94 protein-coding genes, 1 tRNA gene and 1 pseudogene (1 of these 96 running past the window's edge) are annotated in these 114,659 nt (G+C 65.6%); 58 read left to right on the top strand and 38 right to left on the bottom strand.

What is annotated here, in order from left to right:
- Positions 1-952: the 3' portion of an RluA family pseudouridine synthase gene (locus ASD15_RS09775; protein WP_057154770.1), read on the top strand. Its footprint begins 122 nt before the window's first position; the window shows 952 of its 1,074 coding nt (coding positions 123-1,074); its start codon lies beyond the left edge, outside the window; its stop codon occupies positions 950-952.
- Positions 952-1,761, top strand: coding sequence for a peptidoglycan editing factor PgeF (gene pgeF, locus ASD15_RS09770; protein WP_057154655.1), 810 nt, complete (start codon positions 952-954; stop codon positions 1,759-1,761). The genes ASD15_RS09775 and pgeF overlap by 1 nt, the downstream gene beginning before the upstream one ends.
- Positions 1,762-1,778: 17 nt before the next feature.
- Here pgeF and ASD15_RS09765 read toward each other — a convergent pair whose 3' ends face one another.
- The gene (locus ASD15_RS09765) at positions 1,779-1,988 is read right to left on the bottom strand and encodes a hypothetical protein (protein WP_057154654.1); all 210 of its coding nucleotides are present in this window, start codon (positions 1,986-1,988) and stop codon (positions 1,779-1,781) included.
- Positions 1,989-2,026: 38 nt separating this feature from the next.
- Here ASD15_RS09765 and phaC point away from each other — a divergent pair, with 38 nt between their 5' ends.
- The 10 genes from phaC (at position 2,027) to arr (ending at position 12,059) form a co-directional block, all read left to right on the top strand.
- Entirely contained in the window at positions 2,027-3,769 is a 1,743-nt protein-coding gene (gene phaC, locus ASD15_RS09760; protein WP_057154653.1) for a class I poly(R)-hydroxyalkanoic acid synthase, read from the top strand.
- A gap of 184 nt (positions 3,770-3,953) precedes the next feature.
- On the top strand, positions 3,954-4,508 hold the full coding sequence (gene phaR / locus ASD15_RS09755) for a polyhydroxyalkanoate synthesis repressor PhaR (RefSeq protein ID WP_057154652.1): 555 nt from the start codon (positions 3,954-3,956) through the stop codon (positions 4,506-4,508).
- A gap of 115 nt (positions 4,509-4,623) precedes the next feature.
- Entirely contained in the window at positions 4,624-5,013 is a 390-nt protein-coding gene (locus tag ASD15_RS09750; protein WP_057154651.1) for a PAS domain-containing protein, read from the top strand.
- Entirely contained in the window at positions 5,010-6,851 is a 1,842-nt protein-coding gene (locus ASD15_RS09745; RefSeq protein WP_057154650.1) for a bifunctional diguanylate cyclase/phosphodiesterase, read from the top strand. The genes ASD15_RS09750 and ASD15_RS09745 overlap by 4 nt, the downstream gene beginning before the upstream one ends.
- A gap of 74 nt (positions 6,852-6,925) precedes the next feature.
- Positions 6,926-8,323 (top strand): 30S ribosomal protein S12 methylthiotransferase RimO, encoded by a 1,398-nt coding sequence (gene rimO, locus ASD15_RS09740; protein ID WP_057154649.1) that lies wholly within the window; start codon positions 6,926-6,928, stop codon positions 8,321-8,323.
- Positions 8,324-8,392: 69 nt separating this feature from the next.
- Complete coding sequence (locus tag ASD15_RS09735; protein ID WP_057154648.1) at positions 8,393-9,559, top strand: cystathionine beta-lyase; 1,167 nt, start codon at positions 8,393-8,395, stop codon at positions 9,557-9,559.
- 4 nt (positions 9,560-9,563) lie between these two features.
- A complete protein-coding gene (locus tag ASD15_RS09730; protein WP_057154647.1) occupies positions 9,564-10,331 on the top strand; it encodes an APH(3') family aminoglycoside O-phosphotransferase in 768 nt (255 codons plus the stop codon).
- On the top strand, positions 10,318-10,851 hold the full coding sequence (locus tag ASD15_RS09725; RefSeq protein ID WP_057154646.1) for a demethoxyubiquinone hydroxylase family protein: 534 nt from the start codon (positions 10,318-10,320) through the stop codon (positions 10,849-10,851). The genes ASD15_RS09730 and ASD15_RS09725 overlap by 14 nt, the downstream gene beginning before the upstream one ends.
- 75 nt (positions 10,852-10,926) lie before the next feature.
- Positions 10,927-11,586 (top strand): GNAT family N-acetyltransferase, encoded by a 660-nt coding sequence (locus ASD15_RS09720; RefSeq protein WP_229418131.1) that lies wholly within the window; start codon positions 10,927-10,929, stop codon positions 11,584-11,586.
- Between the two features lie 17 nt (positions 11,587-11,603).
- Positions 11,604-12,059 carry an NAD(+)--rifampin ADP-ribosyltransferase gene (gene arr / locus ASD15_RS09715; RefSeq protein ID WP_057154645.1) on the top strand — a complete coding sequence of 152 codons (456 nt, stop codon included), beginning with the start codon at positions 11,604-11,606 and terminating at the stop codon, positions 12,057-12,059.
- A gap of 307 nt (positions 12,060-12,366) precedes the next feature.
- Here the strand turns inward: arr and ASD15_RS09710 are convergent, their stop codons facing one another.
- Entirely contained in the window at positions 12,367-13,260 is an 894-nt protein-coding gene (locus ASD15_RS09710; protein ID WP_057154644.1) for an NAD(P)/FAD-dependent oxidoreductase, read from the bottom strand.
- Positions 13,261-13,373: 113 nt separating this feature from the next.
- Between ASD15_RS09710 and ASD15_RS09705 the strand changes: the two genes are divergently transcribed.
- Positions 13,374-14,006: a TetR/AcrR family transcriptional regulator gene (locus ASD15_RS09705; protein WP_057154643.1), complete on the top strand. Its 633-nt coding sequence runs from the start codon at positions 13,374-13,376 to the stop codon at positions 14,004-14,006.
- 132 nt (positions 14,007-14,138) lie between these two features.
- Positions 14,139-14,456 carry a hypothetical protein gene (locus tag ASD15_RS09700; RefSeq protein WP_057154642.1) on the top strand — a complete coding sequence of 106 codons (318 nt, stop codon included), beginning with the start codon at positions 14,139-14,141 and terminating at the stop codon, positions 14,454-14,456.
- 121 nt (positions 14,457-14,577) lie between these two features.
- On the opposite strand, the gene ASD15_RS09695 is transcribed toward ASD15_RS09700, so the two are convergent.
- From ASD15_RS09695 to ASD15_RS09685, 3 genes are all read right to left on the bottom strand, one after another.
- Positions 14,578-15,003: an STY0301 family protein gene (locus ASD15_RS09695; protein WP_157200881.1), complete on the bottom strand. Its 426-nt coding sequence runs from the start codon at positions 15,001-15,003 to the stop codon at positions 14,578-14,580.
- A 77-nt stretch (positions 15,004-15,080) separates the two neighbouring features.
- On the bottom strand, positions 15,081-16,322 hold the full coding sequence (locus ASD15_RS09690; RefSeq protein WP_057154640.1) for a DUF2252 domain-containing protein: 1,242 nt from the start codon (positions 16,320-16,322) through the stop codon (positions 15,081-15,083).
- On the bottom strand, positions 16,319-16,681 hold the full coding sequence (locus tag ASD15_RS09685; RefSeq protein WP_057154639.1) for a hypothetical protein: 363 nt from the start codon (positions 16,679-16,681) through the stop codon (positions 16,319-16,321). The genes ASD15_RS09690 and ASD15_RS09685 overlap by 4 nt, the downstream gene beginning before the upstream one ends.
- Before the next feature lie 77 nt (positions 16,682-16,758).
- Between ASD15_RS09685 and ASD15_RS09680 the strand changes: the two genes are divergently transcribed.
- The 5 genes from ASD15_RS09680 to ASD15_RS09660 all read left to right on the top strand — a co-directional run bounded on the left by ASD15_RS09680 (position 16,759) and on the right by ASD15_RS09660 (position 24,579).
- On the top strand, positions 16,759-17,679 hold the full coding sequence (locus tag ASD15_RS09680) for a LysR family transcriptional regulator (RefSeq protein ID WP_057154638.1): 921 nt from the start codon (positions 16,759-16,761) through the stop codon (positions 17,677-17,679).
- 115 nt (positions 17,680-17,794) lie between these two features.
- On the top strand, positions 17,795-18,988 hold the full coding sequence (locus ASD15_RS09675) for a CaiB/BaiF CoA-transferase family protein (RefSeq protein ID WP_057154637.1): 1,194 nt from the start codon (positions 17,795-17,797) through the stop codon (positions 18,986-18,988).
- Entirely contained in the window at positions 18,985-19,923 is a 939-nt protein-coding gene (locus ASD15_RS09670) for a hydroxymethylglutaryl-CoA lyase (RefSeq protein WP_057154636.1), read from the top strand. Before ASD15_RS09675 ends, ASD15_RS09670 begins: the two co-directional genes overlap by 4 nt.
- Positions 19,924-20,007: 84 nt before the next feature.
- Positions 20,008-21,333 (top strand): MFS transporter, encoded by a 1,326-nt coding sequence (locus ASD15_RS09665; protein WP_157200887.1) that lies wholly within the window; start codon positions 20,008-20,010, stop codon positions 21,331-21,333.
- A gap of 126 nt (positions 21,334-21,459) precedes the next feature.
- A complete protein-coding gene (locus ASD15_RS09660; protein ID WP_057154634.1) occupies positions 21,460-24,579 on the top strand; it encodes a TonB-dependent receptor in 3,120 nt (1,039 codons plus the stop codon).
- A 188-nt stretch (positions 24,580-24,767) separates the two neighbouring features.
- Here ASD15_RS09660 and serB read toward each other — a convergent pair whose 3' ends face one another.
- From serB to ASD15_RS09625, 7 genes and pseudogenes are all read right to left on the bottom strand, one after another.
- Positions 24,768-25,634 (bottom strand): phosphoserine phosphatase SerB, encoded by an 867-nt coding sequence (gene serB, locus ASD15_RS09655; protein ID WP_373888166.1) that lies wholly within the window; start codon positions 25,632-25,634, stop codon positions 24,768-24,770.
- Positions 25,634-29,089 (bottom strand): transcription-repair coupling factor, encoded by a 3,456-nt coding sequence (gene mfd, locus ASD15_RS09650; protein ID WP_057154767.1) that lies wholly within the window; start codon positions 29,087-29,089, stop codon positions 25,634-25,636. The genes serB and mfd overlap by 1 nt, the downstream gene beginning before the upstream one ends.
- Before the next feature lie 127 nt (positions 29,090-29,216).
- On the bottom strand, positions 29,217-31,172 hold the full coding sequence (locus ASD15_RS09645; RefSeq protein WP_057154633.1) for a phosphatase PAP2 family protein: 1,956 nt from the start codon (positions 31,170-31,172) through the stop codon (positions 29,217-29,219).
- Between the two features lie 99 nt (positions 31,173-31,271).
- Complete coding sequence (locus ASD15_RS09640) at positions 31,272-32,006, bottom strand: carbonic anhydrase (protein ID WP_057154632.1); 735 nt, start codon at positions 32,004-32,006, stop codon at positions 31,272-31,274.
- 106 nt (positions 32,007-32,112) lie between these two features.
- A pseudogene (locus ASD15_RS09635) lies at positions 32,113-33,048 on the bottom strand (5'-nucleotidase).
- Positions 33,048-34,385: a GAF domain-containing protein gene (locus ASD15_RS09630; RefSeq protein WP_057154631.1), complete on the bottom strand. Its 1,338-nt coding sequence runs from the start codon at positions 34,383-34,385 to the stop codon at positions 33,048-33,050. Before ASD15_RS09630 ends, ASD15_RS09635 begins: the two are co-directional and overlap by 1 nt.
- A complete protein-coding gene (locus ASD15_RS09625; protein WP_057154630.1) occupies positions 34,382-35,494 on the bottom strand; it encodes a serine/threonine-protein kinase in 1,113 nt (370 codons plus the stop codon). The genes ASD15_RS09630 and ASD15_RS09625 overlap by 4 nt, the downstream gene beginning before the upstream one ends.
- A gap of 97 nt (positions 35,495-35,591) precedes the next feature.
- On the opposite strand from ASD15_RS09625, the gene ASD15_RS09620 reads away from it, so the two are divergent.
- The 13 genes from ASD15_RS09620 (at position 35,592) to ASD15_RS09560 (ending at position 50,059) form a co-directional block, all read left to right on the top strand.
- On the top strand, positions 35,592-36,344 hold the full coding sequence (locus tag ASD15_RS09620) for a serine/threonine-protein kinase (protein WP_057154629.1): 753 nt from the start codon (positions 35,592-35,594) through the stop codon (positions 36,342-36,344).
- Positions 36,345-36,472: 128 nt separating this feature from the next.
- Complete coding sequence (gene tssA, locus ASD15_RS09615) at positions 36,473-37,540, top strand: type VI secretion system protein TssA (RefSeq protein ID WP_200953943.1); 1,068 nt, start codon at positions 36,473-36,475, stop codon at positions 37,538-37,540.
- Between the two features lie 56 nt (positions 37,541-37,596).
- A complete protein-coding gene (tssB, locus tag ASD15_RS09610) occupies positions 37,597-38,097 on the top strand; it encodes a type VI secretion system contractile sheath small subunit (protein WP_057154627.1) in 501 nt (166 codons plus the stop codon).
- A gap of 15 nt (positions 38,098-38,112) precedes the next feature.
- Entirely contained in the window at positions 38,113-39,603 is a 1,491-nt protein-coding gene (gene tssC / locus ASD15_RS09605) for a type VI secretion system contractile sheath large subunit (protein WP_057154626.1), read from the top strand.
- Between the two features lie 40 nt (positions 39,604-39,643).
- Complete coding sequence (locus ASD15_RS09600; protein ID WP_057154625.1) at positions 39,644-40,135, top strand: type VI secretion system tube protein Hcp; 492 nt, start codon at positions 39,644-39,646, stop codon at positions 40,133-40,135.
- Positions 40,136-40,200: 65 nt separating this feature from the next.
- On the top strand, positions 40,201-41,007 hold the full coding sequence (locus tag ASD15_RS09595; RefSeq protein WP_057154624.1) for a type VI secretion system accessory protein TagJ: 807 nt from the start codon (positions 40,201-40,203) through the stop codon (positions 41,005-41,007).
- On the top strand, positions 41,000-41,515 hold the full coding sequence (gene tssE / locus ASD15_RS09590; protein WP_057154623.1) for a type VI secretion system baseplate subunit TssE: 516 nt from the start codon (positions 41,000-41,002) through the stop codon (positions 41,513-41,515). Before ASD15_RS09595 ends, tssE begins: the two co-directional genes overlap by 8 nt.
- A complete protein-coding gene (tssF, locus tag ASD15_RS09585) occupies positions 41,512-43,389 on the top strand; it encodes a type VI secretion system baseplate subunit TssF (protein ID WP_057154622.1) in 1,878 nt (625 codons plus the stop codon). Before tssE ends, tssF begins: the two co-directional genes overlap by 4 nt.
- Entirely contained in the window at positions 43,374-44,405 is a 1,032-nt protein-coding gene (gene tssG, locus ASD15_RS09580) for a type VI secretion system baseplate subunit TssG (RefSeq protein ID WP_057154621.1), read from the top strand. Before tssF ends, tssG begins: the two co-directional genes overlap by 16 nt.
- 11 nt (positions 44,406-44,416) lie before the next feature.
- Positions 44,417-47,152 carry a type VI secretion system ATPase TssH gene (gene tssH / locus ASD15_RS09575; RefSeq protein ID WP_057154620.1) on the top strand — a complete coding sequence of 912 codons (2,736 nt, stop codon included), beginning with the start codon at positions 44,417-44,419 and terminating at the stop codon, positions 47,150-47,152.
- A gap of 29 nt (positions 47,153-47,181) precedes the next feature.
- A complete protein-coding gene (locus ASD15_RS09570; RefSeq protein ID WP_057154619.1) occupies positions 47,182-48,084 on the top strand; it encodes a hypothetical protein in 903 nt (300 codons plus the stop codon).
- Positions 48,085-48,127: 43 nt separating this feature from the next.
- On the top strand, positions 48,128-49,207 hold the full coding sequence (locus ASD15_RS09565; RefSeq protein ID WP_057154618.1) for a hypothetical protein: 1,080 nt from the start codon (positions 48,128-48,130) through the stop codon (positions 49,205-49,207).
- Between the two features lie 3 nt (positions 49,208-49,210).
- The gene (locus tag ASD15_RS09560; protein ID WP_057154617.1) at positions 49,211-50,059 is read left to right on the top strand and encodes a hypothetical protein; all 849 of its coding nucleotides are present in this window, start codon (positions 49,211-49,213) and stop codon (positions 50,057-50,059) included.
- Here the strand turns inward: ASD15_RS09560 and ASD15_RS09555 are convergent.
- Positions 50,056-51,396, bottom strand: a complete 1,341-nt coding sequence (locus ASD15_RS09555; RefSeq protein WP_057154616.1) for a tetratricopeptide repeat protein — start codon at positions 51,394-51,396, stop codon at positions 50,056-50,058. The genes ASD15_RS09560 and ASD15_RS09555 overlap by 4 nt on opposite strands.
- Positions 51,397-51,419: 23 nt before the next feature.
- Positions 51,420-52,922, bottom strand: a complete 1,503-nt coding sequence (locus tag ASD15_RS09550; RefSeq protein WP_057154615.1) for a type VI secretion system contractile sheath domain-containing protein — start codon at positions 52,920-52,922, stop codon at positions 51,420-51,422.
- Between the two features lie 96 nt (positions 52,923-53,018).
- On the opposite strand from ASD15_RS09550, the gene ASD15_RS09545 reads away from it, so the two are divergent.
- The 7 genes from ASD15_RS09545 (at position 53,019) to tagF (ending at position 64,163) form a co-directional block, all read left to right on the top strand.
- Entirely contained in the window at positions 53,019-53,408 is a 390-nt protein-coding gene (locus ASD15_RS09545; RefSeq protein ID WP_057154614.1) for a DUF4280 domain-containing protein, read from the top strand.
- A 12-nt stretch (positions 53,409-53,420) separates the two neighbouring features.
- Entirely contained in the window at positions 53,421-55,439 is a 2,019-nt protein-coding gene (locus tag ASD15_RS09540) for a type VI secretion system Vgr family protein (protein WP_057154613.1), read from the top strand.
- 132 nt (positions 55,440-55,571) lie between these two features.
- Positions 55,572-57,068, top strand: coding sequence for a type VI secretion system-associated FHA domain protein TagH (tagH, locus tag ASD15_RS09535; RefSeq protein WP_200953942.1), 1,497 nt, complete (start codon positions 55,572-55,574; stop codon positions 57,066-57,068).
- A gap of 20 nt (positions 57,069-57,088) precedes the next feature.
- Positions 57,089-58,420 carry a type VI secretion system baseplate subunit TssK gene (tssK, locus tag ASD15_RS09530; RefSeq protein ID WP_057154611.1) on the top strand — a complete coding sequence of 444 codons (1,332 nt, stop codon included), beginning with the start codon at positions 57,089-57,091 and terminating at the stop codon, positions 58,418-58,420.
- 6 nt (positions 58,421-58,426) lie between these two features.
- Positions 58,427-59,899, top strand: coding sequence for a type IVB secretion system protein IcmH/DotU (gene icmH / locus ASD15_RS09525; RefSeq protein WP_057154610.1), 1,473 nt, complete (start codon positions 58,427-58,429; stop codon positions 59,897-59,899).
- A complete protein-coding gene (tssM, locus tag ASD15_RS09520; RefSeq protein ID WP_057154609.1) occupies positions 59,896-63,480 on the top strand; it encodes a type VI secretion system membrane subunit TssM in 3,585 nt (1,194 codons plus the stop codon). Before icmH ends, tssM begins: the two co-directional genes overlap by 4 nt.
- Entirely contained in the window at positions 63,480-64,163 is a 684-nt protein-coding gene (gene tagF, locus ASD15_RS09515) for a type VI secretion system-associated protein TagF (protein WP_082551714.1), read from the top strand. Before tssM ends, tagF begins: the two co-directional genes overlap by 1 nt.
- 69 nt (positions 64,164-64,232) lie before the next feature.
- Here the strand turns inward: tagF and ASD15_RS09510 are convergent, their stop codons facing one another.
- Positions 64,233-65,123 (bottom strand): PP2C family serine/threonine-protein phosphatase, encoded by an 891-nt coding sequence (locus ASD15_RS09510; RefSeq protein ID WP_057154608.1) that lies wholly within the window; start codon positions 65,121-65,123, stop codon positions 64,233-64,235.
- Between the two features lie 119 nt (positions 65,124-65,242).
- On the opposite strand from ASD15_RS09510, the gene ASD15_RS09505 reads away from it, so the two are divergent.
- The gene (locus ASD15_RS09505) at positions 65,243-67,948 is read left to right on the top strand and encodes a cache domain-containing protein (protein ID WP_057154607.1); all 2,706 of its coding nucleotides are present in this window, start codon (positions 65,243-65,245) and stop codon (positions 67,946-67,948) included.
- The gene (locus tag ASD15_RS09500; protein ID WP_057154606.1) at positions 67,938-69,500 is read left to right on the top strand and encodes an FAD-binding oxidoreductase; all 1,563 of its coding nucleotides are present in this window, start codon (positions 67,938-67,940) and stop codon (positions 69,498-69,500) included. Before ASD15_RS09505 ends, ASD15_RS09500 begins: the two co-directional genes overlap by 11 nt.
- Here the strand turns inward: ASD15_RS09500 and ASD15_RS09495 are convergent.
- The 7 genes from ASD15_RS09495 to ASD15_RS09465 form a co-directional block, all read right to left on the bottom strand.
- Positions 69,483-70,178, bottom strand: coding sequence for a hypothetical protein (locus ASD15_RS09495; protein WP_057154605.1), 696 nt, complete (start codon positions 70,176-70,178; stop codon positions 69,483-69,485). The genes ASD15_RS09500 and ASD15_RS09495 overlap by 18 nt on opposite strands.
- Positions 70,175-71,197 carry an ABC transporter substrate-binding protein gene (locus ASD15_RS09490; protein ID WP_082551712.1) on the bottom strand — a complete coding sequence of 341 codons (1,023 nt, stop codon included), beginning with the start codon at positions 71,195-71,197 and terminating at the stop codon, positions 70,175-70,177. Before ASD15_RS09490 ends, ASD15_RS09495 begins: the two co-directional genes overlap by 4 nt.
- Complete coding sequence (locus tag ASD15_RS09485; RefSeq protein WP_082551711.1) at positions 71,194-73,359, bottom strand: MFS transporter; 2,166 nt, start codon at positions 73,357-73,359, stop codon at positions 71,194-71,196. Before ASD15_RS09485 ends, ASD15_RS09490 begins: the two co-directional genes overlap by 4 nt.
- Positions 73,356-74,060, bottom strand: a complete 705-nt coding sequence (locus ASD15_RS09480; RefSeq protein WP_057154602.1) for a hypothetical protein — start codon at positions 74,058-74,060, stop codon at positions 73,356-73,358. The genes ASD15_RS09485 and ASD15_RS09480 overlap by 4 nt, the downstream gene beginning before the upstream one ends.
- An 81-nt stretch (positions 74,061-74,141) precedes the next feature.
- Positions 74,142-75,086 (bottom strand): lipase secretion chaperone, encoded by a 945-nt coding sequence (locus ASD15_RS09475; RefSeq protein ID WP_057154601.1) that lies wholly within the window; start codon positions 75,084-75,086, stop codon positions 74,142-74,144.
- Positions 75,087-75,097: 11 nt separating this feature from the next.
- Positions 75,098-76,012 carry a triacylglycerol lipase gene (locus ASD15_RS09470; protein ID WP_057154600.1) on the bottom strand — a complete coding sequence of 305 codons (915 nt, stop codon included), beginning with the start codon at positions 76,010-76,012 and terminating at the stop codon, positions 75,098-75,100.
- 201 nt (positions 76,013-76,213) lie between these two features.
- Positions 76,214-78,550 (bottom strand): penicillin-binding protein 1A, encoded by a 2,337-nt coding sequence (locus ASD15_RS09465; RefSeq protein WP_057154599.1) that lies wholly within the window; start codon positions 78,548-78,550, stop codon positions 76,214-76,216.
- Positions 78,551-78,679: 129 nt separating this feature from the next.
- On the opposite strand from ASD15_RS09465, the gene ASD15_RS09460 reads away from it, so the two are divergent.
- Complete coding sequence (locus ASD15_RS09460; RefSeq protein WP_057154598.1) at positions 78,680-79,966, top strand: amidohydrolase family protein; 1,287 nt, start codon at positions 78,680-78,682, stop codon at positions 79,964-79,966.
- A gap of 27 nt (positions 79,967-79,993) precedes the next feature.
- Here the strand turns inward: ASD15_RS09460 and ASD15_RS09455 are convergent, their stop codons facing one another.
- On the bottom strand, positions 79,994-80,983 hold the full coding sequence (locus tag ASD15_RS09455) for an NAD-dependent epimerase/dehydratase family protein (protein ID WP_082551710.1): 990 nt from the start codon (positions 80,981-80,983) through the stop codon (positions 79,994-79,996).
- Positions 80,984-81,088: 105 nt separating this feature from the next.
- Here ASD15_RS09455 and ASD15_RS09450 point away from each other — a divergent pair, with 105 nt between their 5' ends.
- Positions 81,089-82,015, top strand: a complete 927-nt coding sequence (locus ASD15_RS09450) for a LysR substrate-binding domain-containing protein (protein ID WP_057154597.1) — start codon at positions 81,089-81,091, stop codon at positions 82,013-82,015.
- Between the two features lie 82 nt (positions 82,016-82,097).
- A complete protein-coding gene (gene glpD / locus ASD15_RS09445) occupies positions 82,098-83,651 on the top strand; it encodes a glycerol-3-phosphate dehydrogenase (RefSeq protein ID WP_057154596.1) in 1,554 nt (517 codons plus the stop codon).
- A 55-nt stretch (positions 83,652-83,706) separates the two neighbouring features.
- Here glpD and ASD15_RS09440 read toward each other — a convergent pair whose 3' ends face one another.
- Positions 83,707-85,212: a peptide MFS transporter gene (locus tag ASD15_RS09440; protein ID WP_057154595.1), complete on the bottom strand. Its 1,506-nt coding sequence runs from the start codon at positions 85,210-85,212 to the stop codon at positions 83,707-83,709.
- A gap of 312 nt (positions 85,213-85,524) precedes the next feature.
- Between ASD15_RS09440 and ppnN the strand changes: the two genes are divergently transcribed.
- Positions 85,525-86,895: a nucleotide 5'-monophosphate nucleosidase PpnN gene (gene ppnN / locus ASD15_RS09435; protein ID WP_057154594.1), complete on the top strand. Its 1,371-nt coding sequence runs from the start codon at positions 85,525-85,527 to the stop codon at positions 86,893-86,895.
- Between the two features lie 7 nt (positions 86,896-86,902).
- On the opposite strand, the gene ASD15_RS09430 is transcribed toward ppnN, so the two are convergent.
- The 5 genes from ASD15_RS09430 to ASD15_RS09405 form a co-directional block, all read right to left on the bottom strand.
- Positions 86,903-87,469, bottom strand: a complete 567-nt coding sequence (locus ASD15_RS09430) for a hypothetical protein (protein ID WP_057154593.1) — start codon at positions 87,467-87,469, stop codon at positions 86,903-86,905.
- Positions 87,470-87,608: 139 nt separating this feature from the next.
- Positions 87,609-89,141 (bottom strand): lysine--tRNA ligase, encoded by a 1,533-nt coding sequence (gene lysS, locus ASD15_RS09425; RefSeq protein ID WP_057154592.1) that lies wholly within the window; start codon positions 89,139-89,141, stop codon positions 87,609-87,611.
- Positions 89,142-89,157: 16 nt separating this feature from the next.
- Positions 89,158-89,832, bottom strand: coding sequence for an HAD family phosphatase (locus tag ASD15_RS09420; RefSeq protein WP_057154591.1), 675 nt, complete (start codon positions 89,830-89,832; stop codon positions 89,158-89,160).
- Positions 89,832-90,936, bottom strand: a protein-coding gene (gene prfB / locus ASD15_RS09415; protein ID WP_157200879.1) for a peptide chain release factor 2 whose coding sequence is annotated in 2 segments (ribosomal slippage) — positions 89,832-90,854 and positions 90,856-90,936 — 1,104 coding nt in all. Because the reading frame shifts where the segments join, the coding sequence is not laid out codon by codon here. Before prfB ends, ASD15_RS09420 begins: the two co-directional genes overlap by 1 nt.
- Positions 90,937-91,239: 303 nt before the next feature.
- A complete protein-coding gene (locus ASD15_RS09405) occupies positions 91,240-91,491 on the bottom strand; it encodes a hypothetical protein (protein WP_157200878.1) in 252 nt (83 codons plus the stop codon).
- A 98-nt stretch (positions 91,492-91,589) separates the two neighbouring features.
- Here ASD15_RS09405 and ASD15_RS09400 point away from each other — a divergent pair, with 98 nt between their 5' ends.
- The gene (locus tag ASD15_RS09400; RefSeq protein ID WP_057154589.1) at positions 91,590-93,662 is read left to right on the top strand and encodes a bifunctional 2',3'-cyclic-nucleotide 2'-phosphodiesterase/3'-nucleotidase; all 2,073 of its coding nucleotides are present in this window, start codon (positions 91,590-91,592) and stop codon (positions 93,660-93,662) included.
- Positions 93,659-94,720: an alpha/beta hydrolase gene (locus ASD15_RS09395; RefSeq protein WP_082551708.1), complete on the top strand. Its 1,062-nt coding sequence runs from the start codon at positions 93,659-93,661 to the stop codon at positions 94,718-94,720. The genes ASD15_RS09400 and ASD15_RS09395 overlap by 4 nt, the downstream gene beginning before the upstream one ends.
- 4 nt (positions 94,721-94,724) lie before the next feature.
- On the opposite strand, the gene ASD15_RS09390 is transcribed toward ASD15_RS09395, so the two are convergent.
- Positions 94,725-95,528 carry an alpha/beta fold hydrolase gene (locus ASD15_RS09390; protein WP_057154588.1) on the bottom strand — a complete coding sequence of 268 codons (804 nt, stop codon included), beginning with the start codon at positions 95,526-95,528 and terminating at the stop codon, positions 94,725-94,727.
- A gap of 1 nt (position 95,529) precedes the next feature.
- A complete protein-coding gene (locus tag ASD15_RS09385; RefSeq protein WP_057154587.1) occupies positions 95,530-96,840 on the bottom strand; it encodes an O-acetylhomoserine aminocarboxypropyltransferase in 1,311 nt (436 codons plus the stop codon).
- Positions 96,841-97,014: 174 nt separating this feature from the next.
- Here ASD15_RS09385 and ASD15_RS09380 point away from each other — a divergent pair, with 174 nt between their 5' ends.
- Complete coding sequence (locus ASD15_RS09380) at positions 97,015-97,470, top strand: CBS domain-containing protein (RefSeq protein WP_056389356.1); 456 nt, start codon at positions 97,015-97,017, stop codon at positions 97,468-97,470.
- Between the two features lie 50 nt (positions 97,471-97,520).
- Here the strand turns inward: ASD15_RS09380 and ASD15_RS09375 are convergent, their stop codons facing one another.
- Complete coding sequence (locus tag ASD15_RS09375) at positions 97,521-99,782, bottom strand: EAL domain-containing protein (RefSeq protein WP_057154586.1); 2,262 nt, start codon at positions 99,780-99,782, stop codon at positions 97,521-97,523.
- Positions 99,783-99,985: 203 nt separating this feature from the next.
- On the opposite strand from ASD15_RS09375, the gene aroC reads away from it, so the two are divergent.
- Positions 99,986-101,089 carry a chorismate synthase gene (aroC, locus tag ASD15_RS09370; RefSeq protein ID WP_057154585.1) on the top strand — a complete coding sequence of 368 codons (1,104 nt, stop codon included), beginning with the start codon at positions 99,986-99,988 and terminating at the stop codon, positions 101,087-101,089.
- A 51-nt stretch (positions 101,090-101,140) separates the two neighbouring features.
- Positions 101,141-102,289, top strand: a complete 1,149-nt coding sequence (locus ASD15_RS09365; protein WP_057154584.1) for an MFS transporter — start codon at positions 101,141-101,143, stop codon at positions 102,287-102,289.
- On the opposite strand, the gene ASD15_RS09360 is transcribed toward ASD15_RS09365, so the two are convergent.
- Both ASD15_RS09360 and ASD15_RS09355 read right to left on the bottom strand, forming a co-directional pair.
- The gene (locus tag ASD15_RS09360) at positions 102,286-103,713 is read right to left on the bottom strand and encodes an HDOD domain-containing protein (RefSeq protein WP_373888169.1); all 1,428 of its coding nucleotides are present in this window, start codon (positions 103,711-103,713) and stop codon (positions 102,286-102,288) included. The two genes, ASD15_RS09365 and ASD15_RS09360, sit on opposite strands and share 4 nt — an antisense overlap.
- A 143-nt stretch (positions 103,714-103,856) precedes the next feature.
- Entirely contained in the window at positions 103,857-105,569 is a 1,713-nt protein-coding gene (locus tag ASD15_RS09355) for a bifunctional diguanylate cyclase/phosphodiesterase (protein ID WP_229418129.1), read from the bottom strand.
- A 336-nt stretch (positions 105,570-105,905) separates the two neighbouring features.
- On the opposite strand from ASD15_RS09355, the gene upp reads away from it, so the two are divergent.
- From upp to ASD15_RS09340, 3 genes are all read left to right on the top strand, one after another.
- A complete protein-coding gene (gene upp, locus ASD15_RS09350; RefSeq protein WP_057154582.1) occupies positions 105,906-106,556 on the top strand; it encodes a uracil phosphoribosyltransferase in 651 nt (216 codons plus the stop codon).
- A gap of 12 nt (positions 106,557-106,568) precedes the next feature.
- A complete protein-coding gene (locus tag ASD15_RS09345; protein ID WP_057154581.1) occupies positions 106,569-106,931 on the top strand; it encodes an Hpt domain-containing protein in 363 nt (120 codons plus the stop codon).
- Between the two features lie 287 nt (positions 106,932-107,218).
- Positions 107,219-107,422 (top strand): cold-shock protein, encoded by a 204-nt coding sequence (locus tag ASD15_RS09340; RefSeq protein WP_008448165.1) that lies wholly within the window; start codon positions 107,219-107,221, stop codon positions 107,420-107,422.
- 111 nt (positions 107,423-107,533) lie between these two features.
- Here the strand turns inward: ASD15_RS09340 and ASD15_RS09335 are convergent, their stop codons facing one another.
- Complete coding sequence (locus tag ASD15_RS09335) at positions 107,534-108,451, bottom strand: LysR family transcriptional regulator (RefSeq protein ID WP_057154580.1); 918 nt, start codon at positions 108,449-108,451, stop codon at positions 107,534-107,536.
- A gap of 149 nt (positions 108,452-108,600) precedes the next feature.
- Here ASD15_RS09335 and aceB point away from each other — a divergent pair, with 149 nt between their 5' ends.
- Complete coding sequence (aceB, locus tag ASD15_RS09330) at positions 108,601-110,199, top strand: malate synthase A (protein ID WP_057154579.1); 1,599 nt, start codon at positions 108,601-108,603, stop codon at positions 110,197-110,199.
- A gap of 51 nt (positions 110,200-110,250) precedes the next feature.
- On the opposite strand, the gene ASD15_RS09325 is transcribed toward aceB, so the two are convergent.
- Complete coding sequence (locus ASD15_RS09325; protein WP_057154578.1) at positions 110,251-110,901, bottom strand: 2-hydroxychromene-2-carboxylate isomerase; 651 nt, start codon at positions 110,899-110,901, stop codon at positions 110,251-110,253.
- 10 nt (positions 110,902-110,911) lie between these two features.
- Positions 110,912-111,703, bottom strand: coding sequence for a hydroxyacylglutathione hydrolase (gloB, locus tag ASD15_RS09320; RefSeq protein WP_057154577.1), 792 nt, complete (start codon positions 111,701-111,703; stop codon positions 110,912-110,914).
- A 14-nt stretch (positions 111,704-111,717) separates the two neighbouring features.
- Here gloB and ASD15_RS09315 point away from each other — a divergent pair, with 14 nt between their 5' ends.
- From ASD15_RS09315 to ASD15_RS09300, 4 genes are all read left to right on the top strand, one after another.
- Entirely contained in the window at positions 111,718-112,506 is a 789-nt protein-coding gene (locus tag ASD15_RS09315; RefSeq protein ID WP_057154576.1) for a class I SAM-dependent methyltransferase, read from the top strand.
- On the top strand, positions 112,499-112,936 hold the full coding sequence (gene rnhA, locus ASD15_RS09310) for a ribonuclease HI (protein ID WP_057154575.1): 438 nt from the start codon (positions 112,499-112,501) through the stop codon (positions 112,934-112,936). The genes ASD15_RS09315 and rnhA overlap by 8 nt, the downstream gene beginning before the upstream one ends.
- 76 nt (positions 112,937-113,012) lie before the next feature.
- Complete coding sequence (gene dnaQ / locus ASD15_RS09305) at positions 113,013-113,726, top strand: DNA polymerase III subunit epsilon (RefSeq protein ID WP_057154574.1); 714 nt, start codon at positions 113,013-113,015, stop codon at positions 113,724-113,726.
- Between the two features lie 61 nt (positions 113,727-113,787).
- Positions 113,788-113,862: transfer RNA gene (locus tag ASD15_RS09300), tRNA-Val, on the top strand.
- 405 nt (positions 113,863-114,267) lie between these two features.
- Here the strand turns inward: ASD15_RS09300 and ASD15_RS31625 are convergent.
- Positions 114,268-114,561 carry an AlpA family transcriptional regulator gene (locus tag ASD15_RS31625; RefSeq protein WP_267877826.1) on the bottom strand — a complete coding sequence of 98 codons (294 nt, stop codon included), beginning with the start codon at positions 114,559-114,561 and terminating at the stop codon, positions 114,268-114,270.
- Positions 114,562-114,659: the final 98 nt, after the last annotated feature.

Raw genomic sequence — 114,659 nt, 5'->3', positions numbered from 1 at the left:
CCTCGACAAAGTCATCTCCAAGCTGGTGCCCCAGTTTTCGCGCGGCCGCCTGCAGATGTGGATCGAGGACGGCTTCGTTACCGTGGACGGCAAGACCTCCAAGACCAAGGCCACCGTGTATGGCGACGAGAAGGTCGTCATCCTGCCGCAGCCGGACCAGGAAACCGAGGCTTACAAGCCGGAAGAAATGGACCTGGACATCGTCTATGAAGATGAGCACTTGATCGTGGTCAACAAGGCGGCCGGTGTGGTGGTTCACCCGGGCAACGGCAACTGGAGCGGGACGCTGCTGAACGGCCTGCTGCACCATTGCCCGCAACTGATCGGCGTGCCGCGCGCCGGCATCGTGCACCGGCTGGACAAGGACACCAGCGGCCTGATGGTGGTGGGCAAGACCCTGGCCGCGCAGACCGACCTGGTGCGCCAGCTGCAGGCGCGCACCGTCAAGCGCGAGTACTGGTGCCTGGTGTGGGGCACGCCGCAGTCCGGCGGCACCATCAACGCGCCCATGGGCCGCCACCAGAAGGATCGCGTCAAGATGGCCGTGTCCACCGGCCTGGGCGCCAAGCCGGCCATCACGCACTACGAGCGTATCGAGTCGGGCGTGCTGGACGGCCGTCCGGTGAGCCTGGTGCAGTGCCGCCTGTCCACCGGCCGCACCCACCAGATCCGCGTGCACATGGCCCACCTCGGCTTCCCGCTGATCGGCGACTATGTGTACGGCAAGCCGCACCTGACGCACTTCTTCCCGCGCCAGGCGCTGCAGGCGCGCCGCCTGGGCCTGATCCACCCGGCCACCGGCGAGGCCTGCGAATGGCGCGTGCCGCTGGCCGACGATTTTGCCGAGCTGCTGGACAAGGTCGGCATCCACAACCCCGGCCTGGGCGACGTGGGCGGCGACATCGAAGACGACTACCAGGAAGACGACTTCGACTACGGCGACGACGACTGATGACAGTCTTCAGGCCATCCCTCCAATTGCTGGTGCCCGAGTGGCCGGGCCTGCCGCCCAATATCGGCACGCTGGCCACCACGCGGCGCGGCGGCGTCAGCCCGCCGCCTTATGACGACGGCCAGGGCAGCGGCGGCCTGAACCTGGGCATCCATGTCGGCGACCAGCCCCACAACGTGGCGCAGAACCGCGCGCTGCTGGCGGCCGAGTTGCCGGACGAGCCGGTCTGGCTGAACCAGGTGCACGGCGTGGCCGTGGTGGACGCCGGCAAGGTGCGTCCCGGCCAGGTGCCGACGGCCGACGCCAGTATCGCGCGCGTGCCGAATACGGTTTGCGCTATCCTCACGGCCGACTGCCTGCCGGTGCTGTTCTGCGACACCGCCGGCACGGTGGTGGCCGCGGCGCACGCGGGCTGGCGCGGCCTGGCCGATGGGGTGCTGCAGGAAACCACGCGCGCCATGCGCGACGCCGGGGCCGGGGAGATCATGGCCTGGCTGGGCGTGGCCATCGGCCCGGTGCGTTTCGAAGTCGGCAACGACGTGCTGCAAGCGTTCCTGAAGCAGGCCCAGCAAGCGGAGGACGCGGCGGCAGCCGAGGCGCTGGTGCGGGCGGCGTTCGCGCCCATTCCGGCCAAGCCCGGCAAATACCTGGCGGACATGTACGCGCTGGCGCGCGCCATCCTGCGGCGCGACGGGGTGACCCGCGTCGCGGGCGGGGAATACTGCACGGTGTCGAATTCCGGCCGTTTTTATTCCTACCGGCGCGACGGCGTGACCGGAAGGCAAGCGAGTTTGATCTGGATCAAATAACGTGCGGCCGCCTGGCCTTAGGCTTCGGGGGGCTGCTCGGGCGGCGCCGGGCGTGCGTCGCGTTCTGCGCGCGCACGCTTGCGCCGACCCGAACCCGTTAAATAGAATAGTATTCCCAATGGCAACATGCAATACAGCGAAAACGTCATAATCCCGGCAACCACGGTAGGTTCGGTGAACGCCATCAGCAGCACCACGTAGATCCAAGCAACAGCGACAATCAGCATAAGCAGTCTCGGTAAAAAACTCTTTTTATGGACTAAACATGAAATTGCCCGATCCTCAAGCCTTTGCCACCTCCTGGATGTCGCAGTTCAGCGACCCCGGCCAGTGGCAATCCTGGTTCAACATGGTGCCGGACGCCCAGTCCAACCCGGTGGGCGCGATCCTGCGCGACGCCGGCGCCACCATCAAGCCTGACACGATCGAGCAACTGAAAAACGACTACCTCGAGCAATTCGGCGCGCTGTGGCAGGAAGTCCTGTCGGGCAAGGCGCCGTCGCTGAGCGACCGCCGTTTCTCCTCGGCCGCCTGGCAAAGCAACCCGGTAACCGCTTTCAATGCCGCATCATACCTGTTAAACGCGAAGTTCTTGACCGCGATGGCCGATGCCATCGACGCCTCGCCGCACCAGAAACAGAAAATCCGCTTTGCTGTGCAGCAAGTGGTGGATGCCATGTCGCCCGCCAACTTCCTCGCCACCAACCCGGAAGCCCAGCAAAAGCTGGTGGAAAGCAAGGGCGAAAGCCTGACCAAGGGCCTGGCCAATATGTTGGCCGACATGCAGAAAGGCCACATCTCGCTGTCCGACGAGTCCGCCTTCGAAGTGGGCCGCAACCTGGCGCTGACGCCGGGCCAGGTGGTCTACGAGAACGACCTGTTCCAGCTGATCCAGTACACGCCCACCAGCGCCAAGGTGCACGAGCGCCCGCTGCTGATGGTGCCGCCTTGCATCAACAAGTTCTACATCCTCGACCTGCAGCCGGAGAACTCGGTGGTGCGCTACGCGGTGGAGCAGGGCAATACCGTGTTCCTGGTGTCGTGGCGCAATCCGGACCAGTCCATGGCCAAGGTCAGCTGGGACGATTACGTCGAGCGCGGCGTCATCAACGCGGTCGGCATCGTCAAGGAGATCAGCGGCCAGGACAAGATCAACGCCTTCGGATTCTGCGTCGGCGGCACCCTGGTCAGCACCGCGCTGGCCGTATTGGCCGCGCGCGGCCAGCAGCCGGCCGCCAGCCTGACCTTGCTGACCACCTTCCTCGACTTCGCCGACACCGGCGTGCTGAACGTGTTCGTCGACGAAACCCAGGTCCAGCTGCGCGAGCAAAGCCTGAAGCACGGCGGCCTGATGCCGGGGCGCGACCTGGCCACCACCTTCTCCAGCCTGCGTCCGAACGACCTGGTGTGGAACTACGTGCAGTCGAATTACCTGAAGGGCAACGAGCCGGTGCCGTTCGACCTGCTGTACTGGAACGCCGACAGCACCAACCTGCCGGGTCCGATGTTCTGCTGGTATCTGCGCAACACCTACCTGGAGAACAGCCTGAAAGTGCCGGGCAAGCTGACCGTGGCGGGCGAGAAGGTCGACCTGTCGGCCATCGACGCGCCGGCGTTTGTATACGCTTCGCGCGAAGACCACATCGTGCCGTGGACCTCCGCCTACAGTTCGCTCAGCATCCTGAACCCGAAAAAGCCCAAGGCCAACCGTTTCGTGCTGGGGGCGTCCGGCCACATCGCCGGCGTGATCAATCCGGCGTCGAAAAAGAAGCGCAACTACTGGATCAATGACGAGGCCACGCCGAAAACCGCCAAGGCCAAGCGTCCGGCAGCCGAAGAGTGGCTCAGCGGTGCCAGCGAGCATGCCGGCAGCTGGTGGCCGGAATGGGCCAGGTTCCTGGCCGAGCACGGCGGCAAGGATATCGACGCCCCCGCCCAGCCCGGCAACGCCAAATACCGGCCGCTAGAGCCGGCCCCGGGACGCTATGTCAAGATGAAAGCGGACTGAAGGAAAGCGAACTGGGCCGGACTAGTGTTTTAGTTGCGTTGCAATAAAACACGAAAGTTATAAGCCGGAACGTGCTGATGAGATTTTTTCACTCTATAATAGGCTTATAAGGCTTGTGAAAAAGCGGACCTGGTTCGCTTTTTTTTTCGGATTAACGCGCTGCGGCGCAATACGTGGACTTGTGATGAGTAGTGCAAAAAAAAATGCGGAACGCTTGATCAAGAAATATCCCAATCGCCGTCTGTATGACACGCAGACCAGCTCCTACATCACGCTGACCGACGTCAAGCAACTGGTGCTGGACAACGAAGAATTCACGGTGGTCGACGCGAAATCGAACGAAGACCTGACCCGCAGCATCCTGTTGCAGATCATCCTGGAAGAGGAGGCCAGCGGCGTGCCGATGTTCTCCACCGGCGTGCTGGCACAGATCATCCGCTACTATGGCCACGCCATGCAGGGCATGATGGGCTCTTACCTGGAAAAGAACGTGGAAGCGTTCACCGACATCCAGCGCAAGTTCACCAGCGCCTCGCTGGACGGCAAGCCGTTCAGTCCGGAAATGTGGACCCAGTTTATGAACGTCCAGGGCCCCATGATGCAGGGCATGATGAATAACTACATCGACCAGAGCAAGAGCCTGTTCGTGCAGATGCAGGAGCAGATGCAGAACCAGAGCAAATCGCTGTTCGGCACCTTCCCCTTCGTTATTCCGGTACCTCCTACCGACAAGAAATAATGTCCCCAACCCGGCGCTGCCGGGTTTTTTTTTACGCGGGCGTCTGCTTCGCCACCTCGCTGGCCGGCATGTTAGAGTGGACTATGCAGTGTCCCGTCGGTAAAGGAGCTGAAATATGACGATGCAAGCAGATGCAGGGTTTGACGATCCAGGCTTGGCCGAACGGCTGGAGGCCATGGACGAGGCGGCGCTGGACGCGCTGCAGTTCGGGGTGATCGGCTTCGGCCGGGACGGCCGGGTGCTCCGCTACAATACTTTCGAATCGCAAGCCGCTGGACTGAGCCCAGAGAGGGTGCTCGACAAAGACCTGTTCAGCGTGGTGGCGCCCTGCATGAACAATTTTCTCGTGGCGCAGCGTTTCGCTGACGCGCTTGACGCGGGCGAGGCGCTCGACGACACCATTCCCTACGTGCTGACGCTGCGCATGCGGCCGACCAAGGTCCGGCTGCGGCTGCTGTCCGCCCCGCAGGCGGCGCTCGCTTACGTGCTGGTCCAGCGCCTATGACGGGCCATGAGGCCGACAGCGCCTACGAGAGCCTGATCCAGTTTCTATACAGCGCGCCGGTGGCGCTGATCCAGCTGCAGCAGAACGGCGAGATCGAAATGCTCAATCCGATGGCCTCGCAGTTGCTGATGCCGCTCGCGCCCGATGGGGACTTGAGCAATCTGTTCCATGTGCTGCAACCGTTCGCGCCGGACTTGCAGCCGCTGTGTGCCGGCTTCGGGGGCGCGCACGGCGTGGTCTGCGAAGGCAAGCGCATCGTCCTGCAGCGCGATGCCTTGCGGCCGGATGGTGGGCGCGGCCAGTCCGCGCCTGCCGTGCTGTCGCTGGGCTTGCTGAAGGTGGACGGCAGCCGCCTGATGGCGGTGCTGCTGGACGCCACCCACGAGGTGCTGCGCGAACAGCGCACGCTGGCCACCCGGCTCGCCAGTGCGGCGCGGCAGGATGTGCTGACCCGGCTGCCCAACCGCGCCGGCGCACTGGACCTGCTGCGCGGCATGGTCCGGCGTGCGCGAACGCCGGCCGGCGACCATGGCGCTGTCCTGTCCATCAACCTGGACCGCTTCAAGCAGATCAACGCCACCTTCGGCAACGACGTGGGCGACCAGATCATGGTGCTGGTCGCCGAGCGCCTGCGCGCGACCGTGCGCTCCAGCAGCCGCGTGGCGGCACTGGCTGCTGCTGCCGAAGTGGCGGCCCGCACTGGCGGCGACGAGTTCGTTGTACTGCTGGACGGCCTGCCGGAGCGGGCCACCGCCGAAAGCATCGCCAATCGCTTGCTGGACCGCCTGAGCCGGCCCTACAGCGTGGCCGAGCATGAGCTGACGTGCACCTTCAGCATCGGTATCGTGCTGCTGGACCAGGACCAGGACCAGGACCAGGACCAGGACCAGGACCAGGACCAGGACCAGGATCGGGAGGGCAACGAGGATCCCGACGGGCTGTTGCGTGACGCCGCCATTGCCATGGGCGTTGCGAAGGCACAGGGTGGCGGCCGCTGCGCCTTGTTCCAGCGCCGCATGCGCGAGGAGGCGGTGCTGCGCGGCGGCATCGAGGCGGATCTGCGCAACGCGGTCGAACGCGGCGAGTTGTTTACCGTCTACCAGCCGGTGGTTGGCCTGCTGGCCGGTGGCGCCATCGACCGTGCCGCCGGCGTGGAGGCGCTGGTGCGCTGGCGCCACCCGGTGCGTGGCGTGGTGGGGCCGGTGGAGTTCATCGGCATTGCCGAGGACTGCGGCCTGATCGGCGCCATCGGCGAACAGGTGCTGGCCATGGCATGCGCCGACTTCGTGCGCTGGCAAAAACAGCTGGGAGAAGCGGCGCCGCGCCTGCTGGCAGTCAACCTGTCGCGCGCGCAGCTTAGCCAGGAGGGCTTGTGCGACAGGGTGGCAGCCATGCTCGCCGCCAGCGGCATGGCGCCGCAGAGCCTGCAACTGGAGATCACGGAGAGCCTCGCGGCGCAGGGCGAAAACGTGCGCGACCAACTGCTGGCGCTGAAGGCGCTGGGCATCAAGCTGGCGCTGGACGATTTCGGCACCGGCTATTCGTCGCTCTCGAGCCTGCATCTGCTGCCGGTGGATACGGTGAAGATCGACCGTTCCTTCATCACGCTGGCCGCCACCAGCCGGCACCACGAAGTGCTGATCGAGGCCACGGTGAAGGTGGCGCGCAGCCTGGGCATGAACACGGTGGCCGAGGGCATAGAAACCCCGCAGCAGGCGGCGGTGGTGTCTGCCCAGGGCTGCGACAAGGGCCAGGGCTATCTGTACAGCCGGCCGGTATCCAGTGCCGCCATCGAAGCATGGCTGGGCGGGGCCGGGCAGGGGGCTGGGCCAGCCTGAGATGGGGAAGGCCGGGAGGCGGCAATAGGGTATAATGTTCGATTGGTCTGAACTTTGATTGCTCTTCTATTACCATGCAAGAAATCTCCCGTATTCCCAAGGCTGCAACCGCAGCGGCACCCGCCGGCACCGCTCCCAAGGTCGGATTCGTTTCGCTCGGCTGCCCGAAAGCGCTGGTTGACTCCGAACAGATCCTGACCCAGCTGCGCGCCGAGGGTTACGAGACCGCCAAGTCCTATGATGGCGCCGACCTCGTGATCGTAAACACCTGCGGCTTCATCGACGCCGCCGTGCAGGAGTCGCTGGACGCCATCGGCGAAGCGCTGGCTGAAAACGGCAAAGTGATCGTCACCGGCTGCCTGGGCGCCAAGAAGGACGGCGAAGGCAATGACCTGATCAAATCCATACACCCGAAAGTGCTGGCCGTGACCGGCCCGCACGCGCTGGGCGAAGTGATGGCATCGGTCCACCACCACCTGCCGAAGCCGCACGAGCCCTTCATCGATCTGCTGCCGCCGCAAGGCGTCAAGCTGACGCCCAAGCACTATGCCTACCTGAAGATTTCCGAGGGCTGCAACCACCGCTGCAGCTTCTGCATCATCCCGTCCATGCGCGGCGACCTGGTGTCCCGTCCGATCGCGGAACTGATGCTGGAAGCGGAGAACTTGTTCAAGTCCGGCGTGAAGGAATTGCTGGTCATTTCGCAGGATACGTCGGCCTACGGCGTGGACGTGAAGTTCCGCTCCGGCTTCTGGAACGGCCGCCCCATCAAGACCCACATGACGCAGCTGACCGAAGCGCTGGGCGAGCTGGCCAAGTCTTACGGCGCCTGGATCCGCCTGCATTACGTCTACCCGTACCCGCACGTGGACCAGATCATCCCGCTGATGAGCGGCGGCCATGTGCTGCCTTACCTGGATATCCCGATGCAGCACGCCCACCCCGACGTACTGAAGCGCATGAAGCGTCCGGCCAGCGGCGAGAAGAACCTGGACCGCATCCTGGGCTGGCGCGCGATGAACCCGGAGCTGACCATCCGCTCCACCTTCATCGCCGGCTTCCCGGGCGAAACCGAAGCGGAATTCGAATACCTGCTGGACTTCCTGAAGGAAGCGCAGATCGACCGCCTGGGCTGCTTCGCCTACTCGCCGGTGGAAGGCGCTACTGCCAACGAAATCGCCAATCCGGTGCCGGAAGAAGTGCGCGAAGAGCGCCGCGGCCGTGTGATGCTGCTGCAAGAGGAAATCTCGCGCAAGCGCCTGCAGGCCAAGGTCGGCAAGACCGTGCGCGTACTGATCGACGAGCTGACCCCGAGCGGCGCCGTCGGCCGTTCCGCTGCCGACGCGCCCGAGATCGACGGCGTGGTCTACGTGAAGAAGCCGTACGAGCCGCACAAGAAGCTGAAAGTGGGTGAATTCTTCGACGTCGAGATCACCCGCGCCGACGCGCATGACCTGTGGGGCGATGCGTAAGCATATCGCTGTGCGGTAAAATCCAAAGGCGGACGCGCATCGGCGGTCCGCCTTTTTTCATTTCGAGCCATGACGAATCCAAAATCCCAGCAGACCGCCCTGATCCACACCGACTACGAGGCGCCGTCCGGCTTCGCCGCCTTCCCGACCGCCATCCACCACGCCTCGACGGTGCTGTTCAAAAACGTGGCGGCGCTGCGCTCGGGTGAATGGAAAGAGAAGAACGCCTATACCTACGGCCTGCACGGCACGCCCACCACGTTCACGCTGGAAGCGCGGCTGGCCGAGATCGAGGGCGGCTTGCACTGCCTGCTGGCGCCGAGCGGCCTGGCGGCCATCGCCATGATCGATTTCGCGCTGCTGAAAAGCGGCGACGACGTGCTGCTGCCGGACAACGTCTATAACCCGAACCGCGAACTGGGACGCTGGCTGGCCGACTTCGGCGTCAGCGCGCGCTACTATGACCCGCTGGTCGGCGCCGGCATCGCCGCGCTGATCCAGCCGAACACCAGGCTGGTGTGGACCGAGGCGCCAGGTTCGGTGTCGATGGAAGTGCCGGACCTGCCCTCCATCTGCAAGGCCGCGCACGAGAAGGGCGCGCTGGTCGCGCTGGACAACACCTGGGCCGCCGGACTGGCGTTGCGCGGCTTCGAGCTGGGCGTGGACATCGTCATGCAGGCGCTGACCAAGTACCAGTCCGGCGGCTCGGACGTGCTGATGGGCGCCGTCATCACGCGCGACCGCGCAGTGCACGACCGCATTGCGCAAGCGCACATGCGGCTCGGCATGGGCGTGGGGGCGGACGACACCTATCTGGTGCTGCGCGGCCTGCCGACCATGAAGCTGCGCTTCGAAGCGCACGACCGGGGCGCGCGCAAGGTAGCGGCATGGCTCAAGACCCGCCCCGAGATTACCAAGGTGCTGCACCCCGCCTTCGAGGACTGCCCCGGCCACGAGACGTGGAAGCGCGACTTCAGCGGCGCGGGCGGCCTGTTCTCCGTGCTGTTCGACGCGCGCTACACCGAAGAACAGACCGACCGCTTCGTCGACGAGCTCAAACTGTTCGGCATCGGCTACAGCTGGGGCGGCGCCAACAGCCTCGCGGTGCCATACCGCATCCAGGCCATGCGCCAGGGCTGGCAGCACGGCGGCGGCATCCTGGTGCGCTTCAATATCGGCCTGGAAGAGCCGGACGATCTGATCGCCGACATCGCCCAGGCGCTCGGCAAGCTGTAAGCGCGTGCGCCCGCCAGCCATTGCCGGTTTTATCGGGAACGCCGTCCTGCGGCGGGACAAGATCGGTGAATCGCCGTGCCAGGTGCACAGCTTCAAGCGCGGGAACGACCAGTTTTTCCTGAAGGCTTCCCCGGCGGTATTTGCGCCCACCACGTATAGCGTGCGGCGCGAAGCTGCGATCATGCGCTGGCTTTCCGGGCGGCTGAACGTGCCCGAAGTGGTGCTGGCCGAAAGCAGCGGCAGCCACGAATACATGATTACGCGGGCCGTCCCGGGTGTGCCGCTGTCCGCGCGCATTGATACCGGCCAGCCGGTGATGGCGCTGTTCCTTGAAGCGCTGCGCCAGCTGCAATCCGTGCCTGCCGCCGAGTGCCCGTTCGATGCCGGCGCGCGACTTCGCCTGCGCGAGCTGGACTACCTGCTCGGCAAGGGCCTCATCGACGAGGACTACGATCTTGAACCGTGGCCCGGTCTCGCCACACCCCAGGACCTCGTCGCGCGCCTGCACGCCACGGTGCCGCAGGAGGACCTGGTGTTCGCCCACGGCGACCTGGGCGACAGCAACGTCCTGGTCGACAAGCGCGACCAGCTGTACTTTATCGACTTCGGCCGGGGCGGGCTGGCCGACCGCTGGATGGACATCGCCTTTGCGCACCGCAACCTGCGGGAAGAGGAGTCCGAGGCGGCGGCGGCACAACTGCTCGTCAGCCTGGGCATGCCCGACGCCGGTGCGAAACGGGAATTCTTCGAGCAGCTCGATGAACTCTTCTAGCGAACCGTCGCGAACTCTGGCCGGCCGCATCCTCAAAGTGAACCACGCCGGCGAGCAAGGAGCCGTGTGCATCTACGCCGGCCAGATCTGCATGGCGCGCTGGACCGCCAGGCCATTGCTGGCAGAGATTCGCTCCTTCAAGGCGCACGAGGAAGGGCACAGAAGCATCTTCCTGGCCGAACTGGAGCGACGCGGAGTAATGCGCTGCAAGAGCTACTGGCTGTGCGCCGTGGGCGGCTATGTGCTTGGTTTGCTTACCGGCCTGCTGGGTGCGCGCGCCATATCGTTGACGACCGTGGCGGTCGAACGCGTGGTGCTCAAGCACTTGCGCCAGCAACTCGTCGCCGTCGCGGACGACGCCCACGCGGTCGCGGCAATCAGCGCCATCCTCCATGAAGAACAGGGGCATCTCGATGCGGCCACCGCGCAGGTACTGGCCGGCGGCGTCTTGAGCCGGATGATAGGGTGGACCGTGTCCAGCGCAACCGAGTCTGTTATCTGGCTGGGCATGCGGCTTTAGCGTTTTCTGCCGGGCTCCTGCGTGGAATTGTGAAAACTGCTACGCTTGCAGGCACGCATATTTGAGGAAGCGCGAATGGAAATGCCTGAGATAGATTTGCCCTTGCTGGAACGCTGGCTGACGGGATGGAGCCTGTCCCGCGGGGTGCCGCTGCCGGTGAATGAGGAGGGTGGCTTGCGCGTTGAGGTGGGCATGCCGCTGCAATTGCGGCGCTATGTCTTTCTTGATGCCGGCCTGGATTTGCAGGCTTGCGCCGACCGGATTCATGCTCCCCACATTTATCTGAAGGCGCCTGTCGATCCCGCTGTGCTGCGGGCCGCGTTGCCCGCGCGCTGGAGCGTGGAATCGCCGGGCTATCTGATGTTGGGCCCGGCTTCGATGTCCGGGCACGTGGCGCTCCCGGCCGGCTATGTCATTGAAAGCTCCGCGGAACATGGCGCCAAGCTGGTGCAGGTCTCGCACGCAAGCGGAGAGCTGGCCGCCTCCGGCCGGGTTACGCTGGACCACGGTACTGCCGTATTCGACCAGATCGTCACGGCCGAATCCCATAGGCGCCTGGGCTTGGGGACCGTCGTCATGCAAGCCCTTGATGCGTTAGCCGCGCAAGCCGACGTGACCGAGCGCCTCCTGGTGGCCACTGACGACGGCAGAAGCCTGTACGCCAAGCTAGGCTGGCAGCTGCTCGCGCCGTGGTCGACGGCCGTGCTGCCGGCGCCAGCGCTGGAGCAAATTTAAACCACGGGAGACTGCCTATGAGCGATCCAGACTGGACTCCGGTCACGCATGCAAGCTGTGGCAATGTGAAAGGGCCGTTCTATCACGGCACCAAATACCGTCTCGAAGCAGGCGACTTGCTGGTGCCGGGTTTCGCATCCAATTTCGAAGAAGGCCGGATTTCCAACAATGTCTACTTCTCGGCCCTGTTGGAGCCGGCGGTCTGGGGCGCGGAACTGGCCACCGCACTCGCCGGCGGCGCAGACCGTGGCTACATCTATATCGTGGAACCCACCGGCTCGTTCGAGGACGATCCCAATCTGACAAACAAGCGCTTCCCCGGCAACCCTACGCAATCTTACCGGACACGTCACCCTCTGAGCATCGTCGGTGAGGTGAAGGATTGGGAAGGGCATCCGAAGGAAGTGCTGCAGCAAATGCTGGACGGGCTCAAAGAGAAAATACGGCAAGGGCTGGCTCCGATAGAGGACTAGTGCCGTCTGTGACAATTTGCCTGTTTGCTCATTAACATTATCGATATACTTGCTTCAGCTCAACAGCTAGAGGCACGCCATGACGGTCGTCTGCCCCAAGTGCAGCCACGTGCGGCCATCGCTTGAGCGCAGGCAGAAGGCATCTGAGGGCGACGGCGTTGCCGTCGCAGAGGAGGAGCGCGAGAGCGGAGCCGGCGTGGCGGTCGCCAACGCAGCGCTGCAAGTGTCGGGCGCGGACGCCGGCATGTTGAGCGACTTGTCGGCCGCCTCCGGCCTGATCGATCTTCGCCGGGATGACTCTGTGCTCTCAAACCAGCATAGACTGCTGGGCGAAGATACCGGCCATCGCGCCCTGGGATGATGCCTGGGTGACCGAGGGCAAAAAAGGCGTCGTGAGGTCGCCGGCGGCGTAGATGCCAGGCATGCTGGTTTGGCGACGCTCGTCGACCTTGAGGATGATGCCGGAGGGCGTTTCGACCGTTGCGATGCCCAGTGATGCATGCAGGCTTGCGGACGGCTTGTTGCGCGGATGGGCGAACAGGACGTCGACCGCGACATTGCGGCGGGTATCGAGATTGACGGTGATGATATGGCCGTCCTGATGGGCGATCTCGACGATGCTGCCAAGGGCGACAGGTATGTTGCGGCGCGCCAAATCGGCCTGGATTTCGGGCGGGATGTCATGACCATCGGCGAAGACAGTCAGCTTGTCGGTCCAATCCCGGAATAGCCTTGCAGACTGGTGCGACTGCGGGCCGGACCAGACGAGGCCCCAATGCTGGCCGGCGACTTCAAAGCCGTCGCAATACGGACAGGGCACGATAGACGTACCCCAGCTTTCGGCAAAACCCGGAACATCCGGCATCTGGTCGGTGACGCCATAGCTCAGGATCAGGCGGCGTGCCTTTAGCTGTTCGTTATCGTCTGTGACGACGCAAAAATCGTCGATTGCGCCAGACACGCTCTCGGCTCGGGCATTGACCAGTCTGATCGTTGGATAGCGCGCCAGTTGCTGCCGCGCCTCTTCCAGAATGTCCAGCGGCGGTTTGTGATCATGGCCGAGCAGGCCATGCGAATGGCCGGCAAAGCGGTTGCGCGGGCGGCCGGTATCGAGAACAGTGACCTTGCGGCGAGCACGGCCGAGCTGCAGGGCGGCGGCGAGGCCGGCAAAGCTACCTCCGATGATGATGACGTCATTCATGGTATGGGCTCCGAGTTGCGGATGATGGTTGGGTTGAGGCTGGCTTGTACATTTGAGGTACTGAGTGGTATCATAAATTATGAATTTAAATACTGTCAAGTACTGGAATTGTTATGCCTAAAATTAGCCCAGGCCGTCGCGGGCGCCCCGCCAACGAGGCGCTTCGCCAAACGATAGTCGACGCCGCCTGCGAACTCTTTGTGGAACTGGGTTTTCAAGCGACGACCATGGACAAGGTCGCCCAGCGGGGGAAGATTTCCAAGCTAAGCATCTATCGACATTTCGAGAACAAGGAGGCGCTGTTCAGCGCGGCCATGGCGGCCCATTGCCATCCGTTTGCGCCACAGGCCTTTGTTGAAGGTGTCGACGGTTCGGCCCAAGATCAGCTCATGGCGGTGGGATCATCGCTGCTTCGCACGCTGTTGAGTCCGGACGTCCGCAGTGTCGAAGCCATGGTCTTGGCCGACAAGACGAATCAAAGGTCGTTAAGCAAGCTCCACTACGAAGCCGGGCCGGCCCATGTCATCGCCCAAATCGAGGCCCTGTTGCGTCAGCTGCACGCGAAGGCGGTCCTTAAGGTGCCCGATCCTCTCCGGTCCGCCCGCCTGTTTGCCGCGCTTTTCAAAGGATCTGATCTCCTGCTCATCGCACGTTTTGATGAGGCGAGGGCAGAGGACGAGGATGAAATCGAATCTTATTGCCGGTCTGCCGTCGCCATGTTCATCGCCGCACACGGTGGCCTCTAAGATGCGCTATCGTGGGTGTGATCTTGCCCCCAGGCTGGGACGATGTCCGCTTAGGGAAAACTTGCCTGTGATGCCGGCCTGGCTACAGGTCCAAGTCCAATATAATTGAATTTCTTTAGACCTACAGAAGACATGATGGCTATCAAAAAGCAACGCGCACTTCAGGCGCTCGGGGTGGTCTTTTCGATTATTGGCCTGTTGTGTGCCTACTCTGCGTTTGTTTATTTTAAAGAAGATAATCATGGTGATGCACTCATCTTCGCAGGCACTGCGCTCAGTTTCTGTGTAATTCCCTATCTGACCTACACCAGAAAAATGTTCACGCAGCCGATGAGCGAGGTTGTCGCTGACGCGGTCCGCAACCCGTTGCCACTGAGGTTGCGGCTTGTGATTGGCCTTTGCTGGTTACTCTTAGTTGGCGGCTTCGTCCTGAAAATTTTCTGGGCCTAGCGGTTGCAGCCAATTCCGGCCCGAGCGAAACGCCAACCCATTGCCGCGCGCGAAGACATCTCGCGATCGCTGGTGTTTCTGTGCGCGTGCGCAGGCTTGGGACAGCAGAGGGCGAGCGGCCTCAAGAGCACGTTAGCGACTGCAAATGCCCCGGCGGCGGGCCGTTGGTCCGATCGTAGCGGGCGATGCAGCGCGATAGCCGGGTGTCGAGTTTTCGGGCCAGCAGTACGGTGGTGTCGCGGTAGGCGCAGCCGATCCAGAATTCGGGCGCTTGCGCGGGATTGAGGCGCCACTGCGTGACCACGCTCTTGTCACGGGAGCTTTCGTCCGGCCTCACTTGCACCTCCCCGCTGGGATGGCCGGAGAAGAGCTGGGCATGCTCGAGCTTGTATTCGGCCGCGCCGCCTACCGGCTCCCAGCCATCGGCCGTCGCCACCGTGGTGGACGCGAGAATGGCGGGCGGGCAGACGATGTCTTGTTTCTCGGCCTGGGTGACATTTCCAACCGCAGCCAACAGCACGCACGAAATTGCCAGCATGTATTTCATGTTGCCTCCCGGTTCCATGAGAACTCCCATGGTAGGCCGTGCCGGGACGACATGCCTAGACGGAGATCAAGCTCCCGTCAGTACATCGGTTCGCCCTTGTCCAGTGCGGCCCGGAAAGCTTGCCAGTCGAGGCGCACCTTGGCAGCGTAGTCGCAGGCAAAGCCGGTCAGCTCGGTGATGAAGCCGCTGCGGCTGGTGACTGCGTCGGTGACCTGCTTGTCGATGCTGACCTGGACCAAATGCGTATCATGGTCCTGGTCGGCCAGTGCGTGGGCGGACGCCAGCGCCATGCCGAGCGTGGCGGCTGCCTTGTTAAGCTCGGCGTCGGTGGCGATGTCGTCGTACTTGAAGTCCTTGTCGGTCGGGGCTTTCTCATGCACATGGAAGGGCATGCCGGCGATCATTGCGTAGCCGGTCAGCACATCGGCGTTGAGCTGCATGGCCTGCTGGGCGCGGGCGATGCGCTGGCCGTCGTGCCCGCCATGGAATGAGCTCGGCAGCGCGCCAGGGTTGGCCAGTTCGACCGCGCTGGGGATGGCTTGCTTCATCTCCAGCATCACGTTGCCGTCGCCGGTGCCTTGCAGCAGGGCGTAGTAGCGCAGTTTCCCCAGGCTGCCCATGCCGGCGCCGAGGCGCTGGCGCACGTCAAGCACTTGATAGCAGGCGACCGCCTTGCGGCCGGACGGAGCGATCCGGCCCACGTAATCCGGCATTGCGGCAACGACCGCAGCGCGGATGGCATCCGCCACCGGCCGCGTGTCCGGGCCCTTGAACTTGGCCAGGAATTCCTTGCGGTCTGCCTTGGCCGCCTTCCTGATGGCTTTCTGAACCAGGCCGCTGGTGTTGTCGCTGGTCAGCCGGAACTTCAGCTCGTCGTTGCTACCCTTGAAGTCGGCCATGCAGGCGAGATACGCCGTGGCCATGGCCGCGATGGCGGCGCGCCGCTCGGACAGGCTGATGTCCTTGGCATAGTCGGCCAGCAGCAGGCTCACGGCCAGGCGCCGCAAGTCCCACAGGTACTGTCCGATATAAGCTTCGTCGAAGTCGCTGACGCCGAAAACTTCCGTGCCGGCGGCGTCGCGCATAGCGCCGAAATTGGCCAGGTGGGCGTCGCCGGCCAGCCAGCAGCGGCCAGTCTGTGCGTTGGTGTACGGTGAGGACGGCAGCGCCGCCATGTCGCGGTAGAACAGGTGCGCGGTCGCTCGGTAGAAGGGAAATACGTGTTCCTTCATGCGTGCGACCTTGGTCACCAGGTCGGTGCTGTTGGTCTCCCGGAACTGGCGGTTGTGCTCCAGGATCTCTTGGGCGACCGTCCTCATTCCGGCATGGCGCGGTTGTCGTTCAAGTCCTTGATGCCGCGCACCAGGCGATAGGCCGACCACAGCCATGCCACCACCCAGATCGGGACGGCCACCACGATGCCGATGAAGGTCGCGGCCAGGATAATGCCGAGCACGAACCACACCAGGTACCACCAGAAGGTGCGGATCTGCCAGCTGTGATGGCTGTAGACGAAGGTACCTTCGGTGGCGGGCCGCTGCACGTAGTTAATGATGAGTATCAGCAACGACAGCGTACCCACGGAGAACACGAAAGCCACGCCATGCAGCAAGTACAGCCACCAGGCCGTGTTCTTGGCCGATTCCAGCCGGGTATCCAAAACGATTTCGCTTGCCATGCTTGCTCCTTGCAAAGTTGATATCGCCAGTGTAACGAATCTTTTGCGCTTTGGGCACACCTGTTAAAGTGCGCGGCATGGCTATCATTAATCTTCTGCGCAAACTGGACCTGACCACGCTGCAGCTGTTCCTGGCAGTGCAGGAGGAGGGCACGCTCACGCGCGCGGCCGAGCGGGAAGCGATTGCGGTCTCGGCCGCCAGCAAGCGGCTGGTGGACCTGGAGCAGGCGGTGGGCGTGGCGCTGTTTTCCCGCAAGGCGCGCGGCATGGAGCTGACGCCGGCCGGCCATACGCTGCTGACCCATGCGCGGCGCATGCTGCTGAGCGTGGAGAAGATGGGCGTCGAGCTGGCCGAACATGCGCAGGGCGTGCGCGGCTATGTTCGCATGGTGGCCAACCTGTCCGCCATCGTGGAGTTCCTGCCGGAGGACTTGCGGGCTTTCCTGCAACAGCACGGACAGGTGAAGCTGGACCTGGAAGAGCGTCCCAGCGACAGCGTGGTGCGCGGAGTCGAGGATAGCTGGGCCGATATCGGCATCTGCTCGGGCGACGTGGACACGCGCGCGCTGCACACGGAGCTGTACCGGCGCGACCGCCTGGTGCTGGTGATGCGGGCCGACCATGCGCTGGCGCAGTGCGGCCGGGTGGCCTTCGCCGATACGCTTGACTCGGACCATGTGGGCCTGCATGTGAACAGCTCCATCAACTCGCGCATGCACCTGGCAGCGCGCGAGGCGGGACGGGCGCTGCAGGTGCGCATCCAGGTGCCGGGCTTCGACGCGGTGTGCCGCATGGCGCAGGTGGGCATGGGGCTGGGCGTGATTCCGTTCGAGGTGTTCCAGGCCATCGGCCAGCCGCTCGGGCTGGTGGCGCTGGAACTGGAGGATGGCTGGGCCCAGCGCGAGCTGAGAATCATCGTGCGCGATCCGCACGCGCTGTCGCCGGTGACCCAGGCGCTGCTGGAACACTTGCGCGGAGCCGAGGCGCGCGCGGGCTGAGGCAGCCGTGCCGCGCTGAGCGTTCGCGTTTCGCGAACGCTGCTTGAATTCTTACGGTTGGACGCTCGCGCCGCCGTTCTCTATCCTGACGTTCATTCATCAGGAGGAGACAATAATGAGTGGACCACTCGCAGGCATCAAGGTGATCGAGATCGGCACCCTGATCGCAGCGCCGTTCGCGGCGCGCATGATGGCCGAATTCGGCGCGGAAGTCGTCAAGATCGAGGCGCCGGTGGACGGCGATCCCATCCGCAAATGGCGCAAGCTGCACGAGGGGACTTCCCTCTGGTGGTATCTGCAGTCGCGCAACAAGAAATCCGTTTCCATCAATCTTAAATCGGCCGAAGGCATCGCCATCGTCAAGCAGCTTGCCGCCGGGGCCGACGTGCTGATCGAAAACCTCAAGCCGGGCGCGCTGGAAAAGCTCGGCCTGGGTTGGGACACGCTGCATGCGCTCAATCCCAAACTGACCATGGTGCGCATTTCCGGCTATGGCCAGACCGGCCCTTACAAGGACAGGCCGGGCTTCGGCGCCATCGGCGAGGCCATGGGCGGCATCCGCTACACCACCGGTGAAGCGGACGGCGTACCGGCCCGCGCAGGCGTCAGCCTGGGCGATTCGCTGGCCTCCCTGCACGCGGTGATGGGCGCGCTGATGTCGGTGCTGCGTGTGAAGACCGGGCAGGGCGTAGGCCAGGTAGTGGACGTCTCGCTGGTGGAGAGCGTGTTCAACCTGATGGAAAGCCTGGTGCCGGAGTACGACCTGCTGGGCCATGTGCGCGAGCGCAGCGGCGGCGCCTTGCCGGGCATCGCGCCCTCGAACACCTACCCAACGCGGGACGGCGCCTATGTCGTCATCGCAGGCAACAGCGATCCCATTTTCAAGCGCTTGATGAACGTGATCGGCCGGCCGGACCTGGCGGAAGATCCCGCCTTCGCCCACAACGACGGCCGCGCGGCCCAGTCGGCGCTGCTGGACGCGGCGATCGCGGGCTGGACGTCGGCCAATAGCATGGAAAACGTGCTGGCTGCGCTGGAGGAAACCGGCGTGCCGTCCGGCCGCATCTACTCGGCGGCCGACATCGTGGCCGATCCGCACTACCAGGCGCGCGGCATGATCCTGGACGCCGAGTTGCCGGGCGGCGCGTGCGTGAAGATGCCGGGTATCGTGCCCAAGCTGTCGGATACGCCCGGCGAGGTGCGTTGGCAAGGGCCGGCGCTGGGCGAACATACGGCCGGCGTGCTGGCGGAGCTGGGCATTGCGGCGGCGGACATTCAACGGATGAAAAACGAAGGAGTGGTGCAATGAAAGGCGAATTCATGGTGGTCCAGGAAGTGTCCCCGCGCGATGGCCTGCAGATCGAGCCGGTATGGGTGCCCACCTCAGAGAAGGTGGGGCTGATCGAGGCGTTGTCCGGCGCGGGCTTTTCGCGCATCGAAGCGGGATCCTTTGTCTCGCCCAAGGCCATACCGGCGCTGCGCGACGGCGAAGAAGTATTCCTGCGCATGCGCCGCCAGCCCGGCGTGATCTACGTTGCCCTGGTGCCCAACCTGAAGGGCGCGCAGCGCGCCATCATGGCCGGGGCCGATGAGCTGAACCTGGTGATGTCGGCCAGCGAGTCGCACAACTGCGCCAACATGCGCATGGACTGCAAACAGTCGCTGGCTGCGTTTGCCGACATCTGCGCCCACGCGCGGGACCGGGGCGTGCTGCTGAACGGTACGGTGGCAACGGCGTTCGGCTGTCCGTTCGAGGGCGCGATCGACGAGGGCCGCGTACTGGCGCTGGTGGACCGGTACCTGGACCTGGGCATCACCGGCATCACGCTGGCGGATACCACCGGCATGGCGCAGCCGCGCCAGGTGGCGCAGCTGGTGCGAAAAGTGCGTGCACGGCTGCATCCTTCCGCGCTGACGCTGCACTTCCACAACACGCGCGGCCTGGGCCTGGCGAACGTGCTGGCGGCTTATGAATCCGGTGCGATGCGCTTCGACGCGGCGCTGGGCGGCCTGGGCGGCTGTCCGTTCGCTCCCGGCGCGTCCGGCAACATCTGCACGGAAGACCTGGTAAACATGTGCGAAGAAATGGGCATAGAAACCGGGATCGACCTGCCCAAGCTGATCGCGCTGTCGCGCGGCCTGCCCGCGCTGCTGGGGCACGATGTGCCAGGCCAGGTTGCCAAGGCGGGCCGCAACTGCGACTTGCATCCCTTGCCTGAAACACTGGCGCGCCAAGCTGCCTAGAACCCGCTTTCCCCTCTTTCAAAATCAATGACCGGCCCCTGCGAGGCGGCCGGCAAGGAGACTCGCATGCCCAATCAAAATGCAATGGCAGCCGCTTCGGCTGCCGCGGACGGCGGCCATGGCGCCAGCAGCGACATCAACAGCGTGGACGCTGTTGTGCGCAAGGTGGCGTGGCGCATCATGCCGCTGATTATGATCTGCTATCTGTTCGCCTTCTTCGACCGCATCAACATCAGCTTCGCCAAGTTCCAGCTGCAGGGCGACCTGGGCCTGAGCGACACCGCCTACGGCCTGGGCGCCAGCCTGTTCGTGGTGGGCTATGTGCTGTTCGAAGTGCCCAGCAATATGTTTTTGTACAAGGTGGGCGCGCGGCGCTGGATCGCGCGCATCATGATCTCGTGGGGCGTGGCCACAGCGGCCATGGTGTTCGTCACCAGCGAATGGCAGTTCTACGCGCTGCGTTTCCTGATTGGCGCCATGGAAGCGGGCTTCGCTCCGGGCGTGCTGTATTACCTCACGTTGTGGTTCCCCGCCAAATTCCGTGGCCGCATTACGTCGCTGCTGTTCCTGGCGTCGGCCTTTGCGGGCCTGATCGGCGCACCGGTGTCGGGCCAGATCCTGGCGCACATGGAAGGCCTGTCTGGCATGCGCGGCTGGCATTGGCTGTTCCTGCTGGGCGGGGTGCCGTGCGTGGTCCTTGGCCTGGTGGTACTGAACCAGCTGAAGGACCGCATTGAAGACGCGCACTGGCTGACGTCCGCTGAACAGGCTTTGTTGCGCGGCAGCGTGGAGCAGGCGGCGCCCAAAGAGGGCGGCCACTCGCTGCTGGGCGCCATCAAAACGCCGGGCTTTCTTACCCTGGGCCTGGTTTATTTCCTGATCCAGATTGCGTCGTATGGCTTGAACTTCTGGGCGCCGCATCTGATCCGCAGCGCCGGCACGCAAAATCCGGCCGTCATCGGCATGCTCACGGCGGTGCCGTATGTATGCGGCGCAATCACCATGGTGCTGGTCGGCCGCCTGTCGGACGCCAGCGGCGAGCGCCGCAAGTTCGTGGCGGGCTTGCTGGTGCTCGCTGCGCTGGGCTTCGTCAGCGCGGGCTGGTTCGACAAGAACACGGTGCTGCTGATCGTGGCGCTGGGTGTGATGGGCGCCGGCGTGGTCGCTGCCATCCCTGCCTTCTGGGCGCTGCCTCCGAAGCTGGTGACCGGCGCGGGCGCGGCGGGAGGCATTGCCCTGATCAATACGCTGGGCCAGCTGGGCGGCATCGTCAGCCCGGTGATGGTGGGCCGCATCAAGGACATCAGCGGCAGCACAACTCCGGCGCTGTACGTCATCGCCGGGCTGGCGCTGCTGTGCGCGCTGATTGTCATGGCCGGCTTGCCGCAGGCGCTGCGAAACAGGGAGTAGCCGCCCGTTGCCGCCAAATTAGTCAAATTGTTGACGATTTGCGTGAATTGTTTGCGCCTATTATTGATTGCTCAAGGCGCATTTCACCTTGCTAGCTCACCAAAAAAAACTAAAGGGGACCTACGCATGCGATCGACCAGCAATACCCATTACCTCATCCGTCCCACCATTTGTGCCGCCGCCGTGGCCGGGGCGCTGGCCATGCTGGCCGCGCCAGCGGCCCTGGCCCAGGAAGCGGCGGCCGCCAGCCCCAGTGTCGTGGTCGTTTCCGGCACCCGGCAATCGGTTGCCAGCGCCATCGACCGCAAGAAGAACGCCAGCACGGTGGTCGATTCCATCGTGGCCGAAGACATCGGCGAATTCCCGGACAAGAATGTGGGCGAAGCGCTGTCGCGCGTCACCGGCGTGCAGCTGTCGCGCGACTTCGGCGAGGGCTCGCAGGTCAATATTCGCGGCGTGGAAGCGAATTTGAACCGGATTGAAATCAACGGCCTGTCGGTGCTGAGCACCAACGGCACCGCCGGCCGGGGCGCGGAACTGCGCGAACTGCCCGCTGAGCTGATCAAGTCCATCGACGTATTCAAGGGCGTCACCGCGGACCAGACCGAGGGCGGCATCGGCGGCACGGTCAGCATCAAGACCAATATGCCGCTCGACTTCAAGACCCGCGCGCTGGTGCTCAAGCTGGAAGGGGAGCACAGCACCAACCGGGGCGGCGTGCAACCGCGCGGCAGCCTGCTGTTCGCCGACAAATTCCTTGACGGACGGCTCGGCCTGATGGCCAACCTGGTGTACGACAAGGTGTACACGCAGAACGACTACGTGCGCAACAGTAACTGGCGTTACTTCCGCGACTGGGACCAGTCGCCCGAGAAGACCAACAGCAGCCTCAATCCGCGCGCCGCCGCAGTCGGCTCGAAAGCCGGTTGCGCTGCCCTGAGCGGCGCCGACAAGACCGCTTGCGACAGCCAGTGGTTCGACTACTCGCCCGGCGTGCCGCGCTATGGCATCTGGACCCGCGACCACGAGCGCTCCAGCGCCGAGCTGACCGCGCAGTACAAGGTCGATAACAGCCTGAACGTGTGGGCGCGCTACAACAAGAACAACCAGAAGCAGCAACTCAACGACCGCAACTACGTGACCGACTTTGGCGCCATAAAGCGCTTTTCCACCTCGGGCGTGGCGCCGGTGTACGGCGCCAACGGCGCGCCTCTGAGCACGCCGGCCGCGTCCTGCGCCGAGCCGCCTGGCGGCGTCACGCCGGCGGGCATGTCCTTCACCAACCACGTGATGACGTCGTTCAGCGCCGGCAACTGCATCAACGTGCCGGGCGAAGGGGCTTCCTACAACTTCAACACCGCCGCGCGCGACTTCGCGCTGAATATCGATTCCAACTACCGCTCGGGCGGCTTTAACTGGAAGAAGGGCGCCTGGTCTGCCGAAGGCCTGGTGGCGAAGACCAATTCGTTCTACGAACTGCACACCAATAACATCGTGCTGGACGCGAACATCCCTGGCCTGCAGGTAAGCTTCGACGACCAGGGACTGCCGAAGTTCGTCTTCCCTGCCAACTTCGATCCGAACAAGAGCAGCAGCTACACCCGCATCCGCTCGCAATACCAGCCCTCGTTTACCGACAATACGGAAGACCAGCTCAAGCTGGACCTGAAGTACCGTCCGGACATGCCTTTCCTGACCACGCTGCACTTCGGCGGCCAGGGACGCAAGTCCACCTCCGAGCAGTACCGCTGGACCGGCTACCTGGCCAGCGCCGGCGCCAACCCGAACAGCACGGCCGACGATATCATCGTGCGCAGTCCGGAAGTGGTGCATGAGATCATCTTTGATCCGCTCAACACCAGCGGCGTGCTGCGCAACGGCGGCGCCACCATCCCTGGCGCGGGACTGACCGCCAACAACACCACGCGCTACGTGACCGCGCCGCAGATGGCCAACCTGGTGGACGCCATCCGGGTCAACACGCCCGGCACCTTCCTGAACGGCTACGATGGCCTGAGCGGCTATCCGTCGGGATGGATGGCGCCCAGTTTCGCCAATTCGGCGCAGTTCTTCGACCTGGGCCGCTACAACCACGACCTGCTGCGCGAATCGATCGGCAGCGACGGCAAGACCTACCCGATGCCGCCGCAGTTCGCCGTCTCGGAGCGCATCAAGGCCTTCTATGTGCGCGCCGACTTCGAGCACGAGCTGTTCGGCGTGGCGTTCGACGGCAATATCGGCTTGCGCTACGCTGGCACCGAAACCGAGGCGACCGGCCTGCGTTCCTACCGCGCGTACTCGCTCAACCCATCCAGCGGCGCGCGCGTGGAGACGGTGCTGGCGAACGAAATCGTCACGGTGAAGAACAAGTACAGCGACACGCTGCCAAGCTTCAACCTGGCCGGCTGGCTGGTGCCAAATACGCTGGTGGCGCGGCTGGGCTGGGGCAAGGTCATGTCGCGTCCCTTCATCGACCGCCTGACGCCGACCGTCAACTGTATCGCCAACAGCGGCCAGTCACAGTTCGGAGGCGACGGCAGCGCCGACGACTGCACCGGCGGCAACGTGAACCTGAAGCCCTTCCGCGCCACCAACAAGGACCTGAGCGTGGAGTGGTACCCTTCGCGCGACTCGCAGCTGTCGCTGGCGTTCTTCCGCAAGGACATCGCCAGCTACATCCAGAACGATGTGATCCTGCCGGGGCAGGACGTGTTCGGCGACGGCCGGCTGTGGGACCTGAAGACTTCCATCAACAGCGAAGGCGCCGTGACCAAGGGCTGGGAGCTGGCCGGCCGCACTGCGCTGACCATGCTGCCAGGCCTGCTCGGCGGCCTGGGCCTGGACGCCAACTACACCCGTATGTCGTTCGCCTATGCGCCGGGCAAGGAGCTGCTCAACCCGCTGGACAACACGGTGCTGCCGTATCCGGGCATGTCCCGCAACAGCTACAACGTGGGCATTTGGTATGACCTTGGACAGTGGAATGCGCGCTTGGCCTACAACTATCGCGACGCTTATTACACCGGCTCGGTGGACGCCAACGCGTCGCTGCCGGTGTACGGCGAGGCGGTGGGCTTCCTGGACGCCAAGATCCAGTACCGCGTAAACGATAACCTGACCATCTCGTTTGAAGGCAAGAACTTGTCGGATGAAGCGCAATACCTGAACTCCGGTTCCACGTCGCGCCGCAACGAGATGGCTTGGTCGGGCCGGCGCTACTTCGTGGGTGCGACCTACAAGTTCTGATGCAGGTAGTTGCGCCTGCTGCTACAGCAGGCGCAATGACTGATTTCACTACATTCGGCCTTTGGCCGCGCGCCTTTCTCTCCGTGCTTCCTCGAACCGGGCGACCACATGGTGGCCAGCCTGCTGCTGATGGCCGTTACCGCCTCGCTGCCGCCGGCGCCTGTGGGCGTGACACGGAGGCCTGGCAGTTAAGCGAGCAGGTTAAGGATGCCGTCCAGGCCGACGAAGTTGAGGGCCACGCTGGCTTGCTCGCGCACCACCGGCTTGGCGCGGAAGGCGACCGACATGCCGGCCACGCTCATCATCTTCAGGTCGTTGGCGCCGTCGCCCATCACGATGGCTTCGCTGGTGCCGACGCCCAGCGAGGCGCAGCAGTGTTCCACTGTGCGCTTCTTGACTTCGGCGTCCACGATCTCGCCCAGCACCTGGCCGGTCAGCTTGCCGTCGATGATCTCCAGCTCGTTGGCCAGCGTGTAGTCCAGGCCCAGGCGCTCTTTCAGGCGCGCGGTGAAGAAGGTGAAGCCGCCCGACACCAGCAGCGTCTTCAGGCCGGCGCGCTTGACGGCGGCCAGCATGTTCTCGGCGCCCGGCGACAACTGCAGGCGCTCGTCGTAGACGCGCTCCAGCGCGGACGCGTCCAGGCCTTTCAGCAGCGCCACGCGCTTGCGCAGGCTGGCGGCGAAATCGAGCTCGCCGCGCATGGCCGCCTCGGTGATCTCGGACACTTGCGGCTTCAGGCCCTGCATGTCGGCGATCTCGTCGATGCACTCGATGGTGATCAGCGTGGAGTCCATGTCCATGGCCACCAGCTTGTACTCGTCGAGCTTGTGCACGCCCATCATGTAGGTGGCGTCCAGCTGGGCCGCGTGGGCGGCCACTTCGATGGTCTGGCGCAGCGCCACCGAGTAGGTGATGCCTTCGCAGCGGATGGCGTTGTCGGAAATGCGGACGATGCGCTGCGGCGCGGTCAGCGCGGCGATGCGCTCCAGGCGCGCCATGCAGTTGCCCAGGCCTTGCAGCACCAGGTTCATCGTGTGGTCGTTTGCGTTCTTCATCAGGCTACCAATTGTTTAATTGCGGTCTTGATTTGCGTAACACGCGCCGACAGATCCGGCATGTTCGCGGTGATCTTCAGTTTATCCTGCCCGTTGAGCTTGATCTGCTTGTTTTTTTGTATCAGCGTAATGATGCGCATCGGGTCGATCGGCGGCTTGGGCATGAACTGCAGCGTGGCTGCCTCGCTGTGTGCGTCGATCTTGACGATCCCGACCGTGGCCGCTGCGATGCGCAGGCGGTGGGTCTCGACCAGGGCCTTGGCCGCCTCCGGCAATTTGCCGAAGCGGTCGATCATCTCTTCCTGCAGGTCGTCGATCTTGTCCTGGGCAGAACAGTTGGCCAGGCGCTTGTAGATCGAAAGCCGCTCGTGCACGTCGCCGCAGAAATCGGCCGGCAGCAGGGCGGGCACGTGCAGGTTGATCTCGGTGGTGGTCGACAGCGGCGCCGCCAGGTCGGGCTCCTTGCCGGCCTTGAGCGAGCGCACCGCTTCATTCAGCATGTCGGTGTAGAGCTGGAAGCCCACTTCCAGCATTTCGCCGGACTGGTTCTCGCCCAGCACTTCGCCGGCGCCGCGGATTTCCAGGTCGTGCATGGCCAGGTAGAAGCCGCTGCCCAGTTCTTCCATTTGCTGGATCGCATCCAGGCGGCGCTGCGCCTGCTTGCTCAGGCTTTGCACGTCGTTTACCAGCAGGTAGGCATAGGCCTGGTGGTGCGATCGGCCGACGCGGCCGCGCAGCTGGTGCAGCTGCGCCAGGCCGAACTTGTCGGCGCGGTGCATGATGATGGTGTTGGCGGTCGGCACGTCGATGCCGGTCTCGATGATCGTGGTGCACAGCAGGATGTTGTAGCGCTGCGCCACGAAGTCGCGCATCACCTTTTCCAGGTCGCGTTCGTGCATCTGGCCGTGCGCCACGGCGATGCGCGCCTCCGGCAGCAGTTCGGTGAGCGCGGCCATGCGGTTCTGGATGGTTTCCACTTCGTTGTGCAGGAAGTAGACCTGGCCGCCGCGCTTCAGCTCGCGCAGGCAGGCCTCGCGGATGATGCCTTCGTTCTCGCTGCGCACAAAGGTCTTGATCGCCAGGCGCTTTTGCGGCGCGGTGGCGATGACGGAGAAGTCGCGCAGGCCTTCCAGCGCCATGCCCAGGGTGCGCGGGATGGGCGTGGCCGTCAGGGTCAGCACGTCCACTTCGGCGCGCAGGGATTTCAGCGCTTCTTTCTGGCGCACGCCGAACCGGTGTTCCTCGTCGATGATGACCAGGCCCAGGCGCTCGAACTTCACGTCGTCCGACAGCAGCTTGTGGGTGCCGATGACGATGTCCAGCGTGCCGTCCGACATGCCCTTGATGGCTTGCGCGATCTCTTTGCCGGTGCGGAAGCGGGACATTTCGGCGATGCGCACCGGCCAGTCCGCAAAGCGGTCGGCAAAGGTTTGCGCGTGCTGCTCGGCCAGCAGCGTGGTCGGCGCCAGGATGGCCACCTGTTTGCCGCCCATGACGGCGATGAAGGCGGCGCGCAGCGCTACCTCGGTCTTGCCGAAGCCGACGTCGCCGCACACCAGGCGGTCCATCGGTTTGCCGGAGGTCATATCCTTGAGCACATTGCCGATGGCGGCTGCCTGGTCGGGCGTTTCGTCAAAGCCGAAGCTGTCGGCGAAGCGCTCGTAGTCGTGCGCCGAGTACGCGAAGGCGTGGCCCTGGCGCAGCGCGCGGCGGGCGTAGAGATTGAGCAGCTCGGCGGCGGTGTCGCGCACCTGTTCGGCGGCCTTGCGCTTGGCTTTTTCCCACTGGCCGGAGCCGAGCGAGTGCAGCGGCGCGTCGTCCGGCGAGGCGCCGGAATAGCGCGAGATCACGTGCAGCTGCGATACCGGCACGTACAGCTTGGTGTCCTTGGCGTATTCCAGGTGCAGGAATTCGGTTTCGCCTTCGCCAAGGTCCATGCTGGTCAGGCCCATGTAGCGCCCGATGCCGTGGTTGATGTGCACCACCGGGTCGCCGATCTTCAGCTCGGACAGGTCGCGCACCATGGATTCGACCTGGGTGACGCCCTCCTGCTTCTTCTTGCCTGCGCGGCGGCCGGAGCCGGCGTACAGCTCGGTTTCGGTAATGAATACCAACTGGCCTTTGCCGGCGGACCATTCGAAGCCTGCGTGCAGCGGGGCCACGCCCAGCATCAGTTTCGCATCCGACTGCAGGAAGCCGTCGAAGCCTTCCACCGGCGCCAGCGTGAGATCGAACTCGCCGAAGTACTGCTGCAGCGTTTCGCGCCGCCCGTTCGATTCGGCGCACACCATCACGCGGCGGCCGGATTGCAGCAGGTAGGCGCGCAGGTTGGTGAGCGGATCGTCCAGGTGGCGGTTGACGGCGATGTTGGGCACCGGCGCGGAGATCTCCGAAGCCTGTCCCAAGTCTTCGCGGCTGATGCTGATGCGCGCGTGCGGCTTGGCCAGCGTGAAGAACTGCTCGTCGCCGAGGAAGATGGCCTCGGGCGCCAGAATGGGGCGCTCGCGGTCCGACTTCAGGAAGCGGTAGCGCGACTGCGTATCGAGCCAGAAGCGCTTGATGGCGGCGTCGATGTCGCCCACCATGGCCAGCGTGGAGCCTTCGGGCAGGTAGTCGAACAGCGTGGCCGTCTGGTCGAAGAACAGCGGCAGGTAGTACTCGATACCGGCCGAGGCGATCCCGCTGCTGATGTCCTTGTAGACAACGGAGCGCGAGGGATCGCCCTCGAACTGCTCGCGCCAGCGGCTGCGGAAGGTGGTGCGGGCCGTTTCGTCCATCGGGAATTCGCGCCCGGGCAGCAAACGCACTTCGCTGACCGGGTACAGCGAGCGCTGGGTGTCGGCGTCGAAGGTGCGGATGGTCTCGATGGTGTCGCCGAACAGGTCCAGGCGGTATGGCAGCGCGGACCCCATGGGGAACAGGTCGATCAGGCCGCCGCGCACCGAGTATTCGCCGGGCGACATCACCTGCGTCACGTGGGTGTAGCCGGCCAGCGTGAGCTGGGACTTCAGCTTGGCCTCGTCCAGCGACTCGCCCTTCTTGAAGAAGAAAGTGTAGGCGGCCAGGAAGGACGGCGGCGCCATGCGCACCAGCGCGGTGGTGGCCGGGACGATCATCACGTCGCACTGGCCGGTCTGGATCTCGTGCAGCGTGGCCAGGCGCTCGGACACCAGGTCCTGGTGCGGCGAGAAGGCGTCGTAGGGCAGGGTTTCCCAGTCGGGAAGCAGGTGGCAGCGCAGTGCCGAGTCCGCGCCGTCGCCGGCAAACCAGGGGATTTCGTCGAGCAGGCGTTGACCGTCGCTGGCGTTGGCGACGATGACGGCCAGCATTTGGCCGCGCGCCTTCAGTTCAAGCGCGGCTTGTGCCAGCGCGCAGGCGTCGGCGGAACCATGCAGGGTAGGGAGCGCAAAGCGGTTGCCAGGCTTCGGAAGTGCTTTTTTTAAGTCAAAGGACATCGATGACATCTATGAATTGTTGAGCGCGCGGGAAGGGTCTCCGCGCGCTGCGGACATTATAGACGATGCCACTGTTTGGCGGGTTACGCCGCGGCGCAGCCAAGCCGCCCTACGGCCTTCCCGGCTTTCAGGTGCCGAGCTTCAGCTGCAGGCCGCTATCTGTATAGACAGGTTCGGCCTTGAAGCCGGGTACCGTGATGCTGTCGAACTTGCCTTTCAGGCCGGCGGCGGAGATCACGTTGAGCGTGTCGCCTGCGGCCGGCTTGTAGCCGTTCTGGAAGCTCACCGTGAGGGTGCCGCCCGCCACCGTCATCGTTCCCGCCACGGCCAGGCGGCCTTGCATGCCGCTGCCCAGCTTGAGCTCCAGGGCGCCGCTGGCCAGTTGCGTGTAGCCCCCGGCCAGCGCCAGGCTGGCCGGCGCGTTGCTGACCAGCGTGCCGCCGCTGACGTAGACATCGCCCTTGCCGAACGCGCCGGCGCTGTTGCCCTCCAGGCGGCCGCCTTCCAGCACGGTGCCGCCGGTCCAGCTGTTGTTGCCGCCCAGTTTAAGGGTGCCGCTGCCTTGCTTGGTCAGCTTGCCGCTGCCCGAGATGTCGTTGCGCCAGCGGTCGACGGCATGGAAGCCGCCCTTGGCCGCGTCCATGGCCACCACCACGTTGCCGCTGAAGACGCCGTAGCCATCGGCCGCGGCGAACAGGTTCAGGCGCCCCCAGCCTTCGGCGTCGTCCAGGATCGGATAGCCGGACGGCAGGGCGGTGGTTTTCAGCACCACGCGGCGCTGCGCTTCGCTCAGGTAGGGCAAACGGGTTTCCAGCAGCACTTCGGCACCTTTCGGCACCACGGCCGGCGCGTTGGTGGGCCCCGTGGGCGCGAAGCCGAAGGTCAGGCGGCGGAGGTAGGCGGCCTTGGTGGCCGCGTAGTCCGCAAAGCGGTCGTTGGCGGCCGTGCCGGCATGGGCATAGTCATAGAACGTGTCGGCGGTGGTGCCGGTCTTGAGCATCAGCGTGGCGCGCGCCTGCGCCACGGCGGCTGACTTGGTGGCTGCCATGGCAGGGTCCAGCAGGTTGGCTGCCGCGACGGCCTGGGCCTGCACGCGGCCGCTGATCACGTCCAGCGGCGAGTGCATGCCGGCCAGGATGCGGTTTTCACCCAGTTCCAGGCCGCGCGCGATGATTTCCTGGTAGCGCTCCGGCAGCGCGTAGGCCATGCCCAACGCGCCGCGCACCGCTTCGGCAGAGTGACCGCTGGTGAAGCCGCCGTCGGTGGTGGGGGTGCTGCTCTTGGCCGGGACCAGCGCCGGCACCACCACCACGCTGCTGCTCCAGCGGTAAGGGCGGGCATATTTATAGAAGCGCTTGGCCGGTTCGGTCGAGCCGTTGTTGCCCATGGCGTTGACCAGCGCGACCACGTTGCCGAATTCGGCGTTAGCGCTACCGGCGACGCCTGTATTATTGCCGCTGTCGTTGTACAGCACCGTGGTGGCGTCGGCCGGGATGCCGGTGATGCTGGTGGTCTGGCGTGCGGCGCTGCGCCAGGCTTCGGTCAGCGGGCCCATGCCGTCTGTCAGGCTGTAGCCCTTGCCGCGCCGGTCGTCGAGGTAGGCAGCCAGTTCCTGCGCAGGGGTGCGGCTGGCGGTGGTTTTGACCACGTAGTCGATGTTGGCGTTGTGGACGGCGGCGTTGACGATGGTACCGCCCGGCGTGCCGTCGTTCGGCAGGCCGGTCCAGGCCGACGCGACAACGGCCGGGAAACCGGCGGCGGCCGGCGCGGTCTGGCCGGCATCGACGATTTCGGTAAGCGGCTTCCAGATGTCGAGCATGCCGATCAGAACGCGCACGCCGGCGTTGGTGGCGGCGGTGGCGTAGCGCGCGTCGCCGCGCTGGTTGCTGGCGACGTTGTCGACAAAGGCGGGCACGTTGGCCGGGACGGGCGCCGTATCGGCGGCGCCCTGGTCTGCCGGGGCGGCAGGGATGGCCAGGAGCTGCGGCGGGTTGTTGTCCGAGCCGCCGCAGGCGGCCAGCGCCAGGGCGGCGCTCACCGCAAGTGCCAGCGGAAGGCGGCGCAACAGATTCAGGTCTTGCATGGGATTCCTTGGGTAGTTAAGACAGGGCTAAAAAAACTACCCGCATGCTACCCATGCAATATGACGACCTTGTGACCGCTAACATTGCTTCCGGGGTGCTTAGTCCAGCACCGGCCGGCCGTTTAGCGCCTGCACCGGGCGGTTGTTCGGATGGTGGATCACTTCGGCGAACTCGGCCACCTGCGCTTTCGATACCGTCACCGGGTTCTTCATCACCAGCCAGCGCACGCCTTCGGAGCACGGCGGCGTGGTCAGCGAGCCGCTGAAGCGGTAGTAGGCATGCTTGGCGGGCAGCAGGGCCGCGGCCGACAGCGGTGTCGCCAGCGCGGTTTTCAGGCCGGCTTCCTTCGGCAGTTGCGGCCACAGCGCGGCCAGCGCCTTGTTCTCCGCGCCTTCCTTGAACATCACGGCCACCACGGCCAGGTTGCCGTCCTTGTCGGCATGCACCAGGTGCACTTCCAGCGGATAGGACACGCCGGCGATCAGGTTTTCGCTGGGGGCGTGGAAGTGGTACTGCTTCAGCTCGAAACGTTCGCCGTCCAGCCACAGCGCGCTGCCGGGCGTGAAGCCTACTTGCAGCGTGTGGCCGTTGTTCAGGACTTCATTGCCGCCTGCCTTGTAGTCCATCTTCAGCGGCTTGAGCGCCGCATGGATGCTGCCTTTCAGGTCCACCGGCGACTGGTTCTTGCCGCTCTGGCAGGCGTAGTTGTCCGGCGACAGCTTGGCCCACTGCTCCGGGCCTTCGGCGCCGGCGTAGCCCCAGTGGCCGGCGTCGGCTGCGAATGCGGTGTGGCCGATGCATGCCATCAGGGCCGCGAGTGCGAATCGTTTCATTTGTAAAGCTCCATGGTTTGATTGCGCCTTCTTATTTTGGTGGAGGCGTGCTGACGAATATACGCGGAAAGTTGCCGCCGGTAATTACGCCAGCCTTAAGATGGTGCTAAACCTGTGCCGGATTCGCAACGCCGAAAGGCACGTGCACCATGGGGATGGTGCCGCCCTCGGACTTCAGGTGGCTGAGCTGGTCGTCGAAGAAGATGTGGGGCTTGAGGATGGACAGCACGCGCGCCTTGTCCATGCCGCCCAGGAAGAACGTTTCGTTGGCCGACACGCCCCAGTTCTTCAGGGTGGTGACCACCCGTTCGTGCGAAGGTGCGCTGCGGGCCGTGATGATGGCGATGCTCAGGATGCGCTTGTACGCCGGGTCGCTGCGCGCCAGCACGGCCTCGTAGCGCTGCATCACGTGCAGCTTGCGAAACAGGTCCGCCAGCGGGCCGGGACGGTGCGGGATGGCCACGCGCTCGGTTTCGTGGGCGTGAAATTCCAGCACGTCGTGGTTGCGTTTGTAGACGGTTTCGGATTCGTCGTCGGCGATCACGCCGTCGAAGTCGAAGGCCACGCGCAGCTCCATGTCGTCCTCGTCGTCCTCGATCAGGGACGGCAGCACCAGGCCGGCGGGATAGTTGTTGTCCAGCGCACTGCGCACGTCGGCCGCGTTCGCGCTCAGGAACAGCGAGGTGTTGAACGCGGGCAGTTAAGTGTAGGGCGACTTGCCGGTGACGAAGGCGGCGCGCGAGATGTCCAGGCCGTAGTGGGCGATCGACTTCATCACGCGCAGGCCGGTTTCGGGCGAGTTGCGCGACAGGAGCACCACCTCCACCGGCATCTGGCCGGGGAAGTGCTTGTTGATGTTGAGGAAGCGCCGGATGAAGGGGAACGCCACGCCCTTGCCCAGTATCGTGTCGATGTGGGCTTCCTGGTACTTGCGGTATTCCTCTTCGCCGCTGTCGACATACACCTGGTGCGAGGCGCTCAGGTCGAACAGGGCGCTGGAGGCGATGCCGATCACCAGCTTGTTGTGGATGGGGTAGGACATCAGGGCTTCCGCAGCACGCCGCTGACCTGGAAGCGGATTTCGCCGTCCGCACCGGGCGTGGTGGTGATGTGCAGCTCGCTGATGCCGTGCTGCGCGGCGGCCAGCAGCAGCGGGCTGACGGCGTTGGCGATCAGCGCCTGCTCGACGCTGGGTTGCGCAGGGATGGGGGCGCGCGCCGGCCTGGCGACGATGGTGGCGTCGACATCCACCTCTGCCTGCTCATCGGCAGCGGCCAGGCCGGCAGGGCCTGGGACTGGCGCCGGAACTGCGGGCGAGGGCACGGAGGCCGGCGCGGTCGGCGCGGCGCGGGCGGCGGGCGGCGGCAGGGTGTCGGCCGGCGAGGCATCCGCCGCGCCGAAGAACTGGTTCACCATCCAGCCGAATTCGCGCCGCGTGGTTACGCAGTAGATCGGCGTGGCTTGCGGGAACACGCGCTGCACCGCGCCGCTGGCTTTGAGCTGGTCCGGGTCCACCGCCAGGATGAAGATGCCGTGCCTTCCTTCCTCGATCGGCATCCACTGGTTCTGCACCACGAATTCGCGGTTGAAACTGTCCAGCAGGCCTTGCGGGCGGCGCCGGTCCACCTGGAACATGAAGTAGGGCACGCCGAAGAAGTCGGCCAGCGCACGGCCCACCAGCGCCGGCTTGATCGCCAGTTCGTCCAGCAGGACGTCTTCGATATCGAGATTGCGGGCCGCCGCGCTGCGCAGCGCCTGTTCCAGCTGCACGCGCGGCAGCGCCGCTTCGGACAGCATGGCGGCGAAGCGGCTGCGCTCGCGCGTGGGCGCCTTGTGGCGGTGCGCGAAGGCGATGGCGATCGAGTCGCACAGGTGCTGCACGCCTTCCTCCACCATGGCGTCGAAGGCGCCGCCCTTGTGGTTGTTGATCAGCTGGAGCACGCCCAGCACCGCGCCGTCGTCGGCCAGGATGGGCGCCACCAGCATCTGCTGCGTGCGGTAGCCGGTGCGCCGGTCCACGCCCTGCTGGAAGCACAGGGCGTCGTCGTGGCGCCGCAGTTCGGCCTCGTCGTACACGTCCAGCAGGTTGAGCGTCTTTTTCGACAGCGCGGCGTAGCCGGCGATGCTTTGCGCCGAGATGGGCAGCTTGAGCTGCTTGAACGAGGCCAGCCCGGTTTTCACCTTGGACACCATGCTGGCCTTGTCGTCCGACAGGGCGTAGACGGTGAGCCGGTCGCCGCTGAACAGCTCGCACAGCTCGGCCGACATCTCCAGCATGATGTCGTCGATGTCCTGCGTGGCGTGGATCTTGTTGGTCAGCAGCTGCAGGCGCTTGAAGAAGTGCAGCCGGTCTTCGGCCGAGCTAATTGCCGCGCTCATTGGCGCTTACCGCCGGGGCGGATGCCGGGTGGCGTGGTGACCACGGTGGCGTCCTGGTCCTGCGCGCCTGGCAGCGGCAGGCCCACGCCGGAGACCTGGGTGGCGTCCGGGTCCGCGCCGGGATCGCCGCGGGTGGCGGCCGGGGCGCCGCCCGGCTGGAACGGCGGCGGCATGGTGCTGTACGACTGGGCGCCTGGGGCAGGGGACAGGAAGGAGTTTGCCACGCGCGCCTGCGGCGGCATGGTGTCGTCCAGGCCCACTTCGTCGCCGTTCAGGGCGCGTTTCAGGTCTTCCTTGAAGCTGCGCGCGCTGGCATAGCGGTCTTCCGGGCGCTTGGCCAGGGCGCGCAATACCACGCGGTCGAACATGGGGCTGATCAGGGGACTGAGGGTGCTGGGCAGCGCCGGCTGCTCGTAGACGATCTTCTGCTGCACCTCGAACAGGCCCTTGCCGGTAAACGGCTTTTCGCCGGTGAGGAACTGGTACAGCACGATGCCGGCGGCGAAAATGTCCGAGCGCGGCCCGACCGCCTGGCCGGTGATCTGCTCGGGCGACATGTAGCTGGGCGTGCCGACCATGGTGCCCGCTTCGGTGTGCTTGGCGTTTACGTCCTGCATGCGCGCCACGCCGAAATCGGTCAGCTTCACCCGCAGCTGCCCGCTGAGCATGATGTTGGCCGGCTTGATGTCGCGGTGGATGATGCCTTGCTGGTGGGCGTAGTCCACCGCATCCAGCAGTTCGCACGTCATGCGCACCGAATCCTCCAGCGTGAAGTCGAGCGAGAACACCTGGCTGTCGTCGAAATAGCTGCCCAGCTCTTCGCCGGCGATCAGCTCCATCACCAGGTAGGCTTCGCCGTCTTCCTCGCCGAAGTCGTACACGGTGACGATGTTGGGGTGGTTCAGGCGCGCGACCGCCTGCGCCTCTTGCGTGAAGCGCGCGGAGTACTCGGCCCGCATGGCCGGATCGTTGATCCGGCCCATGTGGATGACTTTGATGGCGACCCGGCGGTTCAACTTGGGATCGACACCCTCATAGACCAGGCCCATCGCGCCGCGCCCAAGCACGCGCAATAATTGATACCGGCCCAGCTGCTTCAGTTCATTCATGTGGCTATGTGTGGTGTGGGACAAACGAAAGATTCAGTTTATAGCAGAAACGTCTCGTCGTATGATAAGCGAATGACAACCTTGTTATCCAGCGCCCATGCAAATAAATATCGGTAGCGTGGTGCCGGGCCATTCCGGCGGCTACCTGCTGCGGCGCGCGCTGGCTCCGGGCGTGTGGCTGGCCGACAGCCCGGAAGGCCGGCAGGTGGCGCTGAAGCTGGCGCCGCCGCCTGCTTTTCCGCCTGTCGGCGTGCGCCATCCCTGCATTGTGGCGGTGCTGGAGGCCGGCGCCGGCCTGGGCGGCGCGCACGCCGTTCCCTATATCGCCCTCGAGTATATGGATGGGCCGTCGCTGCCCGCGCTGCTGCAAGCCGGGCCGCTGCCGCCGGTGCGCGCCGTGGCGTGGATGGCACAGTTGCTCGACGGCTTGGCGTATGCGCACGGCCACGGCGTGGTGCATCGCGACATCAAGCCTTCGAACCTGCTGCTCGATGCCAAGGGCAAGCTGAAGATCTCCGACTTCGGCCTGGCCAGCCCGGCCGGCGCCGGCAGCGCGCACGGCACGCCCGGCTACATGGCGCCGGAGCAGATGCGCGGCCAGGCCGACTGCCGCAGCGACCTGTTTGCCGCCGCCGTGGTGCTGTACCAGATGCTTGCCGGCCGCCGGCCCTACGAAGGCACGCCGTTCCAGCTGATGCAGCAAGTGCTGCTGGAAGCGCCGCCGCCGCTGCCGCCGGCGCTGCGCGCTTTCGAGCCGCTGCTGGCGTGCGGACTGGCTAAAAACCCGTCCGGCCGCTATCAGCATGCGAGCGAATTCCGGGACGCCATCCTTGCGATGACTTATGCATAACGCGGCGCATCTTGCAATATATTTAGACCAACAAATGCGTGACAAAAAAGAATTATTTTCTGCAATATTTTTTGGAAATTCTAGTATAGTCGTGGTCGAAAACTGGACTGATTGCCAAGGGTGGTGGAGTGGATATTGATTCTTTGCTGGTGGACGTGGAGGCGGATGCGCCCTGCGGTCCCAATCTCGAGTACGACCCGGAATTCCTGGAGCTCGAACAGGCCATCCTGGGCAAACCCGAGGTTCAGTATGGCGACACCATCACCCCGGCCGTGCCTCCCGAATGGAAGGTGGTCAAGCGCCTGGCTGCCGGTTTGCTGGAGCGCAGCCGCGACCTGCGGCTGGCGGTGTCGCTGGCGCGCGCGCTGCTCGCGCTTGAGGGCATGCCCGGCCTGGCCAACGGCCTGGCGCTGATCGAGCGGCTGCTGGAGCAGCGCTGGGACAGCGTCCATCCCCAGCTCGACCCCGACGACGGCATGGACCCCATGCTGCGCATTAACTCCCTGGCCACGCTGGCCGACAACGCCTTCCTGCGCGAAGTGAAAGAGGCCACGCTGCTGATGCTGCCCGGACTGGGGCCGCTGTCGCTGCGCACGCTGGAAGTGGCCAACGGCGAACTGCAGCCAGCCGAAGGCGAGAGCAAGGTCGAGCTGCATTCGATTGCCGCCGCGCTGCAGGACGCCGATCCCGAACGGGTGGCCGCCAGCAGCGCCGGCCTGGCTGCCGCCTGCGACAGCGTGACGCAGATCGAGGTGACCCTGGTGCGCCAGGTGGGCAGTTCGCAGGCGCTGAACCTGGATGCCCTGGTGCGCCTGTTGCGGCGCGGCCGCGATTTCTTCGCCGGGCAGGGCGGCGGCGAGCGCGCCGGAGGCGCTGCTGCCGAGGGCGAAGCGGAAGGCGAGGATGCCGACGCAGTCTCCGGCGGCGCAGCTGCCGGCAAGGGCGGCACGCGCGCCGCCGCCATCAGCGGCGACGTCACCAGCCGGGCCGATGTGATCCGCATGCTCGACAAGATTAACAAGTATTACCAGCAGTACGAGCCGTCCAGTCCCGTACCTTTGTTGCTGGAGCGCGCCAAGCGCCTGGTTCCGAAGAACTTCTTCGAAATCATGGAGGACCTGGCGCCGGACGGCATGACGCAGCTGCTGGTGGTCAGCGGCCCGCGTGAAGAAGAATCACAGCAGAGCGAATATTAAATTCGAGAGTACCAGGCAGCAAACCGGGTCGTTTCTATCACTAGGAGGAGTAAATCGTGGGCAAAGAAAGTAGCCAGAAGTTCATCGCGCGCAACCGCGCGCCGCGCGTGCAGATCGAATACGACGTGGAAGTCTACGGCGCGGAAAAAAGCGTGCAGTTGCCCTTCGTGATGGGCGTGCTGGCCGACTTGTCCGGCCAGCCGGCCGATCCGCTGGCGCCGGTGGCGGACCGCAAATTCCTGGAGATCGACGTCGACAACTTCGACGAACGCCTGAAATCGATGAAGCCGCGCATCGCGGTGCAAGTGCCCAACACGCTGACCGGCGAGGGCAATATGGCGGTCGACATGACCTTCGAGAGCATGGACGACTTCACCCCGGCCGCCGTGGCGCGCAAGGTGGAATCGCTGAACAAGCTGCTCGAAGCGCGCGGCCAGCTGTCCAACCTGCTGACCTATATGGACGGCAAAACCGGCGCCGAAGAGCTGATCGGCAAGCTGCTGGCCGAACCGGCCCTGATGCAGGCCCTGACCTCGGCACCGAAGCCGCAAGAATAATCGACGGAGGAATTGATGGCACAGATCACTGAAGCACAACAAGGCGCCACCGGCACCCTGGAAATGAGCGACTTCGGCAGCTTGCTGCAGAAGGAGTTCAAGCCGCAATCGGACAAGGCCAAGGAAGCGGTCGAGAACGCGGTCAAGACGCTGGCCGAGCAGGCGCTGAGCGGCACCAACCTGATTTCGAACGACGTGCTGGGCACCATCGAGGGCCTGATCGCGGCGCTGGACAAGAAGCTCACCGAGCAGATCAACCTGATCATGCACACCGACGAGTTCCAGAAGCTGGAAGGCGCCTGGCGCGGCCTGCACCACCTGGTCAACAACACCGAGACCGATGAAGCGCTGAAGATCCGCGTGATGAACATCTCGAAGAACGACCTGGGCAAGACGCTGAAGAAGTTCAAGGGCACGGCCTGGGACCAGAGCCCGATCTTCAAGAAAATGTACGAAGAAGAGTTCGGCCAGTTCGGCGGCGAGCCGTTCGGCTCCATCGTGGCCGACTACTACTTCGACAACAGCGCGCCCGACGTCGAGCTGCTGTCCGGCATGGCGAAGATCGCCGCGGCCGCGCACGCGCCGCTGATCGCCGCTGCCGCACCGTCGGTGATGCTGATGGAATCGTGGCAGGAGCTGTCGAACCCGCGTGACCTGACCAAGATCTTCCAGACCCCGGAACATGCCGCCTGGCGTTCGTTCCGCGAGTCCGAGGATGCGCGCTACGTCGGTCTGGCCATGCCGCGCTTCCTGGCGCGCCAGCCTTACGGCGCCAAGACCGACCCGGTGGAAGCGTTCGACTTCGAGGAAGACACTTCGGCCGCCGGCAGCAAGAACTACACCTGGGCCAACGCGGCCTACGCCATGGCGGTCAACATCAACCGCTCCTTCAAGGAATACGGCTGGTGCTCGCGCATCCGCGGCATCGAGTCCGGCGGCGCGGTCGAAGGGCTGCCGGTGCACAGCTTCCCGACCGACGACGGCGGCGTGGCCATGCAATGCCCGACCGAGATCGCCATCTCGGACCGCCGCGAAGCGGAGCTGGCGGCCAACGGCTTCATGCCGCTGGTGCACAAGAAGAACACCGATTTCGCCGCCTTCATCGGCGCGCAGTCGCTGCACAAGCCGGCCGAGTACGACGACCCGGACGCCACCGCCAACGCCAACCTGGGCGCGCGCCTGCCGTACCTGTTCGCCACCTGCCGCTTTGCGCATTACCTGAAATGCATCGTGCGTGACAAGATCGGTTCCTTCAAGGGGCGCGATGAGATGGAACGCTGGCTGAGCAACTGGATCAACCGTTACGTCGACGGCGACCCGGCCAACTCCAGCGAAGGAACCAAGGCGATGAAGCCATTGGCGGCGGCCGAAGTGATCCTCGAGGAAGTGGAAGGCAATCCAGGCTACTACACCTCCAAGTTCTTCCTGCGCCCGCACTACCAGCTGGAAGGCCTGACCGTGTCGCTGCGGTTGGTGTCCAAGCTGCCGTCGGCCAAAGGCGGTTGATTTTTACAGTTTGTAGTCCACACACACTAGGAGAATAAAAATGGCAGTAGACATGTTCCTGAACCTGGGCGCCACGATCAAAGGCGAAACCCAGGATAGCGCGCAAAAAGCAGCCGGCGATATCGACGTGCTGGCATGGAGCTGGGGCGCGTCCAACTCCGGTTCCTTCCACGCCGGCGGCGGCGGCGGCGCAGGCAAGGCCAACTTCCAGGATATCTCGATCACCAAATACCTGGACAAGGCTTCGCCGGCCCTGCTGATCGCGCTGGCCAAAGGCGCGCACATTCCGGTGGCCAAGCTGCTGGTGCGCAAAGCCGGCGAGGGACAGCAGAAGTACCTGGAACTGACCATGACCAAGGTGCTGGTGACCTCGGTATCGACCGGCGGCAGCGGCGGCGAGGACCGCCTGACCGAGAACGTCAGCCTGAACTTCGCTGAAGTGAAGTTCGAGTACTTCCTGCAGAACGAAAAAGGCGTTACCGCTTCGGGCGGCGTGTTCAACTGGGACATCGCCGGCAACATCGCCAAGTAATCGCAAGCTGCCGGGGCCTGTGCGCCCCGGCTTTTTTCTCCTCTCGTTTTATCTCAGGGCTCCTTATGGACGCGCAACAGCTCATTTCCGAAGGCCGGCTTGGCGAGGCGCTCACCGCGCTGCAAGGCCAGATCCGTAAAGACCCCTCCAACGCGAAACTCCGAACTTTCCTGTTCCAGCTGCTCTGCGTGCAGGGCCAGTGGAACCGCGCACTGACGCAACTGAACGTGGCCGCCGAGCTGGATGCGGCCACCTTGCCGATGGCGCAAACCTACCGCGAAGCGATCCAGTGCGAGGCGCTGCGCGATGAAATCTTTGCCGGCAAACGCGTGCCCGTGGTGTTCGGCGAACCGGTGGCGTGGATCGCCCTGGTTGCCGAGGCGCTCAAGCTGGAAGGCGAGGGCAATGCCGCCGCCGGCGCGCAGGCCCGCGCGCGCGCCTTCGAGGACGCACCGGCCAGTGCCGGCCGCATCAACGGCGAAGCCTTCGCCTGGCTGGCCGACGCCGACGCGCGCATCGGCCCGGTGCTGGAGGTGATCATGAACGGGCGCTACATCTGGGTGCCGGTACAGCATGTGAGCCGCATCGAAATCGAAGCGCCGGCCGACCTGCGCGACAAGGTGTGGATGCCGGCCACCTTCACCTGGACCAACGGCGCCAGCACGGTCGGGCTGATCCCGACGCGCTACGCCGGCACGGTGCGCGAGGGCGCCGACGACGCGCTGCTGCTGGCGCGCCGCACCGAATGGCGCGAGGACGGCGTGGGACTGGGCCAGCGCATGTTCGCCACCGACGCGGCCGACTACGCGCTGATGGACGTGCGCAGCATCGAACTCGACGGCGTTGACGGCGCCGCCGGCGGCAATGGCTGAACTGGCGCCACGCGAGCGGCTCCAGCCTTCGCTGCTGGACCGCCTGACCGACGACGAGCCGGAGAGCAGCGTCGAGTCGCGCGAGCGGCGCGTGCTGTCGCTGCGCACGCTGCGCGAGAGCGTGCTGCGCGACCTGGCCTGGCTGCTCAATACCACCAATCTGCTGTCCGTCACCGAGCACCAAAAGCTGCCGCACGTGGCCAACTCCGTGGTCAACTACGGCATGCCGGACATCTCCGGCATCTCCGTGGCGGGCATGAACCTGACCGAGCTGGAACGCGGCATCCGCCAGGCCATCTGGGACTTCGAGCCGCGCCTGATACGGGCCTCGGTGACCGTCAAGGCGGTGCCGGCCGAGTCGGACCGCAACACCATCATGTTTGAAATCGAAGGCGATATGTGGGCGCAACCTTACCCGGAACGGCTGTACCTGAAAACTGAACTGGACGTGGACCGCGCCAGCATCCGCGTGACGGAGAACACTTCCGGCAAGGGATCGGCGGCATGAATCCGCGCCTGCTGCGCTATTACAGCCAGGAACTGCAGCACCTGCGCGAAGTGGGCGGCGAGTTCGCCAAGGAGTATCCCAAGATAGCCGGCCGCCTGGGCCTGGAAGGCTTCGACTGCGCCGACCCCTACGTGGAGCGCCTGCTGGAAGGCTTCAGCTTCCTGGCCGCGCGCGTGCAGATGAAGATCGACGCCGAGTTCCCGCGCTTTACGCAGCACATGTCCGAGCTGGTGTACCCGCACTTCCTGGCGCCCACGCCGTCGATGGCGGTGGTGCAGCTGCAGCCGGACCTGGGCAATCCCGCGCTCAAGCAGGGCTACGTGGTGCCGCGCGGCACCGCCATGCGCAGCGTGCTGGGCAAGGGCGACACGACCGCCTGCGAATACCGCACCGCGCACGACGTGACCATGTGGCCGGTGGAACTGCTGGAAGCCAAGTTCTTCACGCACAGCGGCGCATTGTTCGGCGCTGGTGCCGGGAACGGCGCGGCGCTGCCGGGCAGCGTCAAGGCCGGCATCCGCCTGAAACTGCGCACGGCCGGCGGCGTGCCGTTCCGCGCCTTGCCGCTGGATCGCCTGGCACTGAACCTGCGCGGCAGCGACGAGATGCCGGTGAAGATTTATGAACGCATCCTGGGCAGCGTGGAAGGGGTGCTGGTGGCCTCGGCCAGCGCCAGTACGCTGCTGCCGAGAAGCGCCGTGGCGCCGCTGGGCTTCAGCGAGGACGAGGCGCTGCTGCCGAGCGGGCGCCGCACCTTCCAGGGCTACCGCCTGCTGCAGGAGTATTTCGCCTTCCCGCAGCGCTTCCAGTTCGTCGAGCTGCGCGGCCTGCAGCAGGCGCTGGGCCGCTGCGCGGAAACCGAGGTGGAACTGGTGATCCTGCTCAACAAGGGCGACGCGCTGCTGGAGCAAATGCTGGACGCGTCCAACTTCGCGCTCAACTGCACGCCGGCCATCAACCTGTTCCAGCGCCGCGCCGACCGCATCAACGTCAGCGGCGACGAGTTCGAGTACCACGTGCTGGTGGACCGCACCCGGCCGATGGACTTCGAGGTGTTCCAGATCGACGAGGTGACCGGCTACGGCACCGGCCCCAACGCCGAGCAGGCGTTCCGGCCTTTCTACACCGCCAAGGATATCGGCGGCCTGCACCAGGACAAGGCCTTCTACCATGTGCGGCGCGAGCCGCGCCTGATCTCGCAGCGCCAGCGCAAGGTCGGTCCGCGCTCGAGCTACATCGGCAGCGAAACCTTCATTTCCATCGTGGACGCGGCCAAGGCGCCGTACCGCAGCGACCTGCGCCAGCTCGGCCTGTCGGTCTGGTGCACCAACCGCGACCTGCCGCTGTCCATGCCGCTGGGCGTGGGCAAGACCGATTTCATCCTGGAATCCGGCGCGCCCGTCACGGCGGTGCGCTGCCTGGCCGGCCCCAGCCAGCCGCACGCCTCGTTCGCCGAAGGCGCGGTGGCTTGGCGCCTGCTGAACCACCTGTCGCTCAACTACCTGTCGCTGACCGACAGCGACGCGCGCCAGGGCGCGGTGGCGCTGCGCGAAATGCTGTCGCTGTACTGCCATGTGGGCGACCTGAACGGACAGCGCCAGATCGAAGGCGTGCAGTCGATCGGCACCGCCAGCATCACGCGCCGCATGCCGTCGCCGGGCCCGATCACCTTCGGGCGCGGCCTGCAGGTGACCGTCACGCTGGACGACGCGGCCTTCGAGGGCACCGGCGCCTTCCTGCTGGGCGGCGTGCTGGCGCAGTTCTTCGCGCAGTATGTGTCCATCAACTCCTTCACCGAGACGGTGGTGCGCACCATCGGGCGCGGCGAGATCATGCGCTGGCCGGCCAAGGGGGGCGCATGCGCGATCCTGTAGAAACCGAGCTGGAACTGGAGCGCAAGGCTGCGCGCATGGACTTTTTCCAGGTGCTGCGGCTGATCGAGAATGCGCACCCGGAGCTGCCGCGCATCGGCGCTTCGCTGCGCCCGCGCGACGACGCGGTGCGCTTCGGCCAGGACCCGTCGCTGACCTTCCACCCCGGCGCGCTGGGGCAGTTCCTGCGCGGCGGTTCGAACGGCGCCGACGCGCGCGCGCGCCTGGCGGTGAATTTTTTTGGCCTGCTGGGCGCCAACGGCCCGCTGCCCATCCACATCACCGAATACACGCGCGACCGCCTGCGCAACGGCGGCGACGGCACCTTGCTGGCCTTTTTCGACGTGTTCCACCACCGCATGCTGTCGCTGTTCTACCGCGCGCGGGCGCAGGCGGAACCGGCCATCAACCTGGACCGCGAAGACGGCGACCGCTATGCGGAGTTCGTCGGCAGCCTGTTCGGCATCGGGGCGCCGGCCTTGCGCCAGCGCGACGACATCGGCGACTTCGCCAAGCTGCATTTCGCCGGCCTGCTGGCCAATAATGCGCGGCCCGCCTCCGGCCTGGTGTCCATCCTGCGCGAGTATTTCAAGCTGCCGGTGGCGGTGGAGCAGTTCACCGGCCACTGGATGCGGCTGCCGCCGGAGATCCAGTCGCGCATCGGCCGCGCCGAGGACGGCAACCGGCTGGGCGTGTCCACCGTCCTCGGTTGCAAGGTATGGGACTGCCAGAACAAATTCCGCATCGTCATCGGCCCGATGGGCTTTGCCGACTATGAACGCATGCTGCCCGGCGGCGACAGCATGAAGCGCCTGCTGGCCTGGGTGCGCAATTACGCCGGCACGGCCCTGGACTGGGACGTGCGCCTGATCTTGAAAAAAGAAGAAACCCCGCCGTTGCGGCTGGGCGCCGGGGCCGGCAGCGGCCTGCGGCTTGGCTGGAGCACCTGGCCAGCCGGCGCCGCGCCACTCCGCAATCCGGACCAATTGCTCATCAACCCAAGCGCCCATGCGGGCTAAGGAAAATCACCATGGCAGAAATCAGTCGCGTCGCCCTGTTCGGGAAATTGAACTCGCTGTGCTACCGCGCCATCGAAAGCAGCACCGTCTTTTGCAAGCTGCGCGGCAACCCCTACGTGGAACTGGTGCACTGGATGCACCAGATCCTGCAGTTGCAGGATTCCGACCTGCTGCGCCTGGTCAAGCACTATGAGCTGGACGCGGCCGGCCTGGCGCGCGACCTGACGGCGGCGCTGGACCGCCTGCCGCGCGGCTCCACCTCGGGCATCGACCTGTCCTCGCAGCTGGAGGAATCGGTGGAGCGCGCCTGGGTGTATGGCACGCTGATGTTCGGCGAATCGCAGATCCGCTCCGGCCATATCGTGGTTGGCATGCTCAAGACTTCCAGCCTGCGCAACGCGCTGTATGGCATGTCGCCGCAATTCCAGAAGATCAAGGCCGACGACCTGAGCGAGAAGTTTGCCAGCCTGCTGAAGGAATCGCCGGAAGCGCAGATGGCGGCCACGGACGGCTTCCAGGCCGGCGGCGGGGCCGCGCCGGGCGAGGCCTCCGGCGCCATCGCGCCTGCCGCCATGGGCAAGCAGGAAGCGCTGAAGAAGTTCACCGTGGACCTGACCGAGCAAGCCCGCAGCGGCAAGATGGACCCCATCGTTGGCCGCGACGACGAGATCCGCCAGGTGGTCGATATCCTGATGCGCCGCCGCCAGAACAATCCCATCCTGGTGGGCGAGGCCGGCGTCGGCAAGACGGCCGTGGTGGAAGGCTTCGCGCAGCGCATCGCCCGTGGCGACGTGCCCCCCAGCCTGAAGGACGTGCAGCTGCTGACGCTGGACGTGGGCCTGCTGCAGGCCGGCGCCAGCATGAAGGGCGAGTTCGAGCAGCGCCTGCGTTCGGTGATCGACGAAGTGCAGGGCAGCCCGAAACCCATCATCCTGTTCATCGACGAGACGCACACGCTGGTGGGCGCGGGCGGCGCGGCCGGCACCGGCGATGCGGCCAACCTGCTCAAGCCTGCGCTGGCGCGCGGCACGCTGCGCACCATCGGCGCCACCACTTTCGCCGAATACAAGAAGCACATCGAGAAGGACCCGGCGCTGACCCGCCGCTTCCAGACCGTGCAGGTGGACGAGCCGAGCGAAGAGCGCGCCATCCTGATGATGCGCGGCGTGGCTTCGACCATGGAAAAACACCACAAGGTGCAGATCCTCGATGAAGCGCTGGAGGCGGCGGTCAAGCTGTCGCACCGTTACATCCCGGCGCGCCAGTTGCCGGACAAGTCGGTCAGCCTGCTCGACACGGCCTGCGCGCGCGTGGCCGTGAGCCTGCACGCCACGCCGGCCGAAGTGGACGATGCGCGCAAGCGCATCGAAGCGCTGGAAACGGAACTGGGCATCATCGGCCGCGAAAGCGCCATCGGCATCGACATCGGCAAGCGCAAGAGCGAGGCGGACGACCTGCTGGGCGCCGAACGCGAGCGCCTGGCCGGGCTGGAGACGCGCTGGAACGCGGAGCGCGAACTGGTGGACGAGCTGCTGGCCCTGCGTGCCAAGCTGCGCGACGGCGCGCAGCCGGTGGAGGGCACCGGCAGCAGCCTGGAGGCGGGCGCCGAAGCTGCGGCCGCCACCGCCGCCACCGCACCTGCCATCGCGCCGGAAGAACGCGCCGCGCTGATGGAGCAGCTCAAGGCCGTGCAGGCCAAACTGAGCGCGCTGCAAGGCGAAACCCCGCTGATCCTGCCGACCGTGGACTACCAGGCGGTGGCCGCCGTGGTGGGAGACTGGACCGGCATCCCGGTCGGCCGCATGGCCAAGAACGAGATGGAGACCATCCTCAAGGTGGCCTCGCTGCTGAGCCAGCGCGTGATCGGCCAGGACCACGCGATGGAGATGATCGCCAAGCGCATCCAGACTTCGCGCGCGGGCCTGGACAATCCGAGCAAGCCGATCGGCGTGTTCATGCTGGCCGGTACCTCCGGCGTCGGCAAGACCGAAACCGCGCTGGCCCTGGCCGAGGCGCTGTACGGCGGCGAGCAGAATCTGATCACCATCAACATGAGCGAGTACCAGGAGGCGCACACCGTCTCCACGCTGAAAGGCGCGCCGCCCGGCTACGTGGGCTATGGCGAGGGCGGCGTGCTGACCGAGGCGGTGCGCCGCAAGCCATACTCGGTGGTGCTGCTGGACGAGGTGGAGAAGGCGCACCCGGATGTGCACGAGATGTTCTTCCAGGTGTTCGACAAGGGTTTCATGGAAGACGGCGAAGGCCGCTTCATCGACTTCAAGAACACGCTGATCATCCTCACCACCAACGCCGGCACCGACCTGATCGCCGGCCTGTGCAAGGACCCGGACCTGATGCCCGACCCGGACGGCATGGCCAAGGCCCTGCGCGCGCCGATGCTGAAGGTGTTCCCGCCGGCGCTGCTGGGCCGCATCGTCACCATCCCGTACTACCCGCTGTCGGACCAGATGCTGGGCCAGATCGTCAAGCTGCAGCTGAACCGCATCAAGAAGCGCGTCGAGGCGCGCTACAAGATCCCGTTCCAGTACAGCGAAGAGGTGGTCAAGCTGGTGGTGTCGCGCTGCACCGAGGGCGAGTCCGGCGGCCGCATGATCGACGCCATCCTGACCAACACCATGCTGCCCGATATCAGCCGCGAATTCCTGAACCGCATGATGCAGGGCGACGCCATCGCCGGCGTGCAGGTCGAGGTCAAAGAAGGGGAGTTTGCCTACAGTTTTGATTGAAGCCCGGCAGTGCCCACCAGGGAGGCAGCATGCGCTACGTGTTCACACTGAAAGCGAAGTCGAACTTTAGCTGGCTGTTGCGGAGCGCCGGCAAGCGATTGCCCCGCAGCCGCTTCAACCAGGCGACGCCGATCTACAAGCTTGCATATTGGCTGAACCTGCCGAGCCTGGGCAGCGGATCGAGCCTTGAGAACATGGCGCTGGTTGGTGCAGCCGGTGGGCTGGAGAAGTTCTTGATGGGGCTCATCTCGCAATCGCTGGGCTCCTATAGTTTCCTGACCAATGCCCTGCTGCGCCAGCAGAAGACCAAGCTGACGACCTACAACCACTGGTGCGGATTCCTGTGGGGGCAGGGCGCCATTTACCGCGGCAGGGAGACTGACCAGCGGCGCCTGATCGGCGCGATCATGCGCGGGGCCGGGTTTGGTTCGCCGAAGGAAGGCGCGTGGACCGTGGTAGCCACGGCGGCGACGATTATCGGGCTCATGTTCGTGAAAAACTGGTGGGTCACCTGCAAGGACAAGCCGGCTCCCGAACTGGCGCCTCCCGACGTGCCGCCCGCGCCACGCAAGCCCGGCGGATCGATGCCGACCCTGAACGTGGAGGCGCGGCGCCGGAAAACGCTGCGCGACCTGGTGATCTACGGCCTGATGTCGATGGGGATGAGTGAGGCCGGCGCCAACAAGCTGGTGGATGGCGAGATGATCTACGGCGCGGATGCGGATGTCTACCGAAGGATCTGCTCGTTGATCTTTATCCGCTGCACGGTATGCGACAGCATGGCGGCGATCGAGCACACGGAGCTGATGCACGCGGTGCTGTATTTCGATGAAGATGACATGGTGGTGAGCTATTGCCCGGAATGCCAGAGCTTTTGCGAAGCCGATGTGACGGCGATCGACAATGGCCGCGCGGTGCATTTGCACAGCTAAGCGGGATGGCGGGCCTTTTTTGAATGCCAGGAGCAGGTGAAAAATGATCAGTTACTACGATTTAGGCCCGGACAAGAAACTCAACGAGGTCGTCATGGCGGGCAGCCATGACGCCGCCGTCACCATGGGCGACGCAAACACGCAGACCCAGGATCTCGATATCTTCGACCAGGCCGTGGCGGGGGCGCGGCTGTTCGATATCCGCATCACCGGCGCGCTGGTCAAGAAGGGCGGCGCCGACAAGGTGGTGGCGCTGAAGGCCTACCACGGCAAGGGCCCGGAGAGCAAAACCACCGGCGTGGATATCCGCACGGGCGGGTTGGCGACCGCCAAGGTGAAAAGCATGTGGGGCGGCGAATATGGCCTGACGCTGACCAAGATCCTGAGCGACGCGTCCCGTTTCGTGACCACCTACGCTACCGAGTTCGTGGTGCTCAAGTTCGACCACTGCCACAACTGGGAGATGATCGCGGCCGCTTGCGTGGAAGTGTTGGGCGACAAGATCTACAAGGGCGGCGGCAACCTCAATACGCGGACGCTGCGCCAGCTGCAGGGCAAGGTGATCGTGCTGTTCGCGTCGGACGGGCTGCAGCTGGTGCGGGCGAGCTATAGTGCCGCGCAAGGCATCCTCGGCATCAGGAACCTGAGCAAGGCCGGCAGCACCTACGACGAGCGCTACGAAGGCCTGCAGTACTTCGGCAAGGGCGGCACCAGCGTCGGCAAGCCATTCGGCAAAATCGAACAGAACATCAAGAAGCAGAGCAAGCTGATGGCGCGCGGCGGCGACGGCAATCCCAACGTGGTCGGCATGATGTACTGGACCACGACGGGCGTATTCGAGAGCATCCGCGACCGTAACAGCGGCATGTGGACGGCGCCCAACGTGGCGCGGCTAAAGGATATGTGGAGCAACGGCCTGGACGCGGCCATCACGTCGCGCATGAACAAGTTCGCCAAGATCGACGGCTTCGCCAGCGGCACGCTGCTCAAGGCCTTCATGCCCAACTTCGTGATGATCGATTTCGTGGACGAGGCGAAGTGCAAGCATATTTTGGAACTGAACACCATTCCACCCACTTTCCTGGTGAAGAACATCAATAACTTCATGCGCACGGACCACTGATCGATGCCGTTGATCTTGCTGCTCAAGCTGCTCCTGGTTCCGAGCTTGATCTATGCTGTAACGCTGGTGGGCCGGAGATGGGGGCCGGGCGTGGCGGGCTGGATGTCCGCCTTTCCCATCGTCTCCGGGCCCATTCTGCTGACGGTGACGCTGGAGCAGGGCGCCGCGTTTGCCGCGCGCGCCGCCGAAGGCACCTTGCTGGCGGTGATCGCTGTGCTGGTGTTTAGCATCGCCTACGCCTGGACGGCGGAGCGTTTCGGCATGGCCGTGTCGATGCTGGGCGCGCTGCTGGCCTGGGCGCTGGCGGTGGCCGGCTTGCAGGCGGTGCAACTGCCGGTGGCAGCGTGCTTCGCGATGGTGGTGGGCGCCTTGCTGATCGCACCGAAGCTGTTTCCGCGGGTGCGGCCGGACGGCTCGGACCAGGCATTGGCATCCGCGCGGCCCGTAGCCGGCGCCGCCCCGGCCAGCGATCTGCCATGGCGCATGCTGGCCGGGGCGGCGCTGGTGCTGGCCGTGAGCTACGGCGCAGCCGCGATAGGCGCGCGCCTGAGCGGCTTCTTCGCCATGTTCCCCGTGATGAGCACCGTGCTGGTGGGTTTCTCGCACGTGCGTTCCGGCCGCGCGTTCGCGGTGGCGCTGTTGCGCGGCATGGTGTTCGGCTACTTCGCTTTTGCGACTTTTTGCCTGGTGCTGTCGCTGTTGCTGCGCGAAGGTTCGGCCGCCGCCGCATTCGGCGCGGCCTTTGCAGGCGCGCTGGCGGTGCAGCTGGCTGTCAAGCGTCTGATGGCCAAGCCGGCCGTATCGGCCGGCGCGCCACTGGCCAGGCCTGCGGCAGGCAAAAGCCGCTCCTAGCCGCCCTTGCGCGCCCCCACCAGCAGGCCTGCAACCGGCCGGCTGGCTTCCTGGCGCAGCGTGACGCGGCGCAGTTCGCGCACTTCCAATCCGGCATCGGCCAGCATCGCGCGCACGTAGGCTTCCGTGTGGCTGTAGCGGCCGTGCGCATGCAGCAGGAATTGCGGCGCAGCGGCGCTGTCCACGGTTTCCTCGACTGTGAACACCAGGTGGGCACCGGGGCGCAGCGCGGCGCCGGCGGCCGGGATCAGCACGTCCAGCGCACCGAAATAGCACAGCGTATCGGCCGATACCACCAGGTCGTACGCGTCCGGGCGGGAGCGCAGCCACGCGGTCAGTTCCGCTTCGCGCAGCGTGTCGTAGCCGCCGCGCTCTGCCGCCTTGGCCAGCATGCCGGCCGACAGGTCCACCCCTTCCAGGTGGCGCGCGTAGGGCTTGAGCAGCGGGCCGCACAGGCCGGTGCCGCAGCCGGCGTCCAGCACGTGCAGCGCCGGCCTGGCGGCGGGGGCGGGGCCCAGCAGGGCCGTCACCATCTCGCCGCACATGGCGGGCGCGCAGTAACCCAGCTTGGCCAGCACCTCGTCGAAGCTGTTGGCAAAGCGGTCGAAGACGGACTGCACGTAGGAGTCCGACGCGCGCTCCGGCGCAGCTGCGCCCTGGCAGGCGGCGATGTGGTGCTGCACCACGGGATTGTCCGGTTCGACCTTTTCCCATTGCCGGTACACTTCCAGCGCCTCCGCATCGCGCTGTTGCGATATCAGGGCGCGCGCCAGGCTGCGGTAGACGTCCGGATTGTCGGGCGTGATCAGCACGGCGTTGCGGTAGCAGCTCAGCGCTTCGTTGAAATCGCTGGTTTTCTTCAGCACATTGCCAAGGTTGATCCAGCCTTGCGCGAACTTCGGCGACAGCTCGACGGCACGGCGGTATGCCGCCGCCGCTTCGTCCAGCCGGTCCTGCGCACGCAGCACCACCCCCAGGTTGTTATGGGCCAGTGCGAAGTCGGGCCTGGCCTCCAGCACCGCGCGGTAGGACTGCTCGGCGTCCGCGTGGCGGCCCATCTCCTTCTGCACGTTGCCCAGATTGTTGCGCGCATCGACGTAGTCCGGCGCCACCTCCAGCGCGCGCCGGATCAGGTTGACCGCGCCGTCGTGGTTGCCCAGGTGGTGCTGCGCCAGGCCCATATAGTGCAGCGCGTCCGGATGGCCGGGCGCCACTTGCAGGATGGCTTCGTAATGTTGCGCGGCCAGGCGCGGCTTGCCTTCGCGGTGCACCGAGACCGCCAGTTGCAGCGCGTCGTCGAGGGAAATCTTCTGGCCGGTTTTCTTCTTCGTGCTCATTTTCTGCTCTTGCTGGTACTGACTCAGGAATTCCAGGGACCGGACAAGTCCTGCGCGGGGAAGGATACGGACTGGCTGCGCAGCAGGCGCGCCGCGTTGCGGTTCTTGAAACTGAGCAGCGGCATCAGGCCGTGCTCCAGCAGCGCGGTGGCGGTGCGCTCGGTCAGGAAGGCCTCCGCGCAGGCCTGCATATGGGCTTCGCCGTCGCGCCGCACGATGTGGGCCGGCAGATCGTCCAGCTCGAGGACGTCGCCGGGCGACATGTCCCAGGCGCCGGCCTCGAAGGCGCGGCCCAGCAGCAGGGCGATGGCCAGGCAGGCGTGGCCCCACAGGTAGTCCTGGTGTGCGTGTCCTGCGTCCGCTTCTTCGAAATCGAATTGTTCGATGCTGTCGGTGGCCTTGCCGTAGGGCAGGCGCAGCAGCACACGCGGCAGCGCCAGGCCCAGCCAGCCGGCTTGCGGGCTGGTGCGCAGCGCCTGCCAGCGTGCCGCCGCGTCGCCGTCCAGCCCTTGCCAGCCGGAGGCGTCGGGCGTGGCGGCAAGGGAGGCGGCGCCTGCCAGCGCATCGCCAGCGTTCGCGATAAACGGCGCGTGCGCGCGGGCCGCCAGTTCGCCCAGGGCCGCCAGCAGTCCGATGTCGGCCGCGCCGGGGCCGAAGCTGTAGGCGCCGCACAGCACCGACCAGGGCGCGGCGTCGGCGCCCGTGCGCGGCTGCTCGACCAGCAGCCGGTGCAAAGCGCACGCCTCCAGGCTGCCCGCGGCGGCATCGATATCGGCTTGCAAGGCGTCCTTGCCGGCGTCGAGGACATAGAGCTGCAGGCACTGGCTCAGTTCCAGGCCGGTGACCAGTTGCCGCAGGCCGCGCCAGATGGCTTCCAGCGCCTGGAACTGCGGCGCGTGCAGCACGGCGCGCATGCGCTGGCCGATGACGGCATCCACCGCCGCCACGTATTCGGCCTGGCGCGGATCCGGGCCTGGCGGCATGGCGCCGACGATCTGGCGGACGAGCTGGTCGATCGACGGCACGCCGGCCGGCGAAGCCGGCGCGCCGTGGCCGGCGCGGCGCACCTGTCCGCCCAGCAGGCTGGCGAAGTCTCCGGCGTGTTCGGCTGCCGCGCCGTTGGCGCCGGCGCCGCCGCCTTCGTGCGCGGCATAGCCACCGGCGCCGGATTGCAGCGCAGCGGCAGCGGCGGCAAAGGTGGCCGGGTTGCGCAGGCGCTGCCGCTGGCCGCGCAGCGCTTCAAATGCGTCTGATTTTTGATACAGCCGATCCGGATGAAAATCCTCCAGTTCGCTGAAGCTGAAACTGTATGGCGCGCCGTCCAGCGCGACTTGCACGCTGGGCGCGAACTGCGCCAGCAATTGCTCGAAGTTGTCGAGATCAACCCGGCGCGGCGTGCCCATGGTGCTCTGCGCCCGGCCGCTGAAGTCTCCCATGACCAGAATCCGCATGGGCTGGCCGCCTTCGCCTGGCTCGTATGGATCGGCGGCGGCAAAGCCGAATTCAAATGTCAGCGATGTGGCCATGACTGTCCTCGTCGATATGCTGTGATGATCGGCAGCTTATCCTAAAACCTTACCTTTAAGACAGTCTTTTCAGTCATAATAGCCGCAGGAGGGGATATGCCAAATCAGGTAGTGATGGGAGCGATGATGACTTGCACGTTCGGCGCGGCGCCGTCGTCGCTGGTTGTGCTTCCGGCGAACAAAGTGCTGGCCGAAGGGCCGCCTGCCGCCAACATCATGGATCACCAACCCATGGTGAACATCATGCCGTTCGGCGTGTGCAATTCCATGGCCAACCCCACGGTGGCCGCCGCCACCGCCGCCGCGCTGGGCGTGCTCACGCCCATGCCTTGCATACCGGCGACGTTCGCGCCGTGGGTGCCGGGCGCGCCGACAGTGCTGATCGCGAACATGCCGGCGCTGGACAACATCTCCAAGTGCCTGTGCAACTGGGGCGGCGTGATCGCCTTCAGCAACGCCGGCACCACCAAAACCATGATCCCCTGAGCCGAAGCCGTTATGCCTCTTACGCAAGCCAACCGTGAAGTAAATGTTACCAGCGCCCTGGCGGACGACGTCCTGCTGTTCGACCGCATGAGCGGCTCCGAGCGCCTGGGCCAGTTGTCCGAATTCCGGGTGCAGCTGCTGAGCACCAAGCCGGACCTGAAAATAGCCGACGTGCTGGGCCAGCCCATGGGCGTGCACATGGATCTGCCGGACGGCTCGGTGCGGCATTTTCACGGCATCGTAACGCGCTTCGCCAGCAGCGGCTGGTACGGCAGCTTGAGCCGGTATGAGGCCACTGTCCATCCCGGCTTGTGGCTGCTCACGCGCGCCTCCAATTGCCGCATTTTCCAGGACAAGAACGTCATCGACATTGTCAAGGCGGTGTGCCAGGACGCGTCCTATGGCGGCGCCATCGACCTGAACGTGAGTGCGCTGAGCGGCACCTATGACCCGCTGCCGTATTGCGTGCAGTACCGCGAGACCGATTTCAATTTTGTCTGCCGCCTGCTGGAGAATGCCGGGATCTACTTTTACTTCACGCACACGGCCAACAAGCACACCATGGTGCTGGCCGATTCCTATGGCGCGCACCAGGCGGTGCCCGGCTACGCCAGCGTGGAGTTCTCCGGCGAGGAGGGGCGCCGCATCGTGGACCAGGAAGCGGTGTACGGCTGGGCCGCTTCGGGCATGATACAGGCCAGCAGCTACTCGCTGAACGACTTCGACTTCGAAAAGGCTGCCTCAAGCACCGCGGGCGGACTGAGGGTGAAGTCCACCGTTGCCGCCGCGTTCAGCCAGCAGGCCTACGAGATGTACGATTATCCCGGCCTCTACACCGTGGCGGCCACCGGCACCGCGCTGGCGAGGGGGCGCATGGAGGGCCTGCATGGGCAGTGCGAAGAAATCGCGGCCGACACCAGCGCGCGCGGCCTGTTCCCCGGCGGGCTGTTCAAGCTGAAGAACCATCCGCGCGAGGACCAGAACCGCGAATTCCTGGTGACCGGCGCGCAATACGAAATCGTCGGCGACGACTATGCCACCGGCGGCGACACGCCGCTGGACTTCAAATGCGTGTTTCATGCCATCGGCAAGGAGCACAGCTACCGTGCGCCGCGCACGGCGCCCAAGCCGGTGGTGCAGGGGCCGCAAACTGCGATGGTGGTTGGCAAGGCGGGCGAGGAAATCTGGACCGACCAGTATGGACGCATCAAGGTGCAGTTCCACTGGGACCGCGACGGCAAGGAAAATGAGCTCAGTTCGTGCTGGGTGCGGGTGCAGCAGGCGTGGGCCGGCGCGGGCTGGGGCAGCATGTTCATTCCGCGTATCGGCATGGAGGTGGTGGTGAGTTTCCTGGAAGGCGACCCGGACCGGCCGCTGGTCACCGGCTGCGTCTACAACAGCGACGCCATGCCGCCGTATCCCCTGCCTGCCGAGCAGACCAAGTCCACCGTCAAGTCCAACACGTCCAAGGGCGGCGGCGGCTTCAACGAGATCCGCTTCGAGGACAAGAAGGACTCCGAAGAGATTTTCGTCCAGGCGGAGAAGGACTACAACCGCGTGGTGAAAAACAACGATACGCTGAAAGTCGGTTTCGAGAAGAAGGACAAGGGCGACCAGACCATCGCGATCAAGAACGACCGCAGCCTGGACGTTGGGCACGACCACAAGGAGCACGTGGTGAACGACCACATGGTGACGGTGGATCATGACCAGATCATCACGGTGACCAACGACCAGAACCTGAAGGTGGACAATAACCAGACGGTCAAGATCGCGGTCGACCAGAAGCTCGACGTGGGCGGCAACCAGACCGTGGCCATTACCGGCGACCAGAAGGTGACCGTGTCCAAGACCATCGTCATCGAGGCCACCACCTCGATCGAGCTGAAGGTGGGCGGCACCAGTATCAAGATGGAACCGGCCAAGATCACCATCAAGTCGCCGGATGTGACGGTGCAGGCCGACGGCATGGCCACGCTCAAGGCGGGCGGCATCATGACCATAGGCGGTTCGCTGGTGAAAATCAACTGACACGGCAGATTGTGTTTTGCGCAAGCGCGACCTTATAATGTCCAGTTCAACCAGCAGCCATAGAGCCATAGCGAGCCGATGTTTTTAACTCTGCGGATACAGTCATACAGAAAGCAAGCTCCGGCTGCCCCCGTGGAGCGCCGCTTCGATCAATTGGGCGGCACCATAGGCCGCGCCGCGGGCAATGACCTGGAGCTGCCCGATCCGGGCAAGTACATTTCGCGCAAGCACAGCAAGATCGATTTCGCCGACGGCAAATATACGCTGATGGACCTGGGGGCCAATCCCAGCTGGATCAACGACCGCCCGGTGGGCGCCGGCAAGAGCGCGGTGCTGGAGGACGGCGACCGCCTGCTGATCGGCGACTATGTGCTGGAAGTGGCGGTGGGCCAGGGTGCGTCCCAGGCGCCGGCCATTCCCGTGTTCCAGCCCGAGACGTCGGACGCCTTGCCGTTCCAGGCGCAGCCGGCCGCCGCGCCGTCGCCGTACGAGGGCAGGTCCTTCGACGAGATGCGCGACACGCTGGCCGGGGTGAAAATACTGGAACTGAGCGGCGGACACGATCCGCTGGCCGCGCCGTCGGCCAACGATCCGCTCGGCCTGAACCTGCTCAACGATGCGAACGCCGCGCACGCCGCGCCGCCGGTTGCCTTCCGCGGCTCGGAGCCCGACCATGCGCCGCCGCAGTGGATGCCGATGCCGGGCGTAGTGCTGCCCGGCGCTGCGTACCCGCCGCAAGCGCCATATCCGCAGCAAACGCACTATCCGCAGCAATCGCCGGCGCAGGTACCCGAGCCCACGGTCCTGACGGTGCGCGCCGCGCCGCAGATTGCGCCGGCGCCCGTTGCGGCGCCGCCGGCAATGCTGATCCCGGACGATTACGACCCGCTTGCCGACTTCCTGCCGCCACGCGTCTCCACGCCGGCCGCACATTTTGCCCCAGCCACCCCAGCCGCATCGCCTGCGCAGCCTTCGGCCGGGCCGATTGCTTACGCGCTTCCGCCTCAGCAAGGCTACGCCGCTCCGGCAAGCGCGGGGCAGGGCGGCGATGAGGTGATGCAGGCGCTGCTGCGCGGCCTGGGCCTGAGCGGCCTGCGCACCACGAAGTCTCCCGCCGAAACGGCCGAACTGGTGGGCGCCATGCTGCGCGAGGCCACTTCCGGCACCATGGCGGTGCTGATGGCGCGCGCCATGACCAAGCGCGAGAGCCGGCTTGAAATGACGGTGCTCGGCGCCCAGGCCAACAACCCCCTGAAGTTCTTCCCCGACGCGGAAAGCGCGCTGTCGCAGATGCTCACCAACGCCATGTCGGGCTATATGCCGCCGGTGAAGTCCATCGGCAGCGCCTTCGAAGACCTGAAAGCCCATGAACTGGCGGTCATCGCCGGCATGCGCGCCGCGCTCGATGGCGTGCTGGCGCGCTTCAACCCCGCGCTGATCGAGGCGAAGGAGCCCGAGGGCGTGATGGACAAAATGATGGCCACCACCCGCAAAGCCCGCATGTGGGAGCGCATGGTGGCGCTGTACGACGACATCCTGCGCGAAGCCGACGACGACTTCCAGCACCTGTTCGGCGAAAAATTCTCTGCCGCCTACGAAGACCAGATCGGCCGGCTGCACCGCAAATAATTCCTATCGAGTGAGACACCATGGCGTGGAACCGTAAAGTCATCTGGTCCGAAGGCATGCTGCTGCAGCCGCAGCACCTGCAGCAGCACGACCGCTATCTGCAAACCCAGCTTGAAAGCCGTGTTTCCCGGCTGCGTCCCTATTCCTGGGGCTTTTCGTCGCTGAAGATCGATGAGCAGCAGCTCGCGCTGGGCAAGCTGGCGATCATGTCGTGCAGTGCCGTGCTGCCGGACGGCACGCCGTTCAACCTGCCTGCGGACGACGACCTGCCGCTGCCGCTGGATATCCCGGAAGACGCGCGCAATGTGCTGATCGTGCTGGCGCTGCCGCTGCGCCGTCCCGGCATCGCCGAGACCGGCGACAGCCCGGCGCCGGATAACTTCGCGCGCCACGGCACCGTGGACCACGAAGCGTGGGACAGCAACGGCATCGACAACAGCGCGCTGATGCAAGTGGGCCGCCTGCGCCTGCGGCTGGCGCTGGAATCGGATGTGGCCAACGCCTACGCCTGCATCGGCGTGGCGCGCGTGATCGAGCGGCGCCCGGACAACCGCGTGGTGCTGGACCCCGAATACTGCCCGCCATGCCTGGACTTCCGCGTGGCCCAGCGCCTGGGCGGCTTTGCCGACGAGGTGGTGGGCCTGCTGCACCAGCGCGGCGACGCGCTGGGCAACCGCCTGTCGCAGCCCGGCGCGGCCGGCGCGGCGGAGATCGCCGACTTCCTGTTGCTGCAACTGGTGAACCGCGCCGAGCCGCTGTTCGCGCACCTGGCCGGCATGACCGGCCTGCACCCGGAAGAATACTACCGCGAGGCGGTGCAGCTGGCCGGCGAGCTGGCCACCTTCAGCCCGAACAACAAGCGCGCCATCCAGTACCCGGTGTACCGCCATGAGCAGCTGCGCGAGACCTTCCTGCCGGTGATGGAGGACTTGCGCCAGTCGCTGTCGATGGTGATGGATGCGCACGCCGTGCCTATCCCGCTGGAGGAGCGCCAGTTCGGCATCCGCGTGGCGGTGATGCGTGATCCGGAGCTGGTGAAGTCGGCCACTTTCGTGCTGATGGTGAACGCGCACATGCCGCCCGAGACGGTGCGCAACAGTTTCCCGCGCCAGGTGAAGATCGGTTCGGTGGAGAAGATCCGCGACCTGGTCAACCTGCAGCTGCCCGGCATCGCGCTGCGGCCGCTGCCGGTGGCGCCGCGCCAACTGCCGTTCCACGCGGGCTACACCTACTTCGAGCTCGACAAGGGCAGCGATTACTGGCAGCAGCTGGCTACCTCGGCCGGTTTCGCCATGCATGTGGCGGGCGAATTCCCCGGACTGCAAATGGAGTTCTGGGCCATCCGGAAGTAAGCCAAGATGAGCCAGGAAGAGTTGCCCGATTCGGACCGTACCATTCTGGTCCCCAAGCCCGGCGGCCGGCGCGGTGCGCCTGCGCCGGTGCCGGGCCTGGGCGGCGCTGCCGGCGGCCCGGCTGCGGGCGGCGCGGGCGCGGACGCCTTTGCGCCTGGCGCGGCCGGTTTGGGAGCGGGGACGGACGGCTCTGCCGCCATGGGCGCTGGCGCCGCCGCATGGCCCCATGGCCAAGGCTCGGGCCCGGCCGCCGGCGGTTTCGAGCGGCCGGCCGTTGGCCACACCAACTACGATGCCACGCTGGCGCCGCTGACGGCCGGGCCGCGCGCCCACCTGAACGGCGTCAATCCGCTGGTCGGCGCCGCCAACGCCTTGCTCGACCTGGTGGTCCCGCTGCGCATCATGGCCACGCACCCCAGCGTGGAAGGCCTGCGCAGCCAACTGGTGGCGGCCATCAAGAAATTCGAGCACGACGCCAAGGCGGCCGGCTGCGAGCAGGAGGCCATCGCCGTGGCGCGCTATTCGCTGTGTACCTTCCTCGACGAGACCATCTCCAGCACCCCTTGGGGCGGCAGCGGCGTGTGGGCCAGCCGCAGTTTGCTGGTGGCCTTCCACAACGAGGCCTTCGGCGGCGAGAAATTCTTCCTGATCCTGCAAAAACTCAGTCAGCAGCCGCGCGCCAACCTGCACGTGCTGGAGCTGATGTACCTGTGCCTGGCGCTGGGCCTGGAAGGCCGCTATCGCGTCATGGACGGCGGCCGCGTCCAGCTGGACCTGCTGCGCGAGCGGCTGCAGCAGCTGATCCAGAAAGAGCGCGGCCCGTTCGAGCCCGACCTGTCGCTGCGCTGGAAGGGCTCGAGCGAAAAGCGCCCCGGCCTGCTGCGCCTGATTCCGGTTTGGGTGATCGCGGCCGCCGCGGGCCTGGTCCTGCTGTGCATCCACCTCGGCTTCAGCTTCCTGCTCAACCGCCAGTCCGACCCCGTGTACGCCGCCCTGCAGCGCATCCGACTGGTGGCGCCCGCGCCGCCTGCGCCGCCGATGGCCAATCCGCCGGTGCGCGTTGCGCGCTTCCTTGCGCCCGAGATCGAGCGCGGGCTGGTGAGCGTGACCGAAACGCCGGACCGTTCCACCATCGTGCTGCACGGCGACGGCGTGTTCAAGTCCGGCAGCGCCGAAGTGCAGCCATCGTATGATGGACTGCTGCAGCGCATCGGCGACGCGCTCAAGCCGGTGCCCGGCAAGGTCATCGTCATCGGCCACACGGACGACGTGCCGGGAGGCTCGTCGCGCTATCCGTCCAACTGGGCGCTGTCCAAGGGCCGCGCCGCCACCGTGGTGGAGCTGCTGGCCAAACAGGCCGGCCCCGCCGCGCGCTATAGCGTGGAAGGGCGCGGCGAGACCGAACCGCTGGTGCCGAACGACAGCGCCGCCAACCGCGCACGCAACCGCCGCGTGGTGATTATCGTGTTGACCCCATGATCAAACGCTTTTTCAACTGGCTCATCAAGCCGCCCGTGCTGGCCTTCTTCGGCGTGCTGCTGCTGTCCCTGATCTTCTGGTTCGAGGCGCCGTTGCTGGCTTTCGACGGCAAGGAGCCGTTCGCCGCGACCGGCGTGCGCTGGTTCTTCATCGCGCTGCTGTTCCTGGCCTGGGCGCTCTACTTCGGCTGGAAGCTGCTGCGCGCGCGCCTGGCCGAACGCCGCCTGATGAAAAGCGTGGCCGGCGATCCCGCCGCGGCGCCGGCCGTGGCGCCGGGCCAGAAGGAAAGCGCCGCCGAAATGGCGGTGCTGGCCAAGCGCCTGCAGGACGCCATGGCGGTGCTGCGCAAATCGAAAGCGGGCAGCCGCTTTGGCGGCGGCGGCCTGTACCAGCTGCCGTGGTATATGTTCGTGGGCGCGCCCGGCAGCGGCAAGACCACGGCCCTGGTGCATTCCGGCCTCAAATTTCCGCTCTCGGACACGCATGGCAAAGGCGCCATCGGCGGCGTGGGCGGCACCCGCAATTGCGACTGGTGGTTCACCGACGAAGCCGTGCTGCTTGACACGGCCGGCCGCTACACCACCCAGGACAGCTACACCGAAGTGGACCAGGCCGCGTGGAAGGGCTTCCTGCAACTGCTGCGCAAGCATCGCCGCCGCCGTCCCATCAACGGCGTGATCGTTGCACTCAGCGTGGCGGACCTGCTGCAGCAAGGCGAGGGGCAACGCCGCGTGCAGGCGCTGGCGATCCGCGCGCGCATCAAGGAACTGCACGAGGAGCTGGGCATCCGCTTCCCGGTCTATGTCATCGTCACCAAGTGCGACCTGCTGGCCGGTTTCGTCGAGTTCTTCGACAACCTTGGCCGCGACGAACGCACGCAGGTCTGGGGCGTCACCTTCCCGCTGGCCTCGGCGGAGCAGGCGGATGCCGGCCTGAAAGCCTTCCCGGCCGAATTCGATGCGCTGCAGGCGCAGCTGCAGGCGCGCCTGTTCGAACGCATGCAGCAGGAGCGCGACATCCAGCGCCGCGCGCTGATGTACAACTTCCCGCAGCAGTTCGCCGCCATCGGCGACGTGCTGGAAGCCTTCCTCACCGACGTCTTCGAATCCACCTCCTACGAGGAGGCCGCGCTGGTGCGCGGTGTGTACTTCACCAGCGGAACCCAGGAAGGCAGTCCGATCGACCGTGTCATGTCCACGCTGGCCGCCAGTTTCGGCCTGGACCGCAAGGTGCTGCCGGCCAATGCCTTCGGCGGGCGCAGCTACTTCATCACGCGGCTGCTGCGCGACGTGGTGTTCCAGGAGAGCGAACTGGCCGGCGCCAACCTGCGCCTGGAACGCAACCGCCGCTGGCTGCAATGGGGCGCGTACGCGCTGACCGCCGCCGTGCTGCTGCTGGTATCGGCAGGCCTGCTCACCAGCTATGTGCGCAACCAGGGCTATGTGAACGACGTGGCGGCGCGCACGGCGGAAATCGACCAGCTGGCGCGCGCCTTGCCGAAAGATCCGTCGCCGGTGGCCGCGCTGCCGTTACTGAACGCGCTGCGCGACATTCCCGGCGGCTACCGCAGCCAGGGCCAGGAAGTGCCGTTCCTGATGGGGCTGGGCCTGTACCAGGGCGGCAAGCTGGGCGAAGGCGCGCAGGGCGCCTACCAGCGCGTGCTGCGCGAGGCGCTGCTGCCGCGCATCCTGGACCAGATGGAGACCCAGCTGCGGCGCGGCACCGCCAACAATCCCGAGTACCTGTATGAACTGCTGCGCGTCTACATCATGCTGGGCGAACGCAATCGCCTGGACCCGGAAGCGGTGCGCGCCTGGCTGGATTACGACTGGAGCCGCAACCTGCCGGAAGCGAATGAGTTGCAGCGCCAGGATCTGTCGCAGCATGTGGCCGCGATGCTGGCGCCGTCCAGCCAGGCCGAGGCGCCGCCGCAGCTGGACCGGGCGCTGATCGCCCGGGTACGTCTCAGCCTGGCCAAGTTGCCGATGGGCGAGCGCGTCTACACCCGCCTGAAGCGCAGCCTGGCCAGTGCGGGCGTGCCGGATTTCGACGTTACTGCCGCCGCCGGGCGCGACGCCGGCGTGGTGCTGGCGCGCCAGAGCGGCTTGCCGCTCACGCGCGGCATTGCCGGCTCCTTCACGCTGGCGGGCTACAAGAAATTCACCGAGCAGATCGACGGCGCCATCGCGGACGTGGTGAAGGACAGCTGGGTGCTGGACCAGCGCGAAGCGGTGGACAGCCTGGAGAGCGCGGCGCAAATGAAAGCCGTGGTGCAGCAGATGTATTTCGAGGAGTACATCCGGCTGTGGGACGGGCTGTTGGCGGACGTGACGCTGGTGCCGTTTACCAGCCTGGACCAGGCGGCGCGCGTGATCAACAGCGTGTCCAGCCAGGAGTCGCCGCTGCGCAAATTCCTGCAGGCGGCTGCGAAACAGACCCGGCTGGACAAGCTGAAGACGGCCAAGTCCAGCGTGGACGCCGCCACCGACACCGTCAAGCAGCTCAGCGACGCGGCCAAGCGGCGCCTGGAGTCCGCGCTCAGCGACGGCGCACAGGACGTGCTGCCGGCCGACGTGCGGCCCGTGAACCCGGTCGACATCCATTTCGCGCCGTTGCACAAGATGGTGGAGGCGGGCGGCGGGACCCTCGGCGCCGCCGGCGCCACCGGTCCGTCCGGCCTGGATGGCGTGCTGCTCAAGCTGAAGGACGTGGCGGTTTACCTGGACGCCGCCAACGCCGCGCGCGCCGCCGGCCAGCCCGCGCCCCCGGCGGACGCGCTGGCAAAATTGAAGCGCGAGGCGGACAGCCTGCCCGCCCCGCTCGGCGCGCTGGTGCGCAGCGTGGACACGGCCGGCACCGGCCTCACGCTGGGCACGGAGCGCGACCGCCTCGATGCGTTGTGGAAGACCGGCCCCGCGCTGTTCTGCCGCGCCGCCATTGCCGGCCGCTACCCGCTGGTGCGCAAGGCCGTGCAGGAAGCCACGCCGGACGACTTTGGCCGCTTCTTCGGCCCTGGCGGCCTGGCCGACGAGTTCTTCCAGAAGCACCTGGTCAACTACGTGGACACCAGCGGCGCGCAGTGGCGCTGGCGCGTGGTCAACAACATGGACCTCGGCATGGACCAGGAAGTGCTGACCCAGTTCCAGCGCGCCGCGCAGATCCGCGACAAATTCTTCGGCAATGGCGGCAAGCAGGCCTCCGTGCGTTTCGACCTGAAGCCGCTGGCGGCCGATGCGGCGCTGACGAAAGTGGTGCTGGATGTGGATGGCCAGCAGCTGGCGTTCGCGCCGAAGGCGGCGCAAGGCGCGGCCAGTTTCCAGATCCCGAGCGGCAAAGGCGTCAACGCGGTGCGGTTCGACGTCGCGCCCGCCACCACGGCCGAGCTGCGCACCGAGGGCGCCTGGGCCTGGTTCCGCATGCTGGACAAGGGCATGCTGGAACCCTCCGCGCAGGGCGAACGCTACAAGCTGACCTTTGACCTGGACGGCCGCAAGATGATCTACGAACTGACCGCCAACAGCGTCAACAATCCATTCAGGCGGGATGGGGTGGAGCAGTTCCGCTGCCTGGAGTCGCTGTGATGGAAGAACCCGAACTGGCGCCCGGCTTCTTTGGCAAGGTGAGTACGCACGGCGACTTTGTGTCGCGGCGCCTGCCGCCGTCGCTGCTGGGCGTGTGGGACGCATGGCTGCAGGCATCCATCCAGGGCAGCCGCGAGGCGCTGGGGCCGCGCTGGCTGCAGACCTATCTCACCAGCCCGGTGTGGCGCTTCGCGCTGGCGCCCGGCGCATGCGACCGCAATGCCTGGGCCGGGTTGCTGATGCCCAGCGTGGATCGGGTGGGGCGGCATTTTCCGTTGACGATAGCGGCCGGTGCGCCGGGCGGCGGCGGCTTGCTGGACTGGGTGGCCAACGGCAAGCCGTGGTTCGACCAGCTGGAGGCGCTGGCCCTGTCCTCGCTGGATGAGCGCTTCCAGCTCGAGCCGTTCGATGGCTTGCTGCAAGCGATGCCGCCGCTCAGCGATGCGCCGCTGGCCGGCCAGCTGGGCGGCGCGGGTTGCCGCCTGCCGCTCGCGTCGCTGGACGCAGTGGGCGCGCAAGTGCCCGCGCTGGCTGCCGCGGCGCTGCGCGGGCAAAGCGTGTGGTGGACCGATGGATCGGCGGAAGTGGAACCGAGCTTGCTGCTGTGCCGCGGCTTGCCTGCACCGGCCGCCTTCGCCGGCATGCTCACGGGGACGTGGCTGCAGACCGGCTGGGGCGCCTGAGCGCTGGCCGGTTACGGGGCTGCGCCGCGATTGCGTCCCACGGCGTGGCTGGCCCTCGCGCAGGACGGCTTACGCGTCCTTGCAGCGCACGATGACGGCGGTGATGTTGTCGCGGCTGCCGTCGCGCTTGGCCATGGCCACCAGCTCGGCGCAGCACTCGCCCAGGTTATCGTCGCGCACGCGTGCCAGCGTGGCGGCGATGGCTTCCGGCGGCGAATTGCCGTACAGGCCGTCGCTGCACAGCAGATAAACGTCGCCCGGCGCGACCGCTTGCGTTTGCAGGTCCGGCTTGATCAGCGGCGCCGGTCCGAGCGCCTGCAGCAGCAGGTTGCGCGCGGGGAGCGGTTCCGGCATGCCCGCTTCCAGCGCCTGCTGGTACAGCGTCTGGTCGCGCGTGAGCTGGCTCAGGCGGCCCTGGCGGAAGCAGTACAGGCGGCTGTCGCCGATGTGGAAGATGAATACCGGCCCATCCTGCGCCACCTGCCAGATGCCGGTCAGCGTGGTGCCCATGCCGGCGCCGTCGGCCTGGTCGTTCGCGGTGTTGGTCTGGTACATGCGCTCGTTGGCGAATTCAACCGCGTCGTGCAGCGTGATCATGGCGCGCATGGTGGCGTCGGTCCAGGTGGCGTCGGGATCGGCCTGCACCGGGTCGAAGGCGCTGGGGTGGAAGGCCGGGATGGTGGCGTCGCTGGCGGCGCCAGCCTCCCCGGGCGTGGCCTGCTGGCCGCTGTGCGCGGCGCGGATAAAGCTGTGCAGCAGGTTGATGGCGTCGGCGCTGGCGATTTCCCCCGCCTCGTGGCCGCCCATGCCGTCGGCCACGACCACCAGGCCCAGGTCCGGGGCGATGAAGAAATTATCCTGGTTGGACTCGCGCACCGTGCCCACATCGGTCAGGCCGTAGGCCAGTCCCAGGTCCAGGCGGTGCAGCGCCGACGGTGATAATTGCTTCCAGTTCCCCAAGATGTCTCCAGTCGTTGAAATTGTCGCCAAGGCTTTGCCACAAAGGCTATAACTGCATGCTAGCATGCGCAATGCGCTCTATGGCGCGAGCTAATAAAAAATGAATGGCGGGATGAGGCATGGACGATAGCGAACAGCGCGGGCAGCGGGACGGATCAGGGGACGACGGAGGGCAGGCGGATAGTGCCGATTCCGGCCGCAACGCCGCCGCCGAGGCGCGTGCCGCCATCCTGGCGCGCCGCGTGGCTGCGCTGGAAGCCGTGGTCGCCGTCGAGCGCCGCATGCGGGACGTGCAGGAAATGACTGCACGCGCCGCAACCGACCAGCTGGCCGCGCGCGACGGGCAGGCCGACATCACCGTGCCGCGCCCGCACGGCGCGCAGCATGCCTACGATGACGACGCCACCATACCGGTGCCGCACTACCGGCCGGACGGCACCCGCGAACCGACGCGGCGCGAGGCGCTGCAGGCGCGGCACGGGCAGCATGGCCAGCTTACTCAACCAACCCAGCCAACCCAGCCCACGCGGCCCACCACGCCCACGCTGGGCCGCTCTGCTCCGCGCTCGCAGCCGGTGCGCTCCCAGCTGCCCGCCTTGCCCGCCGCGCCGAACCGCTCCATCGGCCCCGGCATTTCCACGCCGCTGGCGCTGGCGCCGGGCTTCGAGCTGTTCGAGTACCGCATCGACGCGGTGCTGGGGCAGGGCGGCTTCGGCATCACCTATCTGGCAACCGACGTGAACCTGAACGTACGGGTGGCCATCAAGGAGTACCTGCCAGCCGATTTCGCCACCCGCGCCAGCGACCGTTCCGTGTCGCCGCGCTGGCCCGAGGATAACGAGTTCTACCTGAACGGCCTGGAGTGCTTCCTGATAGAGGCGCGCACGCTGGCCACCTTCCGGCACTCGAACATCGTGCGCGTGGCGCGCTTCTTCGAAGCGCACCGCACTGCCTACATGGTGCTGGAATACGAACGCGGCCAGCCGCTCAAGCAGTGGTGGGACAAGCACAAGGACATGGGTGAGCAGCAACTGCTGTCGCTGGTGCAGCCGCTGCTCGACGGCCTGTCGCTGGTGCATGACTCGGGCTATCTGCACCGCGACATCAAGCCCGACAACGTCTATGTGCGCAAGGAAGACGGCAGCTGGGTGCTGCTCGACTTCGGCGCGGCGCGGCTGACCGTGGGCGGGATGCAGGCCATGGCCGACGTGGTCACACCGGGCTATGCGCCGCTGGAACAGTACCAGGGCGGCGAGCAGGGGCCGTGGACCGATATCTACGCGGTCGGCGCCACCTTGTACTGGATGGTCACCGGCGCCAAGCCGGCGCCGGCGCCCGAGCGCCACAGCGGCGTGGCCGAGTACATTCCTGCGGTCCAGGCCGGCCAGGGCCGCTATAGCGAGGAATTCCTGGCCGCGGTCGACTGGGCGCTGGCGGTCGATCCGGCACAGCGGCCGCAGAGCATTGCGGAGTTGTCGCAGCGGCTGTTCGCCTCGCACGCCGGCAGCCTTGGCTTGCAGGAAGCGCTACGGGTGGGCGAACAGGATGGCCAGCGCCGGCTGAAGAAAGGCGTGCGCAAGCTAGGCAAGGCCATCTGGCGCCCTGCATCGTGGCCGCTGGTGGTGAAAATGACCATCGCCATGATGCTGGCCGCGCTGCTGCCGATGACCATCACCGCCTACTACAACCTGAATGGATCGGTGGCCGCCGTGTCGGCCAGCGAACTGCGCAATCTCGAGAGCCTGGCGCAGGCAACGGCCGGCCGCATCTCGCAGCTGATACTGGACAGCCGCTACCAGGCCAGCTACCTGGCCACCGACGCGGCCTTCATCGACTACCTGCGTGCGCCCAGCGCAGCGAAACGGGAAGTGGTGAGCGCCAAACTGGCCAACCTGATCAAGACCAACCCGGACGCGCACCTGATCTTCCTGATGGATAAGGAGGGCACGGCGCTGGTGTCCAGCGAACCCGGCGTGGCCGGCGTGAATTTCAAGTTCCGCGAGTACTTCCAGGAAGCGATGAAGGGCCGCCCCTTCATGACCGGCGTGATCATCGGCGCCACGGCGGGCAAGCCTGGCGTGTACTACGCCAATCCTGTCTTCGACGACAGCAAAAAGGTGATCGGCGTGGTGGTGATGCGCATCAAGGGCGGTACCATCTCGGCCATCCTGGACGAAGCGAGCGCAGGCGGGAACGAAACCAGCAAGCGGGTGCCGTTCATGATAGACGGCGACGGCATCCTGGTGCACTACCCGGACCAGAACCAGCTTTACCGCAGCCTGGCGCCGCTGCCCAAGGCCACGCTCGGCCGCATCATCGCCGATCAGCGCTTCCGGCGCCACCGCATCGAGAGCGTGGACATGCCGGAACTGGCCAAGGTGCTGATCGGTGCGAAGACCGCCGGCAATATCAGCTTCCACTCGACCCTGACCGGGCGCGACGAGCACGCCGGCTACGCGCCGGTGCAGGGCCACAACTGGGTGGTCGGCGTGACCGAGTCGCGCGCCCGCTTCGAGGAGCCGCTGCAGCGCCTGTTCGTCAATGTGCTGTACAGCGTGGCGGCGGTCGGCCTGGTGTTTCTGATACTGGCGGTGCTGTTTGCGCGCACCATCACGCGCCCGGTGGTGCGGCTGACCGAGGCGGCCAATGCGCTCAAGGACGGCGACTATGACCGCGCCAGCATCAAGGTGACCAGCACCGACGAGATCGGCCGGCTGGCGCGCACTTTCAACGTCATGATAGACGTGCTGCGGCAGCGCGAGCGCGAGAAGCAGCGGGGAAAACTGGGACATCAACCAAAAGGAGCGGAACGGGATGACGAGTAACACCGGGGAATTGCACGTGCGGGCACGGACACAGGTACAGGACAGCGTGGCGAGCGGGCGGCGCCGCTTTTTACAGACCGGGGCTGCGGGCGCGCTGGGCGCCGCGGCGCTCAGCCTGGCGCCCGCCGCGGTGCTGGCCAGGCCGGCGCTGAAGCTGGGGCCGGACGGGCTGCGCGCATTGGCGCGGGACTTCGACGGACGCCTGATCCTGCCGGGCCAGGATGGCTATGCGCTGGCGGCCTGGCCGAACAACGCGCGCTATTCGGGCGTGCTGCCGCAGGCGGTGGCCATGTGCGCCAACCAGCGCGACGTGCAGCGCTGCATTCGCTGGGCCGGCGACAGCGGCATGCCGTTCGCCATCCGTTCCGGCGGCCACAACTATGCGGGCTTTTCCACCACTGCCGGGCTGCTGATCGACGTGAAAGCGATGAACAGCGTGACGGTGGACTTGAAGAATGAGACTGCGTGGGTGCAGGGCGGCGCCAACAACAACGACGTGGCCGCCGTGCTGCGCAACTATCCGTATGCGATTCCGTCCGGCCGCTGCCCGACCGTGGGCACCAGCGGCCTGGTGCTGGGCGGCGGCTGGGGCTTCGCCGCCACGCACGACGGGCTGACCTGCGACAGCTTGCTGGGCACGGAACTGGTGCTGGCCAGCGCCGAGGCGCGCAGCATCGATGCGAACAGCCACAAGGAGCTGTTCTGGGCGGTGCGCGGCGGCGGCGGCGGCAATTTCGGCGTGCATACCGGCTTCACCTTCAAGCTGCACAAGGTGGACAAGGTCACCACCTTCAACCTGAGCTGGGCGCCGGGAAAGCAGATCGAACTGCTGCGCGCCTTGCAGGCCTTGCAGTTGACCTACCCAACCATGATTTCCACGCGCAGCAAGGCGCTGCCAATGGCGGCTGGTGCGCGGCCCGCGCGCGACTCGCTGTACGTGCAGACGCTGGGCCAGTTCTGGGGCGGCGAGAAGGAACTGCGCGAGATGCTGGCGCCACTGTACGCGGTCGCCGTGCCGCAGACGGCCGACATCTACGAGGTGGACTACTGGCGCGGCCGCGACTACCTGCTGACCGATGACCCGAACGGCCTATACGACATCCGCTGCAGCTTCGTGAAGACGGCGCTGAGCGAGGCCGCCATGGACAATATGCTGACGTGGATGACGCGCTGGCCAGGCGGCTCGGTGCTGCAGGAGAACATGGGCATCCTGTTCGCCATCGGCGGCCAGGTGAAGGCGGTGCCCAGCAACGCCACCGCCTATGTGCACCGCGATTCGAACTTCATCTTCGAGATGGAAGCGTCCTGGGGGCCGATCGACAAACCGGAGACGGTGCAGCGCCAGCGTGCCTGGCTGAAGGACTACTACGACGACATGCAGCGCTTCCTGCAGCCCGAGTCCTATGTCAACTTCCCCAGCCGCGACCTGAAGAACTGGGCACAGGCTTACTACGGCAGCAACCTGGGCCAGCTATCCGACGTGAAGCGCCGCGTCGATCCGGGCAATCTGTTCCGTTTCGAGCAAAGCATTCCGCTAGCGCCCAAGCGCTAGGCCGTACTCCACGAACCAGTGTTCGTGCTCGTCCTGCCAGCAGTGGAAACCCTGCAGGCCATCGGCCAGTGCGCGCCGGTGGCCTGCGTGGTCGCCATGGGCAATGCGGCGGGCAGCGGTCCACTCCTGCGCCGGCAGCAGCAGGTCGCGCTGCACCAGCAGGCGCGCCAGGCCGCCATAGACGATGGCGTAGCCGCGCACGGTGAATCCTTCCAGCAGCAGGCCGCGCAGGCTGCGCATGTTTTCCGGCGCGACCGTGGCCGTCACCAGCGAGCGCCCCAGCTCGCGGCCCAGCGCCATGCGCTCCTCGATGGCGGCACAGTGCAGGCGCCGCCCGCGCCATTCCGGCAGCGATGCCGCGCCGTCAAGCACGCACATGCGGGCGCGGTCGGCAGGACTGGCGCCCAGCAGTTCGGCCATATGGTCCACCGCGTCCGAGTCCAGTCCCAGCACGCCGTAGGCCACCAGTTCACCGTCCGCGTAGCAGCACAGGATACGGCCCTGCGTAGCGGCGTGCCGCTCGAAATGGGCCAGTTCATCGGGCCGCACCATGCCCGGCGGGACGTGCGCCAGCGCGGCACGGTGCAGCCGGTGCACCAGAGCGGCCTCGCCGGCGCGCATCAGGCGCCAGCTGAAGGCCGGGTCGTTGTTGCAAATGGCGGGGGACGCGTCGATCATTTCAGCAGTTCCGCGTAGTTGAGCACCTTGAGCGGTGGATAGAGGTCGAGCTGCGCCGCCACCGGCATGTTGACGAGGTAGGAGAAGCGCGCCAGCGTTTCGATCGGAATGGCGGCCGGCGCCATGCGCTGGCGCAGGATCTGCTGCGCCTTGTGGGCGGTGAGCCGGCCCACGCTCTCATAGCCGGAAACCAGGCCGAACAGGGCCTTGCCCTCGCGCAGGGCGATTTCCGTGGCCGAGAAGGCCGGCAGGCGCGCGGCCAGTGCCGCCTCGGTGAGCGCCTTGCGGTTGGCGGCAAGAAAGCTGTCCGGCCCGATGTAGAGCAGTTGTGCATTCTGCTGCGCCAGTTCGGCCACCATGGCCGGCAGCGCGCCGGCCAGCGGCAGGCCCTTGGCGTCCAGCGGCACCGGCCGTTCCAGCAGCTGGAAGCGCGCGCTGGCGGCCACCGCGCGCAAGTCCTTCACGTTCTGTACCGAGTTGGGTTCGGCCGGGTTGTAGATGATGGCCAGGCGCTCGAAGCGGCGGTAGGCGCGGATGGCGCTCAGCTGCTGCGCCGGCGGCACCACATGGCAGGCGCCGGTGATGTTGCGTCCCGACGAGGCCAGCGACTTGACCAGGCCCGAGCCTTGCGGCGAGGCCACCATGGTGAACACGACCGGGATGTCGGTGACGTGGCGGGATGGATCGACCGCGCCTTCCTTGCCGGCCACCGCCAGCGTGATGGGGGTGCCCCAGGTGTAGATCAGGTCTGCCTTCATGGCGCGTGCTTCGGCGACCAGCTGCGGGACCTTGCCCACATCCAGCGCGACGTCGCGCACGATCAGCTCCACCGGCATGCCGTTGACGGCGAAGTAGTCGCGGAAGCCTTTTTCGACGGCGGTCTCGCCCCGGAACAGGATCATGTAGATGCGCGGCGGACGGCTGCTTTGCCGTATCGCCGATTGCTGCGCCCATGCGCGCGGCAGGCCGCTGCCCAGGGCCAGCATGGCCGCCGCACGGCAGAGTGCGCGCCGCTTCATGCCGCCACCTCGGGAGCGTCCCCGCCGCGGCCGGCGGCCCGCCTGTCGCGTGCACCGGCCGCCGCGAACACCAGCGAGAACAGCAGCGACGCCGCCAGCGCGAACACGCCGAGGCAGGCCATGGCCTGCGCCGCCCCGTAGCGTGCCGCCAGCATGCCGGTGACGACCGGCCCGGCCGCCGCGCCCAGGCGTTCGAGCAGGCGGAACAGGCCGACGATGGGACCGGTGCCCGCATCCTGCGCTTCCTTCCGGGTCACGCGCGCCACCAGCACCAGCTGGGCGGAGATGCTCATCGACTGGCCCACTCCCAGCGCGCCGATGCCGAGCATGACCAGGCCGCCGCTGGCGCCCCAGGCCACCGGCAGCATTCCCAGCCCGGTCAGCAGGCCGCCGGCCGCCACCAGCGGCGTGTAGGCGTTGTAGCGGTCCGCCAGGTGGGCAAACAGCGGTGCCAGCGCCAGTGAGCTCAGGCCGTACAGCATGGTATAGCGGCCAATTTCAGACTTGGACAGTCCCAGCCCGGACAGCAGCACCGGCACCAGGAAAATGAGGAAGCCGGAGTAGAGGAACTTGGCGGGCACGCCGGACAGGATGGACAGCGCCAGGAAGCGCTTGTTGCGCGCCAGCCGCGCGAGCAGCGGCGCGCCGCGCCCGGCGTTCAACGCAGCGGGCTGCCCGGCTGCCAGGCCATCGGACGGCGCCGCGGGCTGCAGCGAGGACGGCGCACCGGCCTGGCCGTCGGCGGCGCCCTTGCTCAGCACCGCCGCCGCAATGGCGGCCGCCAGCAAGGCCACGGCGGCGCCCAGCAGGAACACCATGCGGTAGCCGACGCGGTCGGCCAGGATGCCGCCCACCGCCGGCGCGCAGATTTCCGCCACCATGATGGCGCCCACAAACAGCGCCATGCCTTTGCCTCGGTTGCTGCTGTCGGTATGGTCGAACACATAGCCCTGGCAGGCCATGAACATGATCGCGTAGCCCATGCCGGTGACGGCGCGTGCGCTTACCAGCGCGTAGTAGTCGGGCACCAGCCCGGTGACGGCCAGGCCGGCCATGACGGCCAGCGCGCCGGCGACGTAGCTGCTGCGCCGTCCCAGCCTGTCCGACCAGTGGCCTGCGAACGGCATGGTCAGCGCTACCCCGAGCAGGAAGGCGGTGACCGGAAGGCTGGCGTGCAGCGGGCCCGCCACGGCGCCTGAAGGCAGCGAGGCGGCATATACCGGCAGAAAGGGGCGCGACAGCATTTCCGCGAACATGAACAGGAAACTGAGTACGCGCACCAGCACGATGCGGGGCTGCTGCGCCGTATCGATGCCGCTGTCGCCACCCAGGCCGCCGCCCGCGTGGACGCCGGCGGCGTCTCCGAACCGGTACGCCTGGCGCAGGCGCTGCAGCAGCGGCTCGGCGTGCGCCGCCTGTTGCGGGCTGGCCTCGCGCAATGCGGATGCGCTGCGCACCAGTTCGCTGAACCCCTGGTTGATGCGCGCGGTGAGGGCGTGCAGGCGGGCGGCGATGGCCGCGCCCGGAGGCGGCGCCGCCCGCTGGCGGAAGTCGCCGGCAGCCATGCTGCTCATCAGCGCCAGGATCTGGCGCATCGGCGCGGTGAAGGTCAGCGTCACCACGAACCACAGGATCTCGAAGGCGATCAGCAGGCTGGTGATGAGCACAATGCCGATGTCGTAGCGCAGTTCGCGCACGCGCGCCGCGATGTGGTTCTTGTCCACGCCCACGTGCAAATGGCCGGCCACGCGGCCCTGGTGCAGCAACGGCAGCGCGGTGTCGTAAAACTGCTCGGGCGCACTGCTGTCGGCCTGCGTGCTGCCGTACAGCGCGGCCCCGCTGCTGTCGGCAATGCGCAGGTAGGCCAGGTCGCGGTTCTGCTTCAGTACATCGGCGAAGAATTCCGGCACGCCCTCCAGGCGCTGCAGCGGAATGCCATGCTCCAGCGCGCGCGCCAGCTGTGCGGACAGCGCCGCGCCGGTGGTTTGCGCCTTGCGCCCGAACTCCGGCAGCAGCGCGCGCTCGGACAGCGACCACGCATACAGCGACAGCGCCAGCTGCACCGCCAGCAACAGCGCCAGCGCGAACACGAACAGGCGGCGCACCGGCCGCGTGTACAGGCGTTCTTCGTGGCTATCGGAAGGGGCCAAGGCAAGGCTCATAGCTTTTCGCCCGCCACGTCCTTGCTGGTGATGGCGCGCCGCGCCTGCTCCAGGTCGCGCAAGGCCCGGCCGGCGCTGCCTGCCGCCTGCTCGGCCAGCGCGACCGCGTGCCGGTCCGGCCTGGCCACCGGCGGCGCACTGGCGTCCAGCGTGTGTTCGATGCTGCCCAGCGTGCGGCCGATGCGGCGCACCCACAGTTGCGTGCCGAGCACCGCCAGCAGCGTGGACAGGACGGTGGCGAGCAGGCCGGCCAGCAGCAACTGGCGCGAAATGCCGGCGATGAAACGGTCGTGGCTGCGCCGCGAGTAATGCAGCTCGATGGCGCCGACCGTGACACCCAGGTTGTTGGAGAGCGGTGTGCTGAGGACGATGCTGTCGCTTTGCGCCGGCCGCCCGGTGCTGAAGGCCGCGCGGCCCTTGTCGTCCTTGACAATCAGGGCGACGATATCCGGGTCCTGCCGTGCTTCGAGTTCCATGGCGGCCTGCGCGTTGCCCAGGCTGCGCACCGGCAGGCCCAGGTCCAGCCCCGTTTCCAGGTTCTGGCGCAGCACGTTGATGGTGAAACGCAGGCGGGAGTCTTCCAGTTCGCCCAGCGTCCGGTCAAGCTTGCCCACGTTGAGAAATACCGTCAGGCCGATGGCAAGCGCTGAAATCAGCGCGATGGGTGCGGTAATCGTAATACTGAGTCTTGACATCGCCATACGTGGTCGTCCGTAGCCATCCGCCGATATTGAACTCGCATGAGTTTAGCACTGTTGAGCTCGGTCAATATCGGTTTTTGGCTATTCGTATGCACCCAGGCGACGCTGTTCCTCGGGCTTGAAATAGGCATCGCGCAGGACCTGCGCCCGGTGCGGCGAGGGACCGGCGGCGGCTGCCGCCAGTTGGCGGCGTTCGGCCTGGTAGAGCGCGATGCGGCGCTTCCAGTCCGCGTCTTCGCGGTCCACTTCGGCCAGGCGGGAGGCGGCTTCGGGCGACAGGGCGGCCGAGCGCAGGCGGTAGATTTCATTGTCCCCCGCCCCTTGCGCGCGCAGCTGCTGCACTGATTGCTCCAGCCGCAGCACGCGCGTGGGTGCGGCGCGCTGTTCGCGCAGCGCCGGCGGCAGTTGCTGGTCCAGCGCCGCCACGCGGGCCTGGCGCTCGGCTTCGGTCAGGCTGCGGTCGGCGGCCAGCTCCAGCCGCGCAATGGTGTCGGCCGCTTGCGCGTCCGCGCCGCCGAACAGGCCGGCGATTTGCTGCGGCGTGAAATAGTGCGGACGCAGTTGCTGCATGGCGGCCAGCCGGGCGCGCGCGCCGGCGGCCATGTCGGCACTGTTGGGCAGGCGGCCTTCCACGTCCGCCAGCGCGCGCTTGTAGGCCAGGTAGCTGGCCAGCAGCCGCTTGGCTTCGGCGGCAGGCGCCGGGCGCAGGCGGCGGTCCAGTTCGCGTTCGATCTCGGTGCGCACCGCCAGCAGGTCCTTCTCACCCAGGCCGGCCAGGTAGTAGTCGAACAGGTAACCCAGTTCGGCGTCCACCAGCAGCCGCTCGGCGCTGTCGGTCTTGACCTGGCCGTCCGGCCGGGTGCCTTCCATGGAGCGCACGAACGCGAAATGGTCGGCCTGCGGCGGCGCCGGCGCGGGGCCGGCTGGCCGCTGCGGCGGCCAGGCCAGGTACAGCACGGCCAGCATTGCCCCGGCAGCTGCGGCAGGACGGAGGAACTTGCGCAGGCGGGAGCGTGTCGCGTTCATGGCGGCGCTCCTTACAGGCCCTGGCCCTGCAGGCGGTTGGCGTGCTGGCGGAACAGCGTGACCGGATTGGTCTCAAACAGGTTGGTGATGCCGATCAGCTGGTTTACCTCGTCCAGGTGGTTGAGCGCGTAGTCGTCGCGGATCACGCGGCCCAGGCGGCTCGAGCAACTGCCAACCAGGCCATCGTTCTTCTCGCCGTTGAAGGCCAGGCCGGTCACGGCCAGGAAGGGATCGGCCGCGTCGAGCGCGTTGGTCCATGGCTTGGCGCCGCTCCAGGAATAGTAGTGCACGCCGTTGACCTGGTAGGCGCCTTCGCCGCAGGCCGAAGTTGGCACCCCCTGCGGATGGCGCGCATTGAAGGCCAGCGTGCCGGCGGTGCTGAGCGACTCGGCGGCGGCGCGCGAGCTTTGCGGCAGGGTGGGGCTGCCGGACAGGAGGCTGATCAGGCCGGACAGCGCATTGGCCAGGTCGTAGGTCACGTTGGGCACCGCGCCGACCAGCACATCGGCCACCTTGGAGCCCTTGTTTACGCCGCCCACGCTGGAGACCGAGGCCACCAGGTCGGGCCGCACCGAGGCCACGTAGCGCGAGGTGGGGCCGCCGTGGCTGTGGCCGATCAGGTTGACCTTGGCGGCGCCGGTGGCGGCCAGGATCTGCTTGACCTGCAGCAGCAGCTGTTCGCCGCGCACTTCGGTGCTGTTGGATGCCGAAACCGAGGTGACGTAGACCCTGGCCCCGCCGCTGCTCAAGCCGGAGGCGATGCCATAGAAATAGTCCACCGGGCCCAGGCTGTCAAAGCCGAACAGGCCGTGCACCAGCACGATGGGATACTTGGTCTGGGTGTAGCCTTGGGCCCAGGACGGTGCGGGCAGGGCCATGAGGGTGATCAGGAACAGCGCAAGCGACTTCCAGTAGCGTTTCTTCATTTTGTCTCCGATTCGATTGATTTTTATGTGGCCGGAAATGTAAAACCGGGCCTGGGCCCGGTTCAAAATGTAGCATTGCGGTTGGGGGGGCACTTGGGTGCATGGCCGTGCCGATCCGGTTTGGCTCGCCAGGCCATGTGCTTGGCCCGGCAAGCCGGCGGAACGTTGTTTTTTGTGCCAGCGTTGCGGGCCATTCCTCCGTTACGGTTGTACCGGCGTGGGCTGGACGTTGGTGGCGCCCGGTTCCTGCACCGGCGCCGGCGGCTGGCCATCGAGGTCGATGGTGCGCACCGAATTGTCGTTGAGGTATTCGGCGTAGATCCAGGAACCGTCTTCGGCCTGCACCACGCCTTCGGGCACGGGGCGTTCGCGCGGCGGCGCCTTTTGCAGCGCCACGCGCATGTAGTCGATCCAGATCGGCATGGCCAGGGTGGCGCCGAACTCGCGCCCACCCAGCGACTTCGGATCGTCGTAGCCCATCCACGCGACCCCGACCACGCCGCCGCCGTAGCCGGCGAACCAGCCGTCCACCGCGTCGTTGGTGGTACCGGTCTTGCCGGCCAGGTCGGCCCGGCCCAGGCGCGCGCCGGCTTGCGCGCCGGTGCCGCTGCGTACCACTTCGCGCAGCATGGTGTCGGTGATGAAGGCGTTGCGCGGGTCGAGCACGCGGTTGGCTTCCTGCGCCGCCTGCTGCGGCCTGGTCTCGGACAGCACCTTGCCGTTGCCGTCGACGATGCGCGAGATCAGGTAAGGCTGCACCTGGTAGCCGCCGTTGGCGAACACCGAATAGGCGCCGGCCAGTTGCTGCGGCGTGACGGCGCCGGTGCCCAGCGTCATGGTCAAATTGGTCGGATGCCTGGACGGCGTGAAGCCGAACTTGTCCAGGAAACCGTGCGCGTAGGGCACGCCCACCGCGCGCAGCAGGCGCACCGAGGTGACGTTCTTCGACTTGGCCAGCGACACGTGCATGGAGATGGGACCGTCGTAGACGTTGTCGTCGTTCTGCGGGTCCCAGCCGCCGGTGTCCACGCCGGTGTCGGACAGTTTCACGTCGTTGATCAATGTGCCGGGGAAGTAGCCCTTTTCCAGCGCCGACGAATAGACGAAGGGCTTGATCGAGGAGCCGGGCTGGCGCCAGGCCTGGGTAACGTGGTTGAACTGATGCAGGTTGAAGTCGAAGCCGCCCACCATGGCGTGGTAGGCGCCGGTGGCCGAATCCAGCGACACGAAGGCCGCCGCGACTTGCGGCACCTGGGTGATCGCCCAGCGCTTCTTATCCACTTGCGATACGCGCACGATGGCGCCGGGCCGCAGCCTGAGGCCGGCCTTGGCCTTCTCGCCCAGGCCGGGCGCCGCCAGCTTCAGGCCGTCGCCGGTGATCTCGTGCTCCTCGCCGTCGATGGTCTCCACCGTCACGCTCTTGGGCGATGCGGCCAGCACCACGGCCGGGATCAGCCGGTCGCTGCTGCGGCGCTTCTGCAGCGCTTCGTCGATGGCGTCCTCGCGCTCATCCGGATCAGAAGGCAGGTCGATGAAGGCTTCCGGGCCGCGGTAGCCGTGGCGCTGGTCGTAGTTCAGCACGTTGCGGCGCACCGATTCATAGGCCGCCTCCTGGTCCGCCTTCAGGATGGTGGTGTAGACGCTGATGCCGCGCGAGTACGACTCTTCCTTGTATTGTTCGTACACCGCCTGGCGCGCCAGCTCGGCCACGTATTCGGCGTGCACGTCGAACTCCTGGCCTTTCGGATTGATGTGCAAGGTTTCCTTCAGCGCCTGCTCGTACTGCGCCGCGGTGATGACGCCCTGGTCGCGCATGGCCTTCAGCACCAGGTGCTGGCGCAGGCGCGCGCGCTTGGGATTGGCCACCGGGTTGTTGCGCGCCGGATTTTGCGGCAGGCCGGCCAGCATCGCCGTTTCCGCAACCGACAGCTCTTTCAGCGACTTGCTGAAATAGGCCTGCGAGGCGCTGGCGAAGCCGTAAGAGCGCTGGCCCAGGTAGATCTGGTTCAGGTACAGCTCCAGGATCTTGTCCTTGCTGAGCTCTCCTTCCAATTTATAGGACAGCATGACCTCGGTCATCTTGCGGCCCAGTTTCTTGTCGCGCGTCAGGTAGAAGTTGCGCGCCACCTGCATGGTGATGGTGGAGCCGCCCTGGCGGAAGCTGCCGCGCAGGTTGGACTTGAGCGCGCCCATGGCGCGTATCCAGTCGATGCCGCCGTGGTCGTAGAAGCGCTTGTCCTCGATGGCGAGGACGGCTTTCTTCATCAGCTCCGGCACGTCCTTGATGGCGACGAAGTCACGGTGTTCTTCGCCGAACTCGCCGATCAGGGCATTGTCTGCCGTGTAGATGCGCAGCGGGATCTTGGGCTGGTAATCGGTGACGGCGTCCAGCTCGGGCAGGTTGGGGCCGATGAACAGCACCATGTAGGCGCCCAGCAGGACGGCGCCCGCCGCGGCGGCGATGCCGCCCACGGCGGCGGTGCGGATAAGATTGCGGCGGTTGAGCCACTTCGGCAATGCAGGAGTGTTGGCAGTCAAAACAGGTACTCATGGTTGCGCAGCTTGTGCGGATGCGGGCAATTATAGTCCAACGGGGAGCGCGCCCATTCGCATTCGATGGTACTTATGCTACGCTTGCCGCTCGTTAAACTTTACGGGAATGTATCCATGCGCGCCAAGTCTGCCCTGGGTCTGCTGCTGTTGTTGAATGGTGCCGTTGCCGGCGCCGCCGTCCAAACCGTCGATTGCGGCCGCCTGCTGGACGTCAAGGCCGGCGTCTGGCGCGAGCGCGTCAGCGTGGTGATCGACAACGGCGTGGTCAAGTCGGTGGCGCCCACCGGCGCCGCCAAGGGCGATATCGATTTGAGCGGCCAGTCCTGCCTGCCCGGCCTGATCGACATGCACGTGCACCTGACGGGCGAGTCGCACAAGGAGGTGGAAACGCTGCGCATGAAGCTGAGCCAGGACGTGGCGGACGACGCCTACCGTTCGGTGGCCTATGCCGAGCGCACGCTGAAGGCCGGCTTCACCACGGTGCGCGACCTGGGCGCCGGCGACGGCTTGAACGTGTCGCTCAAGCGTGCCATCAACAGCGGCGCCATTCCCGGCCCGCGCATGTACACCTCAGGCACCGCCATTGCGACCACCGGCGGCCACGGCGACGGCACCAACGGCCTGTCGCGTGAACTGGGCAAGGCGGTCGGCCATCCGACCCCGTACGACGGCGTGATCAACGGTCCGGACCAGGCGCGCGAAGCGGTGCGCGCGCGCTACAAGGAAGGCGCGGACCTGATCAAGATTACCGCCACCGGCGGGGTGCTGAGCCAGGCCGCCAGTGGCCAGAATTCGCAGTTCACGGACGAGGAATTGAAAGCCATCGCGGCCACCGCCAAGGACTATGGCTTCCGCGTGGCGGTGCACGCGCACGGCGTGGAAGGCATCAAGCGTGCGCTGCGTGCCGGGCTGGATTCGATCGAGCATGGCAGCTATATGGACGACGAGGCCATCGCGCTGTTCAAGAAGCACGGCGCGTACTACGTGCCCACCATCAGCGCCGGGCGCTACGTGGCGGAGAAGGCCAAGGACCCGGAATTCTTTTCACCGATGGTGCGGCCCAAGGCGGCGGCCATCGGGCCGCTGATCCAGGCCACCTTCGGCAAGGCCTACAAGGCCGGCGTGAAGATCGCCTTCGGCACCGACGCGGGTGTCTTCCCGCACGGGGAGAACGCCAGGGAATTCGCCTACATGGTGGAAGCGGGCATGCCGGCGCTGGAAGCGATCCGCTCGGCCACGCTGAACGCGGCCGAGCTGCTGAACCAGGGCAGCCGCCTGGGCTCCGTGGAACCGGGCTACGCCGCCGACATCGTCGCCGTCAGCGGCGACCCGCTGAAGGACATCCGCGTGCTGCAGCAGGTGCAGTTTGTGATGAAGGACGGCGTGGTCTTCAAGCGCTGAGCCCAGCGCTGAACTCCCCGTCCTGGGTCAGGCCATGCAGGCATCCTGCGGCTGGGCGGACGGCGCCAGCCGAACGTTGACCGCGCCGGCCGGCAGGCCGCACACCAGCTCCGGCTGCAGCTGGTGGATGGCCAGGTCCAGCCAGCCGGCGGTGTCGCCGAAGCGGTAGCCCAGGCTGGCGGCGCGCGCCGTGTCCATGACGAAGGGGAAGGGATAGTCGAACGGACTCAAGCCCGCCTGCGTGGTGAGCGGCAGCGCGCGCACCTTTTCGCCCAGCACCGCGCCCACGCGGCGGTGCAGGTCCAGCGCCGACAGGGCGCCGTTGCCGGCCGCGTTCACCGGGCCGAGGAAGTCCTGCAGGCCGGCCCACAGCAGGAAGTCGCCGGCCGCGTCCGCGCTGATAAAGGAGCTGGCCGCGCTGGCGTTGGCGTACAGCAGCGCCTGGCCCGATTGCGCCAGCGCCACGTAGTACGCCAGGCGGCCGGTGAAGTCGTCGCCGCCCAGCACGTGGCCGAAGCGCACCGTCACCACCGGCAGCTTGCCGCTGCGGTACAGCACCGCTTCGGCCTGGCGTTTGCCCTCGGCGTAGTTCTCGTCGGCCACCAGCGGGTCGTTCCACGGGCAGTCCAGGTCGACGCGCACGGTGCGCAGGTCCAGGTCCAGCTCCGTCAACGGGTCTTCCTGGCGGCCCAGCAAGCGCCGGTACACCTCGATGGTGGACGCCATCACGTAGCGCTCCACCTTGCCTGCAAAGACTTCGACGGCAATAGCGGCGTCCAGCGGGGTGTAGCACAGCTGGTCATACACGATATCGTAGCCTTGGCTGCCGGCAAAGGCGGCGCGCATGGCGGCATGGTCGCGGCGGTCTATCAGGATACGCTGGACGCGGCTGCCGAAGCTGTCCGCAGTGCGGCCGCGCGTGGCCAGCGTGACACGGTGGCCGGCCGCCAGCAGCTTCTGGACCAGCAATTTTCCGAAATAGCGCGTGCCGCCGATCACCAAGATATTCTTGTGCATGATAATCTCCTGTTTGTGTGGAATCATTGTCGCGCCTGGCGGATGGGCGATCAAACGAGAAAATTGCCAGTCTGAGAACAAGTTAAACTAATTCATGGAGTTTGCATGGCCAAGCCGCTGCGCAGCCTGTCGGGGTTGATCGACCTGGAGTCCGCCGCCCGCTGGGGCAGTTTCAAGCTGGCGGCGGAGGAGCTGCACAAGACCCCGGCCGCCGTCAGCCAGCAGATCAAGAACCTGGAGGAGGAACTGGGCTTCGCGCTGTTCCTGCGCCACCCGCGCCACGTGGCCCTGACCGAGAAAGGGCGCGATTTTTCGGCCACCGTGGCGCGCGTGCTGGGCGAGCTGCGCACCAAGGCGGCGGCGCTGCAGAAGAGTGGGGAGGAATGCGTGCTGCGTATCTCCAGCACCCATTCGTTCGCGCTGAAATGGCTGGCGCCGCGCTTGACCCACTTCACGCGGCTGCACCCGGACCTGGACATCCGCCTGCACGCCAACGACCGCAACGTGAGCCTGGAAGACGACAGCGTGGACGTGGCCATCCGCTATGGCGCCTACGAGCCGGGCGATCCCACCATCCTGTTCGATGAGCGGCTGGTGGCGGTCTACAGTCCGGACATCCTGCCGCCCGGGCGCAGCGAGTTTACGCTGGCCGATTTGCGCACCCTGCCTTTGCTGGACGAGGGCAGCAATGTGCACTGGGACCGCTATGTGGCCGCCAACGGACTGCCCCGGGGCGGCTACAGCGTCTCGCGCGGCTATAGCCACTGGGGCGTGCTGGCGCAGGCGGCCGTGGCCGGGCAGGGCGTGGCGCTGGCCGCGTTCAGCATCGTCTACGAGGACTTGCGCAAGGGCGACCTGCACATGATCGCCGGCCGGTCCATCAGCTACCATTCCGGCTACCGCTTCCTGGTCAACATCAACAAGGAGCGCCTGCCCAAGATCGAGCGTTTCCGCGCCTGGCTGGTGGACGAGATGGCAGAGATGCAGCGCGCGCTGACAGCCTGTTCGTGTGGCGCCGGCGGGAGCATGTAGAGCGGATATGCATATCAGGGGTTGCCAGATTCTTCATAAATGGCGTATCTTTATCCTACGCAACACATCGGATGACTAGGCAATGACGGCTGTGCGGTACGACATGGAGTGCGATCTGCTGGTGATAGGCGGCGGCATCAATGGCGCCGGGATAGCGCGCGACGCTGCGGGGCGCGGCCTGTGCGTGGTGCTGTGCGAGAAGGACGACCTGGCGTCGCACACCTCCTCCGCGTCCACCAAGCTGATACACGGTGGCCTGCGCTACCTCGAATATTATGAATTCTCGCTGGTGCGCAAGGCGCTGATCGAGCGGGAAGTGCTGCTGCGCGCCGCCCCGCACATCATGCGCCCGCTGCGTTTTGTCATGCCGCACGCGCCCGGCCAGCGGCCTGCGCTGCTGATACGCGCCGGCCTGTTCCTGTACGACTTCCTGGCCAAGCGCGAGCTGCTGCCCGGCTCCAGCGGCATCCGCCTGGGCTGCCATGTGGCGGGGCGGCCCCTCAAGCCCGAGTTCAAACGCGGTTTTGTGTATTCGGACGGCTGGGTGGACGACGCCCGCCTGGTGGTGCTGAACGCCATGGACGCCTGCATGCACGGCGCCGCCGTCAAGACCCGCACCGCCTGCACCGCGCTGCGGCGCAGCGAGGACGGCGGCAGCTGGTACGCCACCCTGCGCGGCCCGGACGGTGCGGAAACCGAAGTGCGCGCGCGCGGCGTGGTCAACGCGGCCGGTCCCTGGACCGCCAGCCTGCTGGGCCAGGCGCTGCCGCAGCGGCGCAGCCAGCACCTGCGGCTGATCAAGGGCAGCCATATCGTGGTCAAGCGCATTTTCGAGCACGACCACGCCTACATCTTCCAGAACCGCGACGGCCGCATCGTGTTCGCCATTCCCTACGAGCAGGACTACACGCTGATCGGCACCACCGACCTGGATTACAAGGGCGACCCGAACCGGGTCGCGATCGACGCCGAGGAGGTGTCCTATCTGTGCGAGCTGGTCAGCCAGTATTTCAAGGCGCCGGTGCGGCCGGAGCACGTGGTGTGGAGCTACGCGGGCGTGCGGCCGCTGGTGGAGGACGAGGCGCAGGACGCCAAGGCGGTCACGCGCGACTACCGGCTGGAAATGGACAGTGGCGATGGCGCTGGGCAGGCCCCGCTGCTGAGCATCTTCGGCGGCAAGATCACCACCTACCGCAAGCTGGCCGAGGAAGCGGTGGACCTGCTGTGCAAGGCGCTGGACAACCGCAAGCCGGGATGGACGGCCAAGGCCTGCCTGCCGGGCGGCGACCTGTACGGCGACACGCCGCAAAATTGCGCCGTGCTGCGCTACGACGAGTGGCGCGACAAGCTGCTGCAGCAGTACCGGTGGCTGCCGCGTACCCTGGTGGCGCGCTACGCGCGCGCGTACGGCACGCGCATCCACACCTTGCTGGCCGGGCGCGTGAAGCTGGAGGACATGGGGCCGGAACTGGAGCCGGCGCTGTACCAGGCCGAAGTGGACTACCTGCGCCGCTACGAATGGGCCGCGACGGCCGATGACATCCTGTGGCGGCGCTCCAAGCTCGGGTTGCACGTGCCGCCCGGCGCGGGCGCGCGGCTGACGGAATGGATGGCCTTGCATCCCTTGCAGGCATAAAAAAACGGCAGCCTGGGCTGCCGTTTCTCATGGTGCGCGGAAGTTCAAACCACGCTTACTTCACGCCGTGCATCAGTTTCTGGATCAGCGGTGCGATCAGGAACAGCAGCACGCCGCCAGCCATCAGGATCCAGAAGCCCTGGGTATAGGCCGACAGTGCAGTGGTGACCGACATGCCGCTTTCGCCGGAGGCGTGGGAAGCGAAGATGCCCGACAGGTTGTTGCCGATGCCGGTGGACAGGAACCAGCCGCCCATGCCCAGGCCTACCAGGCGGGTAGGGGCCAGCTTGGTGACCATGGACAGGCCGATAGGCGACAGGCACAGCTCGCCCACGGACTGGATCACGTACACCATGAACAGGGTCCAGAATGGGATCTTGCTGTCGGCGCCAACCAGCGAGGACAGCGAGAACCACAGCAGGCCGAAGGCGGCTGCATTGAACAGGATGCCCAGGCCGAACTTACGCGGGATGGACGGATTGGCGTTCTTTTTGGCCAGCATCACCCAGGCGGTGGCGACAATCGGCGCACAGGCGATGATGGCGATCGAGTTCACGGTCTGGAACCAGGCGGTCGGGAAGGTCCAGCCGCCGAAGTCGCGGCGCACGATGTTATCGGCCAGGAAGGTGAAGGAACTGCCGGCCTGCTCGAAGAACATCCAGAACATGATGTTGAAGGTGAAGATCACCATCATGGCGATGACCTTGTCGCGCGCCACGGCGCCGTTGCGGAAGCCTTCGATCATCAGCATGGCGGCCAGGATCAGGAACAGCACCGTCAGCACCACTTGCAGCTTGGCGGCGCCCACTGCCAGCAGCAGGTAGACCACCGGGATCACGGCCAGGGCGCCCAGCACCACGTACAGCACGCGGCCCATGCCCATGGCGGCAGGATCGGGCGCACCGATGCCTTTCAGCTGTGCGCGGCCGATGAAGAACCAGATCAGGCTGATGATCATGCCCACGCCGGCGGCCATGAAGACTACCTTGTAGGAAGGCATGCCGTCGACGCCGAACACTTGCTCGGCCAGCACCTGGGTCAGCACCGGGGCGATCAGCGCGCCGGTGTTGATGCCCATGTAGAAGATGGTGAAGCCGGAATCGCGGCGCGGATCGGCTACGCTGTACAGCTTGCCGACCATGGTCGAGATGTTCGGTTTGAACAGGCCGTTACCGACGATGATGGTGGCCAGGCCGATCTTGAAGATGGTGTCGTCCGGGATGGCGATGGCGAACAGGCCGGCCGCCATGAACACGGCGCCTACCAGGATCGAGCGCTGGTAGCCGAGCACGCGGTCGGCCACGTAGCCGCCGAACAGCGCCGCCGCGTACACCAGGGCCAGGTAGGAGCCGTAAGTGAGGTTGGCGCTGGCCTGGCCGGCGGCGTCGCCACCGAAGAACTGGGCCACGATGTACAGCACTAATGCCCACCGGATGCCGTAGAACGCGAAGCGCTCCCAGAACTCGGTCATGAATAGCATCCACAGCGGGGCCGGATGGCCCAGGATCTGTTTGAACTCGGGAAGGTTGACTTCCGGGCTCTGCGTAGTTGCACCGCTCATGCGGCTTCTCCTGAAAAATTTTTTGATTAGATAAAAAAATATGGGACCGGACTAAGCAAGCGCGCTTGTAGCGTGGTTGCCGGTGGTCCGAGTCCCAACAGGGCGCCATTTTAATCTACCGCGCACTTATGTCCAGCAATTAGCTTGCTGCGCCGCAGCAATATGGCTAAACTCGCAACGAGCGCGGGCTAAGCGATAGGCGTTCCCTATCAAACTCCGGCCCCAAAGCGCTGGAGTTGTCGTATATTGGTGTCGCAAGCTCAAGAGTTGCGTTGTAGATTTGTTGTGTGGATCTAGAAAAGGAATGGCACCATGGAACATGACGTTGTCGATACCCTCATTTCCCCTGAAGGCATGCTGGAAGTGCTTTCCAAGGCGGAAGTCATAAAGTTGCTCGATTCCGGCAAGGGCGGGCTGTACAACATCTTCCGCAACTGCGCCCTGGCGGTGCTGAACTGCGGTAGCACTATCGACGATGGAAAGGAATTGCTGGAGCGTTACAAGTCGTTCGACATCAACATCATGCAGCGCGAGCGCGGTATCAAGCTCGACATCAAGGGCGCGCCGGCCATCGCCTTCGTCGACGGCAAGATGATCAAAGGCATCCACGAGCATTTGTTTGCGGTGCTGCGCGATATCGTCTTTGTCAGCAATGAAGTGACGGACAATCCGAAGTTCGACCTGAGCCGCACGGACGGCATTACCGACGCGGTATTCCACATCCTGCGCAATGCCAACGTGCTGAAGCCACACCTGAACCCGAACCTGGTGGTGTGCTGGGGCGGCCACTCGATCAACCGCGCGGAATACAATTATTCGAAAGAAGTGGGCTACCAGATGGGCTTGCGCGGTCTGGACATCTGCACCGGCTGCGGTCCCGGTGCGATGAAGGGGCCGATGAAAGGCGCCACCATCGGCCACGCCAAGCAGCGCACGCACCAGGGCCGCTACCTGGGCATTTCCGAGCCGGGCATTATCGCGGCCGAGTCGCCCAACCCCATCGTCAATGACCTGGTCATCATGCCGGACATCGAGAAGCGGCTGGAGGCGTTCGTGCGCGCCGGCCATGGCATCGTGGTGTTCCCGGGCGGCGCCGGTACGGCGGAGGAGATCCTGTACATCCTCGGCATCCTGCTGCACCCGGAGAACGCGGATATTCCGTTCCCGCTGGTGTTCACCGGTCCGGAAACCTCGCGCGAGTATTTCGTGCAGATCAACCAGTTCATCGCCGACACACTGGGCCCCGAGGCGCAGAAGCGCTACAAGATCATCGTGGACGACCCGGAACTGGTGGCGCGCGAAATGCAGGCCGGCATCAAGGAAGTGCGCGAATTCCGCAAGGCGCGCAGCGACGCTTATTACTTCAACTGGGCGCTGAAAATCGACCAGGAATTCCAGAAGCCGTTCGCGCCAACGCACGAGAACATGCGCAACCTGAGCCTGCACAAAAACCAGGCCACGCACCTGCTGGCGGCCAACTTGCGCCGGGCGTTTTCGGGCGTGGTGGCTGGCAATGTGAAGGACGAGGGTATTCGCGCCATCGAGAAGTACGGCCACTTCGAAATCCACGGTGACCCGTCCATCATGGGGCCGATGGACTCGCTGCTGGCGTCCTTCGTGGCGCAAAGCCGGATGAAGCTGGCCGGCAAGGCATACACGCCTTGCTACCGCATCGTCCAGTAACAGCTGCCTAAGGCCCGGGCGCGCGCCGGTTCCGCTGGCGCGCGCGCTCGGCCCTTTCTTCCGCGAAGCGCGCGTCCAGGCTGGCGTCGATGCGCGCGAATTCCTCGCGCTGCTTGACGCCCAGGCGGGCAAACTCCTCGCGCTGCCTGGCTTCCAGGCGCGCAAAGTCCTCGCGCTGCTTCAGTATCATCTGGTTGAATTGCGCATCCTGCTCCACCATGCGTTGCCCGAGCTTGGTGTACATGGCGCCCAGTTCCTCGCCCTTGTCGAGCCCGGCCAGCATGCCGGTGAACACCGTCGCGTTGATGGCGCCCACGCCGAGGATGATGGTGAGCGTAGAGGTGATGGCCGTGATGATCATGGCCTTGTACGGGGCGGCGAGCTTTGCGTCGAGTTTCGCCTCGAGTCTTGCTTCGAACGCCGCAAGTCTCACATCCATTTCCGCCTTGAACGCGCTTAGCTCTGCTTCCATGCGGGCGCAGCGTGCGTCCATGCGGGCAAAGAAGACCTCGGCGGACATGCGAACATTGTCCAGCTTGGCGTCGATCTCTTCCCTGGTGGGCGGCCCGTTCATTGCCCCATGCTGCGCCGCGCCCTGTCGTGCGTCAAGCGAACCCGGCTGCCTGCTGAGACGGCGCAAACGGACGTAAAAAAAAGCCGCCGGGCTTGCTGGCCGGGCGGCTTCTTGCGTGCGTCGGAAGATCGGTCCCCGATCAGTCTTCCTTGCGCAGGTGCGGGAACAGCAGCACGTCGCGGATGTTCGGCGAATCGGTGATGATCATCATCAGGCGGTCGATGCCGATGCCGCAGCCGCCGGCCGGCGGCATGCCGTATTCCAGCGCGCGGATGTAGTCCGCGTCGTAGAACATGGCTTCGTCGTCGCCGGCTTCTTTGGCGGCAACCTGCGCCAGGAAGCGCGCCGACTGGTCTTCCGCGTCGTTCAGCTCGGAGAAGCCGTTGGCGATCTCGCGGCCCACCATGAACAGCTCGAAGCGCTCGGTGATGCCTTCGCGGGTGTCCGAGGCGCGCGCCAGCGGCGACACTTCAACCGGGTAGTCGATGATGTAGGTCGGTTCCCACAGCTGCGACTCGGCGGTCTCTTCGAACAGCGCCAGTTGCAGCGCGCCCAGGCCCGAGTGCGCGTGCGGCTTGACGCCGAACTTCTTCAGTTCCGCCTTGATGAATTCCGCGTCGTTCAACTGCGCCTCGGTGTAGCCCGGCGCGTACTTGTTGATCGCTTCCACGATGGTCAGGCGGTGGAACGGCTTGGCCAGGTCCAGCTCGCGGCCGCCGTAGGTCAGGGTGGCGGTGCCGTGCGCGTCGACGGCGGCCTGGCGGATAACGGCTTCGGTGAAGTCCATCAGCCACTTGTAGTCGGTGTAGGCCGCGTAGAACTCCATCATGGTGAATTCAGGGTTGTGACGGATCGACACGCCTTCGTTGCGGAAGTTGCGGTTGATCTCGAATACGCGGTCGAAGCCGCCCACCACCAGGCGCTTCAGGTACAGCTCGGGCGCGATGCGCAGGTACATCTGCATGTCCAGCGCGTTGTGGTGGGTGATGAAAGGCTTGGCTGCGGCGCCACCTGGAATGGTGTGCAGCATCGGCGTTTCCACTTCCATGAACTCGTTCTTTTCCATGAAGCGGCGGATCGACGACATGGCGGCGGTGCGGGCCTTGAAGGTGCGGCGGGTTTCCTCGCTCATGATCAGGTCCACGTAGCGCTGGCGGTACTTGGTTTCCTGGTCGGCCAGGCCGTGGAACTTGTCCGGCAGCGGGCGCAGCGACTTGGTGATCAGGCGCAGTTCGGTGACCTTGATGGTCAGTTCGTCGGTCTTGGTCTTGAACAGGGTGCCGGTCACGCCCAGGATGTCGCCCAGGTCGTAGTGGTGCAGCGCAGCCATGGCCGCTTCGCCCGTCAGGTCCAGCGTGGCGTAGATCTGGATGCGGCCGTCGGCCTTGGCGCCGGAGGAATCCTGCAGCGTGGCGAAGGCAGCCTTCTTGCCGGCTTCGCGCTTGAGCATCATGCGGCCGGCCAGCACCACTTCCACCGGAGTGGCTTCCAGCTCTTCGCGGGTCTTTTCGCCGTACTGGATGTGCAGGTCCGCAGCCTTGTGCTGCGGCTTGAAGTCGTTCGGGAAGGCCACGCCCTGTTCGCGGATGGCGGCCAGCTTGGCGCGGCGCTCGGCGATGATCTTGTTCTCGTCCTGCGGGGCGGCTGCTTGTTCTTGGTTATCCGTAGTCATGATTGTATTTAGTAGATTAATTAATTTCAGCTGCAAAGAGTTCAGCGATATTGAGCTCGCTGAAGTCGCGCGCCACGCAGATCACGTTGTCGAATTCGGCAAAGGCCCCGGCCGGCAGGGTGGTGGTCAGCACCACCGCGCGCATGCCGGCGCGGCGTGCCGCTTCCACGCCCAGCGGCGCGTCCTCGAACACGATGCAATGCTCGGGCGGCACGCCGCAGCGCTCGGCCGCCAGCAGGAACACGTCTGGATTCGGCTTGCCGCGCGCCACGTCGGCCGCGCCGACCACAGTGTTGAAATGCTTGCGCAGATCCAGCCCGTCCAGCGTGAAGACGATGTTGTCGTTCGGGGCCGCGGTGGCCACGGCCAGCGCCACGCCGTCGGCCTTGGCGCCTGCGATCAGCTGGTCGAATCCGGGCACGGTTGCCAGGTGCGGGCCGTACAGCTCGCGGTACAGCGCTTCTTTCTCTGCATCCAGCTCCGCGCTGCTTTCCTTGGTGATGTGCTCGCCGAGGTAGCTGCGCATGATTTCATGGCCCTGGCGGCCCGCCGTGGCGCGGAAGAACTCGTCCGCGTCCAGCGCGTGGCCGCGCCGCTCGAAGAAGGCCAGCCACGACTTGGTGTGGAAGGCCATGTTATCGACGATGGTGCCGTCCATGTCGAAGATGAACGCGCGGGATGCCTGAGCCATTAGACGCCTTGCTTGAGGGATGCCGAGATGAACTCGTCCAGGTCGCCGTCCAGCACGCCCTTGGTGTTGCCGGTTTCGAAGCCGGTGCGCAAGTCCTTGATGCGCGACTGGTCCAGCACGTAGGAGCGGATCTGGTGGCCCCAGCCGACGTCGGTCTTGGAGTCTTCCAGCTTCTGCTGCTCGCTCATGCGCTTGCGCAGTTCCAGTTCGTACAGCTTGGCTTTCAGCATGTCCATCGCCTCGGCCTTGTTGCGGTGCTGCGAACGGTCGTTCTGGCACTGCACCACGATGCCGGACGGGCCGTGCGTCAGGCGTACCGCGGAGTCGGTCTTGTTGATGTGCTGGCCGCCGGCGCCGGACGCGCGGTAGGTATCGATGCGCAGGTCGGCCGGGTTGATCTCGATGTCGATCGAATCATCCACTTCCGGGTACACGAACAGCGACGTAAACGAGGTATGGCGGCCGTTGGCCGAGTCGAACGGGGACTTGCGCACCAGGCGGTGCACGCCGGTCTCCGTGCGCAGATAGCCGTAGGCGTGGTCGCCCTCGACCTTCAGGGTGGCGGTCTTGATGCCGGCCACCTCGCCGTCGGACTGTTCCATCACCTCGACCTTGAAGCCCTTGCGCTCACAATAGCGCAGGTACTGGCGCAGCAGCATGGAGGCCCAGTCCTGGGCTTCGGTGCCGCCGGCGCCGGCCTGGATGTCGATGAAGCAGTTGTTCGGGTCCATCGGATTGTTGAACATCCGGCGGAATTCCATGCCCTCGATGACGGCCTTGATCTCTTCGGTGTCGGCGATGACCGCTTCCAGCGTGTCGTCGTCGCCTTCTTCCTTGGCCATGGCGAACAGGTCGGCCATGTCTTTCAGGTCGGCGTCAGCCTTGGTCAGGGTGTGGACGATGGCTTCCAGCGCCTTCTTTTCGCGGCCCAGGTCCTGGGCGCGTTTCGGGTCATTCCAGACGCTGGGGTCTTCCAGTTCTTCGTTTACTTGCTCGAGTTTCTCCGACTTGACAGTGAAGTCAAAGATACCTCCGAAGTTCGGCTTCGCGGGTCGTCAGATCGGCGAGCAGGGCGGAGAGGGCGTTGATGCGTTCGGCTTCCATGATCTTGGTCTTCTAGTGGTGTAATCAAACCTTGGATTATACCCTAGAGGACGCAAGCCCTTATAGCGCATTTCACTGCGCGCGCCGCCGGCGGCACGGGCTTGGCCGCCGTGCCGCGCAGGGCGCTGCCTCAGATGGTTTCTTCGGTTCTCATTTGCATGATGAGCTCCTTGACTAATTGGCAATAATGACGAGTGTATGCCCCTGTCACGGCACAAGGAGCACGTCAGGTTTGGCATTGAGGCTCAGCCCCAGCAGCAGGCGGGACAGCAGCAGCTTGGTCGCATCTCCCCTTAGTCGTGGCTACGCGTGTTGTCCGCCATGCCGGGCCGGCATGTCGATCATTTCGAGCAGGGTGCCGCGCAGATGGCGGGTAAGCTCTTCGCCCGGCTCGCACAGCACCGCAAGCAGGTTTTCCTGCAGTTGCTGCTCGAAACGCTGTTTCGTAGCGCGCAGCAGGTGGTGCAACTTCTCCTGGGAGACTGTCAGGAACTGGTTCGAGCGCACGATGGCCGCACGCACGGCATGGAAGAGAATGGCGCCGCCTTGATTCATGCCGCATCGGGCGAAGAACACGGGAACCATTGCGAGCGAACTGGGCGGCGCGTATCATCGGTCGCTTCTGAAACCCTTGCTTTGCCCGCCCAGCCGCCATGCGCCGACTCCTGCCTTCATTTGTGTTCATTCAACTGGCCGCTTGCGCCACGCCGCCGGGAGGTTCGCATGCCGGATTGCCGGCCGCCGCGCCGGACGGCGCGCAGGCCACGCTGGCACTGCTGGAGACGTCGGACCTGCATGCCAACGTGCTGAGCTACGACTATTACAAACTGGCGCCGGATGCGTCGCTGGGTGTCGAGCGCACGGCCACGCTGATCCGGCAGGCGCGCGCGGAGTTCCCGAACACGCTGCTGCTCGACAACGGCGACACGATCCAGGGCACGGCGCTGGCCGACTACCAGGCGCTGGCGGCGCCGGTGGGCTGCGGCGAAACGCTGGCGGTCTACAAAGCCTTGAACCGGCTGGGTGTGGAAGGCGGCGGGCTGGGCAACCACGACTTCAATTATGGCCTGCCGTACCTGAGCCAGGTGACCGGCGCCCGCTTCGACGTGGAAGGCGTGGATCCTGCCGCCCCGCGCTGCGCAGGCGCCTCGTTTCCGCTGGTGCTGGCCAATATCTACAGTGCCAAGACGAAGCGGCCGCTGTTCCAGCCATTCGCCATCCTGGACAAGCGCATTGAGGCCACCGGTGCGGACGGCAAGCCGCTGCAGGCGCGCGTGAAAGTCGGCATCATCGGCTTCACGCCGCCGGGCATCCTGGGCTGGGACAAGCGCTGGCTGGAGGGGCGCGTGTATGCCGAGGGCGTGCGCGAGTCGGCGCTGAAGTACGTGCCGCAGATGCGGGCGCAAGGCGCCGACATCGTGGTGGCGATCCTGCACGGCGGGCTGGATGGTGCGCCGTACACGCCGCAGATGGAGAACGCCGGCCTGTACCTGGCCCAGGTGCCGGGGATCGACGCCATGCTGCTCGGGCATGCGCACGAGGCGTTTCCGAACCCGGCCAGCAGTTCGGCGCCGTTCAACCTGCCCGGCGTCGACAAGGCGAAAGGGACGGTGCATGGCGTGCCGACCGTGATGGCCAGCCTGTGGGGCAAGCACCTGGGCGTGATCGGCCTGCGCCTGAAGCGCGACGGCCAGCGCTGGCTGGTGGACAAGGCGCAGACCACGGTAGAGGCGCGCAGCACGCTGCTGCCGGCGCAGCCGGCGCCGGCCTCGGGCGAAATGGCTGGCGGCGCTGCGGCGAAGCGCTACGTAGCGGCCGATCCGGCCATCGCCGAACTGGTGGCGGCGGAGCATGCGGCCACCATCCGCTATGTGCAGACCCCGCTCGGCAGCACCGATTTCCCAATGACTTCCTATTTCGCGGACGTGGGCGACGTGAGCGCGGTGCAGGCCGTCAACGAGGCGCAGGCCGCCTATCTTGCCGACTATGTGCGCGCCAACCTGCCGCAGTACGCGCAGCTGCCGGTGCTGTCGGTTTCCGCGCCGTTCAAGTCCGGCGCCGCCGGCCCGGGTGACTATACGGACGTGAAGCAAGGCGCCATCGCGCTGAACAATGCGGCAGACCTGTACCTGTATCCGAATACGCTATCGGGCGTCAAGGTGGACGGCGCAGGGCTGAAAGCCTGGCTGGAGAAGGCTGCCAGCCGTTTCAACACGATCGATCCGTCGCAGACTGCACCGCAGGAGCTGGTCAATTCCGGTTTCGCCGGCTACAACTTCGACATGCTGACCAGCCCCGACGTGAGCTACCGCATCGACGTGACGCAGCCCCAGGGCCGCCGCATCCGCGACCTGAGCTACCGGGGCAAGCCGGTGCGGGACGCGCAGGAGTTCCTGGTGGCGACCAACAACTACCGCGCATCGGGCGGCGGCGGTTTCCCCGGCGTGGACGGCAGCAGCACCGTCTTCGCCTCGCCCGACGCCAACCGCGACGTGCTGATCGCCTACGTCCAGCGCACCAGGTCGCTCAAGCGCGCGAGCCACGGCGCGGCGCGCAGCTGGCGTTTCGCGCCGGTCAGGACCCAAGGCCCGGTGGTGTTCCACTCGGCGCCCGGCAAGTTCGATCTGGCGCGCGCGGCGGGGCTGGACAATGTCACCCAGTTGCAGGCCGACGATGGCGCCGGCAAGGGGCTGGCGCTGTACGGCATTGATTTGTCGCGGCCATGAGCGGCGGCGAAAACCGGCTGGCGGGGGCCGCCTCCCGGCCGGTGAAGCTGGATGGCGTGCCAGGCCTGGCGCTGTGCCTGGCGCTGGCAGCCGCTTCCGCCAACGGCGCCGGGCAGGTGCCGGAGCGCGCAGCGGGCGCAAGCCCGCACACCGCATTGCCGCGCGCGGCCACGCTGTCCACGCCGACCGGCGAAGTGCAGGGCACGCTCATGGTGCCTTTGCCGCTGGGCTGCGTACCGGCCGCGCTGATTATCGCCGGTTCCGGGCCAACGGACCGTGACGGCAACAGCAAGCTGCTGCCCGGCGCTAACAACAGCCTGAAGATGCTGGCGCAGGCGCTGGCCGAGGCCGGCATTGCCAGCGTGCGCTACGACAAGCGCGGCATCGGCGCGAGCGTGCGCGCAGGGGCGAACGAGGCGCAGTTGCGCTTTGAATCCTATACGGAGGACGCCGCCGCCTGGGTGAGGCAGCTAAGGCAAGAGGGGCGCTATGCGTCGGTTACCGTGATAGGCCACAGCGAAGGCTCGCTGATCGGCATGCTGGCGGCGCGCCAGGCAGGCGCCGATGGCTTCATCTCGCTATCCGGCCCTGCCGAACGCGCATCCACGCTGCTGCGCGGCCAGCTTGATCCCAAGCTGCCGCCCGAGCTGGCCCGGGCCAACGACAAGATACTCACGGCGCTCGAACGGGGCCGGCGGCCCGGCAAACTGCCGCCGCAGCTCCAGGCCTTCTACCGTCCCGGCGTGCAGCCCTACATGGCGTCGTGGTTCAAGTATGTGCCGGCACAGGAATTCGCCAGGCTGAAGATGCCGCTGCTGGTGGCGCAAGGCACGACGGATATCCAGGTCGATACCCGGCAGGCCGCAATGCTGGCAAAAGCCAATCCGGCTGCGCGGCTGCTGATGGTGGACGGCATGAACCATGTGCTGAAGCAGGTGCCTGCGGACCCGGCCCGGCAGATGGCTTCCTATTCGAACCCGGCGCTGCCGCTGGCCCCGGCGCTGGCCGGGGCGGTGACGGAATTCATCCACGCGCTGCCGCACCGGCCTTGCCACTGATTTGCTACTGGCGCAGGAATGCCGCCAGCGCATCGAGTACCGCGTCGGGCTGCTCGGACATTAGCGAGTGGCCCGCGTCAACCTGCACCACCTGGCCATGCGGGATGGCGGCGGTGAGCAGCCTGGCGGATTTCGGCGGCGTCATCACGTCCTTGCCGCCGAAGATGAACAGGGCAGGGCAGCGCACCGCCTGCGCCGCCGGTTCGCCGTTGGCGTAGGCGTTGCAGGCGTAAAAGTCCGTGTAGAACAGCTGCTCGGGGTTCAGTGCCGACATGCGCTGCATCAGTCGGCGCGCGCCGCCCATCACCGAAAAGCCGGGGCCGGGGCAGGAGGGCTTTTGCGCCATGCTCGAATGCGAGTAGATGTTCACCATGTCGATGGCGGCCTGCTCGTTGTCGCGCGAAGTATCCAGCAGCGCGTCCGATACCTTCATCGGGTAGGCCGTCCCCAGCATGGCCAGCTTGGCGACGCGCTGCGGCGCGCGGTGCGCCAGCTCCAGCGCGATCAGCGACCCCATGCTGTGTCCCACCAGCGCGGCCTGCGCCGCGCCGGCCGCGTCCAGCACCGCCAGCAGCCAGTCGGCCATCTCCTCCACGCTGCGCTTGGCCGCACCCTTGCTGCGGCCATGGCCGGGCAGGTCCACCGCCAGCACGCCGTAGCCGTGGTGCGCCAGGTAGCGGCTCTGCAGCGCCCATACCGAATGGTCGTTCTGCGCGCCGTGGATGAAGACCACGGCGGGCAGGGCCGCGTCGAAGGTTTTGCCTCCGGTGTAGCAGTAGGCTGCCGCGCCATCGATTTGAAGCAGCATCTCAGCCTCCTTTCTGCGACAGCTTGAGGCCGCGCGCCAGGTCTTCGATCAGGTCGTCCACGTCCTCCAGGCCCACCGACAGGCGCATGGTGCCTTCGGCGATGCCCGATGCGGCCAGTTGCTCGGCCGGCACGCGGAAATGCGTGGTGGAAGCCGGGTGGATGACCAGCGACTTGGCGTCGCCGACGTTGGCCAGGTGCGAGAACACCTTCAGGCTGTCGACAAAGCGCCGTCCTGCCGCGCGGTCGCCCTTGATGGTAAATGAGAATACGGCGCCGCAGCCCTTCGGCAGCAGCGTCTTGGCCAATTCGTAGTCCGGGTGGGATTCCAGCTCGGGATAGGACACCGACTCCACCGCCGGATTCGATAGCAGGAACTGGACCACCTTGCGTGTATTGGCCACGTGCCGTTCCATGCGCATGCCCAGCGTCTCTATGCCCTGCAGCACGGCAAAGGCGTTGTGCGGGCTCATGACGGCGCCGAAGTCGCGCAGGCCCTCGCGCCGGGCCCGCAGCGCGAACGGCGCCACGGTGGATTCCTCGGCGAACACCATGCCGTGGAAGCCCTCGTACGGCTCGCACAGCTCGGCGAACCGGCCGGTCTTGTCATAGGCGGCTTGCCAGTCGAAAGTGCCGCCGTCCACCAGCAGGCCGCCGATGGCAGTGCCATGCCCGCACAGGAACTTGGTGGCCGAATGGAACACCAGGTCGGCGCCGTGGTCGAAGGGTTTCAACAGATACGGCGTGGTGAAGGTGGAGTCCAGCATCAGCGGCAGGCAATGCTCGTGTGCCAGCGCCGCCACGGCCGGCACGTTCAGCACATCCAGCCCCGGATTGCCCAGCGTTTCGGCGAACAGCACTTTGGTTGCGGGCCGGATGGCGGCGCGCCAGGCGTCGAGGTCGCGCGGATCGACGAAGCTGGTCTCGATGCCGAAGCGCTTGAGCGTGTAGCCCAGCAGGTTGTGCGAGCCGCCGTACAGCGCGCGCGAGGCCACGATGTGCGAACCGGCGCCGGCGATGGTGGCCAGGCCGAGGTGCATGGCGGCCTGGCCGCTGGCGGTGGCGATGCCCGCCACGCCGCCCTCCAGCGCCGCGATGCGTTCTTCCAGCACGGCGTTGGTGGGGTTGGAGATGCGGGAGTAGACGTGGCCCGCGCGCTCCATGTTGAACAGCGCGGCGGCATGGTCGGAATCGCGGAAGGCAAAGGACGAGGTGAAATGGATCGGCGTCGCGCGTGCGCCGGTGGCCGGGTCGGGCGCGGCGCCTGCGTGAAGGGCAAGCGTATCGAAGCCAGGGTAGTGGGGACCGCTCATGGATGTCTCGTTTTGGGTTATTGAGGTGGCAAGATCGTACCGCGCACACCAGACGCGCACAACATGCAATATTTGATATTGCGCAACACTGGATTTTTCTCCGGGCATACGCTACATTCGCAGTAAGGCTTACAATAACTACAAATCCCATTCACACGGACAGGACGGCCCAAAATGAAAGTCTCCGAAATTCTTCAAGTTAAAGGCAACATCCTCTATACCATCAAGCCCGACCAGCCCTTGTCTGAAGCGGCGAAAACCATGGCCGAGAAAGACATCGGCTCGCTGGTGGTGATGGAGTTCGGCGACCTGGTCGGCATGCTGACCTTCCGCGAAGTGCTGAAGGCGCTGCACGAGAACGACGGCTCGGTCGGTGGCGGCACGGTGCGCAAGCACATGGAAGACCACCCGATCACGGTGACACCGGACACGGAAGTCAACGAAGTGCGCCGCATCATGCTGGAAAAGCATGCGCGCTATCTGCCGGTGATGAACGCGAAAACCCTGCTGGGCGTGATCTCGTTCTACGACGTGGCGCGCGCGGTGCTGGAAGCGCAGAGCTTCGAGAACCGCATGCTCAAGGCGTATATCCGCGACTGGCCGGCAGAGGAAGAACAGCCGGCCGACTGAATCCGGCGGCCACAACGAAGAACGCTATCCATCGGATAGCGTTTTTTTATTCAAGCCACGCCTTCGAGGGCGTCGTTGTTGAGCCACCCGTTCAGGGCCTCCGCCGTCATTGGGCGGGCAAACAGGAAGCCTTGCGCCAGCGGGCAGCCCAGCGATTGCAGGATCTGCGCCTGCCGCTCGTCCTCCACCCCTTCCGCAATCACTGCCAGGCCCAGGTTGCGGCCCAGCTGGATCACCATCTCGGCGATGCTGCTGCCACGCGCCGAACCGGTGATCTCGGTGACGAAGGCGCGGTCTATCTTCAGGCGGTCGATTTGCAGCCGCTGCAAGTAGGACAGCGAGGAGAAACCGGTGCCGAAATCGTCGATTGCGATGCTGACGCCGGTTTGCTTGATCTGGCCCAGCATCTTGATCAGCAGGTCCGGCTCTTCCATCGCCATCGATTCGGTGATCTCCAGCTCCACGAATTCCGGCGGCGCCCCGGTGTCGGCCAGCGCTCGGCGCAGCATCTCGAGGAAGTAGGGGTGGCGGAACTGCACCTGCGAGACGTTGATCGACATGGTGAAGTTGTCGTGGCCGGCCGCGCGCAGCGTCACCAGTTCGCGGCAGGCGGTGCGCATTACCCATTCGCCCAGGTCGATGATCAGGCCGGAGTACTCGGCAATCGGAATGAAGCGGTCCGGCGAGATGAACTTGCCGTCCGGCGTCTGCCAGCGCAGCAGCGCTTCGCAGCCCACCGGGCGGCGCGTGGCCAGATCGATCTGCGGCTGGTACACCACGAACAGCTGGTTCTGGCCGAAGGCGGTGCGCAGCGCGTGCATCATGCGCACCCGTTCGCGGATCTCCACGCCCATGCTGCGGGAGAAGTAGAAGTGGCCGGCGCGCTGCTGGGTCTTGGCGCGCTTGAGGGCGATGTCGGCATCCTTCAGCGCGTCGGCGCCGCTGCCGTCGTGCTCGGCCAGGCGTACCAGGCCCAGCGTGGCGGACAGCTGCACGTCCTGGCCGTCTATGCTGAACGGCACCTGGAACAGCGCCAGGATCATGGCCGGATTCACTTGCGCCGCGTCGCCCAGCACGCAGAAGATGTCGCCGCCGATGCGCGCCACCGTCAGTTGCTGTCCCAGGTTGGTTTGCAGGCGGTCGGCCACGGCCAGCAGCAGCAGGTCGCCGAACTGGTGGCCGAGCGCGTCGTTGGTTTCGGCAAAGTGGTCCAGGTCCACCAGCGCCACGCTGGCGTCCTGCTTGGCTGGACCGGCCAGCGTGGCGTCCAGGATCTCCACCAGGCGGGTGCGGTTGGGCAGCTTGGAGAGCTGGTCGTAAAAGGCCGCGTTGTGCAGGTGCGACACCAGCTCGACGTTGTCCAGCCCCACGGCGACGTTGCTGCAAAAGACTTCCAGCAGCCGCTCTTCCAGTTCGGTCACCGGGCGGTCCACCAGCATAAAAGCGACAAAGGCGCGGCTGGCCTTGCCGGCGAAGTACAGCGTGATGCAGCCGTTGCCGTAGTGGTTGCGGCGCTCGTCCAGTGAGCGTTCCATGGCTTCGGTCACGCGCGGCTCGTTGCGCACGGTCAGCTGCTGCCCATCCAGGTTGGCGTAGCTGCCGGCGGCGGCCATGGCCATCAGCTCGTGGCAGCCGCTGTCCGGGCATTCCTGTACGCACAGCACACCGTTGGCCGGCTGGCGCAGCAGCGAGGCGATCTGGGCCAGCACGCCGGCGGCGAAATTGTGCACGCCGTGCAGCGACATCAGCTCGGTGCTGGCGTGGACGATCTGGTCCAGGCCGCGCCGGCTGTTGCTGATCTTGCGGATCTGTTCGTAGGAGCGGATCGCCGCCGTCACCGTGGTGAACAGCTTGATGCGGGTCAGCTCGGACTTGGTCTTGTAATCGTTGATGTCGTAGTCGCGGATGGCGTCGATTTCCGGCGCGTAGCCGGGCTGGCCGGTGCGCAGGATGATGCGCACGTCGGCAAGCTTGAGCGTTTCGCGGATGTAGCGCACCAGGTGCAGGCCGGCGTCGTCCTGTTCCATCACCACGTCGAGCAGGATGACGGCGATGTCGTGCTCGTGCTTGAGCATTTCGCGGGCCTGGCTGGCGGAATAGGCGTGGACGAACTCCAGCGGACGCTGCTGCATGTCCAGGTTGCCGAGCGCAAACGTGGTGGTGGAATGGACGTCTTCGTCGTCGTCGATGATCATCACGCGCCACACCTCGCGGGAAGCGTGCGCTGCCGGTTCCGCCGGATGTTCCTCCAAGAATACCAGATCGTCCTGATCGTCCTTGTTTGGGTCAAGGGGCGTGATCGATGGGGGCATGTGTCGCTTCTCCAGATATCTCGGTGTTCTTGATTTCAAGTATATAGGGAATTGTTAGGCAGAACGATCATTTCAGTGCTTTCCTGTCACCAATAACGACATTTTAATAGTACTGATAAGTACTATTTCGGCATGCTTGCCACGGCCGGCGCGGGGGACTGGTAGAATTGAGAGATTCCCTCAGTCTACTCACTCTGCTCCCTATGTCCGGTAATTCCTTTGGCAAGCTGTTTTCTGTTAGCACTTTCGGCGAATCGCATGGTATTGCGATCGGTTGCGTCATCGATGGCTGCCCTCCGGGCCTGCCGCTGAGCGAGGCCGACATCCAGCCCGAGCTGGACCGCCGCAAGCCCGGCACGTCGCGCCACGTCACCCAGCGCCAGGAACCGGACCGGGTCGAAATCCTGTCCGGCGTGTACCAGGGCGTCACCACCGGCACCCCGATCGCACTGCTGATCCGCAACGAAGACCAGCGCAGCAAGGACTACGGCAATATCACGGAAAGCTTCCGCCCCGGCCATGCAGATTACACCTACTGGCACAAGTATGGCGTGCGCGATCCGCGCGGCGGCGGCCGCTCCTCGGCGCGCCTGACGGCGCCCATCGTCGGCGCGGCCGCGGTGGCCAAGAAATGGCTGCAGCAGCAGTACGGCACTGTGTTCAAGGGCTGCATGAGCCAGCTGGGCGACATCCCGGTGCCGTTCGAAGCCTGGGAACACGTACCGAACAATCCCTTCTTCGCCGCCAGCGGCGACGCAGCGCTGATTGCGCGCATGGAAGACGCGATGGACGCGCTGCGCAAGGAAGGCGACTCGATCGGCGCGCGCATCGACGTGGTGGCGCAGAACGTGCCGGTGGGCCTGGGCCAGCCCATCTACGACAAGCTGGACGCCGATATCGCCTACGCGATGATGGGCATTAACGCGGTCAAGGGCGTGGAGATCGGCGCCGGCTTCAAGTCGGTGGCGCAGAAGGGTTCCGAGCATGGCGACGAGCTGACCCCGGAAGGCTTCGTCGGCAACAACGCCGGCGGTGTGCTGGGCGGGATCTCGACCGGCCAGGACATCACCGTCTCCATCGCCATCAAGCCCACCTCGTCGATCCGCACGCCGCGCCGCTCGATCGACAAGGAAGGCAACCCGGTGATGGTGGAAACCTTCGGCCGCCACGACCCGTGCGTGGGCATCCGTGCCACGCCGATCGCCGAAGCCATGCTGGCGCTGGTGCTGATGGACCACGCACTGATGCACCGAGCGCAATGCGGCGACGTCAGCGTGGCCACCCCGGATATCGCGCGCAGCAAGTAAGGTTCTTCACTCCAGCCCGGCCTTTCCCGCCCTGCGGGGGAGGCCATCGCCATGCCCACCCAGTTCTTCAGCTTCGGTACCTTCCTCTTCTTTTACTACGCGCACGCGGGTACTTTCTCCACGTACGCCAGCCTGTTCTTCGCCGACCAGGGCATGACGGTGGCGCAGATCGGCGTGCTGATGTCGCTGATCCAGGTGCTGCGCATTTTCGGGCCCAACCTGTGGGGCTGGGTGGCCGACCACACGGAGCGCCGCGTGGTGGTGCTGCGCCTCACCGGCCTGGCCGCGCTGACGGCATTCTCCGGCTTCTTTATCGGCAGCACGTTCGCCCACTTCTTCGCGGCCATGGTGCTGCTCAACCTGTTTACCAGCGCGCAGGGGCCCATCTGCGAGGCGTTGATGCTGTCCGAGATGCGCGGCGACTTGACCTACTATGGCCGCATCCGCCTGTGGGGCTCGGTCGGATTCATCGTGGCCGCCATGCTGACCGCCTGCGCGCTCGACTACTGGGGTACGCGCGCCTTGCCGTGGGCAGCCGGGGCGCTGCTGGCGTGCGTGGTGGGCGCGGCGTTCCGCATGCACGAGGCGCCGCGCCAGCAGCACGCCGGTGCGCGCCCGGCCTTGCTGGCGGTGCTGCGCCGGCGCGAGGTGCTGGCCTTCTTTGCCTCCAGCGCGCTGATGGTGTCCGCCCATACTTCGCTGTACACCTTCTATTCGCTGTATCTGGAGCGCGCCGGCTACAGCAAGACCGTGATCGGCGCCATGTGGTCGCTGGGCGTGATGGCGGAAGTGATGTTGTTCTACTTCCAGGCGCCGCTGCTCAAACGCTGGGGCGCGCAGGCCATGCTGATGCTGGCTTTCGGCGTTGCCGTGCTGCGGTTCGCCATGATAGGGGCGGGCGCGCACTGGCTGGCGCTGCTGGTGCTGGCGCAGCTGCTGCACGCGGCCACGTTCGCGCTGCACCACTCGTCGTCGGTGCTGGCGATGCAGCGCTGGTTCGCCGGACCTTTGCAGGCGCGCGGACAGGCGCTCTACATCAGCATTTCCTATGGCGTAGGCGGAACGCTGGGCGGGCTCGGATTGTCGCAGTGCTGGGAAGGGCTGGGCCCCGAATCGGTCTACTACGTGGCGGCCACCCTGGCGGCGGGCGCCGCGGGAGCGGCGGCGCTGTCGTTCCGCTGGACCGCGGGGCGGGCCTAGCCCACCCGGTTGCCCACCGCTTCCAGCTGGTGGCGCCGCTCGACCGCCTTGACCACCAGCGCGCGCATATCGTTCAGCAGGCCGAACTCGGTCTGGCTGAGCTGGATGGGCGGGAAGGACTCGTCCCAGTCGCCGTAGATGAAGCCGGCCGGCTGCAGGTTCGACAGCAGCGGCAGGATGACGAAGCTGCGCGCCTCGGACAGCGTGGCTTTCCACCAGGCCGGCAGCTTGGCGGCGAATTTCGGGTCGCGCGCGTTCTCGATGAAGATCACGCGGTCGCTGTTCAGTGCGGCATGGAACACGTTCGGCTCATACGCGTCGTCGAACACCATTTCGCCCAGCTTTTCCTTCACGCCCTCGCCGAAGCACATCTTGGCGGCGTAGCGGCCCTCGCGGCGGTTGCGCACAAAAGCGACCGCGCGGGAGAAGTCCAGGCCCTGGTACACCGTCTCGAGCGCAATGGACACCATCTGGCCCGGGCTGGCCGAATCGACCAGGTCGCGCATGTCGGCCAGGCCGCTGAGCAGGATCTTGTTGCCGGCGGCGCGCTGGCGCGTCTTGGCCAGCGCCTTGGCGCGCCGTTCGGCCGGCTTGGACAGCGGTGCGATCGACAGGTCGTTGACCGCCGCTTCGCGCGCCTTTTCTATCGCTTCGCCCATCTGTTCCGGCGCCACGCCCAGCATGCCCGAATAGCTCTCGGTGATGCGCTTGACTTCCAGCGCGCCGGCCTCGTCGTCATGCCACAGCGATTCGGCGCAGCGGGCCGACATGGTCGACAGGCCGGCGATCCAGTCGGCGTGGCTCACTTCCGCGCCGGGTTCGGCCGGCGCCACGATGCGCATGCCACTGATCAAATTCTTCGGCAGGCCCCAGTGCGTGGCGGCGGCGCTGCCCACTTCCTCCATCGTCAGGCCCAGCACCTGCGGCGCGGCCTGGTCTTCCTTGTCGACGCCGGCGATTTCCTGCATCTGGCTCCAGCGCTCCGGCATGTAGAAGGTAATCATCATGCGGCCAAGCGAGTGCAGCAGCGAGCAGACCACGGCTTCCTCGGCGTGGCGGCTGTTGGCGCTGCTGGCCACTTGCTGCGCCACCATGCCGGCCAGCACCGCCTTTTCCATTTCGATGTGGGCGCTGGACGAGCCCGCGCCCGCGCCGGCCACCGACAGTTCCTCGATCAGTTTCAGCCCCAGCGCCAGGTGACCGATGGCTTCGGTGCCCAGCACCAGCACCGCCTTGCTGACGGTGTTGACGTGCTGGCCGAAGGCCGAGTACATGCCGCTATTGGCCAGCCGCAGCACCTTTTGCGTCAGCACGGGGTCCGACAGCACGGTCTGGGTCATGTTGAAATCGCTCTCGTCCTCGCCGCGCATGGCGCCCAGGATGGAGGAGATGGCCTTGGCAAAGCCGGGCATGTCGCCCTGCATGCGGGTGCGGTCCCACAGCTGGGACAGTGTCTTGCTGCCGTCGGCTTGCGGCGCCTGCTCGGGTGTCAGCGCGGGCTGCAGGCCTGGAGCCAGGCCGGGGGCGCTGTTCGGCGCAGGGCTTGGCGCCATGTTGAATGCGGAATTCATGCCTGCACCTGCCTCGCCTCGGCCCGGCTTTCCAGTTTCACCTCGGCCGGCACCAGGTTGGCGTAGGTGCGCTCGCGCAGCGCCGCCATGGCCACATGGGCGGCCATCGGTTTGCCGGTCAGGTAGCCCTGGATGTACTGGCAGCCGCGTTCCTGCAGGTGCGCCAGCTGTTCTTCGGTTTCCACGCCTTCGGCCACCACCGACAAGTCCAGGTGCTTGGCCAGGTCCAGCACGGCGTTGCAGATGGCGCCATCCTTCTGCGAGCCGGGCAGGTCGCGGATAAAGGCGCGGTCGATTTTCAGGACCGAGATGGGGAAGCGCTTCAGATAGGCCAGCGAGGAATAGCCGGTGCCGAAATCGTCGATGGCGATGCGCGCCTTGCGTTCCGCCATCCGGGTCAGGATGGTTTCGGCATGGGCCGGATCAATCATCAGGGTGCCTTCTGTAATTTCTAATACCAATTGCTCACCCGGGAGGCCGGAGAACGCCATCGCGTCGTCCAGCACGTCAAGGAATTTGTCGTTGCGGAATTGCCGAGGGCTAATGTTAACAGAAATATACAGCGGCCGCTTGGCGACCTCTTCAAACTGCTTGAGCTGGACGCAAGCCGCCTTCAGCGCCCAGGCGCCGAGCAGGTTGATCAGGCCGTTGGTTTCGGCTATCGGAATGAAACGCACCGGCGGCACCATGCCCAGGGTAGGGTGCTTCCAGCGCATCAGCGTTTCAAAGCCCTCGATCTCGCGCGTGCGGGCGTCGACGATGGGCTGGTAATACAGCATGAACTCGCCCTCGCGCACGGCCTGGAACATGGCCGCTTCCAGCGAAATGTCGTGTTCCGGCGGGCCCCCGTGGCGCGGGCTGTAGACCACGCAGCGCGCCTTGCCGGTTTCCTTGGCGCGCGACATGGCCGCGTCCGCCAGTGCCACCAGCCGCACCTCGTCCTCGGCGTGCTGCGGATAGACCGACACGCCGACCGAGGCGCCCAGGTAGATGGTATGGGTGTCGATTTCGAACGGCGCCTGCAGCGTCGCCAGCAGGCGGCCGGTGACCAGCTTGATCTGCGCTTCGCTGGCCGTGCCGGGCAGCACCGCCACGAATTCGTCGCCGCCGACGCGGGCCAGGGTGTCCGAATCGCGCAGCGTCTTGCGCAGGCGCGCGGCGGCCATGCGCAGCACCGCGTCGCCGACCGGGTGGCCGAGGCCGTCATTGACCTTCTTGAAGCCGTCGATGCCCACCGTGGCCACCGAAAAGCCCTGGCCGGAACGGCGCGCCTGGGCAATCGTCATGCGGATGCGGTCGGACAGCAGCAAGCGGTTGGGCAGCTCGGTCAAGGCGTCATGGGTCGCCATGTGGCGCAGGCGTTCTTCGGTGCTGTGCTGGACCGTCAGGTCGCGGCCCACCACCAGGATGCCGCCGGCATTGCCTACGCCCGATCGTCCATAAACCGATAAGCGCAATTCGAACCAGACTTCGCATTGCTCGCCTTTGAGGCGCACTTCGACGCGGGCGGCAGTGCCGGACTGTCGCAGCTCGGCCAGGGAGGCCTTCAGGGCCGGCTGGTCGGTGTCGCTGGTCAGTGCCGCGAGGCTGGTGCCGAGCAGGCTGTCCAGGCCGGACAGCGCCAGCGCGTGCTTGCTGGCGAACAGCACCTCGCCTTGCAAATCGAGCCGAAACACCACGTCGCCAGCCTCCTCGAGAAGGCTGTCCATGTCGTTGTGGCTGGAGCGCACGGGCGTTGTAGGGGCACTGGATAGCATCGTGTCGGTCTACTCTTTCAGAACTATTGTTGCAAAACCAGAACGAAATGTATCACTGTTGGAGCCTGAAAAACATGAAAAACGACAACATCTATGCATGTTTTGCAAAAAAGGATTGATGAGCGTCAGAAAAGCACCTCTATAGAGTAGCAGACGGGCAAAGTTGCCGCCCAAACTGGCAGCCCCCGGCTAAGCCGGGGGAGGGGACAATAATTTCAGTGAAACCATTCCACCGGGCCTGGATGGCTGGGATAATGCGGGTTATAACCGATTAGATATGAGTTCCCTATGAAACAAGATCCGCGCTTCCCCAACCTGTTCATCACCGACCACCCGCTGATTCAGCACAAGCTGAGCCACATGCGCGACAAGGCGACCTCGACCCGCACCTTCCGCGAGCTGCTGAAGGAAATCACTTTGCTGATGGGCTACGAGATCACCCGCGACCTGCCGCTCGGCACGCGCGTGATCGAGACCCCGCTGATGACGATCGACGCGCCCGTCATCGCAGGCCGCAAGCTGGCCATTGTGCCTATCCTGCGCGCCGGCATCGGTATGAGCGACGGCCTGCTGAGCCTGGTGCCATCGGCCCGCGTCGGCCACATCGGCGTGTTCCGCGATCCGGATACCCACCAGCCGGTCGAGTACCTGGTGCGCCTGCCTGACTTGGCCGAGCGCACCTTCATCCTGTGCGATCCGATGGTGGCCACCGGCAATTCGGCGGTGCACGCAGTGGACGTGCTGAAAAAGCGCGGCGTCACGGACGAGCAGATCATCTTCCTGGCCCTGGTGGCCGCGCCGGAGGGCATTGAAGTGTTCCAGAAGGCCCATCCGGGCGTGAAGATCTACTGCGCCGCGCTGGACAGCCATCTGAACGAGCACGCCTACATCGTGCCGGGCCTGGGCGACGCGGGCGACCGCATCTTCGGCACCAAATAAGAGGAGCGGCGCGTGGCGACCCTGGCCGATCCGAACTTCCGCGCACGCCTCAGTGCGCTCGGCGACAAGTATGCGGCCGGCATACCCGCTACGCTGCAAGCGATTTCCGCCGCCTTGTCTCATTGCCGCAACGCCGATTCGGACGCGGAATCGCTGGAAAAACTGCACGCCTTGCTGCACGGCGTGGCCGGTTCGGCGGCCACTTTCGGCTTCGCCGCTTACGGCGCCGAAGCGCGCCGTATCGAGCAGGAACTCCTGCCGTTGCTGGGGAAACGGCCCGCCGAGGTGGATGGATGGGAGGCGCTGGCGGGGCAGGTGGAACGCTACCTGTCCTGGGCAGCGCGGGACCCGAAAGCAGCGGTTTACGCCGGCTGAAACCGAAGTTTATTTGCGCACTTTTGATATTCCTCAAGCGCGATCACCGGATCTTGTCTATAGTGACACACATGCCGCGCGAATTTGTGCTCGGGAGATCTGGCTAGATGGCTACACCACCAAAGTCACATCCTTGCATTTATTTTCGTGAAAACGAGATTTTTTCGTTTTATTCGGTATAATGCGGGATCGTTAGATTCAAGAGTAGTGCAGTTTGTCTGTCATTTCTTACTTGCTTCAAACGATATCACGGGCGCAAGCCCAACTTAACTGAAATAGGAATTGTAATGGCAACTGGTATCGTAAAATGGTTCAATGATTCGAAGGGTTTTGGCTTCATTACCCCTGACGAAGGCGGCGAAGATCTGTTCGCTCACTTCTCGGCTATCCAATCGGCTGGCTTCAAATCGCTGCAAGAGAACCAGCGCGTTTCGTTTGAAGTAACCGCCGGCCCTAAGGGCAAGCAAGCTTCGAACATTCAGCCACTGTAATACGCTGAATCTTACGAGATGAAGAAATCCTCGGTTTCCGAGGATTTTTTTTCGTCTGTACGTTCCGTGCATGGCGGCTTGGGAGCGCAGCGGCGTAAGCCGCTAATGCGGTCACGCGGCAACCTTCTCCTTGCGCCAGTAGCCCGGCTGCGCGTACGTGCGCCGCAGGAAGTCTACGAAGGCCCGTATCCTCAGCGGCAGGTGGTTGCGCTGTGCGAACACTGCGTAGATGTCGTTGCCCGGCGCGGCGTACTCGTCCAGCACCGTGCGCAGGCGGCCCGCCTCGATATCGCCACCCACCTCCCACATCGACCGCCAGGCCAGGCCTTTCCCCGCCAGCACCCAGTCGTGCAGCACCGCGCCGTCGTTGCAGCCCATGTTCCCGCCCACTTTCAGCGTGACGATCTTGCCCTCGTGCTTGAAGGTCCAGCCGCGCTGCGAACCATCGCTGCTGATGGCCAGGCAGTTGTGCTTGTGCAGGTCGTCCAGCGTGCGCGGCATGCCGTGCCGTTTCAGGTAGGCCGGCGTGGCCACCAGCACGCGCTGATTGTCGGCCAGCTTGACGCCGACCAGGTTGGAATCGGACAGCGAGGCGATGCGGATGGCCACGTCCACCCCTTCGCCGATGATGTCCACCACGCGGTCGTTCAGGTTCAGCGTGGCGCGCACATCGCGGTGTTCGGACAGGAAAGAGGGCAGCAGCGGCGCCACGTGCTGCCTTCCAAAGCCAGCCGGGGCCGACACCAGCAGGTGGCCTGTTGCGCGCGCGCTGCGTTCGGCCACCGCTGCTTCCGCATCTTCCAGCTCGGTCAGGATGCGCTGGCAGTCCTCCAGGAAAGCCGCACCCTCGTTGGTCAAGGCCAATTTGCGGGTGGTGCGCTGCAGCAGCTTGACGCCCAGCCGCTGTTCCAGCGCATCCAGCCTGCGCCCAATAACGGCGGGCGCTATGCCTTCCGCGCGGGCTGCGGCCGAGAGGCTGCCCTTGGCTACCACCTCGACGAAAGTGGAGATTTGTCTGAACTGACCCATAAGAGTTTTCCTAGTACTTGTGCAAAAAACGCATAGATGAAGTGATTTTTAGTCTTGTTTGCATAACTATTTAGTGAATATACTGCAAAAAACATGTAGACGCCCAGCGCCTATACTGAGGATTCACACTACCCACCATCGGAGATCTCATGACGCAAGCCACCATCACTCTGCCAGCAGGCATGGAAATTACCGGCGCCATCAAGCCCGGCTACGAAACCGTACTGACGCCGGATGCGCTGGCCCTGGTGGCCAAGCTGTCGCGCGCGTTTGAACCGCGCCGCCAGGAGCTGCTGGCCGCCCGCGTGGCACGCGCCAAGCGCCTGGACGAGGGCGAGCGTCCGGACTTCCTGAAAGAGACCGCGCACATCCGCGCCGGCGACTGGACCATCGCACCCATTCCCAAGGCGCTGGAATGCCGCCGCGTGGAAATCACCGGCCCGGTGGAGCGCAAGATGGTGATCAACGCGCTGAACTCGGGCGCCGACAGCTACATGACCGACTTCGAAGACTCGAACACGCCGAACTGGGACAACCAGATCAGCGGCCAGGTCAATATGATGGACGCCGTGCGCAAGACCATCGCGCTGGAACAGAACGGCAAATCGTACAAGCTGAACGACAAGACCGCCACCCTGGTGGTGCGTCCACGCGGCTGGCACCTGGACGAGAAGCATGTGCTGGTGGACGGCAAGCGCATCTCCGGCGGCATCTTCGACTTCGCGCTGTTCATGATCCACAACGCGAAAGAGCAGCTGGCGCGCGGCGCCGGCCCCTACTTCTACCTGCCGAAGATGGAATCGCACCTGGAAGCGCGCCTGTGGAACGACATTTTCGTGATGACCCAAAACGAACTGGGCCTGCCGCAGGGCACCATCAAGGCCACCGTGCTGATTGAAACCATCCTGGCAGCTTTCGAGATGGACGAAATCCTGTACGAGCTGCGCGAGCACAGCTCGGGCCTGAACGCCGGCCGCTGGGACTACATCTTCTCCTGCATCAAGAAGTTCAAGCTGGACAAGGACTTCTGCCTGGCCGACCGCGCCAAGGTCACCATGACCGCGCCGTTCATGCGCTCGTACGCGCTGCTGCTGTTGAAGACCTGCCACAAGCGCAACGCGCCGGCCATCGGCGGCATGGCCGCGCTGATTCCGATCAAGAACGATCCGGAAAAGAACGAAGTGGCGATGGGCGGCGTGCGCAACGACAAGGCGCGCGACGCGACCGACGGCTACGACGGCGGCTGGGTAGCGCACCCTGGCCTGGTTGAGCTGGCCATGGGCGAGTTCACCAAGGTGCTGGGCGATGCGCCCAACCAGATCAGCAAGCAGCGCCCGGATGTGGAAGTGACTGCCGCCGACCTGCTGAACTTCCAGCCGGAAGCGCCGATCACCGAAGCGGGCTTGCGCTACAACATCAACGTCGGCATCCACTACCTGGGCAGCTGGCTGGGCGGCAACGGTTGCGTGCCTATCCACAACCTGATGGAAGATGCGGCCACCGCCGAGATCAGCCGTTCGCAAGTGTGGCAGTGGATTCGTTCCACCAAGGGTACGCTGGAAGACGGCCGCAAGGTGACCGCTGAAATGGTGCGCGCCATGATCACCGAAGAACTGCCCAAGGTAAAAGCCTCGGCCCCGGACGGCAGCAGCATGAACTATGAACGCGCCGCCGAGATCTTCGAAGAAATGTCGACTGCCACCGCGTTCGCCGAGTTCCTGACCCTGCCGCTGTACGAAGAAATTTAAGCGACGTGCGTTGGCGGGTGAGCGGGGCGCGCCCCGCGTCACCCGCCAGCGTCACGTTGGCTTGCGCTGGGCCAGTGCAGGCCGTTCCAGAAAGGCGTGCAAGGCGGCCTCGTCGATGCTGTTGCCTGCCAGGCGCCACAGCAAGGAATCGATGCGGTCCGCACCCCAGAAGAACTCCCCCTCGTACTCAAAGGTCGGCACGCCAAACACGCCCGCGCCTATGGCCCGCTCGGTGGCCGCCGCCAGCGCTTGTTTGACCTCCGGCGTGCCGGCGGCCTGCACCAGCGCCTTGCCGTCCAGTCCGCATTCGTCGGCCAGCCCGGCCAGCACTGCCATATCCGAGACATCCGCCCCGCGCTCCCAGGAGGCCGCATACAGCGCCACCACGAAGCGCTTGCGCGCCGCTGCATCCGCAATCGCGGTGCTGACGCGCAAGGCGGGCAGAGGGTTGAAGGGGTGGCCCGGCGGCCCGGTGAAGCGCAGTCCTTTCGCCGCCGCCAGCCGCATCGCATCGCGGAAGGTGTGCACGCGCTTGGCGGGGATTTCCGCCGGCCCCTTGTTGCCGTGCGCATTGAGCATGGCCGCGAACAGCACCGGCACGAATTCGACCGTGCAGCCGGCCGCCTCGATGCGGCCGATTTCCTTGGTGGCCAGCCACGCGAACGGGCTGATCGGATCGAAATAGCATGTCACCTGTTTCATTGAACCCCGCTTAAAAGCTGTTTTTCCATTGCCGCAGGGCCGCGAATACGGCCACCGGCGCTTCGCCGCCTTGCAATTTGCCCGCCGCCACCAGCTGCGCGGCGATCTGCGGTTCGGCGTACCGCAGGAAGGGATTGGTGTTGCGCTCCATGCCCACGGTGCTCGGCACGGTCGGCACGCCGCGCGCGCGTTTGGCCGTGTCCGCCTCCACGCGTGCCTGCAGCGCGGTGTTGCCGGGCTCGACCGCGCTAGCGAAGCGCAGGTTGGACAGCGTGTACTCGTGGGCGCAGAACACCTTGGTGTCGGCGGGCAGGGTGGCCAGCTTATTGAGCGAATCGACCATCTGCGACGGCGAGCCCTCGAACAGGCGGCCGCAGCCGCCGGCAAACAGCGTGTCGCCGCAGAACAGCCAGGGTTCATCGCCGGTGCGCACATAGGCGATGTGGCCCAGCGTGTGCCCCGGCACTTCCAGCACGCTCAGCTGCAGGTCCAGGCCCGGTACGTCCACCGTATCGTCCTCGGACAGCGGCCTGGTGACCGTGGCGATGCCGTCATTGCGAGGTCCGTACACCGGCACCGCGTAATGCTGTAATAATGTTGGGACACCGCCCGTGTGGTCAGCATGGTGGTGCGTGAGTAGAATGGCGGTAAGTGTCAGCCCATGGGCCTTCAGCGCGGCCAGGATGGGCTGCGCGTCCCCGGGGTCGACCACGGCGGCGTTGACGCCGTCATGGATGAGCCACAGGTAATTGTCATTGAAGGCGGGAACGGTGAGGACGGCAAGCGTGCGGTCAGAGGTCATAGAGAAAGAGCGGCATGGATAGCGCGGCATCCGAAAAATCCATTATAGCGCTGGACAGCTGGCTGCAAACGCCGCCGGGCGCCTACGTGCGCGCCTGGGAGCAGGCGCGCCTGGACGAGCTGACGGCTGACATCTTCGGCTTTAACGCGGTGCAGATCGGCATGCCGCAGATCGACACGCTGGCGGCCAACCGCATGCCGCGCAAATGGCTGGCCGACACCCGTCCGCGCCCGCTGCGCATGGCCAACGGCAGCGAACTACGCCAGGTGGCCGTCACGCTTGACTATGCCGAGCTGCCGTTCGCCTCGCAAAGCCTGGATCTGGTGGTGCTGCCACACGTGCTGGAATACGCCGCCGAGCCGCACCAGGTGCTGCGCGAGGTGGAGCGCGTGCTGCGGCCGGAGGGCCAGCTGATCATCTGCGGCTTCAATCCGGCCAGCTTGTGGGGCTTGCGGCACGTGACCGCGCGCATCACCGGCAACCATTTCCTGCCGCGTGACGGAGAATTCATCTCTATGCCGCGCCTGAAAGACTGGTTAAAATTATTGAATCTGGGCGCCACGCAAAGCCATTTCGGCTGCTACGCGCCCGCTTGCCGCACCGATAAATGGCTGCAGCGCTACGCCTTCATGGACAAGGTGGGGAAGCGCTCGTGGCCGTATTTCGGCGCGGTGTACATGGTGCAGGCGGTCAAGCGCGTCAAAGGCATGCACCTGATCGGTCCGGCATGGACCAAAAAATCGGCCACGGCCCCAACGGGCGTGCCGGCAACGAACAAAAGGCGGGAACAGCAGGATGGATAAGGTTGAGATTTTTACCGACGGCGCATGCAAGGGCAACCCCGGCACCGGTGGCTGGGGAGCATGGCTGCGCGCCGACGGCGCCGAGAAGGAAATGTTTGGCGGCGAACTGAATACGACCAACAACCGCATGGAATTGCGCGCCGTGATCGAGTCGCTCAACGCGCTCAAGCGGCCCTGCGAAGTGGTGCTGCACACCGACAGCCAGTATGTGCAGAAGGGCATCAGCGAGTGGATCCACGGCTGGAAGAAGCGCAACTGGATGACCTCGGCCAAGGAACCGGTGAAGAACGCCGACCTGTGGCAGGCGCTGGACCAGGCGCAGGCCGTGCACAAGGTGGACTGGCGCTGGGTGCGCGGCCACAACGGCCATCCCGGCAACGAGCGGGCCGACCAGCTGGCCAACAAGGGCGTGGAAACGGTGCGCAGATAAGCGCCGCAAACCCGGTCCACCCGGCCGGGCTTTGTTATACTGCCCGGCTTGCTCCTAGTCTTTCCTGAAGAAATCCATGCGTCAAATCGTCCTCGATACTGAAACCACCGGCATCAACCCCAAGCTCGGCAACCGCGTCATTGAAATCGGCTGCGTCGAGCTGGTCAACCGCATGCTGACGGGGAACAACTTTCACGTCTACATCAACCCGGAACGGGAGTCGGAAGAGGGGGCGCTGAACGTCCACGGCCTGACCACCGAATTTCTGCGCGACAAGCCGCGCTTCTTCGAGATCGCCGACAAGTTCCGCGACTACATCCAGGGCGCCGAGCTGATCATCCACAACGCGCCGTTCGACATGGGCTTCCTGAACCACGAGTTCCGCATGCTCAACATGCCGCCGGTGGACGACCACATTAACGGCGTGATCGACACGCTGTCGGTGGCCAAGGAAATGCGTCCCGGCAAGCGCAACTCGCTGGACGCGCTGTGCGACTTCTTCGGCATCTCCAACGCCCACCGCAAGCTGCACGGCGCGCTGCTCGATGCCGAGCTGCTGGCTGACGTCTACCTGTCGATGACACGCGGCCAGAACAGCCTGGGCATGGACGTGGAAGAAGAAGTGCAGGAAGGCGGCGTGCTGCTGGAGCCGGTGCCTCTGGCCGAGGTTATCGTGCTGGCAGCCGACGATGAGGAGCTGGCCGCGCACGAAGACACGCTGAACGGACTGGACAAGGCCGTGAAAGGCAACTGCATCTGGCGCGCGGCCCTGGCCGTTCCCGCCGCGTAAGGATTTTTCGCGTTGGCCCTTTTACAAACGTGATCGGTGCGCTATAATGCTCGCACTCAACGGGAGGTTAGCTCAGGGGTAGAGCACTGCATTCACACTGCAGGGGTCGCAAGTTCGAAACTTGCACTTCCCACCAAGAATTCTGAAAAAAATCAAAGGCTTGCGAAAAACATTCGCAGGCCTTTCTTGCGTTTGGGGAATAGGTACGGAAAAAGTACGGAATAGTCCGAAAATTGCCTGAAAAAAATATCTTATCGAAGTCCGCAATCGCCAATCAAAATTCGGGGCTTTTCGGCTTTCGACATACGACGTTTAAATAGCAGATTGGCGTCGAGTTGTTGCGTCCAACGAACAGTCATGGGGACGTGCAGGGGGAGCGGGCGGGGCCTTATTGAGGCAATTGCAGCGCGTCGCGCCGAGGATGATGCCTCTATGGCTTGGTGTTCAGGCGTCGATTGGCCGACTATCTTGGCGCCTGCAGATTGCCCGACGCAAAAGGCCTGCCATGCGTGCGCCGAGCTGTGGGTTTTTGCGCCGAACGTCAACCACGTTCGTCCATTCCACGCCCTGGACGCGAATCGCGGACGGGTGTGGGACGCGGGGCCGACTGTCGCGCCGAAAGCGCGCTGCCGCGACCGATGGAGTATGGCTGTGTTGGCGCCTGGTCTCGTTCCTTCTTGCGCTCCTCGAGCCACTGTTCAATTTCATTTCTCGACCAGCCTGCCGAGCGTGACGCGAGCTTCAGTTGACGAGGGAAAAGTCCTTTCCTGATTTCCTTATAGATTGCAGAGCGTGACTTGCCGCAAATTGCCATGACGTGCTGTATTTTCAGCATGAACCGGACCGGGATATTGAGAGGCGCCTCGGTTTGAGTCATGCCGGGATGGCTTGACTCGATAGTTGACGATAGTAGTTCATTTCAGCTTCGGCCGG

This window comes from Massilia sp. Root351, assembly GCF_001425045.1.
In the GTDB taxonomy this organism is placed as follows: Bacteria; Pseudomonadota; Gammaproteobacteria; order Burkholderiales; family Burkholderiaceae_D; genus Rugamonas.
Note: the sequence above shows the minus strand (reverse complement) of the source record. Positions and strands in the feature narration are given on the sequence as shown.

Excerpts from the sequence above, each read along its gene's own strand:
- pgeF (WP_057154655.1), top strand. The coding sequence starts at position 952 with ATGACAGTCTTCAGGCCATCCCTCCAATTGCTGGTGCCCGAGTGGCCG.
- ASD15_RS09765 (WP_057154654.1), bottom strand. The coding sequence starts at position 1,988 with ATGCTGATTGTCGCTGTTGCTTGGATCTACGTGGTGCTGCTGATGGCG.
- phaC (WP_057154653.1), top strand. The coding sequence starts at position 2,027 with ATGAAATTGCCCGATCCTCAAGCCTTTGCCACCTCCTGGATGTCGCAG.
- phaR (WP_057154652.1), top strand. The coding sequence starts at position 3,954 with ATGAGTAGTGCAAAAAAAAATGCGGAACGCTTGATCAAGAAATATCCC.
- ASD15_RS09750 (WP_057154651.1), top strand. The coding sequence starts at position 4,624 with ATGACGATGCAAGCAGATGCAGGGTTTGACGATCCAGGCTTGGCCGAA.
- ASD15_RS09745 (WP_057154650.1), top strand. The coding sequence starts at position 5,010 with ATGACGGGCCATGAGGCCGACAGCGCCTACGAGAGCCTGATCCAGTTT.
- rimO (WP_057154649.1), top strand. The coding sequence starts at position 6,926 with ATGCAAGAAATCTCCCGTATTCCCAAGGCTGCAACCGCAGCGGCACCC.
- ASD15_RS09735 (WP_057154648.1), top strand. The coding sequence starts at position 8,393 with ATGACGAATCCAAAATCCCAGCAGACCGCCCTGATCCACACCGACTAC.
- ASD15_RS09725 (WP_057154646.1), top strand. The coding sequence starts at position 10,318 with ATGAACTCTTCTAGCGAACCGTCGCGAACTCTGGCCGGCCGCATCCTC.
- ASD15_RS09720 (WP_229418131.1), top strand. The coding sequence starts at position 10,927 with ATGGAAATGCCTGAGATAGATTTGCCCTTGCTGGAACGCTGGCTGACG.
- arr (WP_057154645.1), top strand. The coding sequence starts at position 11,604 with ATGAGCGATCCAGACTGGACTCCGGTCACGCATGCAAGCTGTGGCAAT.
- ASD15_RS09710 (WP_057154644.1), bottom strand. The coding sequence starts at position 13,260 with ATGAATGACGTCATCATCATCGGAGGTAGCTTTGCCGGCCTCGCCGCC.
- ASD15_RS09705 (WP_057154643.1), top strand. The coding sequence starts at position 13,374 with ATGCCTAAAATTAGCCCAGGCCGTCGCGGGCGCCCCGCCAACGAGGCG.
- ASD15_RS09700 (WP_057154642.1), top strand. The coding sequence starts at position 14,139 with ATGATGGCTATCAAAAAGCAACGCGCACTTCAGGCGCTCGGGGTGGTC.
- ASD15_RS09695 (WP_157200881.1), bottom strand. The coding sequence starts at position 15,003 with ATGAAATACATGCTGGCAATTTCGTGCGTGCTGTTGGCTGCGGTTGGA.
- ASD15_RS09690 (WP_057154640.1), bottom strand. The coding sequence starts at position 16,322 with ATGAGGACGGTCGCCCAAGAGATCCTGGAGCACAACCGCCAGTTCCGG.
- ASD15_RS09685 (WP_057154639.1), bottom strand. The coding sequence starts at position 16,681 with ATGGCAAGCGAAATCGTTTTGGATACCCGGCTGGAATCGGCCAAGAAC.
- ASD15_RS09680 (WP_057154638.1), top strand. The coding sequence starts at position 16,759 with ATGGCTATCATTAATCTTCTGCGCAAACTGGACCTGACCACGCTGCAG.
- ASD15_RS09675 (WP_057154637.1), top strand. The coding sequence starts at position 17,795 with ATGAGTGGACCACTCGCAGGCATCAAGGTGATCGAGATCGGCACCCTG.
- ASD15_RS09670 (WP_057154636.1), top strand. The coding sequence starts at position 18,985 with ATGAAAGGCGAATTCATGGTGGTCCAGGAAGTGTCCCCGCGCGATGGC.
- ASD15_RS09665 (WP_157200887.1), top strand. The coding sequence starts at position 20,008 with ATGGCAGCCGCTTCGGCTGCCGCGGACGGCGGCCATGGCGCCAGCAGC.
- ASD15_RS09660 (WP_057154634.1), top strand. The coding sequence starts at position 21,460 with ATGCGATCGACCAGCAATACCCATTACCTCATCCGTCCCACCATTTGT.
- serB (WP_373888166.1), bottom strand. The coding sequence starts at position 25,634 with ATGAAGAACGCAAACGACCACACGATGAACCTGGTGCTGCAAGGCCTG.
- mfd (WP_057154767.1), bottom strand. The coding sequence starts at position 29,089 with ATGTCCTTTGACTTAAAAAAAGCACTTCCGAAGCCTGGCAACCGCTTT.
- ASD15_RS09645 (WP_057154633.1), bottom strand. The coding sequence starts at position 31,172 with ATGCAAGACCTGAATCTGTTGCGCCGCCTTCCGCTGGCACTTGCGGTG.
- ASD15_RS09640 (WP_057154632.1), bottom strand. The coding sequence starts at position 32,006 with ATGAAACGATTCGCACTCGCGGCCCTGATGGCATGCATCGGCCACACC.
- ASD15_RS09630 (WP_057154631.1), bottom strand. The coding sequence starts at position 34,385 with ATGAGCGCGGCAATTAGCTCGGCCGAAGACCGGCTGCACTTCTTCAAG.
- ASD15_RS09625 (WP_057154630.1), bottom strand. The coding sequence starts at position 35,494 with ATGAATGAACTGAAGCAGCTGGGCCGGTATCAATTATTGCGCGTGCTT.
- ASD15_RS09620 (WP_057154629.1), top strand. The coding sequence starts at position 35,592 with ATGCAAATAAATATCGGTAGCGTGGTGCCGGGCCATTCCGGCGGCTAC.
- tssC (WP_057154626.1), top strand. The coding sequence starts at position 38,113 with ATGGCACAGATCACTGAAGCACAACAAGGCGCCACCGGCACCCTGGAA.
- ASD15_RS09600 (WP_057154625.1), top strand. The coding sequence starts at position 39,644 with ATGGCAGTAGACATGTTCCTGAACCTGGGCGCCACGATCAAAGGCGAA.
- ASD15_RS09595 (WP_057154624.1), top strand. The coding sequence starts at position 40,201 with ATGGACGCGCAACAGCTCATTTCCGAAGGCCGGCTTGGCGAGGCGCTC.
- tssE (WP_057154623.1), top strand. The coding sequence starts at position 41,000 with ATGGCTGAACTGGCGCCACGCGAGCGGCTCCAGCCTTCGCTGCTGGAC.
- tssF (WP_057154622.1), top strand. The coding sequence starts at position 41,512 with ATGAATCCGCGCCTGCTGCGCTATTACAGCCAGGAACTGCAGCACCTG.
- tssG (WP_057154621.1), top strand. The coding sequence starts at position 43,374 with ATGCGCGATCCTGTAGAAACCGAGCTGGAACTGGAGCGCAAGGCTGCG.
- tssH (WP_057154620.1), top strand. The coding sequence starts at position 44,417 with ATGGCAGAAATCAGTCGCGTCGCCCTGTTCGGGAAATTGAACTCGCTG.
- ASD15_RS09570 (WP_057154619.1), top strand. The coding sequence starts at position 47,182 with ATGCGCTACGTGTTCACACTGAAAGCGAAGTCGAACTTTAGCTGGCTG.
- ASD15_RS09565 (WP_057154618.1), top strand. The coding sequence starts at position 48,128 with ATGATCAGTTACTACGATTTAGGCCCGGACAAGAAACTCAACGAGGTC.
- ASD15_RS09560 (WP_057154617.1), top strand. The coding sequence starts at position 49,211 with ATGCCGTTGATCTTGCTGCTCAAGCTGCTCCTGGTTCCGAGCTTGATC.
- ASD15_RS09555 (WP_057154616.1), bottom strand. The coding sequence starts at position 51,396 with ATGAGCACGAAGAAGAAAACCGGCCAGAAGATTTCCCTCGACGACGCG.
- ASD15_RS09550 (WP_057154615.1), bottom strand. The coding sequence starts at position 52,922 with ATGGCCACATCGCTGACATTTGAATTCGGCTTTGCCGCCGCCGATCCA.
- ASD15_RS09545 (WP_057154614.1), top strand. The coding sequence starts at position 53,019 with ATGCCAAATCAGGTAGTGATGGGAGCGATGATGACTTGCACGTTCGGC.
- ASD15_RS09540 (WP_057154613.1), top strand. The coding sequence starts at position 53,421 with ATGCCTCTTACGCAAGCCAACCGTGAAGTAAATGTTACCAGCGCCCTG.
- tssK (WP_057154611.1), top strand. The coding sequence starts at position 57,089 with ATGGCGTGGAACCGTAAAGTCATCTGGTCCGAAGGCATGCTGCTGCAG.
- icmH (WP_057154610.1), top strand. The coding sequence starts at position 58,427 with ATGAGCCAGGAAGAGTTGCCCGATTCGGACCGTACCATTCTGGTCCCC.
- tssM (WP_057154609.1), top strand. The coding sequence starts at position 59,896 with ATGATCAAACGCTTTTTCAACTGGCTCATCAAGCCGCCCGTGCTGGCC.
- tagF (WP_082551714.1), top strand. The coding sequence starts at position 63,480 with ATGGAAGAACCCGAACTGGCGCCCGGCTTCTTTGGCAAGGTGAGTACG.
- ASD15_RS09505 (WP_057154607.1), top strand. The coding sequence starts at position 65,243 with ATGGACGATAGCGAACAGCGCGGGCAGCGGGACGGATCAGGGGACGAC.
- ASD15_RS09500 (WP_057154606.1), top strand. The coding sequence starts at position 67,938 with ATGACGAGTAACACCGGGGAATTGCACGTGCGGGCACGGACACAGGTA.
- ASD15_RS09495 (WP_057154605.1), bottom strand. The coding sequence starts at position 70,178 with ATGATCGACGCGTCCCCCGCCATTTGCAACAACGACCCGGCCTTCAGC.
- ASD15_RS09490 (WP_082551712.1), bottom strand. The coding sequence starts at position 71,197 with ATGAAGCGGCGCGCACTCTGCCGTGCGGCGGCCATGCTGGCCCTGGGC.
- ASD15_RS09485 (WP_082551711.1), bottom strand. The coding sequence starts at position 73,359 with ATGAGCCTTGCCTTGGCCCCTTCCGATAGCCACGAAGAACGCCTGTAC.
- ASD15_RS09480 (WP_057154602.1), bottom strand. The coding sequence starts at position 74,060 with ATGGCGATGTCAAGACTCAGTATTACGATTACCGCACCCATCGCGCTG.
- ASD15_RS09475 (WP_057154601.1), bottom strand. The coding sequence starts at position 75,086 with ATGAACGCGACACGCTCCCGCCTGCGCAAGTTCCTCCGTCCTGCCGCA.
- ASD15_RS09470 (WP_057154600.1), bottom strand. The coding sequence starts at position 76,012 with ATGAAGAAACGCTACTGGAAGTCGCTTGCGCTGTTCCTGATCACCCTC.
- ASD15_RS09460 (WP_057154598.1), top strand. The coding sequence starts at position 78,680 with ATGCGCGCCAAGTCTGCCCTGGGTCTGCTGCTGTTGTTGAATGGTGCC.
- ASD15_RS09455 (WP_082551710.1), bottom strand. The coding sequence starts at position 80,983 with ATGCACAAGAATATCTTGGTGATCGGCGGCACGCGCTATTTCGGAAAA.
- ASD15_RS09450 (WP_057154597.1), top strand. The coding sequence starts at position 81,089 with ATGGCCAAGCCGCTGCGCAGCCTGTCGGGGTTGATCGACCTGGAGTCC.
- glpD (WP_057154596.1), top strand. The coding sequence starts at position 82,098 with ATGACGGCTGTGCGGTACGACATGGAGTGCGATCTGCTGGTGATAGGC.
- ASD15_RS09440 (WP_057154595.1), bottom strand. The coding sequence starts at position 85,212 with ATGAGCGGTGCAACTACGCAGAGCCCGGAAGTCAACCTTCCCGAGTTC.
- ppnN (WP_057154594.1), top strand. The coding sequence starts at position 85,525 with ATGGAACATGACGTTGTCGATACCCTCATTTCCCCTGAAGGCATGCTG.
- ASD15_RS09430 (WP_057154593.1), bottom strand. The coding sequence starts at position 87,469 with ATGAACGGGCCGCCCACCAGGGAAGAGATCGACGCCAAGCTGGACAAT.
- lysS (WP_057154592.1), bottom strand. The coding sequence starts at position 89,141 with ATGACTACGGATAACCAAGAACAAGCAGCCGCCCCGCAGGACGAGAAC.
- ASD15_RS09420 (WP_057154591.1), bottom strand. The coding sequence starts at position 89,832 with ATGGCTCAGGCATCCCGCGCGTTCATCTTCGACATGGACGGCACCATC.
- ASD15_RS09405 (WP_157200878.1), bottom strand. The coding sequence starts at position 91,491 with ATGAATCAAGGCGGCGCCATTCTCTTCCATGCCGTGCGTGCGGCCATC.
- ASD15_RS09400 (WP_057154589.1), top strand. The coding sequence starts at position 91,590 with ATGCGCCGACTCCTGCCTTCATTTGTGTTCATTCAACTGGCCGCTTGC.
- ASD15_RS09395 (WP_082551708.1), top strand. The coding sequence starts at position 93,659 with ATGAGCGGCGGCGAAAACCGGCTGGCGGGGGCCGCCTCCCGGCCGGTG.
- ASD15_RS09390 (WP_057154588.1), bottom strand. The coding sequence starts at position 95,528 with ATGCTGCTTCAAATCGATGGCGCGGCAGCCTACTGCTACACCGGAGGC.
- ASD15_RS09385 (WP_057154587.1), bottom strand. The coding sequence starts at position 96,840 with ATGAGCGGTCCCCACTACCCTGGCTTCGATACGCTTGCCCTTCACGCA.
- ASD15_RS09380 (WP_056389356.1), top strand. The coding sequence starts at position 97,015 with ATGAAAGTCTCCGAAATTCTTCAAGTTAAAGGCAACATCCTCTATACC.
- ASD15_RS09375 (WP_057154586.1), bottom strand. The coding sequence starts at position 99,782 with ATGCCCCCATCGATCACGCCCCTTGACCCAAACAAGGACGATCAGGAC.
- aroC (WP_057154585.1), top strand. The coding sequence starts at position 99,986 with ATGTCCGGTAATTCCTTTGGCAAGCTGTTTTCTGTTAGCACTTTCGGC.
- ASD15_RS09365 (WP_057154584.1), top strand. The coding sequence starts at position 101,141 with ATGCCCACCCAGTTCTTCAGCTTCGGTACCTTCCTCTTCTTTTACTAC.
- ASD15_RS09360 (WP_373888169.1), bottom strand. The coding sequence starts at position 103,713 with ATGCAGGGCGACATGCCCGGCTTTGCCAAGGCCATCTCCTCCATCCTG.
- ASD15_RS09355 (WP_229418129.1), bottom strand. The coding sequence starts at position 105,569 with ATGGACAGCCTTCTCGAGGAGGCTGGCGACGTGGTGTTTCGGCTCGAT.
- upp (WP_057154582.1), top strand. The coding sequence starts at position 105,906 with ATGAAACAAGATCCGCGCTTCCCCAACCTGTTCATCACCGACCACCCG.
- ASD15_RS09340 (WP_008448165.1), top strand. The coding sequence starts at position 107,219 with ATGGCAACTGGTATCGTAAAATGGTTCAATGATTCGAAGGGTTTTGGC.
- ASD15_RS09335 (WP_057154580.1), bottom strand. The coding sequence starts at position 108,451 with ATGGGTCAGTTCAGACAAATCTCCACTTTCGTCGAGGTGGTAGCCAAG.
- aceB (WP_057154579.1), top strand. The coding sequence starts at position 108,601 with ATGACGCAAGCCACCATCACTCTGCCAGCAGGCATGGAAATTACCGGC.
- ASD15_RS09325 (WP_057154578.1), bottom strand. The coding sequence starts at position 110,901 with ATGAAACAGGTGACATGCTATTTCGATCCGATCAGCCCGTTCGCGTGG.
- gloB (WP_057154577.1), bottom strand. The coding sequence starts at position 111,703 with ATGACCTCTGACCGCACGCTTGCCGTCCTCACCGTTCCCGCCTTCAAT.
- ASD15_RS09315 (WP_057154576.1), top strand. The coding sequence starts at position 111,718 with ATGGATAGCGCGGCATCCGAAAAATCCATTATAGCGCTGGACAGCTGG.
- rnhA (WP_057154575.1), top strand. The coding sequence starts at position 112,499 with ATGGATAAGGTTGAGATTTTTACCGACGGCGCATGCAAGGGCAACCCC.
- dnaQ (WP_057154574.1), top strand. The coding sequence starts at position 113,013 with ATGCGTCAAATCGTCCTCGATACTGAAACCACCGGCATCAACCCCAAG.
- ASD15_RS31625 (WP_267877826.1), bottom strand. The coding sequence starts at position 114,561 with ATGCTGAAAATACAGCACGTCATGGCAATTTGCGGCAAGTCACGCTCT.